A 115343-nucleotide genomic window follows, 5' to 3' on the forward strand; every position below is an offset into this window, starting at 1 on the left:
TGTCATGTCTCATGACCTCGTAGACACTTCATGTCTCATGAGTTCGTGGACAGTTGATGTCTCATGACTTCGTAGACAGTTGGTGCGGGGGCGTTGTTCGGATGTCTGTTCTGCGTGGATAGCTGGTCCGTTTACTGCGGGCTCCGGCGGGGTCGGCGGCGATGCCGGAGGGCTTGCCGTTGCCGACGTAGGGTGTTCCTTTGGGCGGTCTGGCGTGGCTGATGATCTCGATGCCCTGCGGGCCGAAGAACATGAGCGTGGTCTCGCTGCAGATGATGTGGATGGTCTGCCCGACGTGTTCTTTTCCCATCTGGAAATGGGTTCCCAGAACGGTGACGCAGCCGTCCTTGCGGACAATTCGTCGCATGCTGCGGCGGTCTGATCCTGGCGCCAGGCCCGGCTCCGGCGGCACGGGCGCCGGGGTTTTAGGGGTGGCATTCCAGGCCTCCCGCGGGGTGGTGCCGGGGGCCAGTCCCTGATGCTCGCGTTCGGTGTTGTAGTAGTGATCGAAGGTGTCGATCTGGGCTTGCAGGGCGGCCATGGTTTCAGCCGGCGGCTGCCCATGCAGGTATTTGTGCAGGGTCTGGTGGAAGCGTTCGTTCTTGCCCTGGGTCGTGGGTTTGTAGGGCTTTCCGGTGATCGGCTGGACGCCCTTGGCTGTGAGGAATTCCACCAGCGCCCCGGAGCGTCCGCGGCGGGTCGGGTTCAGTGCCGCCCCGTTGTCGGAGAGGAACTTCTGCGGCGTGCCGTGGCGTTCGATGGCCAGCGTCACGACCGCGATCGCGGCGGCGCTGGTTTCCCCGCTGGCTACCAGGGAGGCCAGCGCGAGGCGGGAATGGTCATCGATGAGCTGRAAGACCGCCACCTTTGTCCGGTCGGCCAGCAGCCACTCGGTCGAGTCAATCTGCCAGCACGCGTTCGGCTGCGGATAGACGAAGCGCTTATAGGCGCTGCGCGGCTTCTTCCGGGGTTCCGGCACCACCACCCCGGCCCGGSCGAAGATCCTGGCCACGGTCGCCCGCGACGGAGGCGTGAAGCCCAGCCGTGTCAGCTTTGCCACCACCGACAGCGGACCGTGGTCGTGGCCGGCTTCCTTGAGTTCGGCCCTGGTGCCCAGCACGAGATCTACCATGGCAGGGGCCGTCGCGGTGGGCGTGGCCGATGGAACCGAAGGCTGTTTCTCCAGCGCTTTCAACGGCCCCACCCGCGCGGCCGTCGCGCGGACCTGATAGAACCAGGCCCTCGAGACATCATGTTTCCGGCAGAACGCGCTCACGGCACCGCGAGGCGCGTCCACGGGCCATGTGGCCACGGCATGACGGACCTTGATATCAGGTTGGGGTTTGCTCATAAGCAGCAGCAAACCCCACCACAGTGTCCATGGAGTCCTGAGACAGAGTGTCTACGAGGTCATGAGACATAAGTGTCTATTAAGTCATGAGACTCCACAGCCGTAGCGGCACCGCAACGGAGGACACCCCGGCGATGACCTCGTCATGGCTCGCGGCAAAACCGCGGCGCCGCGCCTCGGCCGATTCGGCCCGGTACGGGATGCCCGGGGCGGCGGCCTGCCAGTCCTGCTCCGTGAAGGCAGACTGGATGGCGATGCCCGGCGCCCCGGCGCTGATCGGATGCCGGGATCCCGGATGCTGCACTACGGCGGCGCCGCTGTGCCGCGGATCCACGGTCACCAGCGTCACGCACTCCTCGCGGTCCCAGACGGCGACAAAAGCGCTCATGGTCAAGGCATTGGCCAGCTGGGTCAGTTCCGGCAGGGCCGCCGACTGCAAATCGCGCGAGACCCCGCGGGCCAGGACCGCGAGGCCCGGGCCGGGCTGGACCCGGCCGCCGCCGTCGCGTACCAGCAGCGAGTGGTCCTCAAGGGTGCGCAGGATCCGGTAGGCCACCGAGCGGTGCACGCCCATGGCGTCGGCGAGCTCGGCGATGGTGAGCGGCTGCTGGGCTTCCGCGAGGATCTCCAGCGCCCTGATCCCGCGGGAGAGCGTCTGGGACGGGGAGGACTGGGCGGTACCGGCGTTCGGGGTCATGGGGTCCATCCTAGGTGCGGGTGTCACTGCAAGCCGGGGGCGCCCGTCGCCTCTTGTGCTCCGGCCCGCCGTCAATTAGCGTTCTATATGGGAACTGTTTGTTCGATTATAGAACATTCGGTGAATACTGCGCCGATGCGACCTCGAAGATGAGACCTAGAATAAGTCAACGAATAAGTCACCCCAGGACTGCCGCCACCAACGCAAGGGATCCCTGATGATTGCCAAGCCACGGAACCACACCGGGGACGTCCAGGGCCGGGATATGTCCCCGCGGGCCGGCCACTTCCGGGGCGGTCTCGGCAGATTTGCCACCGGCGTCGCGATCGTGACCTTCGACGGGGTGACGAAGCGCCACGGCATCACCGTCAACTCCTTCACCTCAGTCTCGATGGATCCTCCGCTGGTGCTGGTGAGCATCGCCCGCGCCGCCAGGGCCCATGATGAGCTCGCCGGCCGGCCCTTTGCCGTGAACATCCTTGGCGCCGAGCAGCGGCAGCTGGCCATGCACTTCGCCGGCCGTCCCGGTCCGGAGCCGCTGTGGGTGGAGGGCGGCACCGCGCCGCGGCTTTCCAATGTGCTCGCCTATTTCGCGTGCAAGCCCTGGGCGGCCTACGACGGCGGCGACCACACCCTGTATATCGGCGAGGTGGTGGATTTCAACTACCGCAACGGCGATGCCCTGGCATTCGCCAACGGCTCGTTCACCACCATCCCGGAGAGCCAGCTGGGCATGGAGGACCTGCTCTAGCCCCGCCCCGCCGCAACCCTTCACCACCACCGAGGTCAAGGACGATTGGAGAAAGACCAATGGGTATCCGCACCGGACAGCAGTATTTGGACAAGCTCAACGCCATGGCCCCGCACGTGGTAATCGACGGCGAGGTGGTCAACAAGGAAGTCGCCGAGCACCCGGCCTTCCGCAACGTGGCCCGCTCCTACGCCAAGCTCTTCGACATGCAGCACGACCCGAAGTACCAGGAGGCGCTCACCTATACCTCGCCGAGCAGCGGGGACCTGGTCAACGCGTCCTTCCTGGTGCCGAGGACCATCGAGGACCTCCAGCGCCGCCGCCGCGCCATCTCCACGTGGGCGGAGTCGTCCAACGGCTTCCTTGGCCGCTCCGGCGACTACATGAACTCGGCGCTCACTGCGCTCAGCACGGCCGAGACGTGGTTCGCCCAGGCGGACCCGAAATTCGGCCAGAACATCCGGAACTACTATCAGTGGGCCCGGGAGAACGACGTCCTGGCCACGCACACCCTCATCCCGCCGCAGGTGAACCGCTCGGTGTCCGGCTCGGAACAGCTCGGCGGCCAGCTCTCGGCACGGATCGTGGACGAGCGCGAGGACGGAATCGTCATCCACGGCGCCCGCATGCTCGCCACCATCGCGCCGATCGCCGACGAGCTCCTCGTCTTTCCGTCCACGGTGCTCCGCGGTTCGCCGGAAGACGCGCCCTACTCCTACGCCTTCGCGATCCCCAACGATGCGCCGGGCCTGCGCTACCTGTGCCGCACCTCGCTCTACAACGGCGGCAGCGTCCACGACGAGCCGCTGGCCTCCCGCTATGAGGAAATGGATGCCGTGGCCGTCTTCGACCACGTCTTCGTGCCCAGTGAGCGCATTTTCATGCTCGGCCACCCGGAGCTGTGCAACAGCTTCTACTCCGAAACCGGCGCCGGCGCCCTGATGACCCACCAGGTGGTCACCCGCACTATCGCCAAGAGCGAGTTCTTCCTGGGCCTGGCGTCGGAACTGGCTGAGTCGATCGGCATTGACGGCTTCCAGCACATCCAGGAGGACATCGCCGAACTGATTATCGACGTCGAGATCGGCAAGGCGCTGGTCCGCGCCTCGGAAGCCGACGCCGGGCTCAGCGACGCCGGGGTCATGCTGCCGAAATGGACCACCCTGAACGCGGCCCGCAACTGGTACCCGAAGATCGCCCAGCGGTTCCCGCAGATCATCCGCAAGTTCTCGGCGTCGGGCCTCATGGCCCTGCCGGGCGAGGCGGACGTCAACAGCGAGGCCAGGGCGGACATTGACCTGTACCTGCAGGGTAAGACGCTGACCGGTCCCGAGCGGGTCCGCCTGTTCAAGCTCGCCTTCGACGCCTCAATTTCCGGGTTCTCCGGGCGCCAGTCGCTCTACGAATACTTCTTCTTTGGCGATCCGGTCCGGATGGCCGGCGCCCTCGTGAACAGCTACGACCGGGAGCCCCTCCGGGCCAGGGTCCGCGAGCTGCTCAACCGCGCGGACTGACCTGCGGGGGCCTGAAAGGCGGGGGCCCGAACTGCGGGGGCCTGAACTGCGCGGACTGAAAGGCGGGGCCTGAACCGCAGGGGCCCGACGTGGCGGGCGACACTCCGCGAGACGATGTGTGCCTGATCACATGATCCATAGTAGGATGCAGTTTACTAACTGACCGTTCGATCGGTAATTCGGACGGCGGCCAGCTGGTCACCTCGCACCCACTGTGGGCAGCACCTCTGCCCCCCGGACATGAAAGTTCCAATGACTGTAACTTCAGCCGTAGATTCCCAGGCCGGTCCCAGCAGCAAACATGAGGAACGCAAGGTCCTCGCCGGAACCCTCGTCGGTACCACTATCGAGTGGTACGACTTCTTCATTTTTGCGCAGCTGACGGCAACGTTGCTGTCGCCGCTGTTCCTGGCTCCACTGAACGCGTCCAACCCGGGCCTGGCGCAGATCCTGTCCTTCGCCCTCATCGGCATCAGCTTCCTGTTCCGCCCGCTCGGCGCGATCGTGGCCGGGCACCTGGGCGACCGCCTCGGCCGCAAGGCCATGCTCGTCTTCACCCTGGTCATGATGGGCGCCGCCACGGCCCTGATCGGCATGCTGCCCACCTACGCGCAGATCGGCGTCTGGGCCCCGATCCTGCTCATCACGCTCCGCGTCATCCAGGGCTTCTCCGCCGGCGGCGAATGGGGCGGTGCCGCGCTGATGGCCGTTGAGCATGCTCCGCTGAGCAAGCGCGGCCTGTTCGGCGCCTACCCGCAGATCGGCGTGCCCGTGGGCATGATCCTGGCCACGGGACTGCTGTTCTTCCTCAACACGTCCATGTCCAAGGAAGACTTTGCCGCCTGGGGCTGGCGGGTGCCGTTCCTGCTCTCCATCGTGCTGATCGTGGTGGGCTACCTGATCCGCCGCGCCGTCTCCGAAAGCCCGGTCTTCAAGGAGATGCAGGACCGCAAGGAAGAAAGCAAGGCCCCGCTCGGAGAGCTGCTCCGCAAGCACAAGAAGGCCGTCCTCTACTCCACGATGATCTTCATCGGCAACAACGCCGCCGGCTACCTGCTGATTGCCTTCTTCATCTCCTACGCCACCAAGTCCCTGAAGATGCAGACGCCGCAGATCCTGCTGGCCACCACGCTGGCTTCCTTCGGCTGGCTCATCTTCACGCTGGTCGGCGGGTGGCTCTCGGACAAGATCGGCCGCGTCAAGACGTTCCTGCTCGGCTACGCAATCGTCTTCGCCTGGATGATCCCGATGTTTGCCCTCATCGACACCAAGGACATCGTGCTCTACGGCGTGGCGCTGTTCGTCCTCACGGTCGGGCTCGGTCTGTCCTACGGACCGATGTCCGCCATGTACGCCGAGATGTTCCCGGCCAACGTCCGCTACTCCGGCATCTCGATCGGCTACGCGTTCGGCGCCATTCTCGGCGGAGCCTTCGCGGCCATGATCGCCGAGGCTCTCCTGCAGGGGACCCACTGGACGGGCTCCATCGGCATCTACATCATGATCCTGTGTGTCATTTCCGCCGTCGGCGTCCTGCTGGCCGGCGAAACAAAGGGCCGCCCGCTCGGCGTCGCGCACCACGCGCCGGCCGACGCCGCAAAGCACTAGCACCAGGCAAAAACGAGGGGCACGGACCGCAAGGTCCGTGCCCCTGTGTGTTAAAGAGCAACGCGGGGCCCCTTAGGGTCCGTCCGCGCCGTGCGGATGGGCCGTAAGGGACCCCGCGTTGCCTTTGGACGTACTAGACGCCCAGGAATGCGATGGCGCCCTGCTTGAAGGCGCGGCTGGTGATGGCATTGGTGTGGTTGCGGCCCGGCAGCACGAGCTGTTCGACCATGCCGCCGGCCTTGGCGCCGAGGGCCGCGAGCTCCGGCATGGAGGCGGCACGGTCGTCGTTTTCCCCCGCCACGAGGAGCATCGGCATGTGGGGGACGGCTTCGGCGGGGTCGTACGGCTCGGTCTTGATCGCCTCGACAAGGGACAGCAGCGCGAAGATGTTGTTGCTGGGCAGCAGCATGGCCATCTTCAGCAGCCCGGCAGTCGATTCGTCGTTGATCGGCGTGCCGTCGGCCAGGTACCGCTGCGCGGCGATCAGGTCGAAGTCCGCCAGCGGGTCGGCGACGTTGGGGCCGCCCAGGACCAGCCGGTGCACGAGTTCGTGCTGGGTTGCCCCGAACTCCCAGGCGAGCCGGGAGCCGAGCGAATAGCCGATCACGTCGAGCCCGCTGGACGGATCGCCGTCCCGTACGGGACGCGCGCCGGCGTCGAACACTATCTGCAGCAGGTCCGCGCGGATCCGGCTGGGGGAGTAGGAGTCCATGTCCTCGGGCGCCCCGCTGCGGCCGTGGCCGGGCAGGTCCACCGTGATGACGCGCCGGCCGGCGTCCAGGAGCGCGGCGAGCCAGCCGGTGTCCTCCCAGTTGAGCTTGGAGGAGGACGAGAAGCCGTGCAGCAGCAGGACCGGACGCAGCCCGGCGTCGTTCTGCGGTTCATGCACCTCCACGTACAGCTGGGGGTCGGTGCCCTCCACGGTGTGGGAATGCTGTTCGCCGGTGTGTCTGCCGCTCATGGTGTCAGTCCTCATCAAGTACGGCGCTCAGGCGGACCCGGCGCTTCGGTGCCTCTTCCGTCGGGACCGTGCCCACGATGCCGGCGGTGTTGTCCGGCACCTCGAACACGATCAGGGGCTCGCCGACGTTGATTTTGTCACCGGGCCCGCCGTGGATACGCACTACCTTACCTGCCTGCGGGCTCGGCAATTCCACCGCCGACTTGGTGGTTTCGACCTCCACGAGCGGCTGGTTGCGCTCCACCTGGTCGCCGGGGGAGACGAGCCATTCCAGCACGGTTGCCTCGATGAGCCCTTCGCCGAGGTCCGGGAGCGGGAAGGAAATTTCAGCCACGTTTGTACTCCAATACTCGCTGGATCCCGAAAAGGATCCGGTCAATGTTCGGGATGTATTCGTCTTCGAGATCGCCGGAGGGGTACGGGACGTCGAAGCCGGTGACGCGCTCCACCGGCGCCCGGAGGGTGTCGAAGCAGCTTTGCGTGATCAGCTGTGCCACTTCGGCGCCGAGACCGGAGGTCAGCGGGGCTTCGTGGACGACGACGGCGCGGCGCGTCTTGCGCACGGAGGCGGCCAGGGCCCCGGCGTCGATCGGCTTGAGCCAGCGCAGGTCCAGGACCTCAATCTCGATGCCGTCCTCGGCGGCGAGCTCGGCCACCTGCAGGCAGCGGGCCACCATGGCGCCCCACGCGACGAGGGTGAGGTGGCGGCCTTCGCGCATGATCTTCGCGCCTTCGGGGGAGCCGCCGTCTGCATCGTGTCTGGCGACGTCCACCTCGCCCTTCTGCCAGTAGCGGGACTTCGGCTCCATGAAGATCACCGGGTCCGGACGTGTGGCGGCGTGCTTGAGCAGGTGGTAGGCCTCGTGCGGGTTCGACGGCGAGACCACCTTAAGCCCGGGCACGTGCGCGAAGAGCGCCTCGAGGCTTTCGCCGTGGTGTTCGGGGGCGCGGATGCCGCCGAAGCTGGGCACGCGCAGGGTGATGGGCATCGGCAGGGTGCCGCGGCTGCGGTAGTTCATCCGGGCGATCTGGCAGACAATCTGGTTGATGGCCGGGTACGCGAAGCCGTCGAACTGGACCTCGGGGATGGGGTGGAACCCGGCCATGGCCAGGCCCACGGACATGCCCAGGATGCCGGATTCCGCCAGCGGGGTGTCAAAGACGCGCTGTTCGCCGTGTTTGGCCTGCAGCCCGTCGGTGATGCGGAAGACGCCGCCGAGCCGGCCGCAGTCCTCGCCGAAGATCACGGCCTTGGGGTTCTCGGCGAGCACCTCGTCGAGGGCGCGGTTGAGCGCCTGCTGCATGGACATCACGGTGGTGGTTGCTGGCGCGTCGGTGTGGCTGCCTGAGGCAGGCTTTCCTTCGAGAATCGAGTTAGACATGTTCGGACTCCTCGCGCCAGTTGGCGGCCTGGGCCTGCAGGGCAGGGGTGGTTTCCTGGAAGACCAGGTCAAACATTTCAGTGCCGGGCCGGGAGCCAAGCGCCTGGATACCGGTGCGGATCTGCTCCTCTTCGGCCTTGGCCGCGGCCAGGGCCTCGGCGAAGAACGCCTCGTCCGCGATGCCGTCGGCCAGCAGCCGCTGCCGCAGCCGTTCGAGCGGGTCGGCGCCGGCGTCGTCGCGCTCCTCGTCGAGGGTGCGGTAACGGCCCGGGTCATCGGAGGTCGAGTGCGGGCCGCGGCGGTACGTCATGGCCTCGATGAGCACGGGGCCGTTGCCGGCGCGGGCGTGCGCGAAGGCGCGGCGGGTCGCCTCGACGACGGCGACGACGTCGTCGCCGTCGATCTGCAGTGCGGGCATGCCGTAGCCGGCGGCGCGGGCGGCGACGGAGCCGCCGGCCACCTGGCGCTCGGTGGGGACCGAGATGGCCCAGCCGTTGTTCTGGACGAAGAACACGACGGGCGCCTTCATCACCGCGGCGAAGTTCAGGGCCTCATGGACATCGCCCTGGGAGGAGGCGCCGTCGCCGAAGTACGTCATGGCGACGCCGTCTTTTTTGTCCAGCGTCTGGCCGTGGGCCCAGCCGACGGCGTGCAGGACGGATCCGGCGACCACCGCCTGAATCGGGGCCAGCCGGGATTCCAGCGGGTTGTACAGGCCGCCGTGCCAGGTGGCCCTGTGGGTGGACATGTAGGCCACCATGTCCACACCCATGGTCCGGGCCACGCCCATTTCGCGGTATGTGGGGAAGACGAAGTCGCGGGTGGTGTCCACGGCGTAGCCGCTGCCCACCTGGGCCGCTTCCTGGCCAAGTTCGGGCGCGTAGCCGGGGATGATGCCCTGCCGTTGCCACGCGATGGCCGAGGTGTCGAGGTGCCGTACGGCGACCATCAGCGAATAAAGTTCGCGGAGCTCGTCGGCACTGAGGGGCCCGGCAGCGCTGCCGGAAGCCACGGGGAGAAGTGTGTCCATGCCTGTGACCCTAGTCACCGGCGGTGCGGTGGGCAATCAGCCTAGGAGGGGCTGGCCAGACTGCATACTTCTGCAGGACCCTGGGCCCAAACGTATGGCAATTTGTCTAGCGTGGCGTGAATCGAGCCTGCCGTGATCCTGCCCAGCCGACGGCGTGCGGGGGAGTGCCGCCGCGCGTACGCGAAGCGGCACTCCCTCCGGGCTATTCGGCCTGCCGGCCGGCGGTGCGGTTGCGGGTGATCCGGGCGCCGATCCAGCACGCCGCTGCGATGCCGGCCACCAGCACCAGGGTGCTGACCAGCTGCTTGCTGCTGTCCGGGCTGCTGAACCCGACGGCGAAGATCAGCGCCAGCAGCACGAGCCCGAAGATCGTCAGGGCCGGGAAGCCCTTCATCCGCAGCGGCAGCACCGTGCCGTCGCGGTCCGCCCGGCGGCGCAGGATCAGCTGGGACACGAGGGCCGAGCCCCACACCATGAGGCACGTGGAGCCGACCAGCTGGAACAGGGCCGGCAGGATCTGGTCCGGGAAGAGCAGTTCCAGCACCGCGGCCAGGAAGCCGAAGGCGACGGAGACGCTGACGGCCAGCACGGGCACCCGGCCGGCGTTGAGCTTCGAGAGGAAGCGCGGGGCCTCGCCACGCTCCGAGAGCGAGTACACCATGCGGGACGCGCCGTAGAGGTTGGCATTCAGGGCGGACAGCAGCGCGACGACGGCCACAAGGGTGATCGCGGCGCCGGCACCCGGGATGCGGGCGACGTCGAGCACGCCGGCGAAGGGGGACTTCAAAGCCGTCGAGGTTGAGGGCAGCACGGCGGCGATGACGAATACCGAGCCGATGTAGAACACCAGGATCCGCCAGACAACGGTGCGGATGGCCTGCGCCACGCTGTGTTGCGGGTTCTCCGTCTCGGCGGCGGCGACGCTGACAATTTCCGTGCCGCCGAACGCGAAGATGACCACGAAGAGTGCGGTGGCGATGCCGCCGAGGCCCGCCGGGGCGAAGTTGGAGGTGAAGTTGCTGAGCCCGGGGGACGGGACCTCCGGCAGCCAGCCGAGCAGCAGGGCCGCGCCGATGGCCAGGAACAACAGGATGGCCGCGACCTTGAGGATGGCAAACCAGAACTCGAATTCACCGAAGTTTTTCACGCCGGCGAGGTTCACTGCCGTAAACAGGGCCATGAAAATCAGGGACAGCGCCCAGACCGGAATCACCGGCCACACTGTGAACAGGAGGGCGGCGGCACCGAGGGCCTCGGCCGCGATGACCACCACCAGCTGCAGCCACCAGAGCCAGCCGATGGTCGCGCCGGCTGTCTTGCCCATGGCCTTTTGGGCGTAGACCGAGAAGGCGCCGCTGTTGGGGTTGGCCGCGGCCATCTCGCCAAGGGCCCACATGACCAGGATGATCAGGGTTCCCGCGACGATGTAGGAGATCAGTACGGCCGGTCCGGCCGCCTGGATTCCGGCGCCCGAGCCGAGGAACAGGCCGGCGCCGATCGCGCTGCCCAGTCCCATCATGGTCAGTTGGCGCGGTTTCATGCTGTGACCCAGGGCCGGGGGCGGGGTCTGGCCCAGGGTCGGGGCTGCTGCGGGTGATTTCGCGATGGACTTCGTTGTCATTCTGGCGAACCTTCGTGTGGTTTGTGATCTGTGCGTCCTTATGGGACCTATTGAATTTACCGTCTTTGGTCCCCGCCTCCCGGCCGCCGGGGCCCCTCGGCCGTGAGAGCATGGTGGCAGTTTGCTAACTGAAATGCGACGACGGCGGGCGAGTTGTCCGGCGCGGACCGCTTGGGAGGGATGAATCCATGGATGTTGATCCGTTGGATGCAAAAATTGTCCGATTTTTCACGGATTCCCCGCGGGCGTCCGTCCTGGAGGCCTCCCGGGTCCTGAAGGTCGCCCGCGCCACGGTGCAGTCGCGGCTGGACCGGATGCAGGGCGCCGGGGTGATCGGCTCGTGGGTGCCGCAGCCCGACCCCGCGCATTTCGGCTTTCCGGTGGTCGCGTTCTGTTCCCTCACCATCAATCAGGACCTCGGGCACGACGCCGTCGTGGAGGCCCTGGCGCGGATTCCCGAACTCATCGAGATCCACACCGTCTCCGGGAGCTCGGACCTGATGGCCCGCATCGCCGCGCGCTCCAATTCTGACCTGCAGCGCGTCCTCGATGCCATGATCGCCACCAGGACGGTCCTGCGGTCCTCCTCCGTGATCGTCCTCAACACGCACTTCCAGGGGCGCACCCTGCCGCTGCTGGAAGCCGCGGCTGCCGGCCGGTAGGAAACATGTGACTGGCAACATTTTGCGACCGGACGGCTCGGTCGTATCATTAGTTCTAGTCAATGTGACTATAACTAATCCGGCGGTCGGGCCGGAACCGTCCGGACAGCCCCGAAGCGGGACGGTCCGGGACCTATGAAGGCGGGGATCACCGTTTACACCGCAGCAGCCAACGTCTCGGAGCGCCAGCTCGCTCCGCCGTCGCTGGCCATCTCGACGGTGATCTTCGCGCTGCGTCCCAGTGAGCGGTCCGGACGCCCCACGCTCTGGATCCCGCTGGTGCGCCGGATCCGCGAACCGTTCAAGGGGCTCTGGGCGCTGCCCGGCGGCCCGCTCACGCACTCCGAATCCCTCCAGGACGCCGCATCGCGGAACCTGCGCGAGACCACGGGCCTGGCCCCGAACTACCTCGAACAGCTGTACGCCTTCGGGGGCCTGCACCGCTCACCCACCCAGCGCGTCGTCTCGATCGTGTACTGGGCGCTGGTCCAACCCACGGAGGCCGCGCTGGCCGATGAATCGGAGAACGTACGCTGGTTCCGCGCCGACCGGCTCGGCGAACTCGCCTTCGACCACAACGCGATCATCGACTACGCCCTGTGGCGGCTCCGCAACAAGATGGCGTACGGCTCCATCGCCTACCACCTGCTCGGCGAGTACTTCACCCTCGCCCAGGTGCGGGAAGTCTACGAGGCGGTCCTGGACCGCGAACTCGATCCCGCCAACTTCCGCCGGCAGGTCAAGGCCACCCCGGAAATCGAAGAAACCGATCAGTACCTGCAGGGCGGCAAGCACCGCCCGCCCCGCCTCTACCGCTTTACCGGCCGTCCCGGCCTTGATCCAGACAACAGGAGCACACCATGAGCAGCGTCAACACGGCAATCCAGCTGATCACGCGCGAGCAGGCCACCACGATGGCAGGCCCGGCGGCCAATACCTGCAGCCCTGCCCTGGCCCGCGGGCCATGGGACTTCGACCTCGCCGAGGCTCTCGCCGGCGTGCCCGCCTACGGCCCGGGTGCCTCCTCCGCGGACGTCGCCCCGGCGTCGACCCCGCGGCAGGGGCAGCTCCCGGAGGAGTACAAGCTGGCCAGCGACGCCGAGCTCGACACCCGGATCCGCGCCGCCAAAGCGGCGCTCGGGGACCGCGCCGTCGTGCTGGGGCACTTCTACCAGCGCGATGAAGTGATCGCCTATGCCGACTTCGTGGGCGACTCGTTCCAGCTCGCCAATGCCGCGCTGACCCGGCCCGACGCCGAGGCCATCATTTTCTGCGGCGTGCACTTCATGGCCGAAACCGCGGACATCCTGTCCCGGCCGGACCAGGCCGTGATCCTGCCCAACCTCGCCGCGGGCTGCTCCATGGCGGACATGGCGGACATTGACTCGGTGACCGAATGCTGGGAACAGCTGGAGGAGCTTTTCGGCACCGAGCCCGACGCCCACGGCCGGGTCCCGGTCATTCCGGTCACCTACATGAACTCCTCGGCCGCGCTGAAGGGGTTCTGCGGCGAGCACGGCGGCATCGTCTGTACGTCCTCGAACGCCGCCACCGTGCTCGAATGGGCGTTTGAGCGCGGCCAGCGCGTGCTGTTCTTCCCGGACCAGCACCTGGGCCGCAACACCGCCAAGGCCATGGGCGTCCCGCTGGAACAGATGCCCATGTGGAACCCGCGCAAGGACCTCGGCGGCAACGACGAGCGGGCCCTGCAGGATTCCCGTGTGATCCTCTGGCACGGTTTCTGCTCCGTCCACAAGCGCTTCAACGTCGGCCAGATCGCTAAGGCCCGGGCCGAGTTCCCCGGTGTCCAGGTCATCGTGCACCCGGAATGCCCCATGGAGGTGGTCGACGCCGCGGACTCCGCCGGTTCCACCGACTTCATCCGCAAGGCCATCGCCGCCGCCACGGAGCCGACCACCTTCGCCGTCGGCACCGAGATCAACCTCGTCAACCGGCTGGCGGCCGAATACCCGCAGCACACCATCTTCTGCCTGGACCCGGTGATCTGCCCCTGCTCCACGATGTACCGCATCCACCCCGGCTACCTCGCCTGGGTCCTCGAAGCGCTCGTCCGGGGCGAAACGGTCAACCGCATCACGGTGGAAGAGGACGTCGCCGCCCCGGCCAAGGTGGCTCTTGAGCGCATGCTGGCGGCGCGGCCGTGACCAGGCGGCTCGTGATCGTCGGCAGCGGGATCGCCGGGCTCTACGCCGCGCTGCTCGCCTCCGACGCCGCCACGGACAGCGGCCGTGACGTCGAGGTGGTCCTCCTCAGCAAGGGGACGCTGGAGCAGAGCAACACCTTCTACGCCCAGGGCGGGGTCTCCGCCGTCCTGGCGCCGGACGAGGCCGCCCCCGGCGACTCCGTGGCCGCCCACATCGCCGACACCCTCGCCGCCGGCGCCGGCCTGAACGACGCCGAAGCTGTCCGGGTCCTGTGCACGGAGGCCGTCCGGGACATCGCCGGCCTGGGCCGCTACGGGGTGCACTTCGATGTGGGTCCCGACGGCGGACCGGCCCTGGGCCTCGAGGCCGCGCATTCGGCGCCACGCATCCTGCATGCCGGAGGGGACGCGACGGGCGCCTGCATCGCCCGCGGGCTCGTCGCCGCCGTCCTGGAACGCGCGGTCCTGGACCGGTCGGTCCACGGCCGGCTCCGGGTGGAGACCAGCGCCTTCGTCACCGACCTCCTGACGGCGGACACCCCGCCGGGATCCCGGTCGGAGTCCCTGGAACAGCCCGGCGCCACGCCGCCGGCCCGGGTCACCGGAGTGGCCTATCTGGCCGGCGGGCGGCCCCGGCAGGTGGCGGCCGACGCCGTCCTGCTCGCCACCGGGGGTGCCGGCCGGCTGTTTGCCCGCACCAGCAACCCGGCCGTGGCCACCGCCGACGGACTGGCCCTGGCCTGGCGCGCCGGCGCCGCGGTGCGGGACCTCGAGTTCTTCCAGTTCCACCCCACCACCCTTGCCGCCGAGGAAATCCCGGGCGGGCCGCCAGCGCTGCTCATCTCCGAAGCGGTCCGCGGCGAGGGCGCGGTGCTGCTGGACTCGGCAGGCTACCGCTTCATGCCCGGCTACCACCCGGATGCCGAACTGGCCCCGCGCGACGTCGTCTCCCGCAGCATCGCCCTGCACCTGGCCGCCACGGGCGCCGCGCCGGACAGTCCGGTGTACCTGGACGCGCGCGGCATCGAGTCCGCCCGCGGCACGGGCTTCCTGGCCCGGCGGTTCCCGACCATCACGGCTGCCACCCGCGCGGCCGGCTACGACTGGACCACCGAGGCCATCCCCGTGTCCCCGGCAGCCCACTACTGGATGGGCGGCGTGTGCACCGATCTGTGGGGCCGCACCTCCGTTCCGGGCCTGTACGCCGCCGGCGAGGTCGCCCGGACCGGCGCGCAGGGGGCCAACCGGCTGGCGAGCAACTCGCTGCTGGAGGGCCTGGTGTTCGGCCGCCGTGCCGTCGAGGATTTCCTGGGCGCACCCGTGCCGGACACCGCCTGGCTGGCACCGGCCCGGGAGGACATCCGCCCGGGCAACGTCGCTCCGCCCGCGGCGCCTGTTACTCCGAGGACAGGCGGCACAGACGCCGCCCGCGGCGCCGGGGTGCCCTTCAGCCGCGCGGCCCTCGGCCGGCTCATGACCGCGGCCGCGGGGGTCACGCGCACCGGCGCCGAACTCGACGCCGCCGCGGCCCAACTGGCGCACTGGGCCGCCGGACTTGGGGCCGGCGACCGCTCTGGTCTCTGCCAGGATGCCCATGAGGACCGGAACCTCCTGCTCGCCGCGGAACTCCTCGTCGCGGCGGCCCGGCAGCGCACGCACTCCGTCGGCGCCCACTACCGGGCAGACACCGACGCCACCTCAACCCTCGCCCGCTCCATGCAAAGGATTTAGCCATGACCGCAACCGCTGCCCCGGAAACCGTGCCCTCCCGCACCGCGGCGCTCGCCGGGAGCCTGCCGGAGACGGCCGTGCTGGCCGTGCTCCGCGCGGCGCTGCAGGAGGACGCCCCGTACGGCGACATCACCTCGCAGACCCTCATCCCCGCGCAGGCGCGCGCCACCGCGGTGCTCAATGCGCGCGTTCCCGGCGTGCTCAGCGGCGGCGAGGTGTTCGCCGCGGCGATGAAGCTGACCGACCCGGCCGCCGTCGTCGAACTGCTGGTCCCCGACGGCCAGGCCTTTGCCGCCGGAACGGCCCTGGCCCGGGTGAGCGGGAACGCCCGCACGGTACTGCTGGCCGAACGCGTCGGACTGAACCTGGTGCAGCGGATGAGCGCCATCGCCACCAAGACCGCGGAGTTTGTCGCGCTCGTGGACGGCACCGGCGCGCGGATCACCGACACACGCAAGACGACGCCGGGGCTCCGGGTGCTGGAACGCTACGCCGTGCGCTGCGGCGGGGGCGCCAACCACCGCTTCAGCCTCTCCGACGCCGTCCTGGCCAAGGACAACCACCTGGCCGTCCTGACCGGCGGCGACGCGGCGAAGCTCACCGAGGTGCTGCGCGGCGCCAGGGCGCAGCTCGGCCATACGACGCACTTCGAGGTGGAGGTGGACACGATGGAGCAGATCGAGCCGGTCCTGGCCGCCGGGGTGGACACCATCATGCTGGACAACTTCTCGGTGGCCGAGCTGGCCGCCGGCGTCAAGCTGGTGGGCGGCCGGGCCCGCGTCGAGGCCAGTGGCAACGTCAACCTCGCCACTGTGGCAGACATCGCCGCCACGGGGGTGGACGTCATCTCCATCGGCGGCCTCACGCACAGCGTCACGGCCCTGGACCTCGGCCTCGATATCGAGCTGGCCGTCGGGGCTGCTGTTGAACCGGCCGCCGGGCCGGAGCGGGAGTTCAGTGTCCCTGCCGGCGGCCGCCCCGGGACCGATCCGACGGCCGGCTGAGGGCACCATGATTTTCCTCGATGCCGCGGCAACCACCCCGGTCCGCCGCGAGGTGCTGGAGGCCATGTGGCCCTACCTCACGGGCGAGTTCGGCAACCCGTCGAGCCATCACTCGCTGGGGCACACGGCCGCCACGGCGCTCGCCGGGGCCCGGGCCGCAACGGCCAAGGCCTTGGGCTGCCGCGCCGGGGAAATCGTCTTCACCTCCGGCGGCACGGAAGCGGACAACCTGGCCGTCAAAGGCATCGCCCTGGCCCGCCGCGCCGCCGATCCGTCCCTGGACCGGGTGGCGATCAGCGCGATCGAACATCCCGCGGTGGAGGAATCCGCCAGGTACCTCGAACGCGTCCATGGTTTCGCCGTCGACGTGATCCCGGTGGACCGCTTTGGCCAGGTGACGGAGGAGGCCCTCGCCGCGGTGCTGGCCCCCGGGACGGCCCTGGTCAGCGTGATGTACGCCAACAACGAGGTCGGCACGGTGCAGCCCATCGCCCGGCTCGCGCCCCTGGCCCGCGCCAGGGGAATCCCGTTCCACACCGACGCCGTCCAGGCCGCAGGCTGGCTGCCCCTGGATACCGGCGCGCTGGGCGTGGACGCGCTGAGCCTCTCCGGCCACAAGCTGGGCGCCCCCAAGGGCAGCGGGGCATTGTTTGTCCGCGGACGGCTCAGGGTTGAACCGCTGGTTCACGGCGGCGGCCAAGAACGCGGCCGCCGCTCGGGCACGGAAAACGTCGCCGGTGCCGTGGCGCTGGCGACGGCACTGACGCTCGCCAGGGAGGCGTCCTCAGTCCCGGCGTCGGCCCCCGCATCGGAGGCCACGTCGGAGGCCCCCGCATCGGAAGCTCTCGCCCGGCGCGTTGCGTCCCTCCGCGACGGATTCATTGAAGCCGTGCTGGCCGGCGTTCCCGGGGCGGTCCTCACCGGCCACCCCACTGAGCGGTTGCCTTCCGTGGCGTCGTTCTGCTTCCCGGGCACCAGCGGCGAGTCCGTGCTGCTGGACCTCGAGCGCCAGGGCGTGGTGTGCTCCAGCGGCTCCGCCTGCGCGGCGGGAGCGGACGCGCCGTCGCCCGTGCTGCTCGCGATGGGCATCGACCCGGAGATCGCCCAGACGGCGGTGCGGTTCAGCTTCGACTCGACCGTGAGCGCTGACGAACTCCGCCAGGCCGCGGCCGCAGTGCGCACCGCCGTCGTCGGAATCCGTGCCCTCGGCCCAACTAGCTAGCAGCAGGGGCCGTTTTGAGCGTCCAAAACGGCCCCTGCTGCGAGTTAGTTGGGCAGGCGGAGCGGGTAGTCAGCGGTGACGGGCGCGGCGGAAGATCCAGTGCCGCAACATCGTGAACCGCACGGCGGTGGCGGCGAAGCCGGAGAGCGTGGTGGTCCAGAGTTCTTCGGCCACCGTGGCGCCGGGGTTGACCCAGTGCAGGACGGCCAGGCTGCCGCCGGTGATCAATAGTGCCACCAGGATCACGATCAGGCCGTTGAGGTGGTCGCGCTTCATCCGGCGGCGCTCGGTGATTTTGAACGTCAGGCGCCGGTTGAGCGCGGTATTCATGAACGATGTCAGGATCAGGGCCGCCGCGTTGGCCGGCTGGGCACCCAACCAGGGCCGCGAAAGCGCGTACAGTCCCAGGGATGTCAGGGTGCAGACAACGCCGACGCCGGTGAACCGGATGAGCTGCCGGACCACGGGGTAGCGGAGGATTCCGCGGTAGCGCCGGGAGGTCGGGCCGCGGACGACGTTGGGGGCAGGGGCCTGCTGTGTGAGCTCGGACTCCATCCGCTCAGTACAGCTCGCCGACCGGGATGTCGACGGCCAGCCTGTTCCCCGGACCGGCCAGGGGACATGCCCAAGCCTCGTTGTAGGCGCAGGAGGGGTTGTAGGCGAAATTGAAGTCCAGCACGAATTCGGCGTTGGGCCCGGATCCCCGCACGCCGTGGAACGCCCCCTTAATGGTGTCCAGCAGGTAGCGTCCCGCGCCGTAGCTGCCGCCCGGCTGACCTGCGGTGGCGTCCCGGAACGGGACGAAAATGCCCCCGCCGTAGCCCTTGAGCTTCCAGACCGCGAGCTGCCCCATTTCGGGGAGGTCGAAGGTGCCCAGCCGGACGAACCGGACCAGGCCGTCGGTCCCGGTCTCCACGTTCATCTCCCGGCCGGCGCCCTCGGGAGTCAGGGGGACGTAGAAACGGTAGATCGGATCGTAGTCCGCCGTCTTCAGGCCGCTGAAGCTGGCCTTGGCCTCGGCGGTCAGGGCCGAGGCCGGGTGGGTGCCGAACATGCGGTCCCGCTCCTGGCGCCAGTAGGAGTGGGCCTCCGCCGGGTTGTCTGCGGCGATCTTCCGCGTGGTGGCGTAGAGGGCAAAAGTCCGCAGCCGCCAGTCCGCGATATCGAGCGCCGACATGCCTGCCACCTCGCCCTGTTCCTCAAAATGCGATCCGTCAAAGTGCTGTTCGGCCATGCCCCCAGCGTATCCGCTTTCCAAACGCCATTTTCCTGCGCCGGTATTTGCCCCGGTTCCGGCGCAGGACCCGCGCCGGAATGCCCCATCCTGGGCCCGCTCCGGCCGTAGACTTTCGCCCATGCGCAACCCCCTGCCGAACCCCGCCGGCGCTGACGCCCGCGACAGCGCCGGCCATGCCCTCATATCCGACGCCGAGGCCCCGGGCAGCGCCGGGCCCGCCGCGGCGTCGCTGGCCGAGCTCGTAGGCTACCGGACCGTATCCTCCCGGGGGCAGGACGCGGTGGAGGCAGCGGAGTTCGAGGCCTTCATCGCGGCACTGCGCCGGCTGTACCCGGCGGTCCATGCCGCCCTGGACCTGGAGCGCGTCAACGGCCACGCCCTACTTTACCGCTGGCCCGGCACCGCCCCAGCGGCGGGGGAACGGGCGTCGGTGCTGATGGCGCATTACGACGTCGTCCCGGCCGGGGAGCCGGGGGAATGGACGCACGCGCCGTTCTCCGGCCACAACGACGGCACCTTCCTGTGGGGTCGGGGGACGCTGGATGACAAGGGCCAGCTGGTGGCCATCCTGGAGGCCGCCGAAAGCCTCGTGCTGGCGGGGTACGCGCCCGCACACGACCTCTACTTCTCGTTCGGCAACAACGAGGAGACCGCCGGCAGCAGCGCTCAAGCCGCCGCGGACCTGCTGGCTGGCCGCGGCGTCAAGCCCTGGCTCGTGCTGGACGAGGGCGGCGCGGTCGCGGGCGGTGCGTTCCCCGGTGTGAGCCGGCCCGCCGCCGTCGTCGGGGTGGCCGAAAAAGGGATCCTGGACGTGGAGCTGCTGACCCGGGACCCGGGCGGGCACGCGTCCACGCCCCCGCGGATGGGGGCGACTGCCCGGCTGGCCCGCGCCATCACCCGGATCGAGCGCAGCCCGTTCCCGCAGTCGCTGCCGGAGGTGACCGCGGAGATGCTGCGCCGCTTCGGCCCGCACACGCCGCCGCCGCTGCGGGCAGTGTTCGCCAACGTGGCACTGCTCCGGGCGCCGCTCACCTGGCTCTTCGGCCGGCTTGGCAACGAGACCAACGCCATGACCCGCACCACCGTCGCCATCACCACCCTTGAAGGCAGCGCCGGGGCGAATGTCCTCGCCGCCACGGCCAAGGCCAACGCCAACATCAGAATCGCGGTGGGGGAGACCGTCGAGGGCACCATGGCCCACCTGCGCAAAATCATCCGCGACCCGAAAGTGGAACTGCGCGTCGTGGAGGGCAACGGCCCGTCCCCGGTGTCCCCGTCCTCCGGCGCCCAGTGGGATCTGCTGGCGGACTGCATCGGGCAGGTCTTCCCCGAGGCGATCATCACCCCCTACATCATGATGGGGGGCACCGACTCCCGCCGCTTCACCGGGATCTGTGGCGCCGTGTACCGTTTCGCGCCCTTCTTCATGGACGTCGCGGCCCGGGGCTCCATCCACGCCGTCGACGAGAAAATAGCGCTGGATACGCTGGGCCAGGGGGTCCGCTTCTACGAAACGCTGATCCGGGGGCTCTGAGGGATGCTCCGCCCCGGCTACGCTGGCACCATGACTGGGACGGCCGCTTCTACAGGATCAGGCAGCGCGGGAATCCGGAGCGCTGTGCTGCGGACGGTCGCTGCGCTCGCGGTCGCGGCGGCAGCGCTTACGGGGTGCAGCAGCGACGGCAAGGGGGCCCCGGTCTGGACCGCGGGCAGCGGCGCGGCCGGGGACGCGACGTGGACTGCCACGCCGTCGACTGCCACGCCGGGGCCGGCATCCTCGGCCAGCGCGTCTGGGGCGCCGGGCTCGACCGCCGCGGCCTGGAAGGTCTTCACCGACCCGGCAAAGACCGTCAGTTTTGAGGTGCCGCAGGACTGGATTGTCCAGTCCGTGGCTCCCGACGCCGGTGCGTTGCCGGGGGCGCTGAAGGTCACCGTCAAGGACGCCGACGGCGGTTATCTGGCCACCCTGCAGACCGGTCTGCGCCCGCAGCCTGCCGCGACGTGCCCGGCCGGCGCCGCACGGAACTACGTCGTGGTCAGCAGCGTGCCGGTTGACCTGCCGCACGCCGGCGGGGCGGGCAGCATTGACCCGCACGTGGTGTTCCGGGTGATCCAGGGCTATAAGTACTTCGGCTCCTACGGCATTACCAACGTGGTGGGCGGCGCCGGCGGCAAGAGCTGCGCATTGCAGAATGTGGTCCGTGGCCCGGCGGGCAAGGGGGACTATTCGTTTGGGGACCTGACCGTGCTCAAAACGCTGGCCCCGGACCGGAAGGTCGCCCCCGCGAAGGCGTTCGACACTCTCGGCCAGGCGGCCAAGTACGTCAACGAGGGGTCCGAATTCGCCAACGTCCAGCGGATGCTAATGTCTCTGAAGATCAAAGACTAGTCCCGCCCCCCGCACATCCCCGGGCCGTTGACGGTGACTTCCCCCTGCACCGAGCTCACATCCCACATCCCGGAGACAGAGATACATGGAACGCGCCGTAGCCGCCCGCCTGGCCTTCAAGACCGTTGCCGAGACCAAGGTGGCCCTCGCCGTGGCCGTGGCCCGGAACCCCGGGTACGGCTCATTGGACGAGTCGCTCAGGGTGACCGCGGACGGCGAGGACGTGCCGCTGACCGAACTCTCGGACCACCACGGCGGGCGCTTCCACTACATGGAATTCGCCGACCCCACCGACGTGCTGGTTGAGTATTCCGCCACCGTCAGCGGCTTTGCGCTGCCGGACGAATCCGGGCTCATGGAACTGATCCGCTATGTCCGGCCCAGCCGCTACGCGGAGTCGGACCGGCTGCTGCCGACTGCCTATGCCGAATTCGGCGGGCTTCAGGGTGAAGAGCTGCTCCACGCCGTCCGCAACTGGGTCTTCGGCGAACTGCGCTATGTCAGCGGCTCCTCGCGGGGGACCGACGGCGCGGTGGAAACCCTGCTGCACCGCCGCGGCGTCTGCCGGGACTTTGCCCACCTCGCCATTGCCCTGCTGCGTTCCAAGAACGTTCCGGCCCGGCTGGCCGCCGTCTACGCCCCAGGCCTGACCCCGATGGACTTCCACGCCGTGGCCGAGGCGCACATCAACGGTACCTGGCACGTTATCGATCCCACCGGGCTGGCGCCGCGGGAGAGCATGCTGCGGATCACGGCCGGGCGCGATTCCTCGGACACCGCGTTCCTGTCCACGGTGGGCGGCAGCCTCTCCCTGAAGGAACTCAGCGTCACCGCCGTCGTGGATGAGCTGCCGCTGGAAGACCCGGCGAAGCTCGTCGCCATCCACTAGGGGGCGCCCGCCGGTCCCCTTCTCAGCGCGCGGCCACCGCGGCGCGGAGCTTCTCGGTCAGCCGCAGCAGCTCCCGCTGTTCCGCGGCGGACAGGGCCGGCCCCACGAGCGCGGCGATGTCGCGCACGTGTTCGCGGCCGATCTGCTTCTGCAGGTCCCGTCCGGCGTCGGTGAGCCGAATGAGGATCCCGCGGCCGTCCTCGGGAGCCGGCGTCCGTTCCACCAGCCCGCGCTTTGCGAGCCGCTCCACGAGCCGGCTCAGGCTGGACTGGCTCAGCAGCACGTTGTCGTTGAGCTCGTTCAGCCGCAGCCACCCGGAGGGGCAGCGGGAGAGCGTGAAGAGGACATCGTATTCATTGAGGGCCAGGGCTTTGAACGCCGGCGCGGCCTGGAGTTTGCGCATCACCGCCACCTGGGCCCGGAACAGGGATTCCCAGGTTTCCGCGGCCAGGCGTACCGGCGACTCCGTGGTCTTGGCGGGCATCATGAGCCTTGGCTGGTGGTCTCTGCCGCTGTCTGTGCCGCTGCGCCGGCGGCATCTGTGGGCCTCGCTGCCAGTGCAGCCGCCACCCGGCCGGCGTGCGTCGGCGGTTCCGGGACATGGGCGGGCTTGAGCGCGGCGTATTCCTTGCGCAGCACCGGCAGCACTTCCTCGCCAAACAGATCCAGCTGCTCCAAGACGGTCTTCAGCGGAAGCCCGGCGTGGTCGATCAGGAAGAGCTGGCGCTGGTAGTCGCCGAAGTACTCGCGGAAGGTGAGGGTCTTCTCGATCACTTCCTGCGGGCTGCCGACCGTCAGCGGGGTCTGGGACGTGAAGTCCTCCAGCGACGGGCCGTGGCCGTAGACCGGGGCGTTATCGAAGTAAGGACGGAACTCCTTGACGGCGTCCTGGGAGTTCTTCCGCATGAAGAACTGGCCGCCGAGGCCCACGATCGCCTGGTCTGCCTTGCCGTGGCCGTAGTGCTCGTAGCGTTCGCGGTAGAGGCCGATGAGCTGCTGGTAGTGCTCCTTGGGCCAGAAGATGTTGTTGGCGAAGAAGCCGTCGCCGTAGTATGCGGCCACTTCGGCGATCTGCGGCGTGCGGATCGAGCCGTGCCACACGAAGGGGGCGACGCCGTCGAGCGGTCGGGGGGTGGAGGTGAAGTTCTGCAGCGGGGTGCGGTGCTTGCCGGACCAGTTGACGGTGTCCTCGTCCCAGAGGCGGCGCAGCAGGGAGTAGTTCTCGATCGCGAGTTCGATCCCGTCCTGGATGTTCTTGCCGAACCAGGGGTAGACGGGGGCGGTGTTGCCGCGGCCCAGGACCAGGTCCACGCGACCGTCGGCCAGGTGCTGGAGCATCGCGAAATCCTCCGCGATCTTCACCGGGTCGTTGGTGGTGATCAGCGTGGTGGCCGTGGACAGGATGATGCGCTCGGTCTGGGCCGCGATGTACGCGAGCGTGGTGGTGGGGGAGGAGGAGAAGAAGGGCCGGTTGTGGTGCTCGCCGATGGCATAGACATCCATGCCGATCTCTTCGACCTTCTTGGCGATCGCCACGGACGCCTTGATGCGCTCGTGCTCCGTCGGGGTTCGGCCCGTGGTGGGGTCGGTGGTGATGTCGCTGACGCTGAAGACGCCGATCTGCATGATGTGCCTTTCCGTGGCCGGTCTGATCCGGGGCTGAGTCCACTATAAGCGATTTACATGCATTTGCATGTATCGAGAGGTGTAACGTCCCGCGTGGCCGAATATTCCCGGGCGTTCCCGCCGAGTTTCCTGCCGAATTGCCCGGCGAACTGCCCGGCGGGTTCCCGGCTGCGGCGCCGCCCGGGCCTAGGATGCAATCATTCGGCTGGCCGTCAGGGGCCGCCCCGCCCGGAAGGCCCCCATGCGACGTGTCGTAGCTTTTCTGTGTCTGGTGGAACTCACCAGCGGAATCCTGCAGGGCTACTACACGCCCATCCTCACCGACATCGCCCGGCACCTGGGGATCCACGACGCCGACGTCAACTGGTTCGAGGCAGCACAGCTGATGGTCAGTGCCCTGGCCGTGCCGGTGCTGGCAAAGCTGGGGGACATGTACGGTCACCGGAGGGTTCTCCTGGTCTCCACCCTGGTTACCGCGGCGGCGTCCTGGGGCGTCGCGCTTGCCCCGGACTTCTGGACCTTCCTGGCTGCCTGGTCCTTCCAGGGCTTTTACGTGGTCTGGCTTCCGTTGGAAATCGCCCTGGTCTTCAGCCGGGTCCATCAGCGGCCCGACGGCGCCGCCCGCACCCGGCGCGCGGCGGGCATATTGGTCGGGGCGCTGGAGTTCGGCGTCATCGCCGGTGCGCTCGCAGCCGGTTCCCTCGTGGACGTCTTCGCCGGGCAGCTGCAGCTTGTGCTCCTGGTTCCGGCGCTGGCCGTGTCCGCGTGCTGGTTCGCCATCCGGTTCGGCGTGCCGGAGTCCGTGGAGCGCAGCGGCGGGCGCGTTGACACCGGGGGGTTCACCCTGCTCGCCGTCGGCCTGTTGCTCATCACCTCCGGGCTGACGTTCATGCGGCTCAACGGCGCCGGCGCGTGGTGGCCGTGGGTGCTCGTGGCGGCCGGGATCCTCGTCTTCCTTCCGTTCGCGCGGTTCGAGCTGCGCCAGGCCGATCCCCTTGTGGATATCCGGATGCTGCGGAGCACATCGATGTGGCCGGTCCAGCTGACCGCCGGGCTGTTTGGAGTCTCGGTCCTGGGGGCCCAGGCTCCGCTGTCCACCTTCGCCCGGACTGATCCTGCGCTGCACGGCTACGGGCTCGGGCTGCGCGCCGGGCAGGTCTCCATCATCATCGGCGTCTACGTACTGGCCTTGCTCGTGGGGGCGCTGTTGTATCCGGTGGTGACGCGCCGGCTGACCCCGCGCTGGACGCTCGTGGGCGCCGCGTCGCTCGTGGGCCTCGGTTATCTGTTGTTCCTGCCATTCCACAACAGCCTCGCCGAGGCACTGGCAAACATGGCAATCGCCGGCGTCGGCTCCGGAGCCCTGGTGGCGGCGCTGCCGTCGGCGGCGGCCGCGGCTGCGCCCCTCAACCGCACCGCGATGGCCACGGGCCTGACCAACACCACCAAGACCATCGGCGGGGCGTTCGCGTCCGCGGTGTTCGGCATCGCCCTGCTGAGCCACGCCATGGCTGAGGCCGGGGCTGTGCCGGGGGACGGGCAGACAGCGGCGCCCCTGGCCGGCTATCTCACGGTGTGGACCATCTGCGGAGTCACGGGTCTGGCTGCGGCCGCCGCGCTTGTCCTGGTGCCCCGGTTGGCCTTCTCTGACCGGGCCCCGGCCGCCGTCGAGCCCCTGCGGGCCGGCTCGCACTAACCAACGTTTCCGGGCCATACAGGACTAAGGACACTACCGTTCGCAGCCACCTTCCCCGGCTCCCCGGGCGCTCTCATTTTTTTCGAGTACAGGAGCGCTGCCGGGAGCATCTGAGGTCCCTCGAATCGGGTAGTTTTGCGACCTTGCGGACGAAAAAACAGGTACCGAATACTCAGGTGCTGTGAATTTCCTGAGACTACGATAAGACCCGTTAGGTACTTGGGCAGCCCTGACTGATCTGCCCGGTTCGCGCATAGAAAACCTCTAATAGGTGAAAATATACGGGCTTTGGGAAAATGCCGGCCAGCGCGCCACAGTTGCCGCGCGGCTTCCTTCGCATGCCCGTCATCCGAAAAGCCCGAGTTGCCCTCCGCTCGGGTCACTTCGCTCGTCGACAGTACGGGACATCGCCAGATGGACATCTTTGAAACTTTGGAATCTGAGGTTCGCAGCTATTGCCGCGGCTGGGACACCGTGTTTGAACGGGCCGCCGGCAGCGCCCTCTACAGTGAAGACGGCAGAGAATTTCTGGACTTCTTCTCTGGCGCCGGAGCGCTGAACTACGGCCACAACAATCCGGTGCTGCTGCGGCCGCTCGTCGACTATCTCCTCTCCGGGGCGATAGTCCATTCCCTGGACATGAAGACGCCCGCCAAGCGGCGCTTCCTTGAGACCTTCCAGGAACTGATCCTCAAACCCCGGAATTTGGACTACAAAGTCATGTTCCCCGGACCGACCGGGACAAACTCGGTGGAAGCGGCCCTGAAGCTGGCCCGTAAAGTCACCGGAAGGCAGCACGTCCTCAGCTTCACCAACGCATTCCACGGGATGACCTTGGGGTCGTTGTCGGTGACGGGCAACGCCATGAAGCGGCAGGGAGCCGGCGTTCCGCTGACGAACACATCGAGCATGCCCTACGACGGATTTCTCGACGGGCAGGCGCCGGACTTCCTCTGGCTCCGGCTCGCCCTGGAGGACAGCGGCTCGGGCCTCGACAAGCCCGCCGCCGTGATCGTGGAAACCGTCCAGGGCGAGGGCGGCCTCAGGGCGGCCCGGGCATCCTGGCTGCGGGAACTCTCGGAACTCTGCCGCCAGCACGACATCCTGCTCATTGTTGACGATGTCCAGGCCGGCTGCGGACGCACGGGGACGTTCTTCAGTTTTGAAGATGCCGGCATTACCCCTGACATCGTTTGCCTGTCGAAGTCCATCTCGGGCTTCGGGCTGCCTCTGGCCCTGACCCTGTTCAAACCCGGCCTGGACGTTTGGAAACCCGGCGAGCACAACGGAACATTCCGGGGACACAACCCGGCGTTCGTCACGGGAACGGCTGCCCTGGAGCATTACTGGCACGACGACACCTTCGAGCTGAAAGTCGCCGGGCTTGCGGCGCAACTGCACGAGGGGCTGGCACGGATCGCGGCGGGCGTCGAGGGCGCTACCGTCCGCGGCCGGGGTTTGCTGGCCGGTGTTTGCTACCCCAGCCCTGAGACAGCAGGGAAGATTGCGGCTGAATCGTTCGCCCGGGGGCTACTCGTGGAGACGTCGGGCCCGCAAGGTGAGGTCCTCAAGACGATGCCCGCGCTGACTATCAGCCCCGGGGACCTGCGCAGGGGACTCGATATTCTCGCCGAAGCCGCAGAATTCGTGACCGGGGCCCCGGTCCCCTTGGTGTCCACTGTTTGAGCATCCGTACAGGGCCCGGCACCGACGGGCTCCGTGCAGAAGGCTCTACGGCGGGACAAAGACCGCTCGCAAGAATCGATGCATATTTCGGGGAGAGAAATGGGTACCCGCAAGGCAACAGCCGGCAATGATCGTGATCAAGAAGAGATGGGCAGAGTGATTCCCCCGGGAAGCGTCATTGTACAAAAGTTCGGCGGCTCGTCCCTGGCGGACGCCGCAGGTATTCTCCGCGCAGCCGAGCGCATCGCGAAAACGCGGGCGAACGGACATCGGGTGGTGGCGGTGGTTTCTGCCATGGGGGACACCACCGATGAGCTTTGCGACCTCGCTGCCGAGGTTTCCACCCGGCCGCTTCCCGTCGACCTCGATGCCCTTCTGAGCATCGGAGAGCTGGTGTCCTCGGCACTCCTGGCGATCGCCCTGGCAGATCTGGGCCAGGTGCCCCGCACCTTTACCGGCAGCGCGGCGGGCCTCATCACCGACAGTATTCATGGCAAAGCGCACATAACCGATGTCAGGCCGGACCGGGTCCGCACCTGCCTGGCCCACGGCGAAGTCCCTATCGTCGCCGGATTTCAGGGCCGGACCAAGAAGCGTGGAAAGGTGACCACCCTAGGACGCGGCGGCTCGGATCTCACCGCGGTTGCCCTTGCCGCAGCGCTGGGGGCCAGCGTGTGTGAAATCTACACGGACGTCGACGGCGTCTACACGGCCGACCCCCGTGTGGTGCCGACGGCGCGAAAGATTGATGTCCTCTCCAGTGAGGAAATGCTTGAGTTCGCCGCCTCCGGGTGCAAGGTACTGCATTTGCGGTGCGTTGAATATGCCCGCAGGTTCGGAATCCCGATCCATGTACGGTCCTCCTTCGTGCCGGAGCCTGGGACCTTGATCCTGCCTGGCATCGACCGTCATCCACGCCGGGAGCCCGCAAGGGAGCAACCGCTGGTGACCGGGGTGGCCGGGGTTAATTCCGCCTCGAAGATTGTCGTTGTTGGAATTCCTGACCAACCGGACACCGTGGCGCGCATTCTCCATGTGCTGTCCCGGTCGGGGGCCAGCGTCCAGACCATAGTCCAGAATACGGCCGGCCCCGATTCAAGCCGGTCCGATGTTGCCCTGATCCTTCCGGCCGCTCAGGCAGCCCTTGCCCTGGCCGGGCTCACCGCCGCAAAGGGAACCATCGGATTCCAGGGCCTGCAGCACGATAGCCACGTGGGCAGGGTGTCGGTCACCGGCCTGGGAATGCGGTCTTCACCGGAGATCTTCTGCACCTTCCTGAAGGCCCTGTCCGACGCAGACGTGGAACTGGACCTGGTTGACATGTCCGAGACCTGTTTGGGCGCCGTCACCCAGACCGACCGGCTTGCTGATGCCGAACGCGCTGTCCGGCGGGCGTTTGGCTTGGCCCCGGCGGCCGAAGCTGCGATGCCGGAAGTTGTCGGCAACGTCACGGTCTCCGTCGGCCCCCCGGTCGACACATGGGCTGCGAAATCGGGCCACGCTATAACGCACGTCCCGCGGGACGGCCGAACCATGGCACGTCACTTCTAGCGAAGGAGCTAAAGGATGGGCAAGACCGCGAGGATCGGCAACAGCCTCACCAGACCCCCTGAGTTGCTCGGGAATGTGTCAACGATTGGCGGTTCCGAGGGGGGAGCCGTTCTCACCTCGGCCGCGCCGGACCAGACCACGCGTTGGCGTCGGGGCGAGCGCCTGGACCGGCTTTTTGAGGATCGCTGCGACCAACTGCGGGAACAAGGACTGGGTGGCCAGATTGCTGTGGACGCCGGGGACGTTGTCCTGACGTACACACAGCTGGATGAACGGGCAAACCAGCTGGCGCGGCAGCTCTTGGTGTGCGGTGCCCGGCCGGGGGACCGCATCGCGTTGCTGTTTGACCAGCCGTGGCGGGCATACGTGGCGATGCTTGCGGTGCTGAAGATCCACGCGGCCTACGTTCCGCTGGACCCGGGATTCCCGCCGGATCGTCTCCAATACATTGTTGAGGACGCCAATGCGGCGATGATCCTCTCCCTTTCCCATCTGAGGGACCTGCTGCCTGAAGTGGCCGCCGTCACGGTGTGCCTGGATGATATGCAGGCGCAGATCGATGCCCAGGACCCCGCCCGCCTGAGCAGTGCGGAGCATGGCGGGACGGCCGATGAACTGGCGTACATCATCTACACCTCGGGTTCGACGGGCCGGCCCAAGGGCGTGGCAGTGGACCAGGCCAGCATCTGCAACTTTGTCCGGGTGGCCTCTGACGTCTACGGCATTGAGCCCACGGACCGCGTGTACCAGGGCATGACGATCGCCTTTGATTTTTCGGTGGAAGAAATCTGGGTCGCCTGGATGGTCGGGGCCACGCTGGTGCCAAAGCCGGGACGGTCCAGCCTGCTGGGCGCCGAGCTCGCGGAGTACCTGCAGGAAAAACGGATCACGGCGCTTTGCTGCGTCCCAACGCTGCTGGCGACGCTCGACGACGATCTGCCCGGTCTGCGGTTCCTGCTGGTCTCCGGAGAGGCCTGCCCCAAGGATCTCGTCATCCGGTGGCACCGCCCCGGCCGTCGGTTCCTCAACGTCTACGGCCCCACCGAAGCGACGGTGACGGCCACATGGTCGGTCCTCGACCCGGACATGCCCGTGTCACTCGGCGTGCCCCTGCCCACGTACTCTGCAGTGATCCTTCACCCCGAGGAGAGCCGCGCGCTGCCCCGTGGTGAATCCGGCGAAATAGGCCTCGCCGGGGTGGGCCTGGCACGGGGATACGTGAACCGCCAGGACCTGACGGATCGGGCGTTCGTGCCGGATTTCCTCGGGATCGGGAACAATCCCTCCGGCCGGATCTATCGCACCGGAGACCTCGGGCGGGTCAATGACGACGGGGAACTCGAGTACTTCGGCCGGATCGACACACAGGTCAAGATCCGCGGCTACCGGATCGAGTTGAGCGAAATCGAATCCGTGCTCCTGCAGCTCCCCGGAATTGCGCAGGCAGCCGTTCAGACCTATGAACCGGAACCCGGAACGGTGGAACTGGCCGCCTACTACACCCTGCGCCAGGGCGCCGTGGGCGTGGACGCCCATGACCTCCACCAGATGCTGCGCACCAGGCTTCCCGGGTACATGGTTCCGGCCTATTTTGAACAGCTCGACGCCCTGCCCATGATGGCCAGCGACAAGGTGGACCGGAAACGGCTGCCCCGTCCGGAGCACAGGATCAGCGGGGCGGCCGCCGGGTCGTTTACCGCCCCAACCACCGCCGCCGAAGAGGCCCTGGCGGTGCAGCTTGGCGTCGTGCTGAGTCTTGACAAAGTCTCTACCGATGCGCATTTCTTCAACGACCTGGGTGGGGACTCGTTGATGATGGCACGCTTCTGCGCCCGGATTAGGAAAGAAACCGCACTGCCGCCGGCAGCTATGCAGGACATCTATGAAAATCCGACGGTGCGGCAGCTGGCCGCGTGCCTCGAGGCCAGGCACAGTGAATCTGTCAACAGCCCCGTCCTGCCGGAGTCCGGCCCGGCGCCCGCACCGGCGCGCCCGGTGAGCGCCTTCCAATACGCTTTCTGCGGTGTCATCCAATTGCTGGTTTTCGTGAGCTACACGATGTATACCGCGTGGATCCTGGTATTTGGCTATGAATGGACGCTGGGGGGAACCACCCTCCTGGACATGTGGCTTCGCACCATGGGTTTCGGTGTCGCCGTGTTCGTGGTCCTGTCTGTGACCCCGATCATCGCCAAATGGGTCCTCGTCGGGCGGTGGAAGCCGGGCAGCATCCGGATATGGAGCGTGGCCTATCTCCGCTTTTGGGTGGTCAAGACACTGACGAGGGCAAATCCACTCGCGCTGTTCGTCGGTTCGCCGATCTACGTGGTGTACCTGCGGCTCCTGGGCGCAAAGATCGGCAAGGGGGTCGTCATTTTCGATCGCCACGTGCCCGGGTGCCCGGACCTGCTGACCGTGGGCGACAATACCGTGATCCACAAAGACACCTGGATCCTGTGCTACCGGGCGCACGCGGGGAACATCATGATGGGCCCGGTGACCCTGGGCAGGAACGTCCTCGTCTCCGAGAGATGCACCCTGGACATCGGAACCTCGATGGGCGACGACAGCCAGCTCGGACATGCGTCATCGCTGCAGACGGGCCAAGCGGTGCCCCAGGGCGAGGTCTGGCACGGTTCCCCTGCCGTGCGGGCCAGCGCCAACTACAAGCGCGTCCCGACCGCCCCGTGCAGCACCCGCCGGAGGGTCACCTATAGCCTGCTCCAGCTGTTCAACCGTCTGGTCCTGGTGGTTCCGGCGGGCGTTCTCGGGCTGGCCGCGTTCCTCCCGGGCTACCTGGCCACCGACCATCTGCAGTTGGGCTCCTACACCTTCTTCCTCGATATGATTGCCGTGACACTGGTGGTGCTCATTGGCGGGCTGATCGTCGGTCTGGTCGGCGTCGTCTGCCTTCCGCGTTTGCTGAACCGCTTCCTTAAGCCTGATGTGGTCTATCCGCTCTACGGCTGGCACTATTCGATCCACCGGCTGATCGTCCGCCTCTCGAACGTCCGGCTGTACAAGGACATCTTCGGCGACAGCTCCTACATCGTGCACTATCTGCGGGCCCTCGGCTGGGATCTGGGCAAGGTGCAGCAGACAGGATCAAACTTCGGCCCCACGCTGGCCCACGAGTCGCCCTTCCTCTCCTCGGTTGGGACAGGAACCATGGTCTCTGACGGCCTGAACGTGATGAATGCTGATTACACGAGCACGTCCTTCCGTCTCTCGCGGGTCCACATCGCGGGCCACAACTTCCTGGGAAACAGCATCACCTTCCCGATTGGCGCCCGCGCGGGCGAGAACTGCCTTCTGGCCACGAAAGTGATGATTCCCATTGACGGCCCGGTCCGGAGAGACGTGGGGCTGCTGGGCTCGCCCGCCTTCGAGATTCCCCGCTCCGTCCAGCGTGACGCCGAATTTGACGAACTCAAGATCGCGGACGCCATGAACCGGCTCCTCCCGGCCAAGAACCGGCACAACATCGTGAGCATGGCGCTCTTCGTCTCCGTGCGGTGGGTTAACCTGCTAGCTGCCACGCTCGCCGGCGCCGTTGCCGTGTCGGCCCACAGCTTCCTCGGCGTGCTGGCCGTCGCCGCGGCAATGCTCGCCCTGGTGGTGTTCCGCACGCTGTTCAGCATTCTGGTTGAGCGTTCGGTGATGGGCTTCCGTCATCTGAAGCCGCAATACTGCTCCATCTACGATCCCTACTTCTGGCGGCATGAACGTCTTTGGAAACTTCTGGCCCTGGCGCCCCTTCACGGGACCCCCTTCAAGCCCCTGATCTGGCGAATGATGGGCGCCAAGGTGGGCAAGCGGCTCTACGATGCCGGCATGAACATGCCGGAAAAGACCTTGGTCACGATAGGCGATGACTGTACGTTCAACGAGGGAGTTCACATTCAGGGGCACTCCATGGAAGACGGGACATTCAAGTCCGGCTACGTCGTGATCGGCAACCGGTGCTCCGTCGGCGTGGAAACCTTCATCAATTACGGGGCCACTATGCACGATGGCTCGACGCTCGGATCCGACGCCCTCCTGATGAAAGGCGAAGAAGTCCCGGAAAATGCGACGTATACCGGGAACCCGGCGCGCGAGGTGCTGACCTCCGTGGCGCCACAGTCCCTCACAGCAGTGGTCACCGGCGGCCACCCCCACAGCGGGCCCCGTCACCGGGGCACTGCCGCGGCGCCCGTCGGACTGCTGCGGCTCTCCAAGGGAACCCACGGAACCCACAGGACACCAGGAACCCACAGCACACCGAAGGCATCGCGGGCCAAAGCCGGGCTGCCGGGCCCCTCTTAAAGGACGCTCTTAGTGGGAGCCGGTTGGCAGGGGAGCATCCTCGGTGAAATCGTCGGGGAAGTCCTCGGCCGCGGAGGCCGGGCCGGAATGGCGTCCCCGGGGCAGGGACTTCTGCAGGGCCTTCCGCTCCCGGCGTCCTTCCACCAGCCGGTACAGAACCGGAACCAGGATGAGCGTCAGGGCGGTGGAGGAGATCAGGCCGCCGATCACCACGATTGCCAGGGGCTGGGAGATGAAGCCGCCTCCGCCGGTGAGGCCCAGTGCCATGGGCGTCAGGGCGAACACCGTGGCGAGGGCCGTCATAAGGATGGGGCGGAGGCGCTGGCGGGCGCCGTGTGTGATGGCGTCCGCCACGGACATTCCCGGTTCACCGTCGCGCGGCTGGCGGTACTGGTTGATGAGGTCGATCAGCACAATCGCGTTCGTCACCACGATGCCGACGAGCATCAGCATGCCGATCAGCGACGGAAGACCCAGCGGCACCCCCGTCACCACGAGTAGGGCGATGGCGCCCGTCGCCGCGAAGGGGACGGAGACCAGCAGGATCAGGGGCTGCACGAGGGACTTGAAGGCAGCCACCATGATTACGTAGACGATTGCGACGGCGGCGAGCAGCGCGAGCCCCAGTTGGCGGAACGAATCGGCCTGCTGCGTCGTCGCGCCGCCGATTTCAGCGGTCACTCCGGGCGGCAGTTGGACTGCCTTGAGGCGGTTCTGCACCTCGGTGCTGACCGCGCCGAGATTGGCGCCCGACGGCGTGACAGAGACCCGCGCCGTGCGCTGGCCGTTGCTCGCCGTGATGGAGACGGGGACGTCAACCTGTTCCACGGAGGCGATGCTGCCCAGCGGCACGGCGCCGGCCGCCGTCGGGAGCGGGATCTTCCTGACGGCGTCGATGCTCGTGAAGCGGGTGCCTTCGCCGATCCGGACGGGAAAGTCGTTGGTGCCGATGCGGACTGTCCCGGCCGGAATCGGGCTGATGGTTGCGGCCAGGACTCCGGCGACACGCCCTTCGTTCAGGCCGGCCGCGACGGCCTTGGCCCGGTCCACCTTGACCTGGACCACCGGCTGGCTGGCGGCAAGGTTCGTCGCCACCTCGCTGCTGCCGGGCACTCCATCCATGGCCTTGACCATGGCGTCGCTGGCGGTCCGGAGGTCAGCGGTGGTGGCCGCCCTGAGCGTGATGTCCACGGTCGACGTCGTGCCGAAACCGCCCTGCTGGGATCCGACGGTGATCTTGCCGGCGCCGCCGAGCTTGGCGAGCTCGCCCCGGACCGTGTCCTGGAGCTTGCCTTGGTCGGCTTTCTCGTCCGTCACCACCGTGAATGTCGAATTCGACGCGCCGGATGAGAGCAGGGCCGAGAAGCCGGTCTGGGCATTGCCGGTGGTGGACTGGACATCCTTGATTCCATCGATGCCCCGCAGGACATCCTCGACCCGGATGGCCGACTTGCTGGCTGCGGCCAGGCTGGTGCCCGCCGGCAGGGCCTGCTTGACCGTCATGCTGTTCTCGCCCGAGCGGCCCAGGAGGTCCGTGGCGAGCAACGGAGTCATCGCCACGGTGCCGGCCAGCACCAGGGCCGCGGCGACCAGCGTCAGGACCGGGTGCCGCTGGGTGCCGGTAAGGATGGGCAGGTAGCCCCTCTGCAGGCGCGTGCCCTGTTCGGCCTCATGGGCCTTTGCGGCAATGTCTGCGGCAGATTCAGCTTGGGATCCTTTGTTCGCGGACGCGCGCAGGAACCAGTACGCCAGCACCGGCACGATGGTCAGCGAGACCAGCAGTGATGAGAGCAGCGCGATGGTCACGGTGAGCGCGAACGGACGGAACAGCTCACCGGCCAGATCGCCGACGAAGGCGATCGGCAGGAAGACCGCCACCGTGGTGAGTGTCGAGGCCGTGATGGCGCCGGCGACTTCGCGAATGGCGCTCACGATCGCGGTGATCTTTTCCTCGCCATAGGTGAGGTGGCGCTTGATGTTCTCGATGACCACGATCGAGTCGTCCACTACCCGGCCGATCGCGATGGTCAGAGCGCCTAGGGTCAGGATATTGAGGGAGTAACCGGTCGCCGAAACCCCGATGAACGTGATCAGCAGGGACAACGGGATGGACACGGCCGTCACCAACGTAGCGCGGACGGACATCAGGAAAACCAGGATCACCAGGACGGCGAAGCCCAGTCCGAGCATGCCCTCGGTGGTGAGGTCCTTGATCGACTTCTCGATGAACGGGGCCTGATCGAAGACCGGGGTGAACTTGGCGTTGGAGCCAAGCTCAGCCTCGAGCTGCGGGATGGCGTCCTTCACCGCGTGGGAGATCGCGACAGTGTCGCCCTCGGGCTTCTTGGTCACGGACAGCGCGAGGGTTTCCTTGCCGTTCGTTCGCGTGATCGAGGTACGGGCGTCCTCGACCAGTTTGACGTCGGCCACACTGCCGATCGTCGCCGCGTTACGGGACGCGCCCAGCGGGAGGGCCTTGATGGCGGCGAGGGAATCCACCGGGCTGCCGATCTGCAGCGAGAGCGTCTTGCCCTGCTCTTCGACCGTCCCGGCCGGGACCAGCGAACCGTTGTTCTTTAGGGCGTCACTGATGGACTGGATACTCGCACCCGACGCCGCCATGTCCACCGGCCGCGGCAGGATCTGGATGTGCTGGCTGGCTCCGCCGGTGACGTCGGCGCCCCGCACACCGTCGAGCTTCTGCAGCCGGGGGACACTGAGCCGCGCGAGATCGGCGTTGAGTTCGCTGAGCGGCTTATCCGAGGACACGGCCAGGAACACGATCGGGAAGTCGCTGATGCTCCCGGCGATGGCTTGCGGCTGGACGTCCTTCGGCAGGGCCTGCCGGGCGTTGGAGATTGCCCGGTCGATCTGGTTCCGGGCCCGGTCCAGGTTGCTGCCATACGTGAAGGCCAGGGTGATCTGCGAGACGCCGTTCCGGGACGTGGACGACGTCGACTCCAGCCCCTCGACGCTGTTCAACGCCGTTTCCAGCGGAGCGCTGATCTGCTTGTCCACGACTTCGGGCGAGGCGCCCGGCATCGACGTGATCACCGTGATCTGCGGGAACTCGATGGACGGGATGAGTTCCTGCTTCAGCGAGGACATCGTGATCACACCGAAAACGCACGCGAACACCGTGATGAGTGCGATCAGGGCCCGGTTGGCGAGGGACAGCTTGGCGAGCCGGAACATCTCATGGTCTCCTGGTGGTCGGCGAGACGGCAAACGGGGACTTCAGCGAGTCCGGCCTCAGCGGACCGGGCCGGGCTCAGTTGCGGGCGTCGACCTGTTCGAGCTGCAGCGTCTTGGCCGTCGCGGCCTCCAGTTGGGCGGCGAGCTCAGGATTCTCGTTGAGCTTGACACCGTAGCCGGGCATCATGTCCTTGAGCTTGGACTGCCAGCCCTTGAAGTTCTTGGGGAAGGACTTCTGGAGCAGCTCGATCATGATCGGCACCGCCGTGGACGCGCCCGGGGAGGCGCCGAGGAGGGCTCCGATGCTGCCATCGCGCCCGGCGATGACCTCGGTGCCGAACTGCAGCACGCCGCCCTTCTTGGGGTCTTTCTTGATGATCTGGACCCGCTGACCGGCGGTGATGAGCTCCCAGTCGCCGTCCTTGGCTTCGGGGTAGTACTCGCGCAGGGCCTCGACCTTGTCGCCGTGGCGCTTGGCGACTTCCTTGATGAGGTAGGCCGTGAGGTCCATGTTGTCCTTGGCCACGGCCAGCATCGGGATGATGTTGGAGGGGCGGATGGACAGCGGCAGGTCCAGGTAGGAGCCGTTCTTGAGGAAGTTCGTGGAGAAGCCCGCGTACGGGCCGAACAGCAGGGAGCGCTTGCCGTTGACGTAGCGCGTGTCCAGGTGCGGCACGGACATGGGCGGGGCGCCTACCGATGCCTGGCCGTAGACCTTCGCGCTGTGCTGGGCCGCGATGGTCTCGTCGGTGCAGCGGAAGAACTGTCCGGAGACCGGGAAGCCGCCAAAGCCCTTGCTTTCGGGGATTCCGGAGGCCTGCAGCAGGTGCAGGGCGCCGCCGCCCGCGCCGACAAACACGAACTTCGCGTGGATCGAGCCGTGCTCGCCGCTGCGGGGGTGCTTCAGCGAGAGGTCCCAGCCGCCGTCGGATGCGCGTTTGATGTCGCTGACGTTGTGGCCGTAGTTGATCTCGACGCCGTTGTTGCCGAGGTAGGTGGTCAGTTCCCGGGTCAGAGCGCCGAAGTCGACGTCGGTGCCCTCGGCGGCGCGGGTTGCCGCGACGCGCTGCTTGGGGTCGCGGCCCTTGACGATCAGCGGGGCCCACTTGCCGATCTCGGCGTGGTCCTCGGAATACTGCATCGAGCGGAACAGCGGGTTCGGCTTGAGCGCCTCGTAGCGGGTGCGGAGGAACTTGGTGTGGTCCTCGCCGATCACGAAGCTCATGTGCGGGACGGTGTTGATGAAGCCCTTGGGGGAGCCGATCAGCGAGTTCGAGACGAGGTGGGACCAGAACTGCCGGGACAGCTGGAACTGCTCGTTGATGTTCAGGGCCTTGCCGGGGTCCACCGAGCCGTCTTTGGCGGCGGGGGAGTAGTTAAGCTCACACAGGGCGGCGTGTCCGGTGCCGGCGTTGTTCCAGGGGCCGGAGCTTTCCAGTCCCGGCTCGTCGAGCCGCTCGAACATCGAGATCGTCCAGTTCGGCTCGAGCTGCTTGATGAAAGCACCGAGCGTGGCGCTCATGATGCCGCCGCCGATCAGGACGACGTCGGCATGTTGGGTCTTGGAAATGAAAGTCACAATCAGTCTCCGATAGCAGCGGCTCTGGCTGTCACAGAATATCCCCGCACCGCCTACTAACTGAAATTGGCCCCGGGCGTCAAGGCTTTAGCTCGACATTTGTGAAAACTTCGTTGAGCACCGGGGACGCCGGGTACTTCAGGACGCGGTCCGAGAGGGCCAGCGCCGAGATCGGGAAGGCAATGGGGACCGCGGGCACCGTGGCGGCAATCTGCGCATTGATCGTTTGATACTGCGCCGTGCGGTCCTTGCCGTCCGGCAATCCCCGGGCCCGGGCGATCTTGGAGAAGACCTGGGGATCCTGGTAGCCGAATTCGCCGGTCTTCTCGCCAAAGAGCGGGCCCACGAAGTTATCCGGGTCGGAGTACGACCCGTTCCAGCCGAGCAGGTGCAAGGCGTGGTCCCCCGGCGAGGTGACCTTCTTGAGATAGCCGTCGGCCCAGTCCACGGGAACGGGTTTGATGTTGAATCCCACGGCGGTCAGTTGCCGGCTGATTTCGGCGTACACCTTTTCCGGCGTCGGAAGGTAGGGCCGGGTGACGTTGAGCGGGTAGTAGAACTTCAGCGGCTGACCCTTGTAGCCGGACGAGGCAAGAAGTTCCTTGGCCTTGTCCGGGTTGTAGCCGAGCGCGGGAGCGTTGTTGTTGAAGCCGCTGAGTTTCGGCGGGACGAACTGCGATGCCGTGGCGGTGTTGTCTATAAAGAACCGGCGGATCAGGGTGTCCTTGTCCAGCGCCATTTCGATCGCCTGACGCACCTTGAGGTTCTGGAGGATGGGGACTTCCTGGTTCATGCCCAGGTACATGACGGAGAAGGGGTCCCGCTGGATGATCTGTTTGCCGCTCTTGACCAGCTGATCGAAATCGCCCACCGTCACGGCGTCGTACGCGTCGATCTTGCCGTCCAGCAGTGCCTGCATCCGGGCCTGCGGGAAATCGTAGGTCACGAACTTAATGGTGCCGATCTGCCCCTTGTCGCCCCAGTAGTTCTTGTTGCTGGTCAGGGTGACGGTGCCGGGGTCCCAGGAGCCAAAGGTGTACGGTCCGGTGCCCACCGGATGCAGGCCGTAGGCGGACATTGGCTGGCCCCCGCGGCTCCGGTCCAGGGCGTCCGCGTGTTCGGCGCTGAGGGCCCGCGGGGAGGAGATGGCGAAGGCCGGGAGGGTCAGGGCCTGGAGAAATCCCGTGAAGGGCTGTGTGAGGCTGATCCGCACGTTGTCCGGCGCCACAGCGGTGCAACCTTTGTAGATGGACAGGGCCGCCTGGTCCGCGTGGGCCTTGAACACGCCCTTGAAAGTGGTGCCGGGGGCCCGCTGACGAAGGGCTTGCGGGAAGTTGAACCAGCGGTTGAAGTTGGTGCAGACGGCGGCGGCATCGAACGGCGTCCCGTCCTGGAACGTGACTTTCTCGCGCAGCTTGAAGGTGTAGGCCCGGCCATCATCGCTCTGTGACCATTCGGTGGCCAGCAGGGGCGTGGGCTGGCCGGTGGTTTGATCGACGCCCACGAGGCCTTCGAGCACCTGCCGGGTGATGCGGTAGGACTCGACGTCGGAAACCAAGGCCGGATCGAGGCCGAGGGGCTCCGATCCGGTGCCGAAGGTGAAGAGTGCAGTAGGTGCGGCGCTGGCCGTGGCGGGGGCGGCGGTGGAGCTGGCCGCCGGGCCGAAAGTACCGGTGCAGGATGCTACGGGCAGGACAAGGAGGACGGCCCCGATGCTGGCGGCAATACGCCGCATTGTCCTGCTGGGCACTGTACTGCTGGGCACTCGGGATCACCTCATGGAAAATGGATGGTCCGCCGGCTGCGGACCACCCTCAGTCTAGTTGACGGCAGAGTCCGCAATCTTGTGGGCCGCACCACGGCCGCCGGCCCGCGGTGGCGCCGGTGCGGCACACAAGCGAAGGCCCGCACCCCGGGAAACGGTGCGGACCTTCGTTCTCCTAGTGGTCCAGGGAGTCAGGCTGGAGCCGGGCAGGAGTGCTTGTGTGCTGACTACTTGGGCATCAGGACCGAGTCGACCATGTAGACCGTGGCGTTCGCGGTCTGGACGCCGCCGCAGACAACGTTGGCGCCGTCAACCTTGAGGGCATCCTTGGTGCCGGTCACCGTAACCGAACCGCCCTCAACCGTCTTGTGCGTGCCGACAATCTGGTCCGGGGTGATCTTGCCGGGGACCACGTGGTAGGTCAGGATCTTGCTGAGTGTGGCATCGTCACTCTTCAGTTTTGCGATCGTGGCCGCATCGATCTTCTTGAAGGCGTCATCCGTCGGGGCGAAGACGGTGAATTCGCTCCCGTTGAGGGTATCGACCAGGTTGACCTTCGGGTTGAGCTTGCCGGAAACGGCGGCGGTCAGGGTGGTGAGGATCGGGTTGTTGGACGCTGCGGTGGCGACCGGGTCAAGCGCCATGCCGGAGACGGAACCGGCACCGCTCGGGACCTTGGCGGCGTAGCCGGCGCAGCCGGGACCGACGAGGTTGGCGGCCGGGTCCATGGCTGCTGCGGAGGAGCTCATCGACGGGGACGGCGCCATGCTCGAGTCCGACGGTGCGGAGCTGGCGGGAGCCGAGGAAGCGGTGGTGCTGGATCCGCCGCAGGCAGTGAGGCTGAGCATGGTGGCAGCTGCGATACCTGCAACGGCGAACGTGGTGCGCTTGATGGTCTGCATTTCGGTTTCTCCTTTGTTGTGCCGATGGTTGCCTGCGGCGAATATTTGCCGCTGCGGCCCTTTCCCGACTGTTGGGCACCGACCCTTGGTTGGTGTCTCAATGGGTATTCGGCAGCTTGGAGGACACGGATGGGTGGGGATTCGAAATTCTTTTTAGTCCCCGGAAATCCCCTGAAATTCCGCCGGAAACCACGAGAACCCCGGTCCGAAGACCGGGGTTCTCTCTGTGTGCGCAAGGGGGGACTTGAACCCCCACGCCCGAAGGCACAGGAACCTAAATCCTGCGTGTCTGCCAATTTCACCACTCGCGCGCGGCGCCGTCGTCGTCCGGGGAAGAACCCCGGCGGCGGACGCCAGGGTCCATTGTACCCACGGCCGGCCCGAACTACTGCCCGATATTCAGGTCCCGGCGGAGTTTCGCGACATGGCCGGTGGCCCGGACGTTGTACTGCGCGACGGCCACCCTGCCCTGGGGATCGACAACGATGGTGGAGCGGATGAGGCCTTGGTAGGTCTTGCCGTAGTTCTTCTTCTCTCCCCAGGCCGCATACGCTTCTGCGACGGCATGGTCTTCGTCGGAGAGCAGCGGGAACGTCAGCCCTTCGGCGGCCGCGAACGCGGCAAGCTTTCCGACAGGGTCGGGGGAGATGCCCACCACGTCATAACCGGCCTGCTGCAGGGAAGCCAAGGAATCCCGGAAATCGCAGGCCTGCTTGGTGCAGCCAGGGGTGGACGCGGCAGGGTAGAAGTAAATTACTGTGTTCCGGCCGCGAAAATCGCTCAGGCTGACGTTGTGACCTTCGGCATTCTTGAGCGTGAATTCCGGTGCCGCGGCGCCGGCAATGAGTCGTTCAGACACGGGTAACTCCTTGGTGAGGACTGTGGCGAGAACCGCGGTAAGGCGGGTCGCGAACAGGGTGAACATCCAGCGTAATGAGCCGGCGGCCCCGGACCAAGCCGCTGCTCGCTATACTCTTGGGTATGCCTGATATGGATCGCTGGCCCACGGGCCGCCTATTGTCCACGGCAGCACGTCTCGTAGAACATTCCTGGAACGAAAAATTGGGGGCCATTGGCCTAACCCATGCCGGGGTGATCGCCATGGAAGTGCTCTCGGCGAATGGGCCAATGACACAAGCCCAACTGGCCCAGCTGGTGCGGGTCCAGGCCCAGACCATGGGCAAGACGCTGAGCCGGCTGGAGGCGCACGGCCACATTTCCCGGCAGCGCAGCGCCTCGGACCGGCGCAGCCAGGTGGTGTCCCTGACAGACCAGGGCCGCGAGGCCGTCAGCGCGGCCGCGGACATGGAACGCTCCGTGCTTGCCGCCACGCCCATCGACCCGGACCTGCTGCGCCAGGAACTCCAGGCCGTGGTCAGGATCCTGGCCACCAAGTCCTCGTCCGCCGAGGCCAAAGCCATTGTCACCGCCGTTGATCCCGGCCTCGCCGAGGCGGGTCCGGGCGCAGCTCCGAATCTCGCGGCCCGGGCGACCCCGCTGAACTAGCCTGCCCGGCGCGTGCTGCATCATGCCGTTCGGGGGATGTCCGGTACGCGTCCCGGGGAGGATGATGAGGCCAATCAGCTAGCCTCGACCCGGTCGGAGGAAATGGCATGGCCGCCAGCAGCCCGTTTGTCATCGTTGTAGGCGTCGACGGCTCCCCGGCGTCACAAGCGGCCCTCGATTGGGGCATGCAGGAGGCGAAACTCAGGAACGGCCAGGTGGTTGTCCTCGTGTCCTGGCAGTATCCATACATCACCGATGCCGCCGGGCAGGCGTGGGACTACACCGGATTCGAGCGGGACGCGCGGCTGATCCTCGACGGCGAACTCCGACGCGTGGATGATCCTGCGGTTCCGGTCACGGGACGTCTCGTAGAGGGGAATGCGGTTGCCGCGCTGGTGGAGGCGTCGCGCGAAGCCGACCTGCTGATTGTCGGTTCCCGCGGTCTCGGCGGCTTTTCGGGGATGCTGCTGGGCTCGGTATCCGCCCAGCTCGCTCACCACGCCCGGTGTCCCCTGCTGATCATCAGGTCAGGGGCTGAAGGCGATACCGCCGATTAGATCGATGCGGCCTGATTCGCGAGCGAGGACACCAGGGCGGACATTTTGAGGCCGACGAGCACCACCGCGAGGATGGTCACTCCGATCGTGGCCCACACCGGGGCCAGCCCGCGGCGCGGGGCGACCTCGTGCACAATCACGGAGCGGCCGATCACATAGACCTCCCGGCTGAGGAACACCCACGCCCAGTGAAACGGCCGGACCACGCCGTCCCTGCGCAGTTTGTCCCAATCCAAATAGGCCAGGAAGGCAGACACCCCCCAGACCAGGAAGCCGCTGGCCACCAAGAGGAAGTACGGCACCGTAAAAATCGACGCCGGATCCAGGGTCTGGACCTGCCGCGCGCCAACGGTACGCACCCGGAGCACCGGATTCCAGAACATCAGCATTATCAGCGGCACGAGCGGCAGGGCCACAATCGTCCAGATGTAGGCGTTGTAAACGGGAGCCCGGTCACTGATGCGTCTCCGTGGTTCCACCATCCGCTGGGGCTGCGGCGCCTGAAAGTGAGGTGCGCTGAATTGGCCGGTCCAGGCAGCACCGTTCCACCACTGAAGCCGGCCCGAGCCGGCAGGGTCTGGATACCAGCCAGGGCCGGGGGCTGAACTGTTCGGCGGGACGGTCATGGCGGTCATCCTTTGCGGCGCACGGGGCGTTGATCATTCAGGGCGGTCTGAAGCTTCTGAGACAGAGCGTACATGGGGGCGGCTGTGGTAGCGAGTGAGTATCGACGCGCCAGCGGATCTGGGGGACCATTAAAGGGCAATCACCATGAAGGAGGCCAGTGATGTGCTATTCGAACTACAAGGATTTCGGACGTGACACCAGGAAGGATGCCACCCGGGAAACTAAGGAACGCCGCGAGCCCCGCGCGGAGGCAAAGGAATTCAAGTTCTGGGCCTTCCCCCGCCGCAGCAAGGAGTTCACAGTCGAGGAACCGGAGAAAGTTGCCGACCGGTCCCGCGAGAAGGTTTAACACCACGATCTGATTCACCGGCCGCCGAAGCGACACAGTTAGCTGTGCCGGTTCGGCGGCCGTTTCAGGGCCGGGCTGCCCGGCGGAGGCCGAGCGCCGCGGAAAGGCCCAAAAGGACGCCCCCGAGCGCCAGCAGCGATGCGCCGGCAAGGCTGCTCTGCCCCTCTGGCCCGGAAGATGGCCGGCCGGCCTCGGCGCCCAGCACCGGCCCGGCCGAGGGGGTGGCATTCGGGCTCGCAGCCGACGCTTCCGGCGAGGCGGTGAGGGCAGCGGCGGGTGTCGGAGCGGCCCCGGTGGCCGGCGGGGAAGCGGTGCCCTGGACCGCCGATGACGCGGGGCCCGGCGTCGGCGGCGCCGGAACATGCGCGGGCTGGGCGGCCTGTCGTGGTGACGAGGCTCGGGACGGCGCTTGGGACACGGTCGGTGCAGCACCCGACGGCGACGGCGACGGGCTGTTCGGTGCGGTGGGTTGCGGTGTCGGCGAAGCAGATGACGGGCGTGGAGCGGGGCAGATCTTCACGGGCAGAAGTCCGGCCGGCGCGCATGGTGCAGCCGTTGCGGGCAATGCCAGGACGAGCGGCACGGCCGCGAGCACCAGAGCTGCCGCGGATGTGTAACAGGCCTTCCGGGTGGAATTCATCCTCCCCATCGTAAGGTTCCTCCGCTTTCGGCCCGGGCATCTCGGCCCGGTGAGGCCCCGTTTCGGCGAAGACCATGAACCCCCGGCCCACCGGCCGCTGATCGAAGGTCAGGGCCCCTGGGATGCCGCGGCCGCCGGGTCAAGATCGGACAAGCTGAGCGGATAGGCCGGGGCTGCCGGGAAGGGATAACTGGCGGTGACTGCCAGATCGGGGCCGACGTGCACGAGCTCACCGGGGGTGACGGGTCGCCACGCCGGGTTGTGATCCATTGGTTCGGTGGCGATGAGGACGTGCGAGGAGCTGGCGAGGTCCTCACTGCGGGCATGGATGCGGCGGCTCCTGGCCTCCAAAGGCGCTGCCGGGCCGTGGACCCTGGCAGGGTCACGTTCGAGAATGTGCAGCTCATGAGTGGCCGGGTATCTGACCGCCCAAAGGTCCGTCGCCGTCGTCACGATGAGATTCAGGCTCAGCACTGGCAACGTACAGGCGACCCAGGTGACGGCGCGGGTGATGCCCTCCGCGACGTTGCCGCCGGCCCGTCGGGTCTCGGCGGTGATGAGGGCGAAGAGCCGTTCGCTGTCCGTCTGACCCTGCACGAGGTCTGCGACCCCCAGCGCGGCCAGGCGCTGGTCGAGCCGGTCAAGGCCTCCGAAGGCGCCGTTGTGGGCGAACAGCCGGCCATCCTGCTCGAACGGGTGCGTGTTGACCCACGTGTGCGCGCCGGTGCTGGCATAACGGACATGGGCAAGAAAGGTCGTGCTCTTTAGATCCCGCGCCTCCCGGGTGAACGCGTGGTCTTCCCACGCGGCCAGGGGCTGCTTGGCCACGTGGGTTCTGCCGTCGGCGTCGTAGGTGCCGATGCCCGCCCCGTCAGGTTCCCTCCGGCTTTGGTCGGACAAGCTGTCCGGCGCGTCCAGGAGCCAGAACGTGGCCCTGACCGGGTCGAGGCCGGCGTGCAGGCCAAACAGTCGGCACATGGTCGCTCCTCGTGGGGGTTTGCTTGTGAACAGTTAGCTCGCCGGGTCGTACATGAACTCGCGGAGCTCCTGCGAGCAACGGCAACTCACCGCGATCTTCCTCGCCCACTCGACCGCGTCCTCGCGCGTCGGGAGCTCCAGCACAGTGAACCCACCCTTGAGTTCGGAGCCCGGGTAAATCTCGGTGCTCACCGACCCGTCGGCGGAGATCAGCACGGGAGCGACTTGCTCGTCGATCCCGCCGCCGAATACGTAGACGCCGGCAGCCTTGGCCTCCTCGATGACAGCATGAGATTCGGCGGAGACGATCGGGAACTCCTCGTCGGTGAGCACCATTGCTTCGCTCGGGAAGGAGATGAGGTATTTAGTCATGCCCCGATTGTGCCGGGCGGTCGGGCTGGAGGGCAACGAATCTGGATAGTCAACCCCGTGCGCCCAAGGGACTCGCCGGAAGAATCCTTCTGCGTGTCCAGGGGCCGGCCGGCTGCCATAAAGATCGTTCGGGCGTTCTATGGCAAAAAGAAAACCCCGCCTCGCACGACCGGTGGTCATGCGAGGCGGGGTTTCTCTGTTGGTGCACCCCCCGGGACTCGAACCCGGAACCCATTGATTAAGAGTCAATTGCTCTGCCAGTTGAGCTAGAGGTGCAGCTGTTGTTCTCGTTCATCGGGGCTTTTTCTTTCCCCGTTGTTCTCCGCAACGACATGAAACTCTACACGAGTTTGAGCACGGTGTGAAATCGAGCGAGCCGGCAGGTCCCAGTTCAGCCGGGAAGGTTCAAAATCAGCACAAAATCAGGGTTTTGATCGTTAGTGAGGAGCCACAGGCGGCCACCGGGAGCCTTCGAAACGTTGCGAATCCGGCCGTACTCTCCTGTGAAATAGCTCACAGGAGCGCCCGCGGACTCGCCGTTGAGGGGAACAGCCCAGAGCCGCTGGCCGCGCAGGGCGCCCAGGTACGCGGTGTTGCCGACAATCTCGAGTCCGCTGGGTGACGATTCGGCCGTCGACGGCCAGACCACTTTCGCGTCGAGGAAGCCCGCGCGATGGGGGGCGCCCGTCACGTCCGGCCAGCCGTAGTTGCCCCCGGGCACGATCAGGTTGAGCTCGTCGTTGACGTCGGGGCCGAACTCGCTGGCCCACAGCCGTCCCGCGCTGTCCCAGGCGAGTCCTTGGACGTTCCTGTGGCCAAGGCTGTAGACCGGGTTCTCGCCGAACGGGTTTCCCGGCGCCGGCCGGCCCTCCGCCGTGAGGCGAAGGATCTTGCCGCCGAGGGCCGTGCGGTCCTGCGGTTGCTCGGGACGCCGCGAGTCACCCGTGCCCACATAGAGGAAGCCGTCGGGCCCAAAGCGGATCCGGCCGCCGTTATGCGTGCCGGCCTTGGGGATGCCGGTGAAGACGGGTACCGGCGGGCCGAGCTCGAGCCGGCCGGCCCGCTCCTCGAGCCGCATGCGGGCAATTCGATTGTCCGTTGCCGCGGTGAAGTACGCGTAGAGGTAGCGGTCCGTCGCAAAGTGCGGGGACAGGGCAAGGCCCAGAAGGCCGCCCTCGCCGCCAGGCACGACGCCGGGCATCTTGCCAAGAGTGCCCAGTTGCCCGCCGCTGACGGTCCGCAGCAGGGCAGTGTCGCGTTCGGAAATGACGGCGGTGCCGTCGGGCAGATAGACGGTGGACCACGGCAGCTGCAACCCGTCAATCCGGCCCGCCACGGTGGGCTGGCCCGGCCCGCCCTGCTCAGGGCTGCCTCCCGGCTGACCCGTGGGCGGTGAGGTTCCGCTGCCCGTGCAGGCGGAGAGGAACAACAGGGTAACGGCCAAGGCTGCGGTCCAGGCCGTTGACCTGGACCAAAAGCGCCGGGCCGTCGGGCGCCTGGCCATGAAGCGGGGGAGTATCAAGGGCTGAGACGCAGTCCCGGGCCGGCTGCTACAGGCGGGTCCGGCGCGGGGGCCGGAACCCGGCAGCTTCGGCGTGCGCCGCGGAGATGAACCACACCTCTGCCCGGGTTTCCTCGTAGGCCGGGCTGGTCTCGTCGTGGTACGTCATGGACGATGCGTTTCCTTTGACGGTGAATCCTGCCGGCCCGCTGCCGTCGGCCGCAGGTGCAGCTGACCCCTCGCCGTAAGGCTGGTCGGTGGCCAGATGGCCGGCGGGCTCGGCAGTGTGGCTTGCGGAAGCCTCCGCCGCGGCGGACGAGGCAGCTGTCTGCAGGGTTTCCCCGTCTGCGAGGGGAGCGGCCTGGGCCGTGGGGGCCGCCGGTTCTGCCGGCGATTCGACGCCGGCGACGTCTGCCGCTGCCGGTGTCCCGGGCGTCGTCGTGACTGCGCCGGCGCCGCCGCCGATCCTGGTCCCGAGGCTCGCGTCCTCGTCCGCTTCCGCTGCTGCCGATTCGGCCCCCGGCAGAGTCGGGGCGTGCGACTCGGTGTATTCGGGGTGGTGCAGGGGAAGGCCCGCCGCGGCGGAAGCTGCGCCGGTCGCTCCGGCCTCGGCGGCCCCAGCTTCGGCGGGCGTTGCGACGTGCGCGCCGCGCGCTGGTTCGTGGTGCGCCGGCGCGGCATGCGTATCCGCGGGCGTCGCGGTTTCGGACCACTGGGTTTCCCACTCGGCGTTATCCGCAGCCCCGGCCGCCTCTGGCCCTGCTGCTTCTGGCCCTGCGGCGGCCGGTTCTGCGGCGGCTGGTTCGGCAGTCTCCGCGGCGCCCTCCCGGGCAGGCGCAGCCGGCTCAGGGGCTTGCGCTGCCTCGGGGGCCGTCATCGCGGCCGCCGCGCCGGCGGCCGCTGCACCGGCCGCCGGGGTCGAGGCGGCCGAAGGCGGTGCTTCGGTCGAAGCCGCCGCACCGGCCGAAGTGTCGGAAATGCTGCCGGTACTGGTGGTGCCGGCGGAGGTGGCATCCGCGCCGGCACGGCTCTTATTGCGGTTCAGGATCGCCCAGACAATAGCGACGACCACGATGATGACGATGAGCCAGACAATCCAGTCCATAGCAGAGCCTTTCAGTCCATATTCAGTCCATGAGATCCAGTGGAATTCAGTCGGTGAGATTCAGTCCGTGAAATTCAGTAGAGGAGGCATGGTTGCCGATGATTGACCGTACGTCCGGGCCAAGCCGGCTGTCCAGCCTTCCGGGGGCCGATGCGGGACCTCTCCGAGGCGCGGGGACGGACCGCGGACGGCCCGCTGAACAGGCCGGACACCGAAATCAAATCCGGGACCGCCGTGTAGCCTCGCCTCATGGATTTCAAGCGACTGCGGATTCTGCGCGAACTCGCCGACCGGGGCACGGTAGGCGCCACGGCGGAGGCCATGAAAGTCACGCCGTCGGCTGTCTCGCAGCAGCTCAAGACCCTGCAGGAGGAACTGGGCGTGGTCCTGGTGGAGAAGTCCGGCAGGGGAGTGCGGCTGACCGAGGCCGGGCTGGCCATGGCCGGCGCGGCCGCCGAGGTATCGACTGCCATGGCACGGGCGGAAGCTACGATCGACACGTACCGGCGCGGCTGGCAGACGCGGGTGGTGGCGGCGTTCTTTCCCAGCGCCGCCGAGATGTTCCTGCCGGGCCTGCTCCACCGCGTCAAGGCCATTGAGGGGCTTCGGTTCGAAGCGCACTTCGAGGATCCCGGTGTTGCCGGGTTCGCGGGCCTGACCGCGGACTACGACATCGTCCTGGCGCACAGTGTGGACGGGCCGGAGGTGTTCGGCGGGCAGGGGCTGACGGTGGTGCCGCTGCTGGACGAGCCGCTGGATGTCGCCCTGCCAGCGGGGCACGCGCTGGCCGGCAGGCCCACGCTGTGCGCCGAGGACGTGGTCGGATACCCCTGGATGGGTGTTCCTGAGGGGTTTCCCTTCGACACCGTGCTGCGCCAGATCGAGGTGCGGGCCGACGCCCAGGCTGTCCGAGCCCAGCAGTTCCCTGATCTGCGGGTCCTTGAGGCCTTGGTCAGCGCCGGGCACGGGCTGAGCTTGCTGCCGCGGTATACGGCTGTGGGCAATCAGGGCAGGGGGTTCGTCCTGCGCCCGCTGGAAGGCGTGAAGGCGAGCCGGAGCATCGTTGCGCTGGCCCGGCCGGACGTCGCGGCCCGGACCACCATCCAGCAGGTTCTGGCGATGCTCAAAGCCGAAGCCCAGGGTGTCGCCGAAGCCCCGAAACTACGTGACGCGGCTCACCTTAGCGGAGGCAAAGCGGTCGCAGATTTCAACATGTGAGACGGTAGTCCACTATTTGATCGAAATATTCCCGGTTTTCCGCTTAACGCTGCCTTTTGGGGTCGTGGGCCTCTGCGGGCGAGCCCTAGACTTTGAGCCATGAGTCAGGACACCCAAAAAGCAACAGACACAAAGCCGGACATCAAGCCCCGCAGCCGGGTCGTTACCGATGGAATCCACGCCGCCCCCGCGCGCGGCATGTTCCGGGCGGTCGGCATGGGCGATGACGACTTCGCGAAGCCGCAAATCGGCGTGGCGAGTTCGTGGAACGAGATCACCCCTTGCAACCTTTCGCTGAACCGGCTGGCCCAAGGCGCCAAGGAAGGCGTCCACGCCGGCGGCGGGTTCCCGATGCAGTTCGGCACCATCTCCGTCTCGGACGGCATTTCCATGGGCCACGAGGGCATGCACTTCTCCCTGGTGTCCCGCGAGGTCATTGCCGACTCGGTCGAGACGGTCATGCAGGCCGAGCGGATCGACGGCTCGGTGCTGTTGGCCGGTTGTGACAAGTCCCTGCCCGGCATGCTGATGGCCGCGGCCCGCCTGGACCTGGCTGCCGTCTTCCTCTACGCCGGCTCGATCATGCCCGGCTGGGTCAAGCTCGAGGACGGCTCCGAAAAGGAAGTCACCTTGATCGACGCCTTCGAGGCCGTCGGTGCGTGCGCGGCCGGCAAGATGAGCCGCGAGGACCTTGACCGCATCGAAAAGGCCATCTGCCCGGGCGAAGGCGCCTGCGGCGGCATGTACACCGCGAACACCATGGCGTGCATCGGCGAGGCCCTGGGCATGTCCCTGCCGGGTTCTGCCGCGCCGCCCTCGGCGGACCGCCGTCGTGACGCCTTTGCGCACAAATCCGGCGAAGCCGTGGTCAACCTCCTGCGCCTGGGCATCACCGCCCGGGACATCATGACCCGCAAAGCCTTCGAAAACGCGATCGCCGTCACCATGGCCTTCGGCGGTTCCACCAACGCCGTGCTGCACCTGCTCGCGATCGCCCGCGAGGCCGAGGTGGAGCTGACGCTGGAGGACTTCAACCGGATCGGCGACAAGATCCCGCACCTGGGTGACCTCAAGCCGTTCGGCCGCTACGTGATGACCGACGTCGACAAGATCGGCGGTGTGCCGGTGATCATGAAGGCCCTGCTCGACGCCGGCCTGCTGCACGGTGACTGCCTCACCGTCACCGGCAAGACCGTGGCCGAGAACCTCGCCGCGATCAACCCGCCGGACCTGGACGGCAAGATCCTGCGTGCACTGGACAACCCGATCCACAAGACCGGCGGCATCACCATCCTGCACGGATCGATGGCTCCGGAAGGTGCCGTCGTCAAGAGCGCCGGCTTCGACGCCGACGTCTTCGAAGGCACCGCCCGCGTGTTCGAGCGGGAGCAGGGCGCCCTGGACGCCCTGGACAAGGGACAGATCAACAAGGGCGACGTTGTCGTGATCCGCTACGAGGGACCCAAGGGCGGCCCCGGCATGCGCGAGATGCTCGCCATAACGGGCGCGATCAAGGGCGCGGGCCTGGGCAAGGATGTCCTGCTGCTCACCGACGGGCGGTTCTCCGGCGGTACGACGGGTCTGTGCATCGGCCACGTCGCGCCGGAAGCCGTCGACGGCGGCCCCATCGCCTTCGTCAAGGACGGCGACCGGATCCGCGTGGACATCGCGTCCCGCACCTTCGACCTCCTGGTCGATGAGGCCGAGCTCGAGGCCCGCAAGGTCGGCTGGGAGCCGCTCCCGGCCAAGTTCACCAAGGGCGTCCTGGCCAAGTACGCCAAGCTCGTCCACAGCGCCTCCACGGGCGCGTACTGCGGGTAGTGACAGTCTGACCAGCTGAACCCAACTAGCTCGCAGCAGGGGCCGTTATGGACGGTCATAACGGCCCTTATCTGCGAGCTAGTTGGGGAAGCGTTCAATCAGTGGACACCGTTGTCCAGATAGTGAGACAGGAGCCGGGCTCGTTGACACGTGTCTCACTCAGAGGGAAAACTGAACGCATGATCGAGATCGTTACCGCCGGCATCGCCGTCGTCGTCCTTACCAAGCGCGTGGCTGACTAGCCCGACTGGTAACGAACCGTCACGCGCAACCCCTCGAAGAGCCTACGGCTGAGGGGTTTTTTTATTTCCCGCAAGACCAGCACCAACCAGCACCACCAGCAGTACGCAGCACCCTGATCCACCCAGCAGTTCCACGATCACAGAAGATCCACAAAGGAAGAGTCCGATGAGCAAAGGATCGCCGATCAGCCCCTCGCTGATGGCCACTAAGTCCGCTGGAGCCCACAAGGCTCCGGAACGCGTCGAGCGTCCGGCCGAGGCCGGCGTCGACACTGCTGCCGTCTCTCCTGTCCTCGGACCGAACAACGTCGTACCCCCGACGGTCATGACCGGTTCGCAAGCAATCGTCCGCTCGCTCGAAGAACTCGGCGTGAAGGACATATTCGGTTTGCCCGGTGGCGCAATCCTGCCCACCTACGACCCCTTGATGGCCTCCACAATGAACCACGTTCTGGTCCGTCACGAACAGGGAGCCGGCCACGCCGCGCAAGGCTACGCCATGGTCACCGGACGGGTTGGCGTCTGCATCGCCACCTCGGGCCCGGGTGCCACCAACCTCGTCACCGCCATCATGGACGCCCACATGGACTCCGTGCCGATCGTGGCCATCACCGGCCAGGTCTCCAGTGGAGTGATCGGCACCGACGCGTTCCAGGAAGCGGACATCGTCGGGATCACCATGCCGATCACGAAGCACTCCTTCCTGGTCACCGACCCCAACGACATCCCGCACGTGATGGCCGAGGCCTTCCACCTGGCGTCCACCGGACGCCCGGGACCGGTCCTCGTGGACGTCGCCAAGGACGCCCAGCAGGGCCAGATGACGTTCTCCTGGCCGCCGAAGATCGATCTGCCGGGCTACCGTCCGGTGCTGCGCGGCCACAGCAAGCAGGTCCGCGAGGCCGCCCGGCTCATCTCCGCCGCCAGCAAGCCCGTGCTCTACGTCGGCGGCGGCGTGGTCAAGGCCCACGCCTCGGCCGAGCTGCGCGAACTGGCCGAGCTGACCGGTGCCCCCGTGGTCACCACGCTCATGGCCCGTGGCGTGTTCCCGGACTCGCACCCGCAGCACGTGGGCATGCCGGGCATGCACGGCACGGTTTCCGCCGTGACCGCGTTGCAGCAGTCCGATTTGCTGATCACGCTCGGCGCCCGGTTCGATGACCGCGTGACCGGCATCCTGAAGTCCTTTGCCCCGAACGCCAAGGTCATCCACGCCGACATCGATCCGGCGGAAATCTCCAAGAACCGCACCGCCGACGTCCCGATCGTCGGCTCGGTCAAGGAAATCATCCCGGAGCTGACCGATGCCCTCCGCGTGCAGTTCGAGGCCTTCGGCACCCCGGACCTGACCAATTGGTGGGCGTTCCTGAACAACCTCAAGGAAACCTACCCGCTTGGCTGGACCGAACCCGAGGACGGGCTCAGCGCGCCGCAACGGGTGATCGAACGCATCGGCGCCCTGACCGGGCCGGAGGGCATCTACGTCGCCGGCGTGGGACAGCACCAGATGTGGGCCTCGCAGTTCATCAAGTACGAACGCCCGCACGCCTGGCTCAACTCCGGCGGCGCCGGCACCATGGGCTACGCCGTGCCGGCGGCCATGGGCGCCAAGGTGGGCGAACCGGACCGCGTGGTCTGGGCGATCGACGGCGACGGCTGCTTCCAGATGACCAACCAGGAACTGGCCACCTGCGCGATCAACAAGATCCCCATCAAGGTTGCAATCATCAACAACTCCTCGCTGGGCATGGTCCGGCAGTGGCAGACCCTGTTCTACGAGGGCCGCTACTCCAACACCGACCTCAACACCGGCCATGACACCGTCCGCATCCCGGACTTCGTCAAGCTGGCGGACGCCTACGGCTGCGCCGCCTTCCGGTGTGAACGCGACGAAGACATCGACGCCACCATCCAGAAGGCACTGGAGATCAACGATCGCCCCGTGGTTGTCGATTTCGTCGTGAGCCCCAACTCGATGGTGTGGCCGATGGTCCCCGCCGGGGTCAGCAACGACCAGATCCAGGTTGCCCGCAACATGACCCCCGAATGGGAAGAGGAGGACTGAACATGCCCCGCCACACATTGTCCGTTCTGGTCGAAGACAAGCCCGGTGTGCTGACCCGCGTCGCCAGCCTCTTCGCCCGCCGGGCCTTCAACATCAATTCCCTGGCCGTTGGCCCCACCGAGGTCCCGGGCATGTCCCGGATGACCGTGGTGGTCGACGCCGACGGCGAGCTGATCGAACAGGTCACCAAGCAGCTGAACAAGCTGGTTAACGTGATCAAGATCGTCGAGCTCACCTCCGAATCTTCCGTACAGCGTGACCACATCCTGGTCAAAGTACGTGCGGATGCCGCAACACGCCTGCAGGTCACCCAGGCTGCAGACCTGTTCCGCGCTTCAGTGGTCGACGTCTCCACAGAGTCGGTGGTCATTGAGGCAACGGGCCACCCCGAGAAGCTCACGGCACTCCTGTCAGTGCTTGAGCCATTCGGCATCCGCGAAATCGTGCAGTCCGGCACCCTGGCCGTTGGGCGGGGATCCCGCTCCATGAGTGACAGGGCGCTACGCTCCGCGTAACCGCCCAAGACACGGCGCAGCGCCTAAGCGCCCAGTACCGCAGCACCAGAGACACCATCGAAAAACCACTCAAGAGGAGTTACGCAAGTGACTGAAATGTTCTATGACGACGACGCAGACCTGTCGATCATCCAGGGCCGCAAGGTTGCCATTGTCGGCTACGGCTCCCAGGGCCACGCCCACGCGCTGAACCTGCGCGATTCCGGCGTCGAGGTTGCCATCGCGCTCAAGGAAGGCTCGACGTCGATCGCCAAGGCCGAGGACGCCGGCTTCACCGTCAAGAACGTCGCCGACGCCGCCGAATGGGCCGACGTCATCATGATCCTGGCGCCGGACCAGTACCAGCGCTCGATCTACAACGACTCCATCAAGGACAAGCTGACCCCCGGCAAGGCCCTGGCCTTCGCCCACGGCTTCAACATCCGCTTCGGCTACATCAAGGCCCCCGAGGGCGTTGACGTCATCCTGATCGCCCCGAAGGCTCCCGGCCACACCGTGCGCCGCGAGTTCGAGGCTGGCCGCGGTATCCCGGACATCATCGCCGTCGAACAGGACGCCACCGGTTCCGCCTGGGATCTGGCCAAGTCCTACGCGAAGGCCATTGGCGGCACCCGCGCCGGCGTGATCAAGACCACCTTCACCGAAGAGACCGAAACGGACCTCTTCGGCGAGCAGGCTGTTCTGTGCGGCGGCGTGTCGCAGCTGGTCCAGTACGGCTTCGAGACGCTCACCGAGGCCGGCTACCAGCCGCAGATCGCCTACTTCGAGGTCCTTCACGAGCTCAAGCTCATCGTTGACCTGATGTGGGAAGGCGGCATCGCAAAGCAGCGCTGGAGCGTCTCGGACACCGCAGAGTACGGCGACTACGTCTCCGGCCCGCGGGTCATCACCCCCGAGGTCAAGGAGAACATGAAGGCAGTCCTGAAGGACATCCAGGACGGCGCCTTCGCCAAGCGCTTCATCGATGACCAGGATGCCGGCGCCCCGGAGTTCAAGGAGCTGCGTGCCAAGGCAGAGCAGCACCCGATCGAGGCGGTTGGCCGCGAGCTCCGGTCGCTGTTCGCCTGGCAGCAGCAGGACTCCGACTACGTCGAAGGTTCCGCAGCCCGCTAAACCGCGGCCCGCTAAACAATGCCCGGCAGGGGAGCCGGACACCATGATTTGGGGTCCGGCTTCCCTGCTGTCCGGCACCGCCCGCAGCACCAGCACCACCTGATTCACCAAAATCCCCACCTGATACACAAGAGAGCTAAAGAGGTCACCGGTGACAAGCACCAAACCTGTCGTACTCCTCGCTGAGGAACTTTCCCCCGCCACAGTCGAGGCCCTCGGCCCGGACTTTGAAATCCGCCAGACTGACGGCGCCGACCGTTCCCAGCTGCTCTCCGCGATCGCCGACGTCGACGCGATCCTGGTCCGCTCCGCCACCCGGCTGGACGCCGAGGCCATCGCCGCCGCCAAGAACCTCAAGGTGATCGCCCGCGCCGGCGTCGGGCTGGACAACGTGGACATCAAGGCGGCCACGCAGGCCGGCGTCATGGTGGTGAACGCGCCGACCTCCAACATCGTCTCCGCCGCCGAATTGACCGTCGGCCACATCCTGAGCCTCGCCCGCCACATCCCGCAGGCCAGCTCCGCCCTCAAGGACGGGGAGTGGAAGCGCTCCAAGTACACCGGCATCGAGCTCTTCGAAAAGAAGATCGGCATCATCGGACTTGGCCGGATCGGCGCCCTCGTCGCGGCCCGCCTGAAGGGCTTCGACACCAAGATCCTCGCGTACGACCCCTACATCACCTCGGCCCGCGCCGCCCAGCTCGGTGTCCAGCTGGTGACCCTCGACGAGCTCCTGGCGCAGTCGGACTTCATCACCATCCACATGCCCAAGACCCCGGAGACCGTCGGCATGCTCGGCGCCGACGCCTTCAAGAAGATGAAGAGCACGGCCTACGTGGTCAACGTCGCCCGCGGCGGCCTGGTGGACGAGGAAGCCCTCTACACCGCGCTGCAGGCCGGCGACATCGCCGGTGCCGGCGTCGACGTCTTCGCCAAGGAACCCAGCACCGACCTGCCGTTCTTCAAACTCGACAACGTCGTGGTGACCCCGCACCTGGGCGCCTCCACCGACGAGGCCCAGGAGAAGGCCGGCGTCTCCGTCGCCAAGTCCGTCCGGCTCGCCCTGGCCGGCGAGCTGGTCCCCGACGCCGTCAACGTCGCCGGCGGCGTCATCGCCCCGGACGTCCGCCCCGGCATCCCGCTGATGGAAAAGCTGGGCCGCATCTTCACGGCCCTGACGCATGCTTCCCTCACCCAGTTCGACGTCGAGGTGGCCGGCGAGATCTCCTCCCTGGACGTCAAGGTCCTGGAGCTCGCGGCACTCAAGGGCATCTTCGCCGACGTCGTGACCGAGCAGGTCTCCTACGTCAACGCCCCGGTGATCGCGGAACAGCGCGGCATCAACGTCCGGCTCATCACGACCCCGGACACCGAGTCGTACCGCAACGTCCTGACCCTGCGGGGCGCACTCAGCGACGGCAGCCAGATCTCCGTCGCGGGAACCCTCACGGGCCCGAAACAGATCCAGAAGCTGGTGGGCGTCAACGGCTACGAGGTGGAAATCCCGATCAGCGAGCACCTCGTGGTGGTGGCCTACTCGGACCGCCCCGGCGTGATCGGCACGATCGGCCACATCCTGGGCATGAACAACATCAACATCGCCGGCATGCAGGTGGCGCGCCAGGCAGAAGGCGGCCAGGTGCTTGCCCTGCTGACCATCGACAGCTCCGTTCCCCAGCAGGTCCTTGACGCGATCAAGGCCGGAATCGGCGCCGATATGGTCCGCGAGGTTGACCTCGAGGACTGAAATCCTCCCCGCAGGGCGCCGGCGGCGGCATGACCGCCGCCGGCGGCCACGAGCGGACGGCTGGTCTGCGTACAATGGCTAGGACCGAATCACAGGTCTTGGCCGGCAGACCGGCCTTTACTTTTGCACGCCCGGCACGGGACGCCTTCAATTCCGCAGGAAATGAACTGCGGCGTGCGCACGCAATCCAGCTTTCAGGAGCCCAATGAACGCCGTCCAGAGGTTCATCAGAAGCAGAGTGCTTTTGCTGACCGCGTCCATTTTGATCGTGGCCATGTGCCTGTCCGTCCTCGTCCAGGGTCAGTCCCAGGCGGCGCTGAGCAGGACCGTGGACCAAAACTCCCGGGGACTCTACGACGTCCTTGTCCAGGCCAAGGCGGGGGGCAGCGGCGGCCTCATGCAGCCGGACATCGCCACCGGCCAGGGCGGCATCAGCTTCGACCAGCTGGACTCCATCCGCAAGCTCTCGGGCACCTCGGTGGCTGCGCCGATCAGCCTGGTCTCCCGGGTCACCCAGAATCTGGAGTCGCCGCGACTGGACGCCACCGACTACCTGGGCTTCAACGCTGGCCTCGCGGGCACCGCGGGGGACCCGACCGCCACGGATCCGAGCAAATGGCCGGCGGCGGAATCGGTCCTGAGCGACACGCCGAAGAAGTACCGCCTGACCGCCAGCGCCGTCAGCTCCGACGGCCACTCGGACCAGACCCTCTTCAAGACCACGGCCGAAGGCACGCTCGGCAAGGCCAAGCTCGTCGAAGAGCAGGTTGCCGGCGGCAAGAATGTCCGCATCCAGGGCCCCGCCGGCGAGACCGGCATCAAGTTCCCCGCCCCGGCCGGGGGCTCCGAGCACAACCTCTTCAACCTCTCGGTCTCCCTGCCCATGGCGCCGCAGGTGACCGAGTCGGTGGTCGCCGTCGACCCCGTCTCCGAACGCGCACTCCTCGGCACGGCCGGTGACTTCCTGGCCCCGCTGGAGAAGGCCCCGCCGGCCGACGCCCGCAACGCCGGCGCGATCGGCCGCCACTTCGAAAGCCTCTTCACCAACGGCATCAGCATGGACGAACTCAAGGAAGGCCCGGACTTCCTCGGCGTCAAGCTCAAGTACTGGGCACCGCTGATGACCCAGTACCAGCAGGCCAAGCGCGACGGCCAGCTCACCGCCGATTCACAGGCCATCCCGCTGATCGTTCGCTCGGGGACCGCCCTGGACCTGAAGTACTCGGTCAAGATCGAGGAAATCGACGACGCCGGCAACGTCACCAAGGACGTCGGCACTGTCACCCGCTCGCTGGACAAGGACTACCTGCCGTTCGTCTCCAAGTCCCCGTTCGCCCTCGCCTGGCCCGGGTCCAAGGACCTCTCGAAGCTCATGGGCGACACCGGATCCTTCAGCCAGGGCCTCTACAACCCGGCCACTTGGAGCACCAACTTCGCCGCGGCACCGAAGTACAAGGACGGCGACACCGCCGCCAACGGCGCCGTGAACAAGAGCGCCACGCCCGGTGACTGGGTCACCGTGAACCGGCTGCCCGACAAGGCCGCAAACGGCGCCGCTGTCGACCAGACCCAGCGCAACCCGGTGGACGAACGGTCCTACCGGCAGAACCTCGAGACCGGCAAGAAGCTCGCCACCCCGCTGGCCATGGTCTACGGCACGTTCGACCCCGCGGCAGTCAAGGAAGCCGCCGGCGACGTCAACCGGCTGCCCCTCGGCGGTTACGACCCGGCTCCGTTCACCCTGACGAAGGACGCGGCCGGCAACGAGACCAGCACCGAGCTCAAGCCGTCGCTCAGCGCCACGGGCCTGGTCAGCCAGTCCGCCGGCGCCATCACCGACTTCTACGGCCTCGCGGCCGCCCGCGGCTACGATGCGAACGCCAACGTGATCGACGCCGTCCGGGTCCGCGCCAAGGTCCCCGGCAGCTGGAAGCAGGCGCAGCCCGAGGTTGAAAAGCTGGCGAACGAGATCCGCGGCATGGGCCTGCAGGCCACCGTGGTGGCCGGTTCTGCCCGCGAGGACGCCAACATCGCCGTCCCCGGCTACTCCAAGGACGACGCCGGCAAGGAATCACCGCTGGGCACCGTGCAGCAGTCGTGGGTCCGGCAGGATGCCGCGGACGCCGTTTCCGGATCCCTGACCGCCACGAACGTGACCCTGCTGTTCCTGACCCTCTGCGGCGCCGCCCTGCTGACCGGCGCCTCCACCGTCAGCTACGTCCGCAAACGGCGCAGCGAGGCCGGCACACTGCGTGCCATGGGCTGGACCCAGCGCAGGATCCGTTCCTGGGTGCTGGCCGAATTCGGCGTCGGTGCGGCGCTGCTGGCCGTCGTCGGCATCGCCCTGAGCCTGATCACCTGGAGCGCGGCCACGGCGATCGTCTCGGCGTCGGTCCTCGTGCTCTACGCCGGTGCCGCGTTCGTCGCGGCGCAGCAGCTGCGCCACCGCGAGGAGGTCGACCAGGAACCGCAGCACGACGAACGGCTCATGGCGATCGATTCGCCGCTGACGTTTGCCAACCGGCAGCTGAGCACCAACAAGTTCAACACCATCGCCCTGGCCGTCGCCGTCGGCGTCTTCGGCGCGTCCGTTGGCGGCCTGGTCGCCCTGCTGATCGACATTCCCCGGGCCGCCGGTGCCAGCGCCCTCAGCGGCCTGGCCGCGGCCAGCATCGCGCTGCCCAGCATCATCCTGGGCGTGTCCGGCGTGGCCGTCGGCCTGGTGCTGACCATGGTCACCGGGCGGTTCGAGCTGCAGGCCAAACGCCAGTACCTCGGGACGCTTCGGGCCATGGGCTGGAACCCGGACATGCTGGGCCAGGTCCGCTTCTTTGAAAACGCCATGGTGGGAACCGTCGCATTGCCGCTGGGCGTCGTGGGCGCCCTCGGCATCGGCCTCCTCCTGGCCCCCTATGCCGCACTGTGGGCCGCAATCGCCGGTCTTGTGGCTGTACTTTGCTGGATTCCTATTGCAACGAAAGTGGTCCAATGACTAACGAGCTGAACCTTGACCGGGAGGCACACGACCGGATGACCGCCAGCACGCGGCGTGGTGCGCACAAGACCCGCGCCAACACAATCGTGAAGGCCACGGACCACGCCACCCCGCTGGAACTGAGCAACATCACCATCCACTACGGCGGCGGCAAGGGCGGCGCGGAGCCGGTCAACGTCGTGGACGACTTCAACATGACGCTGCACGCCGGCGAAATGCACTGCGTCGCCGGCCGCTCCGGGTCCGGCAAGACCAGCATCCTGACCGTCGGCGCGGGCCTGACCCTGCCGACGTCGGGCCGGGTGTTTTGGGAAGGCGACTCGCTCGAGACCATGGGCGACGACGAGATCGCCGACCGCCGCCGCGCCCTGATCGGCTACGTGGACCAGGGCGGCGCCCTGATCGACGGGATGAGCGCGCTGGAGAACGTCCTGCTGCCGGCCGTGCCCGACGGCGAGGTGGAGCAGCGCCGCGACATGGCCAAGGACCTCCTGGACCTCGTGGGCCTGGGCCGGCGCATGCGTCACCGCCCGGCCCAGCTCTCCGGCGGTGAGCGCCAGCGGGTGGCGATCGCCCGCGCCCTCATCCTCGGCACCCGCGTCCTGGTAGTTGACGAGCCCACGGCCAGCCTGGACCGGGCCGCGGCCAACCGCATCATCAGCATCCTCAAGGACACCACCTCGGACGGCATTGCGGTGCTGGTGGCTTCACATGACCACGAACTGGTCCGCCAGAGCGATACCCTCACCGAACTGATCTAGATTTAGACCGTGACTTCAACAGATAAAACCCCGTTCTACATCACCACGGCCATCACGTACCCCAACGGCGAGCCGCACATCGGTCACGCCTACGAGTACATCGCCACCGATGCGATGGCCCGGTTCAAGCGCCTGGACGGCTACGACGTCTTCTTCCTGACCGGCACCGACGAGCACGGCATGAAGATCGCCCAGGCCGCCGAGAAGGAAAGCGTCACGCCCAAGGAGCTGGTGGACCGGAACGCCGAGATCTACAAGGCGGCGCACGCTGCCCTGGGGATCTCCTACGACCGCTTCATCCGCACCACCGACGCGGACCACTACGCGGCGTCGCAGGCGATCTGGAAGAAGATGGAAGCGAACGGGGACATCTACCTCTCCAAGTACGAGGGCTGGTACTCGGTCCGCGACGAGGCGTACTACGGCGCGGACGAGACCGTGGTCAAGGCCGACGGCGTGCGCTACTCGCGCGAATCGGACACGGAGGTCAAGTGGACGGCCGAAGAGAGCTACTTCTTCCGGCTCTCCGCGTACCAGGACAAGCTGCTGGCGCTGTACGAGGCGCACCCGGAATTCGGTGCACCCCAGTCACGGTTCAACGAGGTCATCAGCTTCGTCAAGCGCGGCCTGGAGGACCTGTCCATCAGCCGCACCACGTTCGACTGGGGTGTCCCGGTACCGGGCAACGACAACCACGTCATGTACGTGTGGGTCGATGCGCTCACCAACTACCTCACCGGCGTCGGCTACCCGGACCTTGAGTCGGAATCGTTCAAGAAGTTCTGGCCGGCCGATGTCCACGTGATCGGCAAGGACATTTCCCGGTTCCACGCCATCTACTGGCCGGCGTTCCTCATGAGCGCGGGGCTGGAGCTGCCGAAGCGGATCATGATCCACGGCTTCCTGCAGAACAACGGCGTCAAGATGTCCAAGTCGCTGGGCAACGTGGTGGCACCTGCGGACTTCGTGGCGCAGTACGGGCTGGACCAGGTGCGGTACTTCTTCCTGCGCGAGGTCCCGTTCGGCGCGGACGGCAACTACAACCACGAGGCGATCGTGGGCCGGATGAACTCCGACCTCGCCAACAACTTCGGCAACCTGGCCCAGCGGTCGCTGTCCATGGTGGCCAAGAACTGCGAGGGCCGCGTGCCGGCGCCCGGCGCCTTCTCGGCCGAGGACGCCGCGCTGCTCGGCCAGGCCAACGGTCTGCTGGACGTTGTCCGCGCCGCGTTTGAGAAGCAGGAGTTCAGCCGCGCGCTGGAGGCCATCTGGACGGTGCTGGGGGACACCAACGCCTACTTCGCCGAGCAGGCACCGTGGGTGCTGCGCAAGACCGACGTCGAACGCATGAACACGGTGCTCTACGTGACGCTGGAGGTGCTGCGGATCGTCGCGATCCTGGCCCAGCCGGTCATGCCGACGGCGACGGCGGCCATCCTGGACACCCTTGGCCAGCCCCAGGGCGCGGCGCGCCAGTTCGAGGCCCTGGGCACGCCCATTGCTGCCGGCACCGAGCTGCCGGCCCCGGCCCCGGTGTTCCCGAAGTACGAGGAGCCCGCCGAGGCCTGAGCCTGCACCCACCCGGACGCTCCCGCAGATCCGGCGGCGTTTCCGGTGACGCTCCCGCACTTCCGGCGGCGGTTCCGGTGACGCTCCCGCAGGTCCGGCGTTGGTTCTGGTGACGCTCCCGCAGGTCCGGCGTTGGTTCTGGTGACGCTCCCGCACTTCTGAATTAGAGGTGCGGGAGCGTTCCGCTTTTTGCCCCAGGAGGTGCGGGAGCGTTTCGCTTTTTGCCGCAGGAAGTGCGTGAGCGTTTCGCTTTTTCCTGCCGAACGTGAGGGAGCGTCCGGAGGGGGTGGCCGAATAGTGAGACAACTTGACCAGAATGTGGATCACTTGGCTACCCTGAAAATATGAGCGCATCCACGATTGATCTGGCAGTCATCCCGGGCGACGGCATTGGCCCGGAGGTCACCGCCGAAGCCCTGAAGGTCCTCGAGAAGGCCGCGGCGACCGAGGGGATCGCGCTCCGGCAGACCCACTATAAGCTGGGGGCGGAGCACTGGCTGGAGACGGGGGAGACCCTGCCCGCGGCCACCCTGGCGGACCTCCGCACCCGGGACGCCATCTTGTTCGGCGCCGTGGGTGCGGCCCCCGGCGACACGCGGATTCCCTCGGGCATCATCGAGCGCGAGCTCCTGCTCAAGCTGCGCTTCAGCCTGGACCACTTCGTCAACCTGCGGCCCTCCCGCCTGTACGCCGGCGTCGGCAGCCCGCTCGCCAACCCCGGCCAGATCGATTTCATCGTGGTCCGCGAGGGCACCGAGGGGCCCTATGTGGGCAACGGCGGCACGCTGCGCGCGGGCACGCCCCATGAGGTCGCCACCGAGGTGTCGCTGAACACGGCGCACGGTGTGGAGCGGGTGGTCCGCGATGCATTCCGCCGGGCCAGCGAGCGGCCGCGCAAGAAGCTCACCCTGGTGCACAAGCACAACGTCCTGGTCTTCGCCGGCCAGCTCTGGAAGCGCACCGTCGAAGCCGTGGCCCTGGAGTTCCCCGACGTCACCCACGACTATCTCCACGTGGATGCCGCCACCATCTTCATGGTTACCGATCCGTCCCGCTTCGATGTGATTGTCACCGACAACCTGTTCGGCGACATCATCACCGACCTCGCCGCAGCCGTGACCGGCGGGATCGGCCTCGCGGCCTCCGGCAACATCAACATGGACCGCACGGCGCCGTCCATGTTCGAGCCGGTCCACGGGTCCGCCCCGGACATTGCCGGCCAGCAGAAGGCCGACCCCACCGCCGCGATCCTCTCCGCAGCGCTCCTGCTCGAGCACCTCGGCTTCGCCGGCGCCGCCCGGAGGATCGAGGCCGCCGTCACGGCCGACGTCGAGGCCCGCGACGGCGCCGTCCGCACCACCAGCGCGGTCGGGGACGCCATCGCGGCTGCGCTATAGGCCCAGGCTGTCGTGCCGGCGCTGAAGGGTGCCCCCGGGGACCGCGAAACCGCCACTGCAACGGGCGTAAGCTTGTTTCGAATCACCAATATGCTGCCGTGGTCCGAGGGTGAACCGCGTTCCCACGCCAGGCAGCCGATCGTGGAGGAACCATGACTCAGACTGCCCATGGCGTCGAATTCACCCAGCACCTGTCGGAGACCCCGAAGTCTGCTGAAGAGCGTGCAGCCATCCTGGCCAACCCGGGATTCGGCGACTATTTCACCGACCACACCGCGGTGGTCGACTACAGCGTCGACGCCGCGGGCAACGGTGGCTGGCACGATGCACGGGTTGAGCCCTACGGCCCGATCTCGTTGGACCCCTCCGCCGCGGTGCTGCACTACGGCCAGGAGATCTTCGAGGGGCTCAAGGCCTACCGGCACGCCGATGGCTCGATCTGGACGTTCCGCCCCGAGGCCAACGCGGCCCGGCTGAACAAGTCCGCCCGGCGCCTGGCCCTCCCGGAACTCCCGGAAGAGTACTTCCTCGGCGCCATCCGCGAACTCGTGGCCGCGGACAAGGAATGGGTGCCCTCCGGCGACGGCGAAGCCCTGTACCTGCGGCCGTTCATGATCGCCACCGAGGCCTTCCTGGGCGTCCGGGCAGCGCGCGAGGTCTCCTTCCGCGTGATCGCCTCCCCGGCCGGCAACTACTTCGGCGGCGAGCTCAAGCCCGTCTCCATCTGGATCTCGCGTGAATACGCCCGCGCCGGCCGCGGCGGAACGGGCGCCGCCAAGTGCGGCGGAAACTACGCCGCCTCGCTGATCGCCCAGCAGGAAGCGGAGGCGCACGGCTGCAAGCAGGTCCTGTTCCTGGACCAGTTCAACGACAACGCCGTCGAGGAACTCGGCGGCATGAACGTCTTCTTCGTGATGAAGGACGGCTCGCTGGTCACTCCCGCTCTCTCCGGCACCATCCTCGAGGGCGTGACCCGCTCCTCCGTGATCCAGGTGGCCCGGGACATGGGCCGGGAAGTCACCGAACGCAAGATCACCCTGGATGAGTGGCGCGACGGCGTTGCCTCCGGCGAAATCGCCGAGGTCTTCGCCTGCGGTACCGCCGCCGTGATCACCCCCATCGGCGTGCTCAAGGACGCCACCGAGTTCATCGGCTCCGAGAACGCGACGGCGGGGGAGACCACCATGGCCATCCGCGCCCAGCTGCTCGGGATCCAGACCGGCACGGTGGAGGACACCCACGGCTGGCTGACCCGCCTCGCCTAGCCAGAGAATGTAAGCGGCACAACGCCATAGTGCACGACGGCGGCCCCCACCTTCCGGTGAGGGCCGCCGTCGGCGTCTGTGCCCCCGGGCAGTAGCCGGCGCCGCGCGATTCAATGCAAGGATGGGACCGTGACCTCCGAGACCTCCCGCGGCATAGTCCGCAGCAGCGAACTGACCCGGTTCCGCCTCGCCCCGAACCCGGGACCCATGAGCCTGGACGGAACCAACTCCTATCTCATCGGCGCCGCGGGGACGGCCGGGAGGGTCGCCGTCGACCCCGGGCCCCTGGATGAGCCGCACCTGCGGGCGCTGGCCGGCGACGGCCCGGTGGAACTGATCCTGATCACGCACCGGCACGCGGACCACACCGCGGCCGCCGCAAGGTTTTCCGTCTTGACGGGCGCACCGGTGCGCGCCGCCGATCCCGCGCACTGCCACGGCGCGCCCCCGCTGCAGGACGGCGAGACGATTCACGCGGCCGGCGTGGAGATCCGGGTCCTGGCGACACCTGGCCACACCTCGGATTCGCTGTGCTTCCACCTGCCGCAGGACGGCCCGCACGGCTCGGTACTGACCGGGGACACGATCCTGGGCTTCGGAACCACCGTCCTGGACTACCCCGACGGCACCCTCGGCGACTACCTCGAGTCGCTGGACCGGCTCGAACGCCTCGGGCCGGCCACGGTGCTGCCAGCCCACGGACCGGTACTGCCGGCACTGGACGCCGTCGCCCGCGCCTACCGGGATCACCGGCTCGGCAGGCTCGCCCAGGTCCGGGCCGCCCTCGGATCCCTGGGCGCGGACGCCGGCGCCGGCGTCGAGGACCATGTCGGTGCCGTCACGGATGCCGTGTACGCCGACGTCGATCCCTCCGTCCGCCGCGCCGCGGAACTCTCCGTCGCGGCGCAGCTGGACTACCTGCGGACTAGCGGGACGGTAGGCTAGGAACCATGCGTATCGCCCGGTTTGTAGTCGATTCTGATCCCCTCTACGGCATCGTGGAAGGTGAGCCCGGCAGTGAGGAAGTCACTGTCATCAAGGGTGACCCCTTCTTCCACGGCGTGGAACGAACCCCCATGAAGCACAAGCTGGAGGACGTCCGCCTGCTGGCGCCGATCATCCCGCGCAGCAAGGTGGTGGGGGTGGGCCGCAACTTCGCGGAGCACGCCCGGGAACTGGGCAACGAGGTCCCGGCCCAGCCCCTGCTGTTCCTCAAGCCCAACACCTCGGTGATCGGGCCCAACGATCCCATTGTCCTGCCGGAATTTTCCGAAGACGTCTCCTTCGAGGCGGAGCTGTGCGTGGTCATCGGCCGGATCTGCAAGGACGTCCCGGAGGACCGGGTGGACGAAGTGATCTTCGGCTACACCTGCGGCAACGACCTCACCGCCCGCGACGTCCAAAAGACGGACCTGCAGTGGGCGCGGGCCAAGGGCTTTGACACCTCCGCCCCGCTGGGCCCGTGGATCGAGACCGAACTCGACACCGAGGACCTCCAGATCCAGGGCCGGCTCAACGGCGAACTGCGCCAGGACGGCAGCACCAGCCAGATGATCCGCGGCGTCCGGGAGCTCGTCTCCATCGTCTCGCGGGCCTTCACCCTGCTGCCCGGCGACGTCATCATGACCGGCACCCCGGCCGGCGTTGGCACGGTGCAGGCCGGCGACCGCTACGAAGTGGAGATCGAGGGCATTGGACGCCTCTCCAACCCGGTAGTGCGCCGCTAACGGTTTTCGCGCCGATTTCGGACAGCCGCCCCGTGGATCCACGGGGCGGCTGTCCGTTTTAGCAGCGGTATTTCCGCGGCCGCATTCCGGGCAGGATGCGAGGGCAGAGATTGGTAATGTTGGTAGCACTATGACTACTGCTTCCGCGTCCGACGCCGTCTCCAGCTCCGCCCCGCTTGCCGCCTCCAACGGTGAAGTCACCGCCGACACTCCGGTCCGTGTCCGGTTCTGCCCGTCACCCACGGGCACCCCGCACGTCGGGCTGATCCGCACGGCCCTCTTCAACTGGGCCCACGCCCGGCACACCAAGGGCACCTTTGTGTTCCGGATCGAGGACACCGACGCGGCGCGCGACTCGGAGGAGAGCTACCAGCAGCTGCTCGAGGCGCTCAAATGGCTCGGCATCAGCTGGGAAGAAGGCGTGGAGGTCGGCGGCCCGCACGAACCCTACCGTCAGTCGCAGCGCCTGGACCTGTACAAGGACGTCGTGGCCAAGCTGATGGACGCCGGCTACGCCTACGAGTGCTACTCCTCGCCGGACGAGGTCGAGGCCCGCCACCGCGCGGCCGGCCGCGACCCCAAGCTCGGCTACGACAACTTCGACCGCGAGCTCTCCGACGAACAGCTCGCCGCGTTCAAGGCCGAGGGCCGCCAGCCCGTGCTGCGGGTCCGGATGCCCGATGAAGACGTCACGTTCACGGACATGATCCGCGGCGAGATCACGTTCAAGGCCGGCAGCATCCCGGACTACGTCATTGTCCGCGCCGACGGCTCCCCGCTCTACACGCTGGTGAACCCGGTGGACGACGCGCTCATGGGGATCACCCATGTGCTCCGCGGCGAGGACCTGCTCTCCTCCACGCCCCGCCAGGTGGTGCTCATCCGGGCGCTGATGGACATTGGCGTGGCCAGCTACATGCCGGTCTTCGGCCACCTGCCGTACGTCATGGGCGAGGGCAACAAGAAGCTCTCCAAGCGCGACCCCCAGTCCAACCTGTTCCTGCTCCGGGACCGCGGCTTCATCCCCGAAGGCCTGCTGAACTACCTGTCCCTGCTCGGCTGGAGCCTCTCCGCTGACGAGGACATCTTCACCGTGGAGCAGCTGATCGAGCACTTCGACGTCAATGACGTGCTGGCGAACCCGGCGCGCTTTGACATCAAGAAGGCCGAGGCCATCAACGGCACCCACATCCGCATGCTGGACGCTGAGGACTTCCGCAGCCGTCTGGTGCCGTACCTGCACGCCGCCGGCCTGGTGGGGGAGAGCCTCACGGCCCGCGAGGAGGAGATCCTGGCCGAGGCTGCGCCGCTGGTCCAGGAGCGCATCGCGCTGCTGGGCGAGGCGCCGGAAATGCTGGCCTTCCTGTTCAAGGCCGACGACTCGATCGACGTCGCGGACGACGCCCGCAAGGGCCTGCCGGAGAACCTCACCGAGGTGCTGGACGCCGCCCTGTCCGCCCTGGAACCCGTCACCGACTGGACGGCCGAGAACATCCAGGCTGCCCTGAAGGAAGCCCTCGTGGAGGGCCTGGGCGTCAAGCCGCGCCTGGCTTTCGGGCCCGTCCGCACGGCCGTCTCGGGTCGCCGGATCTCCCCGCCCTTGTTCGAATCCATGGTCATCCTGGGCAAGGACTCGTCCTTGGCCCGCCTGCGTGCCTTCCGCGGCTGACGTGCTGGCGGCGGCCCTGGGCGGCGGCGCTGTCCACGGGGTCCTGTTCGACATCGACGACACCCTGGTGGACCTCGAATTCGCCATGACGACGGCCCTGCGGGACGTCAGCGAGCACCTCCTGCCCGGCCTGGACGAGGCCGGGTGGGAACGGTTCGGACGGATTTTCACCCGGGAGACCACCCATTTCTACGACCGCTACCTGGCCGGTGAGCTGACGTTCAACGAACAGCGACTGCTCCGCGGCCGGGCGGCCCTGGGGCATTTCGGCGTGGAACTCGCAGATGGCGAACAGGCCCACCACTGGGTGAGTTCCTACGCCAGCCGGCAACACGGATACATCCGCGCGTTCGACGACGTCGGACCCCTGCTGGATGCCCTGGACGCCGCCGGCATTCCCTACGGGGCCGTGAGCAACAACGTCCACGACTACCAGCGCGTCAAGCTGGACGCGGCCGGGCTGGAGCGGATTACCGTGCTGGTCGGCACCGACACGGTCGGCGTGGCCAAGCCGGACCCGGCCATTTATCTCGAGGGTGTCCGGCGGATCGGCACCGGCCCCGGCCAAACGCTGTATGTCGGCGACAACCGGCTTCTCGACGCGGAAGGTTCGACGGCGGCCGGCCTCCTCGGCGTCTGGCTGAACCGCGGCGGGGAGCGCGTGCCGGGCTTCGCCGGGCGCGAGGTTGCTTCGCTGCTGGAGCTGCTGGCCTGACCCCAGCCGGCGCCGAACAAAAACGGCCCCGCCAGAAGGGAATTCCTTCCAGCGGGGCCGTTGGCATGACCGGCTAGGCCGACGCCTGAGCCAGGCGCCTCTCCTGCGCCAGGCGCCGGTTCCGAAGTGCCAGGTAGGCGCCGACGGCGCCCATGCCCAGGAGGGCCACGAGGCCCAGGGCTACCGCCACGTCGGCCTTGATCATGTTCGACGGCGAGACCGCCGCGGCGCTTGAGTACAGGGTTCCGGTTCCTGCGGCGATCTTGGCGTTGCCGTCGGCGAGCTTGTCGGCGCCGGTGGACAGTTTGGTGGAGCCCGAGGCCAGCTTGGTGCTCCCTGCCGAGAGCTGCGACGCTCCGGTGGCGAGGGCCGTGGAACCCTTCAGCAGTCCGGGGTTGGCCGGATCCGCGGGATCTCCCGCGATGCCGGCATTCAGCGCCAGCGTGCCGTCGGCAAGACGTGAGCTGCCGTCGGTCATCCTTGCGGCGGCCTTGAGCAGGCCGGGGTGCTCGGGGTCGCCCGGGACCCCGTCCATGCCGACGCGGATCTTGGCGGTGCCGGCCGCGAGGAGTTGGGTGCCAAGGACGACTCCGGGGCTGTTGGGATCCTGGCTATTGAGCTTGCCGGCCAAGGTGGCGAATCCTGCCGTGAGCTTTCCGGTGCCCGCATGGAGCTGGCCGGCGCCGGTGTTCAGCTGGGTGCTTCCGGTCTGCAGCTGTCCCGCGCCGGACTGTAGCCGGGACGCCCCGGCCTGCAGCTGGGACGCGCCGGCATCGAGCCTGTGGGCGCCGTCAAGGATCTTGGCAATCTTGTCCTTAACCACGGCCAGCGGAACGAGGCCCTGGACGGGATCATTGGCCGCGGCCTGCAACAGCTCGAGAGCCTGGGCCAGCGCAGCGGTTCCCGTGCCGGCTTCAGGGTTATTGTTTGCCCCGCGGTAGCCCTTCAGCTGGTCCGTTCCGGCCTTCAGCTGGTCGGTTCCGGCCTTCAGCTGACCCGTACCCGCCTGCAGGCGGCCGGTGCCGTCGGCAAGCCGGGCCGCGCCGGCGTCGAGCTGGGTGGCGCCGTCGGCCAGGTTATTCGGGGCCGTACCGGAAGCGGTGGGGGTCAGGGCAGCGGACAGCTGCACGGCCCCCGCGGCGAGCTTCTGCGCTCCGTCGTCCACCTTGTACACGCCGGGGGCCAGCTTGTTGTTGACGTCTGTCTGGATCTTGACCGCGCCGGTGGCGAGCTGTTGGGCCCCGGCTTCGAGTTTGTCCGCGCCGGGGGCGAGCTTACCGGCGATTCCGGCCTGGATCTTCGCGGCCCCATCCGAGAGTTTGCCGGCTCCGGCGTCCGCCTGTCCTGCACCGTTGGCGAGTTTGGCCGCACCGTCCTTCAGCTGTTGCGCCCCGGCAGAGGCCTGTCCGGCCCCGGCATTAAGCCGCGCGGACCCGTCCGTGATGCGCCCGGTGACCAGGGTATAGAACCCCAGCAGCGCGATCAGCAGCAGGGCGAGGATGGCGATGGCGATCTGTTGCGCCCGGGTCCGGGGTGGGGCGGTGGCGACACGACTCTGTGGCACAGGTTATTCCTCTCGACGATCTCGCCGGCAACGGCTCTGCTGCCGGCCCCCGCAGCTGTGACGCAGATAACATCCGAGAATGGCCGTTGTTCTGCCCGCAACTGAGTGGGGAGGGGGTTGTTACTCATTGGTAACCTACCGAGCGTAAACTTAGCGGCGCCGGATTGGCAAGGGTTGGCGGGCATTTTGCGGCCAGCGGCGGGAAGTTCGGCCGCTTCGAGCCCTCCGCGCCCGCGGCGGATGCCCGATTTGTGCAAGCGAAAACTCTCGGGTAAAGTAATTACTCGTGCTGAGGCGCCGGGAGCGAGGGTTTAGACCCAAACATCCGGTCCAGAAGTCACATTGGGATATGGTGTAATTGGCAACACTACGGTTTCTGGTACCGTCATTCTAGGTTCGAGTCCTGGTATCCCAGCTCTGAAAGTTAGCGGTTTTCCGCGGATCTTCGGACGTTTCGACTCGTTTGTTCGATTTGAAACAGTGGTCAAATGTGTGAAACAATCATTTGGCTTGAACGGCAGAAATGCGGTTCTGGAAAGTACGCGGCCCCATCGTATAGCGGCCTAGTACGCTGCCCTCTCACGGCGGTAACGCGGGTTCGAATCCCGCTGGGGTCACCAATGGAACGGTCCCGGGCATCAGCCCGGGGCCGTTTTTCGTTGCCCTGGATTTCGTTGCCCCAGCGCGCTCGGGACCAACGTAGTGACCGCACATAGGTCCGTGCATCGCTGCCCGGCTATCCCCGTCGATTGCTCCGTAGCGGCCCTTCTGGCAGGTCAAAAGGGCAGCTACGGAGCAATCGACGGTGGTTCTCGGTGAATCATGCGCTCAGGCCGGCCACCCGAGCTACAGCTTGGTCGCCGCGTCGCGGACCTTGACCATGGTGCGCAGGTTGCGGGTGGTGGTGGCGGCCTTGTACTTGGCCTTCGAGGAGAGCTTGCTGAAGGGGCTCTCCAGCGTTCCGCCGACGGGGGCGAGCCAGGCCAGGGCGTCCGGGCCCAGCCGGGTGAGGTCGGTCCCGTCCAGAGCAACGCCGGCTTCGAAGAGTTCCGCAAGCACCGCCTCATCCGAGGAGAGGGTGACGTAGCTGTGGGTGGCCCCGTCGTCGGCCGGATAGGGGCACGCCTCGACCAAAGCCGCCACGCGGTCCGCGGTCAGCACCACCACCCAGGCGTCATAGCCGAAGGTTTCCCTCAGGCAGGCCTCGAACTCCTTTTTGACGCCTGCGGGGTCCAGCTCGCTGGCCAGCACGACGTTGCCACTGGCCAACAAGGTCTGCACGCCCGAAAACGGCCGCGACTTCAGCGCGGCCTTGAGGTCGGCCATCTTGATATTGATGCCGCCCACATTGATGCCACGCAGGAACACCGCATAGTTGTTCATGCGCACAGCATACTTAGTCGCTGGTCTTGCGCAGCGCCTCGGTCAGGACGCGGCCCGCGTTGCAGACCACCTCGGCGTGCAGCCGACCCGGCTGGCGGGTCAGGCGCTCGATGGGGCCCGAGATGGACACCGCGGCAATCACCCGGCCGGACGGGCCGCGGACCGGTGCGGAAACGGAGGCGACGCCCGGCTCGCGTTCGCCGAGGCTCTGACCCCAGCCCCGGCGTCGGACACCCGCCAGGACGGTGGGGGTGAAGCGGGCGGACTGGAGGCCTTCTAGGAGGCGATCGTGATCTTCCCAGGCCAGCAGCACCTGGGCGGCGGAACCGGCTTTCATGGACAGCTGGGTGCCGACGGGGATCGTGTCGCGCAGGCCGATGGGGCGTTCGGCGGAGGCCACGCAGACACGCCAGTCGCCCTGGCGGCGGAAGATCTGGGCGCTTTCGCCGGTGGCGTCGCGCAGCTGCATGAGCACGGGACCGGCCGAGGCGATCAGGCGGTCCTCGCCGGCTGCGGAAGCGAGCTCCACGAGGCGGCTTCCCAGCACGAACCTGCCCTGGATATCGCGGCTCACAAGCCGGTGGTGCACCAGCGCGAGAGCCAGGCGGTGCACGGTGGGCCGCGCCAGCCCGGTGGCAGCCACGAGCTGCGCCAGGGTGGTGGGGCCGGCCTCAAGTGCGTCAAGCACATGGGCCGCTTTATCGATGACACCGACGCCACTAGAATTGTCCATGTAATGATATTGACGTCTCATTATCTGAGATGCAAGTCAACGCGCTGGCGTATTACTTGGCTGTACTGGTTCAGTGGAAGCGACAGCCCGTAGGAACGTAATACTTACCGCAGCGAAGGGAGCAGGCCGTGGCAAAGACACTGGCCGAGAAAGTCTGGGACGCGCACGTGGTGCGCAAGGGGGACGGCGAAGGAGCCAACGCCCAGCCGGACCTCCTTTACATTGACCTCCACCTGGTCCACGAGGTCACCTCCCCGCAGGCATTTGAAGGCCTGCGCCTCGCCGGGCGCAAGCTGCGCCGGCCGGACCTCACCATCGCCACCGAGGACCACAACACTCCCACGCTGGACATCGACAAGCCAATCGCCGATCTCACCAGCCGGACCCAGATCCAGACTCTGCGCAACAACTGCCAGGAGTTCGGCGTCCGCCTGCACTCACTAGGCGACGCCGAGCAGGGGATCGTGCACGTGGTGGGCCCCCAGCTGGGCCTCACCCAGCCCGGCATGACTGTGGTCTGCGGCGACTCGCACACCTCCACGCACGGCGCCTTCGGGGCACTCGCCATGGGCATCGGCACCTCCGAGGTGGAACACGTCATGGCCACCCAGACGCTGTCCCTGAAGCCGTTCAAGACCATGGCCATCAACGTGGAGGGCACGCTGCGCCCCGGCGTGAGTGCCAAGGACATCATCCTGGCCGTCATCGCCAAGATCGGCACCGGCGGCGGGCAGGGCTACGTGCTCGAATACCGCGGCTCCGCCATCCGGGCGCTGTCCATGGAAGCCCGGATGACCATCTGCAACATGTCCATCGAGGCCGGCGCCCGGGCCGGCCTGGTGGCGCCGGACCAGACCACCTACGACTACATGTACGGCCGCCCGCATGCCCCCGAGGGACCCGAGTGGGACGCCGCCGTCGAGTACTGGAACACCCTGAGCACCGACGACGGCGCGGCGTTCGACGTCGAGGTGGACCTCGACGCCGACACCCTGGAGCCGTTCGTGACGTGGGGGACCAACCCGGGCCAGGGCGTGTCCCTGTCCGCGAAGGTGCCCTCGCCCGATGACTTCGGCGACGAGAACGCCAAGGCCGCAGCCGAACGGGCCCTGCAGTACATGGGGCTCGAGGCCGGCACCCCGATGAAGGACATCCGGGTGGACACGGTGTTCCTGGGCTCCTGCACCAACTCACGGATGGAGGACCTCCGGGCCGCGGCGGACATCATCCGCGGCCGGACCAAGGATCCCAACATCCGGATGCTCGTGGTGCCGGGCTCGGCCCGCGTGCGCCTGGAGGCCGAGGCCGAGGGCCTGGACAAGGTCTTCAAGGACTTCGGTGCCGAGTGGCGCTTTGCCGGCTGCTCCATGTGCCTGGGCATGAACCCGGACCAGCTGGAGGTGGGGGAGCGCTGCGCCTCTACGTCCAACCGCAACTTCGAGGGGCGCCAGGGCAAGGGCGGGCGCACCCACCTCGTCTCGCCGGTTGTCGCTGCGGCGACGGCGGTCCGCGGCACGCTGAGCTCGCCGTCGGACCTGGACCCCGCTCCGGAGTCCGCGGCGGTCAAAGTCGACGCCGCGTAGCCGCGTCCGCACAGTCCGCGCCCAGATCTGAAGCCTCGAGCCACACAGCCTCGATCCATACAGCCGAAGAAGGATCCGCCATGGAAAAGTTCACCACCCACACCGGCATCGGTGTCCCGCTGCGCCAGAGCAACGTCGACACTGACCAGATCATCCCCGCCGTGTACCTCAAGCGCATTACCCGCACGGGCTTTGAGGACGCGCTCTTCGCCGCGTGGCGCAAGGACCCGTCCTTCATCCTGAACCAGGCGCCGTTCAACGCGGGTTCCGTGCTGGTGGCCGGCCCCGACTTCGGCACCGGCTCGTCCCGCGAGCATGCCGTTTGGGCACTGAAGGACTTCGGCTTCAAGACCGTGCTGTCCTCGCGCTTCGCCGACATCTTCCGCGGGAACTCCGGCAAGCAGGGCCTGCTCGCCGCCGAGGTTGCCCAGGACGACATCGAGCTCATCTGGAAGGAGCTCGAAAACGCCCCCGGCACAGAGGTCACGGTGGACCTCGTGTCCAAGACCGTCGCGTGCGGCAACATTGTGGCGCCGTTCGAGATTGACGATTACACGCGGTGGCGCCTCCTTGAGGGCCTGGACGACATCGGGCTGACCCTCAAACACGAAGAGGACATCACGGCCTACGAGGCCACCCGGCCCTCCTTCAAGCCCAAGACGCTGCCCGCCCGGCTGTCCTGAGGATGATCGGCTCCGGGCCCGCGTTCTAGGACCCGGCTTCGGACCCTGGGCTCCAGACCCAGCTTTCGGTCCTGAGGCCCGCTGATGTCGGGAGTCTCCTGGCGCTGAGACAAGTGATGACGTGCCGTCGTCGAGTTGTGAGACTCGACGACGGCACTTCTGTCTTTAGGGGCTGGTGGCCTGGCGCTTCGAGTCCACATCGTCAGACACCCGCCATGGCCGCGCGCTTGCGGGTTTTGAGGGCCTTAGCCCGCTGCCGCAGCTGGCATCGTTGGCGGAGTCCGGACTGACCCGTGGCCGTTGGGCGAAGCGGTGCGCCGGCCAGCACTGTTCCGGGCAGCGCTGTTCCGGGTAGGGGTGGTGCGGTGGAGTGGTAGGTGTGGCCGGTGGGGGTGGTGAGTGCGATGGTGGGGCGGGGGGTGGTTTTCCAGCCGGGGGTTTCTTTGGTGTGGTTGCAGGCTTCGCAGAGTCCGGCGCCGTTGGTGCTGGTGGTTTGGCCGCCGGCGTGGTGGGGGACGATGTGGTCCAGGTGGCGGATCGGGGCGTCGCAGTACGGGGTGCGGCAGGTGTGGTCGCGGGCGTGGATGAGGCGGCGCAGTCCGGCGGGGAAGATGCGGGCGCGGGAGTCCATCGCGATGAGGTCGCCGGTGCCGGGTTGGGTGTAGAGGCGGCGGAGCCAGGTGTTCAGTGCTGGGTTCTCGTCCGGCAGCAGGATCCTGCGGGCCCATTCGGCGGGGACGATGCCGTAGCCGGGCAGGACGGCGGGTTCGGCGTCGGCTTGGAGGAGGGTGCGGTCGGTCAGGATGAGTTGGATCTCGATGCCGGTGATGCCGCCGGGGGTGCCGGTGGTGCGTTCGACGAGGGTGTCGGCCATGGCCTGGCCGCGGGTGCGGGGGTCCCCGGCGGTGCGCAGGGTGTCGGCGTGCCGGGTCAGCGCCGTGTGGACCGCGACGCCCTGGGCGACGGGGAGCAGCGCGGTCAGGTGGCACATGGTGTCCGGGGCGGGGCGGAGGCTGACGTGCCGGTCGGTGGCGGCGTGCGCGGCGCGGTCGGTGACGGAGCGCGGGTCGAGCCGGTACGCGGCGGCCCGCGCCGCGGCAACAATGGCCCGGTCACCGGCCCCGGCGAACGTGCCGGCGTCGGGCGCCAGTTCCTCGTCGACGGCGGCCCGGTCGGCCGCGGTCAGGCAGGCGGTTTCGCGGGCCAGGAGGGTGGCGCGCCATTCGTTGAGGATCCCGGTTTCGAGCGCGGCGAGGGTGTGCGGCATCTCGGTGACGAGGGCCTTGGCCAGGCCCAGCAGCCGGCCGCCCTTGGCGGGGGATTCGCGCCGGGCGAGGGCGATCTGCGCGCCGACACCGGCGCCGAGTTTCTCCGCGGGCATTCCGGCGCGGGCCTGGTCCCGGCGCTGGGACAGATCGAAGGCGACAGCCAGGCGGGCCTGCCGGGCGGCGATGGCGGACTTCAGGTCCTCCAGGTCCCGGAGCTGGTCGATCAGTGCGGCGGCGCTGCCAGGGGCCGGGAGGCCAGCCAGGAGCGCGGCCACGTCCGTCACCGTCACAGCAACTGCCGGTGCCGCGTCTGCGGGAACCACGTCGGGCCCCTGATTGCCGTCCATGAATCCATAGTCCCAGGGACCTCTGACAATAATTGCCGCACCTTCCGCCCGGGATGCTGACTGCACAGCGGCAGCCTATTCGTTAGCGAATGATGGCGGCTGTCGGCGCGGATGTCTTGGATGTGGTTGCGAATCCGGCCTTCCGGCCAGTTACGCGGACAGTGATCGTCTTTCCGATGTCGCTGGCCGTGACCTTGTAGCTCGGCAAGCTGGCCGCGGTGATGGCGACACCGGAGCGGTACCACTGGTAAGCCAGTGCCACCGCGGCCGGCGACCAGGTGCCCGGGGTGGCCGTGAGGGTGATTCCGACCTTAGTTGTGCCCGACACGGCAGGTGTGGGCGCCTTCAATGTGCCCGTGGTGACGGCGGCAGTGGGGGCGGAGGTCTTGGAGGTGGTGGTGTATCCAGCCTTCCTGCCTGTTACGCGGACAGTGATCGTCTTTCCGATGTCGCTGGCCGTGACCTTGTAGCTCGGCAAGCTGGCCGCGGTGATGGCGACACCGGAGCGGTACCACTGGTAAGCCAGTGCCACCGGGGCTGGCGACCAGGTGCCCGGGAGCGCCGTGAGGGTGCTCCCAACCTTGGCGGTTCCTGACATGGTTGGCGTGGGTGCTGCCTTGAGACCGGGAAGAGTTGCCGTCACGTTGAGGGTGGCGAGGGTTTGGAATGCGGTTGAGGTGTTGCCGAGGGTGTCGTCGAGAGGGAACAGCATGACCTTCCAGATTCCGGTGGCGGAGCCTTTGGGGATGGTCATGGTGCGTTCCCACGTGCCGTCCCGGGTGGTGCCGGAGACCAGGGTCATGGCGCCGAAGCCCTGGCTCTGCCCGGTGGCGTCGTTGTCTAGGGTCACGACGGGTTCGCGGGCGCCGGTCTGGTCGGTCAGTCGGAGGGTGACTTTGACGGTTGCCGGTCCGGTGGTGATGTTCAGGGACGTGGGTGTGACTGTGGAGCTGACCATGACGGGCCCGGCAACATCAGAGGGAAGGCCGGTCACGTTGAGGGTGGCGAGGGTTTGGAATGCCGTTGAGGTGTTGCCGAGGGTGTCCTCGAGCGGGAAGAGCGTGACCTTCCAGATTCCGGTGGCGGAGCCTTTGGGGATGGTCATGGTGCGTTCCCACGTGCCGTCGCGGGTGGTGCCGTAGACCAGGGTCATGGGGCCGAAGCCTTGGCTTTGCCCCGTGGCGTCGTTGCCCAGGGTCACGGTGGGTTCGCTAACCGCAGTCTGGTCGGTCAAGTGCAGGGTGACTTTGACGGTCGCCGGTCCCGTGGCGATGTTCAGCGACGTGGGTGTGACTGTGGAGCTGACCATGACGGGCCCGGCAACATCAGAGGGAAGGCCGGTCACGTTGAGGGTGGCGAGGGTTTGGAATCCGGTTGAGGTGTTGCCGAGGGTGTCGTCGAGCGGGAACAGCGTGACCTTCCAGATTCCGGTGGCGGAGCCTTTGGGGATGGTCATGGTGCGTTCCCACGTGCCGTCGCGGGTGGTGCCGTACACCAGGGTCATGGGGCCGAAGCCGTGGCTTTGTCCGGTGGCGTCGTTGCCCAGGGTCACGGTGGGTTCGCTGACCGCGGTCTGGTCGGTCAAGTGCAGGGTGACTTTGACGGTCGCCGGGCCCGTGGCGATGTTCAGCGACGTGGGTGTGACTGTGGAGCTGACCATGACGGGCCCGGCCACATCCGACGCAGCACTGGCGACAGGCGCCGTGACAAGCGAAAGCATTATGAAAATCGTCAGACAAACGATCATGACGGCAGGTCTTGATTTCAAGTTGGTGATCACCAGCGGCCCCCAAGGCTCGTGCAGCCGGCTGGCTGCAGTGAATTGGTCCGCGAGCGGCGGACTCCGTGAGTCTAGCCCGCGCCCCCGACAACGGAGGTCACGGCATGCCTTCCGCGTCCTTCCTGCCCGCCTCCCGTGCCTGTCCATTACGCCGAGAGCAAGCTGAGGACAATGAGATCGTGCAGCTGCAGGGCAACTCGTAGGTGCCCCTTTCGGGCAGCCGAATAGATTGCCGCATCACTGTCCAGCGGAGTCACTTCGGGGCCCCTCGAACGGCCCCGTATTTCAGATCGGTAACGGATGCTCCTATGCTTAGCTGGAGCCTTTGTAAGGATTTGGGGGCGAGTAGTCGTGAGGAAACCGGTATATGAGTAGTGTTCTGACAATCCGCGGAGGCGTCCCGCTAACTGGCCGCGTCACCGTTCGCGGGGCCAAGAATCTTGTCCCCAAGGCCATGGTTGCCGCCCTGCTGGGCAATGAGCCGTCGGTGTTGCGCAACGTTCCCGAAATCAAGGACGTTGAGGTTGTCACGAGCCTGCTTCAGCTCCACGGTGTCCGGGTTGATAAGGATCCCGTAAGCGGTGACCTGACGCTCGACCCGAAGGGCGCCAAGACGGCCTCCAGCACCGCCATCGACGCCCACGCCGGCGATTCACGTATCCCGATCCTGCTGTGCGGGCCCCTGATCCACGCCATCGGCGAAGCCTTCATCCCGGACCTGGGCGGCTGCAAGATCGGCGACCGTCCGATCGACTACCACCTCAATGTCCTGCGCCAGTTCGGTGCCGTGGTGGAAAAGCGTCCCGGCGGCATCCACATCTCCGCCCCGAACGGGCTCAAGGGCGCCAAGATTGCGCTGCCCTACCCGTCCGTCGGCGCCACCGAGCAGGTCCTGCTGAGCGCCACCCGCGCCGAAGGCATCACGGAGCTCTCCGGTGCGGCCACCGAGCCGGAAATCGTGGACCTCATCGCGGTACTGCAGAAGATGGGCGCCATCATCAGCGTCCAGACGGACCGCACCATCCGGATCGAAGGGGTCCGGGACCTGGGCGGGTACAACCACCGGGCCCTCTCGGACCGCAACGAATCGGCCTCTTGGGCCTCGGCGGCGCTCGTCACCCGTGGCGACATCTTCGTTGAAGGCGCCACCCAGCGGGACATGATGACCTTCCTGAACACCTACCGCAAGGTCGGCGGCGGCATGGACATCGGCGACGACGGCATCCGCTTCTACCACCGCGGCGGCAAGCTCAACCCGCTGGTCCTCGAAACAGACGTGCACCCCGGCTTCATGACGGACTGGCAGCAGCCCCTCATCGTCGCCCTGACCCAGGCCGAGGGCGTCTCGATCGTCCACGAGACCGTCTACGAGAACCGGTTCGGCTTCACCGATGCACTGATCCGCATGGGCGCCAATATCCAGGTCCACCGCGAGTGCCTCGGCAGCGTGCCGTGCCGTTTCGGCCAGCGCAACTTCCTGCACTCGGCGGTAATTTCCGGACCGGCGCAGCTCAAGGGCACCGACATCGACGTCCCGGACCTGCGCGGCGGATTTAGCCACCTCATCGCCGCCCTGGCAGCCACCGGAACCTCCCGCGTGACCGGAATCGACATCATCAACCGCGGCTACGAGCGCTTCACGGAGAAGCTCGCGGGCCTCGGCGCCGATTTCGACATCACCTCGGCCAAGTAGTGGGCGCCCGGTGAAGGAATCGGCCAAGAGCCACGCCACGTTTGTGACGGTCGCCGGGATTATCCGGCCCGTGATGAACCTCCTGATGGCCAAGAAGTGGGAGGGCCTCGAGAAGCTGCCCGCGGGGGGCTTCATCGCCGCACCCAACCACTGCACGGAGATCGATCCGCTGGTGGTGGGGCACATGCTCTACAACCAGAAGCGGATGCCGCACTTCCTCGCCAAGGCCGGGCTCTTCAAGGTGCCGGTGCTGAGCGCCGTCCTGCGGTCCACCAAGCAGATCCCGGTGGAACGCTCGACGACGGGAGCGAACCTGGCGCTGCAGCTCGCCAGGGAGGTCGTGGACGAAGGCGGGGCAATCATCATTTACCCCGAGGGGACCCTGACCCGGGACCCGGCGCTCTGGCCGATGAGGGGGCACACCGGTGCGGCCCGCATGGCGCTGGAGAGCGGCATCCCGGTGGTTCCCATGGCCCATTGGGGCGCCCAGGAGGTCTTTCCGCGGTACGCGAAGCGTTTCTACATCTTCCCGCGCAAGACGTCCCGCCTGGTGGTCGGTGATCCGGTCGACTTAAGCGCCTTCGCCGGCCGTCCGCTGGACCGGGCAACGCTCAACGAGGCCACAAATGTCATCATGGACGCCATTACCGGGCTCCTTGCCGGACTGCGCGGCGAACAGCCGCCGGCGCAGCGCTGGGATCCGGCGGCGCACAACCAGCCCACGCAGGGCCGCTTCGTCGAGCGCGGCGGCACCGGGGACAGTGCCCTCCAAGACGGGGGCGCAACGAACGAGAACACTGGGGACAGCACCGGATGACGGTCAAGCTTGAACGAGAAACTTCGGCCAGCACCGTGGCCGTCCTGGGCGCAGGCTCCTGGGGTACCACCTTCGCCAAGATCGTCGCGGACGCGGCCACCGCCTCCGGCGTCGAACGAAGCATCCGGCTCTGGGGCCGGCGCCCGGAAATCGTGGACCAAATCAATACCCTGCACCGCAATGAGCAGTACCTCAAGGGCATCACCCTGCCGTCCAGCATCGCAGCGTCCAAAGACGTCGGCGAGGTCCTCACCGGAGCGGAGCTGGTCATCCTGGCCGTTCCGGCGCAGACCCTGCGGCCGCAGCTGCAGGCTTGGAAGGAGCATCTGGCTCCTGGCGCCGTCGTCGTGTCCCTGATGAAGGGCCTCGAGCTCCATACCGATGCCCGCATGAGTGAGGTCATCCGCGCGGAGCTGGACCTGCCCGCCGAGCGCGTCGCCGTGGTCTCCGGGCCCAACCTGGCCATGGAGATCGCGCGGGAAGAGCCGACGGCGTCCGTGGTGGCCTGCGCGGATCCGGTCACGGCTGGCTGGATTGCCCGCAGTTGCACCGCGCCCTACTTCCGCCCGTACACCACCACGGACGTGATCGGCGTCGAAATTGGCGGGATCGTCAAGAATGTGATTGCCCTGGCCGTGGGCATCTGCGAAGGCAAGCAGATGGGCGACAACACCAAAGCCTCGGTGATCACCCGCGGCCTGGCTGAGACCTCCCGGCTGACGCTCGCCCTGGGCGGCGAGGCCCGCACCATGGCGGGCCTTGCCGGCCTGGGCGATCTCGTGGCCACGTGCTCCTCCCCGCTGTCCCGGAACCACACCGCCGGCAGGCTGCTCGGCAAGGGACTCACGCTGGAGGAGGTCACGGCCGAAATGAAGCAGACGGCCGAAGGCATCAAGTCCAGCCAGGCGGTTCATGAACTTGCCGGTAAGCTCGGCGTCGACATGCCGATCACGGCCGCCGTCGTCGCCGTCCTGGCCGGAAAACTGTCCGTAGACGAACTGGGCCCGCTGCTGCTGTCCCGGGACCTGAAAGCCGAAGGCGACCACTGAGAGTGTCTGAGAACATGACCACAGAAGACCGTCCCGGCCAGTCGAAACCCCGCGTTGCGGTGCTGTTCGGCGGCCGTTCCAGCGAGCACGCCGTCAGCTGCGTGACCGCAGCCGGCGTCCTGGGCGCCATCGACCGGGACAAGTACGACGTCATCCCGATCGGGATCGCCAAGACCGGCCAATGGGTTTTGGCCTCCGGGGACACCAACTCGTGGTCGCTCTCCGCGTCCTCGCTGCCCGAAGTCGCGCCCTCGGCGCAGACCGTGGCCCTGGCCGAGATCGGCGGCGAGCACCAGCTGATCGTGGCCTCCCCGAACACAGTTCCGCAGGAACTCGGCACCGTGGACGTCGTCTTCCCGCTGCTGCACGGGCCCTTCGGCGAGGACGGGACCATCCAGGGCCTCCTGGAACTGTCCGACACGCGCTACGTCGGCGCCGGCGTGCTGGCGTCCGCGGTAGGCATGGACAAGCACTTCATGAAAGTGGTCTTCGAATCGGCCGGACTCCACGTGGGGCCGTACATCGCAGTGACCGACCGGCAGTGGCTCACAGATCCGGAAACCGTCCGCAAGCGCGTGGACCAGCTCGGCTTCCCCGTGTTCGTCAAACCCGCCCGGGCGGGCTCCTCCATGGGCATCTCCAAGGTGGATTCCCTCGAGGGCCTGGACGCCGCGATCGAGGCGGCCCGCGAGCACGACCCCAAGCTTGTCATCGAGGCCGGCATCAACGGCCGCGAGATTGAATGCGCGGTCTTGGAGGGCCGGGGGACTGATGCTCCGCGGACTTCCATGCCGGGCGAGATTTCCGTGGCGGGCGGCGGGCACGAGTTCTATGACTTCAACGCCAAATACGTCGACGACGCCGCCGCGCTCAGCTGCCCGGCCGACCTCCCCGAAGAGGCGATCACCCGGGTCCGGGAACTGGCCGCCGTCGCCTTCGACGCCGTCGGCGCCGAGGGCCTGAGCCGGGTGGACTTCTTCTACACCCCCGAGGGCGAACTGATCATCAACGAGATCAACACCATGCCCGGGTTCACGCCCAAGAGCATGTACCCGCAGATGTGGAAGGCCTCGGGCGTGGGCTACGCCGAACTCATCGACGAGCTGATCCACCTCGCCCTGCACCGCAAGACGGGCCTGCGTTAAGCACCGCCGCGCCCTGGGGCCGGGACCGCCTGGCGGTGACCCGCCCCCGGGGCGTGCATGATCTATTTGCTGGACGGCAGGTTCTGCAGGTCTTCCTGGCCCACACACTTGCGGGTCGCCTTGATCTTCAGCGCCGCGGGGGCGAGGTCGGCCAGCACGGTGGCGGAACTGATCTTGTTCGGGTCCAGCAGGATTTCCGTGGCGGGTTCGCGGCCAAACGTGGTCAGCGTCCACACCGGGTTGCCTTCCTTGATGACCCAGTCCACGCCGTTGACGCTCACACAGCGGTCCGTGGTGGGGCCGGGAACGTTGACTCCGCAGCGAAGGATCAATGAGGATGGATCGCCCCAGGCCGCCGTGGCCTGGGCATTGGTTTTGCGCAGCTTGGCGTCCCCGACGGCATCGGGAAGTGCCAGCATCATCGGCGCGCAGGCCGCGTTCGCGGCATCCTTGGCGGGCGTGACGTCAACCACCGGGGAGCAGGCGGTAAGGGCAAGCCCGGATGCTGCTGCCGCGGCGACGGCCACGGCAAGGCGCGCGGAAACTAAGCGGCTGAACTGAAGCATTCATCCAGCTTAACCCGGCCTGCGGGGCGTCACGACCCCCGGCTACAGCTCGAGCAGGCCAAGGAGGTAGGAACCGTAGCCGCTCTTCACCAAAGGCTCGGCCCTGGCCCGCAGCTCCTCGTCAGTGAGGAACCCCAGCCGCCAGGAAATTTCCTCCGGCGCACCGATAATCAACCCCTGGCGTTTCTGGACGGTGCGAACGAAATTTGAGGCGTCATTGAGATCGTCGAAGGTGCCGGTGTCCAGCCAGGCCGTACCCCGGGGGAGGACCTCGACGTGAAGTTTGTCCAGGCCCAAATATGCCTTGTTCACATCCGTGATTTCCAGCTCGCCGCGGGGCGAGGGTTTTAGTTCGCGGGCAATGTCGACAACGTCATTATCGTAAAAATAGAGCCCGGGCACCGCGTAGTTGCTCTTGGGTGCGGGGGGTTTCTCTTCCAGCGTCAGCACGCGGCCGGCGTCGTCGAACTCGACTACGCCGTAGGCCCCGGGATTCTGAACCCAGTAGCCAAAAACCGAGCCTCCTTCCACGTCGGAAAATCGTGCCAACTGTGTTCCCATTCCGGGGCCGTAGAAGATGTTGTCGCCCAGGACCAGGGCCACCGAATCGCCACCAATGTGCTCCTCGCCGAGGATGAAGGCCTGGGCGAGCCCATCCGGAGCCAGTTGAACTTTGTAGGTGATGCAAACCCCAAATTGTGAGCCGTCCCCCAGCAGCCGGCGGAAGGGCTCGGAATCTTGCGGGGCCGTGATAACGAGGATGTCCCTAATTCCGGCCAGGATAAGTGTGGAAAGAGGATAGTAGATCATCGGTTTGTCATAGACCGGAACCAGCTGCTTGCTGATGCCGAAAGTAATTGGATGCAGCCTTGATCCGGTTCCCCCGGCCAGAATGATTCCACGCATGGGCACATCATTTATGTTTATCCGGGCAACCGCAACGGGTATGGTCTGAATCATGCAGAAACTGCTTGTCACAGGTGGCGCTGGCTTCATCGGCTCGAACTTCGTTCACTACGTCATGAAAAACACCAGCAGCCATGTCACGGTCCTGGACAAGCTGACCTATGCGGGCAACCTGGAGTCCCTCAAAGGCCTTCCGGAGGAACGTTTCCGGTTCGTGCGCGGAGACATCTGCGACGCCGCGGTAGTTGAGGGCCTGGTGGCGGACGCCGACGTCGTGGTCCACTATGCGGCGGAATCCCACAATGACAACTCGCTGCAGGACCCGCGCCCGTTCCTTGATACGAACATCGCTGGGACATACACGCTGATCGAAGCCGCGAGGAAGCACAACAAGCGGTACCACCACATCTCCACCGACGAGGTCTACGGCGACCTTGAGCTCGACGATCCGGGGCGGTTCACCGAGAACACGCCCTACAACCCCTCCAGCCCGTATTCCTCGACCAAGGCCGGCTCGGACCTGCTGGTCCGCGCATGGGTCCGGTCCTTCGGCCTGCAGGCGACCATCAGCAACTGCTCGAACAACTACGGTCCCTACCAGCACGTGGAGAAGTTCATCCCGCGGCAGATCACCAACGTAATCGACGGCATGCGCCCCAAGCTCTACGGCAAGGGCGAGAACGTCCGCGACTGGATCCACGCCAATGACCACTCGTCCGCGGTCCTGGCGATAATCGCCAGGGGCCGGATCGGGGAGACCTACCTGATCGGCGCCGACGGCGAGAAAAACAACAAGGACGTCGTCGAGCTGATCCTCAAGCACATGGGGGAGGCACCGGACGCCTACGACCACGTGGTGGACCGGCCCGGCCACGACCTGCGGTACGCGATCGACTCCGCCAAGCTTCGCGATGAACTCGGCTGGGAACCGAAGTTCTCCAACTTCGACGCCGGCATCGAAGACACCATCGCCTGGTACCGGAACAACGAGGACTGGTGGCGGCCGCAGAAGGCCGCCACGGAAGCCAAGTACACGGAACAGGGCCAGTAGACCATGACGATCGAGTTCTCGAAGAAGCTCACCGCCCACGGGACCCCGATTCCCGGCGTCGTCCTCTATGACCTTCCGGTCCACGGTGACAACCGGGGCTGGTTCAAGGAGAACTGGCAGCGGGAAAAGATGGTGGCCCTCGGACTGCCGGACTTCCGCCCCGTGCAGAACAACATCTCATTCAACGAGAAAGCCGGCACCACCCGCGGCATCCATGCCGAACCGTGGGACAAGTTCGTCTCCGTGGCCACCGGACGCATTTTCGGTGCCTGGGTGGACCTGCGCGAGGGGCCAAGCTTCGGCGCCGTGTTCACCGCCGAACTTGATCCCGGCCAGGCGATCTTCATTCCCCGCGGAGTGGGGAACGCCTTCCAGACGCTGGAGGACCACACCGCCTACACCTATCTGGTCAACGACCACTGGTCCGCCGATGCCCAGGGCCAATACACTTTCCTGAACCTCGCCGACGAGACCGCTGCCATCAACTGGCCGGTGCCGCTGGAGCAGGCCGAGCTCTCGGACAAGGACAAGGCGCACCCGAGGCTGGCGGATGTCACGCCGATGCCGCCCAAGAAGATCCTGGTCCTCGGCGCCGACGGCCAGCTCGGCAAGGCGCTGCGTAAAGAGTACGACGGCGACCATGCAGTCGAGTTCGCCGGCCGCGCCGAATTCGATCTCGGCAGCGAGGGCGCCTTCGCGGAGCGCAACTGGAGGAACTACTCGGCCGTTATCAACGCCGCCGCCTACACCGCGGTGGACCTAGCGGAGACACCGGAAGGCCGCAAAGCCGCCTGGGCAGTCAACGTCACCGCCGTCGCGCGGCTGGCCCGCGCCGCCGTCGACCATGACCTGGTCCTGGTTCACGTCTCCTCCGACTACGTCTTCGACGGGAGCCAGGAGGTGCACACCGAGGACGAGCCCGTCTCTCCGCTGGGCGTGTACGGCCAGACTAAGGCCGCCGGCGACGCCGTGGTCAGCGTGGTGCCCCGGCACTACATTGTGCGCACCAGCTGGGTCATTGGCGACGGCAACAACTTTGTCCGCACCATGGCCGCCCTCGCGGCCCGCGGCATTGAGCCGTCGGTGGTCAATGACCAGATCGGCCGCCTCAGCTTCACGCAGGATATTGCCGCCGGGATCCGGCACCTGCTCGACACGGGCGCGCCGTACGGGACCTACAACTTCAGCAACACCGGGGAACCGCAGTCCTGGGCAGACGTTGCCACCGACGTCTACGAGCTCAGCGGGGGATCGAAGGCCTCAATCAGGGGCGTCAGCACGGCCGAATACTTCGCAGGAAAGAACGTTTCTCCGCGGCCAGCCAACAGCATGCTCAACCTGGGGAAGCTTACGGCGCTGGGCTTCCGTCCCGCCGGCGCGGCAGCGCGGCTAAAGGAGTACCTCAACCGGTTGTGAATCTGTGGCTCTGCTGTTATCAGCGATTTCGAAGAACGTGGCGAGTCTGGGAAAAACCATAGAGTAGACTGCCAAAAGCGTGAATTTCGGGCGGTGCCGACAGCGAGGTCAGGTCAGGCCAAAAGCCCACGCACGCCATATCTAAATCTCGCACCTTGGGGGAGCACTCGTGTTGAATCTGCGCGGCCGCATAGCCACGAAAGCATTGACTGGATTCTTTGCGCTTTCGGTTTTCGGGGCGACCTTGGGAACGGTTGCCGCCGCCCACGCCGATGATTTCACGACCGTTGACCCCACTCCGGTTGTCACGGATCCCGCTCCGGCGCCGGCAGATCCACCAACCCCCGTCCCGCCGCCCGCCACCGCCCCGGCGCCCGCTAACCCGGTACCCGTGCCCCCCGCTAACCCCGCGCCCGCGCCACCTGCGGACCCGGCGCCCCCTGCCGCGAACCGGCCCGCCCCGCCGCCAGCTGTGGTGGCGCCCCCAGCTAACCCCGGCATGCCGGGTCGCGTCACAGACCCGATGGCCCCGCCCGTCGCGACCGGTGCTGCGGCTGCGCCCGCGCCGCCGAACATTCCGGCGGCACAGGTCCTGGCCCCGCCGCTGGCCAGCGCGGCACCTTCCGAGCCCGCTCCGGCCCAGACCAGCGCACCGGCCACGCCGTCTGCCGCGGCTCTGGCTCCCGCCTCGGAGTCGCCGAGCCCTGAGCCGACCCTCCAGGCGGCCCCCGTTGTGGTCGCCGCGGGTGCCCTTTCGGCAGCAACCACCGCGGCAGGCAGCCCACTGGGCGTTCAAGCACTGACCGTGTTCTTCCTGCTGGCGGCCGGCTTTGTTTACTTCCGGTTCCTGGGTGGAAAAACCGGCACCCTCAGCAAGACCGGGAAGTAAGCACAATGCGAGTTCGTCCTGGTGCTGACAGCGCCTCCAACGGTTCTCCCGTGTCCGGGGTCCGCGTTACCCTCCTGACTCACTCCTATTGGCCCGAGTCCAGCCCGCCGCAACGCCGCTGGAGTGCCATGATCAAGGAGTTTTCCAGATCGGACTGGAACGTTGACGTCGTGGCGCCGGTGGCCCACTACCCGTTTGGCCGGCGGGGCCTGCCGCGCGCGGCCGCTGGCCGGCCCTTCCGGAAGCAGGCGGGGCAGTTCACCGAAATTATCCGGCGCGTGCCGTACCTGCGGCACGGCGACTCCCGGGTGGCTCGTTTGCTTGACCAGTGTTATTCCGCTGCGCTCTCGGTTCCGGCGGGACTTCTTACCCGCCGGCCGGACGTCGTGATTGTCACTGCTCCGGGCCTTCCGTCGTTGGCGGCCGGTTATCTCCTGGCACGGCTGCGGGGGGTTCCGCTGATCGTTGAGATGCGCGATGCGTGGCCGGATCTTGCCCGCGACGCGCGAATCATTCAGGGCAGCGTCAAGAGTCTCGTGGAACGGGTTGTGGAATTCGTCCAGCACCGGGCAGATCTGGTGGTTACCGTAACTGAAGGTTTCGCGGCCACCTTGCGGGCCCGGGGTGTGGCAAATGTTGCCACCATCAGCAACGGAGTCCACTTGGATGCCATCCCCGTCATGGATGCTCCGGATTTGGACAAACCCGGATTCGAGGCCCTCTACCTGGGGAACCATGGTGAAAGCCAGAGGCTGGAAGTGGCCGTGCGGGCCAGCGCCCTCGTCGGAGAATCCATGCACCTTCACATGGTGGGCCACGGCACCCAGAGGCGGCAGCTTGAGCGCCTGGCCCGGGAACTGGGGGCGCCGGTCACGTTTCACCCGCCGCTGCACGGCCAGGCAATGATTGACCGCTACGCGTCTGCAGATACCTGCATCGTTTCTCTGCGGGACGACTGGAAGTCGTTCGAGACCACTGTTCCGTCCAAGACCTATGAGGTGCTGGCCATGGGCCGGCACGTTACGGCCATTGTCAAGGGAGAGGCGGCCCGCATCATCGCCGACGCCGACGCCGGAGACATTGTTGCCAGCGATCCGGAGGCGGTGGCGGCGCTGTGGCGCGAACTTGCCGCCGACCGTGGGCGCCTTGTCCGAAACGGTGACAGCCGGCAGTGGGTCAAGGCGAACGCCGAATACGATCACCTGGCCGGCCGCTACATGGAGCTCATTTCCGAGCTTCTTGCCGAAGGCTCTTCCTCATAGATGGTCCAGCTACTTAAGAATCTGAGCCTCGCAGCGGGCGTCGCCAGCCAGCACCTCGCTGATGACCCGGTCCTCCTGTACCTCCAGGCCGCACGGCGCCTTCCCGCCGTCGTCCGTCCGCTTGGACGCCTTGCCTGCGCAGTTTTCCCGAAGAATTTCGTGGCGGTTCCGGTGTTCCTCGCGGCACTCAGCAACGGGGACGACGCCGATGTGCAGCGCCGGCTCCAGCTCGCTCTCCGCCGTGGCGTGAAGGGAAAGCAGGCCCGGCGTCTGGCTGACATCGCCCTGTCCGCCGGCCTGCCTGAGATCACCGATACCTTGCTGGCCGCGGCAGGGAATGCTCCCGGCCTCAAGTCCGCACAGGCCCGCCGGCTGTGGCATGACGGGAACCTCACCGGAGCCGTCGCCGCCCTCGCCGGCTCCGGTCCGGCCGGGCAGCGGCAGCAGGCACGACTTGCGGGAGAAGCGGCGGTCTACGCCGGCTTTGCACCCTCGCTGGAGCCCCAGGAGTTCGCGCCGGTTCCCGGCCGGGTTCTCCATGTGCTGACCAATTCGCTTCCCCACACCGCCAGCGGCTACGCCCAGCGTTCGCACTCCATCATGGTGGCGCAGCAGGAAGCCGGCTGGGACGTCCTGGCCGTCACGAGGCTGGGGTATCCGGTGCAGGTGGGCAAGCTGCTGGCCCGCGCCAGCGACGTCGTGGACGGCGTCCGGTACCGCAGGCTGCTCCCGGCGCGGCTGGCCCCGACGATGGACGCGCGGCTGCAGCAACAGGCCGAGGAACTGCTCAAAGTGGCGCTGGAGTTCAAGCCAAGCGTGCTCCACACCACCACGCACTTCGTCAACGGCGTGGTGGTCCGGGCCGTGGCTGAGGCCCTGGGGATCCCGTGGGTGTACGAAGTCCGCGGCCAGCTGGCCGACACCTGGGCCGCGACGCGGGGGCCCCAGGCCCGGGACAGCGAGAAGTACAAGCTCTTCCAGGACAGGGAATCTGACGTCATGCGGGACGCGGACCTGGTGGTGACGCTGGGACAGGCCATGAAGGCAAACATCGTCGCGGCGGGCGTCGCGCCGGAGAAAGTCATCATTGCCCCCAACGCCGTGGGCGGGGCCTTCCTTGAAGAGCCTATGGACGCGGTTACCGCGCGCCGGGAGCTCGGGTTGCCGGAGGACGGCCAGTACATCGGGACCGTCAGCAGCCTTGTAGCGTATGAAGGTCTCGATGACCTGGTGAGGGCCTTCGAGCTTCTGGCACCGAAATTCCCACAGCTGCGCTTGCTGATCGTAGGCGACGGAGTGTCCGGCCCCGCCTTGCGGGAGCAGGTCCGGAGTTTGGGTCTCGCAGACAGGACCATATTTACCGGGCGTGTTCCGCGGGAGCAGACCGCTCTTTATCACCAGTCCCTGGATGTCTTTGTGGTCCCGCGCAAGGACCTTGACGTTACCCGTGCGGTGACTCCACTTAAACCGGTTGAGGCACTGGCCTCCGCGCGGCCGGTGGTTGGAAGTGACCTGCCCGCACTTGGGGAGATCATCCACGACGGCGTCAACGGGCTTCTGGCCCGGGCGGAAGATCCGCGTGCGCTTGCCCGTGCGATTTCCACGCTGCTCTCGGATGGGAGTCGACGGGAATCGATGGGGCAAACGGGCCGTACCGAAGTTCTGGCCGAGAGGACTTGGGCTGCCAACGCCAAGGCCTTATCCGCACGTTACGCGGGGCTGCACCATGACCATGAGGAGATCGAGTAGTGTCCGTACATAGTGCAATAGACCAGGAGACGGTGGCTCTGCAGCCCCTCTCCGTGGACATGCGCCGGCTGACCAGGGTCGGATCGCGGCCCGCGTTCCTGGATTATCTTGTCCAGCTTTGGGACTTCCGTCAGTTTATTTTTTACGATTCCCGGGCCCGCGTTCAGAGCGGCACGCGGCGCGACCGTCTCGGCAGCGCATGGCTGCTCTTGAACCCCATCTTCAACGGGCTGACCTACTTCCTGATCTTCGGGCTGTTGCTGAAAACCAGCAAGGGTATCGAGAACTTCGTGGGATACCTTGTGGTGGGAATCTTTGTGTTCCAGTTCAGCGCCGGTGCCATCACCTCCGGCGCGCGCTCTATCCGGAGCAACAAGTCCATTGTTGAGGCGTTTAATTTCCCGCGCGCCGCACTCCCCATCGGAGCCAACGTGCGCGAGTTGTTGTCTGCGGTGCCCCTCATCCTGGCGATGCTCCTCATCGTAGTGGTGCTGCCTCCTGCTGAGAAAATCACATGGCTCTGGATCCTGGTTGTACCGGCCATCCTTCTGCAGTCACTGTTCAACCTTGGCGTGGGCCTCATCCTGGCCCGGATCATCTCGCGTGTTCACGACGTCACGCATCTGCTTCCGTTCGTGATCCGGGCCTGGATGTACGTCTCGGCCGTCTTCTACACCTATGACCGCTTCGTCACGCAACCCCAGGTGCTGGCCGTCATCAAGCTTAATCCCCTGTTCAACGTAATTGACATTGTCCGTGACTGCGTGCTCTACGCTAAGGCTCCGGAGTGGCAGTCGTGGGCCATACTCGCTGCGTGGGCACTAGGAGCCCTGGCGGTTGGCATGGTGTATTTCTGGAAAGGCGAGGAATCCTATGGACGAGGGTGAGAACGAGATCTTCATCGCGGGACATCCCTGTGTGGTGGTGGACGGCGTGCGCATGCGCTACCGCGTTGCCTCAAGCGCGGCATCAGGAGTTGGCGCCGAAGAGTCCAGGTCACGCTTCTTGCGCCGTGCACTCAACAAGCCGCACATGGTGACCGTTAACGCGCTGAACGAGCTCTCCCTGGTGGTCGAACGCGGCGAGTCTGTGGGGATCATCGGAAGAAACGGCTCGGGAAAGAGCACGCTGATGAAGATCATCAGCGGCCAATCGAAGCCGACGTCGGGGGCGGTGTATGCCTCCAGCACACCGATCATGCTCGGCGTCAACGCCGCCCTGGTGCCGGACCTGTCCGGGGACCAGAACGTGATTCTTGGGTGCCTTGCTATGGGCATGAGCCGGGCCGAAGTGGACGAAAAGTTCAGCAGCATTGTTGAATTGTCCGGTCTCGAGAAGTCCATCCACTTGCCGATGAAGTCCTACTCTTCGGGCATGGCGTCACGCCTCCGGTTTGCTATCGCGGCGAGCGTCAATCCGGAGATTCTCTTGGTGGATGAGGCGCTCAATACCGGCGATGCCCAGTTTGGAGACCGCAGCAAGTTGCGCATGGACGAGCTGCGCCAGCAGGCAGGCTGTGTGTTCGTGGTCAGCCACAGCCTGGAAACGATCAATGCGATGTGCACGCGCGTGATCTGGCTGGACAAAGGGGACCTCATTATGGACGGACAACCGGACTTGGCCATTAAGGCCTATCAGGAATTTACGCGGCAACTCTCGAAAGGCAACAGCATCTCGGCGGCGACGATTCTCGAAAACGCTAAGGCCAGTTTGATGCCCACGGAGATCCGTGAACGATCCTCGCGAAGGGTTCGGATTTGATGGGTCGGCTGGGAAACATACGGAAAGCGCTGTGGCATTTGAGATCAGGTGGGCCAGCCCAGCTCCAACAATGGCGGCTGCGCCGAAAAGCGGAACAGGGCATCTTTGTTCCGCAAAACATTAAGGGGGCAGAGGGTGGCTGGACGGGCCGCGGCCGAAACCGACAACTGAAATTTACACCGTACGAATTTTCGGCGCTAGGACCCCGGCGCAATGATCTAAACGTGGGGGTTATTCTAGATGATTTCTCGCGTGATGCCTTTTCGTATGAATGGAATTTACTAGCGCTGCGCAAAGATAAGTGGCGTGAACAGCTTAGTCAGGCCCGGATTGATTTCCTGTTCGTAGAATCTGCGTGGAACGGAAATTCCGGTTCCTGGCAGTATCAACTAACGGGCACTTCTGGTCCCGGCAAAGAGTTTGTTGAAGTCTTGGAGTGGTGCCGTCTCCACGGAGTTCCAACAGTCTTCTGGAACAAAGAAGACCCGCCACACTACAACGATTTTCTTGCCGCTGCGAAATTGTTCGACTACGTCTTCACTAGCGATTCAGAGCGCATCCCACACTACGTGAGGGATTTGAGCCACGATAGGGTTGCGGTTCTCCCATTTGCAGCGCAGCCGGCTATTCACAATCCGATCCGCCCGGGTCACGGCTGGCACTCCCGCGGCGTGGCCTTCGCGGGCATGTATTTTGCCCACAAATACCCTGAACGACGGGCCCAGATGGACATGCTTCTTGGAGCGGCCATGATGGGGGCAGCGAAGAGTGGTGCCGAATTAGAGATCTTCTCCCGGCAACTGGGGGGCGACAGGAATTATCAGTTTCCCGAACCCTTTAACAAGCATGTGGTGGGCTCTTTAACTTACGCCCAAATGCTGACTGCGTATAGGTCGTACAAGGTTTTCCTGAACGTCAATTCCGTAACCGAATCTCCCAGTATGTGTGCCCGCCGGATTTTCGAAATTAGCGCCTCAGGCACTCCTGTGGTTTCAACGCCAAGCGCCGCCATTGGCGGGTTTTTCGATGACGATGAGGTCCTTGTTACCTCTACGAAAGGTGAGGCCGAGAACATACTGCGGCTGCTAACGTCTAGTACTGAATACAACGAACGGGTTGCTCATAAAGCACAGCGCCGTATCTGGGGCGAGCATACCTACGCGCATCGCGCAGAATTGATCGTTCAGGCCGTCGCCCCAATGCGCCGTAGGGCCGTCGATGTTCCTTCCGTAAGTGCTTTGGTAAGCACCATTCGTCCTCACCAACTGGAACATGTATTTCAGACAGTAGGAAGCCAGCGCGGGGTAGACCTTGAGCTTATTCTGCTAACTCACGGCTTTGAGACTGAATCGAGCCAGATAGCTGATCTGGCCGAGGCCTACGGTGTGGGCAAGTACAAGGTTCTCGTGGCCAGTGAAACCCTCACTCTCGGCGAGTGCCTCAATCTCTGCGTTGAGGCGTCGACAGGGGCCGTGCTCACCAAGATGGACGACGACGACTATTACGCGCCAAATTACCTGATCGATCTGCTGCACGCACTCATGTACTCCGGTGCTGACGTGGTCGGTAAGCAGTCCCACTACATGCACTTCCTTGCCAGCCGAGCGACGGTGCTCCGCGCCGCACACAAGGAGCATAGGTTTTCGAGGCTCGTCATGGGCCCGACCATCACGGCCAGGCGGGAGGTATTCGAGGCTCATCCCTTTGAAGCCCGTAACCGCGGCGAAGACACAGCTTTTCTGACTGCAGTCACAACATCGAATTGCTCTATCTACTCTGCCGACAGGTTCAACTACTGTCAGATGCGATCTGGGACAGGACATACGTGGGTTGCATCGGATGATGAGCTGGCAGCGAGCGGCAAGATTCAAATCTTCGGAAATCCACGTGAACACATCACTCTTTGATAGGGGTCAATAGGTTGACAAACATTCAGACCGTGGCAGTAATTGGACTCGGTTACATCGGGCTGCCGACAGCCGCGATCTTGGCGACTAACGGGTTCGACGTCATTGGCGTAGACGTAAATCAAAAGACCGTGGACGCTGTGAATGAAGGGCGCTTGCCCTTCGTCGAGCCAGATCTTGGAATCCACCTGGCGGGCGCCGTCAGTCAGGGCCTCCTAAAGGCCACGACTGAGACCCCTTCAGCGGACGCCTACATCGTTGCAGTGCCGACGCCATTGAAAGCGGATAAGAGTGCCGACTTGAGCTACATTGAGGCGGCCGCTCGCAGCATCGCTCCGAAGCTGCGGGGTGGCGAGCTGGTAATACTGGAATCTACATCACCACCCCGTGCCACTCGGCAGATGGCCCAATTCGTCCTTGACCTGCGACCTGATCTTTCACTGGACGGTGCCGCCGCAAAGCCTGCCGTCCTCTTCGCCCACTGCCCCGAGCGGGTCCTACCGGGCCGCGTCATGATAGAGCTTGTCACTAACGACAGGATCGTCGGCGGCATGACGCCTGAAGCAGGAGCGAAAGCCAAGGCGCTTTATTCCACATTCTGCCAGGGCGAAATCTTTCTCACCGATGACGTCACAGCAGAGATGGCGAAGTTGGTTGAAAATGCGTACCGGGATGTAAACATCGCATTCGCCAATGAGCTCTCGTTGATAAGTGACAGGGTCGGAATCGATGTTTGGGAATTGATCAGGCTCGCCAATCGCCATCCGCGCGTCAATATCTTGCAGCCGGGGCCCGGCGTCGGAGGCCACTGCATTGCCGTTGATCCGTGGTTCATTGTCGCTGAGGCGCCGCAGGACGCCAAACTGATTCGACAAGCCCGTGAAGTCAACGACGCCAAGCCTCTTTGGGTTGTAGACAAGGTCATTGATGCGCTGTCGGCAGTTGCCCTCGATTCGGAGGTGGCTGTCCTTGGTTTGGCATTCAAAGCCAACATTGATGATCTCCGCGAATCGCCAGCCGTGGAGATCGCATCGCACCTGGCGCAAGCGCTCGAAACGCGCCGGGTCAACATTGTTGAGCCTTACATCGATGAACTGCCAAAGTCACTTGCCGGACACAGCAATGTGGAGCTGGTGGATGTCGAGTTGGCCGTCAAGCGCTCCGCTGTTGTTGTGGTTCTGGTCAACCACGATTCCTTCAGAGGCCTCGACCGTGACCTTTTTCTCGGCAAAGCCATTGTCGACACAAGAGGGGTTCTGTTCTTATGAGGAGTTTGGTTGGCTCTGTCCAAGCACCGGTGGGCATTAGCCGCACATCTAGGATTGTGGACCTCTCTGAGATCGTCGAGACGGTGGCTATAGTTTGCGGTCCCTCGTCCGCCACGATTGACCTGCAGCTGATCCCCGCCGATGTCGTCCTTGTCCGGACTGCCGAGGACCTAGCCGCTAAGGCAGTGGCAGAGTCGGACGCATACCTTGTTGTTCCGGGTGGCCTTGACCTGATGAGCTCGCTCCTTCGAAAAGGCCGGATCAGCAATAGCGCTCAAATTCTATGGTCATTCGGCCTACCTGTGAGGGACTCGCTCACTTTCCTAGGGACGTTGGAACTTCCTGTCGGAATGGTGGTCACTGGCTTCGGCGGCAGCGCGAACCAATCCATACTTCGGACCGCCGTGCAGGGGGACGACGTCAATTATGACGTCGACAGCTTTCGGATGGGGTTGGAGGCCGCCCGGCTTGATGAGATCCGAGCCGAAGCACAGCTCGCCGCAGAAGAGCAAGCCGCTGAACGGCGCCTCCTGCACGACCTCACCGCCAGACACCTCAACCTCCTGGCGGCCTTGGGGACGACAGGGCAGTTTCCCCCGGATAGCGGGCCTGCCGGTGGTACTCATTCCGATGTCGCTGAACTTCAGGACCAATTGGCCCGCCTGAAGCGCAATTACGCAGTCCTCGAGCGCAAATACAGTGCCCTGGCCCAGTCCAAGCTCGGACGAATTACCCTCAAAATCTGGGATCGGAAGCGTCTCACCGCTCCCGCCGCACGGAACCCAACTAGGTCGAAATCATGAAACTAGAGAACAATCCGCCTCTTGCTGAATTGGCCGCGGATCTGGCGTACGGCCTGCGAATGCTGACCGATGTCGATGCCCGCGCGACAGAAATCGCGGCGCTGAGCGCCGAAGCGGCCCAAATCTCCCGTCACACTAGCGAACCCGGCTCGCCGTCGAAAGCTTACGGCGTCACGGTAGTCATACCCACTTTCCACGGCGCAGACCGGATAGGTCGGTGCCTGCACTCACTTGCCGCTCAAACCCTCGATTCTAAACTCTTCGAAGTCGTCATTGTCATCAATGGCAGAGATGACGGCACCAGGGACATTGCGCGTTCGTTCCGAAAAGATCATCCGCGGCACAGGCTTCGAATCCTGTCTCAGTCGGATGCCAGCGCCGGCGCCGCGCGGAACCTCGGCATCGCTGTGGCCCAGTTCAGCTACTTGACCATGGTCGACGATGATGATTATGTCGGCCCCGAGTTTCTTGCAGCCATGCTGGCGGCGGCGTCGCCACAGCGCGTTTCGATTGCACCGATCATAAACGTGGCCGCTGACGGACGGGAGGATCCGGGCAACTCGCTGAATGCCCAGATCCGAGCTTGGGCGGGGACCGACTTTAAGCTCGCCTCGGCTCCCGGAATCGTTGGATTCAATGCCTGCAAGTTGTTCCCCACTGATGTGCTGCAGGCGACCCCCTATGACGAGGATATGGCCAGTGGTGAGGACATCTGCTTCATGGCGGCGGCGGCCCTTGCTCGGGATTTCGACGCCCGCGTGGGCACACTTGAAAGGGAAGGCGCCTACTTCAGAGTGCTCCGTGACGATTCTATTTCTCGGCGATCTCCGGACTTCGATTTCGCCGTCGACCAGCGTTTAGGAGTCATTCAACGCCTTGAGTCGCAGCGGCGCTGGGACGGTTCGGCCGGGGACGCCTTGTTAGTTTCACTCGGGAAGTCGCAGGCGGGGTTCATCAAAAGATACCTAACCGAGCATGCTGGGCAGCGCGACCGGGTTATCGAGGCCGTCCAGGCAGCCGGCCTCAATGACTTCCCATGGTCAGTCATCAACGAAGGCACGGCACGGGACCTCGCTGTGAGTTATTGCTTCGCCCCGTATGCTGACACTAGTGCAGTCGTGGCGGCAAAGGTAATAGTTGATCGTGGCAACATGGTCGATGTCATTCACAACGACATGGGTAAAGTCCGCAAGATGGATTCCAATCTCACGACGATCGCGGCGCGTTTCATCGACCGGGCGATTGAAATCGACTCGCCTCCTTCCTTCGCCAGCTGGAAGGAGATTGCTGATTTCGTCGCAAAAGGCATCGCCGTCGCAGATCGGCTCGACGCCCGTAAGGGGGGATACCGCACTCTATATAGCCGCGTGCAGTGGCCGGGCTCCCACTTCCTGGCTGCGCTGTTCAAGCTGAGGCATCCCGCCGTAGTTTGGAGTGCTGAGTTTTCGGACCCGATCAGTCGGGATGCTGCTGGACGTCTGCGTTCGGGAGATATCATCCGTGGTCAGATGTTCGACGTTTTTCGACGAGGCGTTGCCGGGAGGGGTTATGCGCTGCCCAAGAAAGGCAATGTCTTTGTGTGGTGCGAATTCCTCGCCTATGTCCTGGCTGATGAGCTAATCTTCACCAACGAGCATCAGTTGGAGTACATGCTGGAGCAGATACCGGACGCCAAGCTCCGCAGGGAGGTTGTCCGGAAGGGCGTGGTGCGCGCGCACCCCACATCGCCAGCGCACAGCTATTCAGTGATCAGGTCAGACTATGTACTCTCACCATCGGTGCTGAATATCGGCTATTTCGGAAACTTCTACGAAAACCGGAGCCTGCACGAGGTCTTGACGGCACTTATCAATTCACCCGCCGATGTCCGGCGGCAAACTCGCCTACACGTCTTCACCACCGATCCCGACAGCCTCCAAAAGACTGTTCTGAACCTTGGTCTGGCTGGAACTGTCATTGCCCAGGAATACCGCCCCTACCTTGAGTTCCTGAATTTGACGACGCAATTTGATGTGTTGCTCGTCAATGATGTAGAACGGACCGGCGACCTCGCCATCAACCCCTTCTTACCGTCGAAGTATTCGGACTATCTTGGTTCAGGACGTCCGATCTGGGGGTTGCTTGACGAAGGGAGCGCGCTCAGCGGCAAGACGCTGGCGTATCGTTCGACGGCAGGTGACGCGGTTTCGGCATTGGCTGCCCTGCGGCAGATCCACGGGGACTGGCTTGAGGTAGGTCGCATGGCCGGGAAGGGGGTCCCGGTCCCGCTACCAACCGCAGTGCCGCAGCGAGCCTAAAGCACGAAAGGCCCGGGTGTGTGGCTCGATCCTGACCATGTTGACGGCGCGCGGACCCTGGGCTAGATGTCCTGCGCCATGAGGCTCGTGACACTCGGGTATTCGGTGTGGTTCCGATGCCGGTGCGGACTCGCTCAATGTGGTGGAGCCAGGGGTGCACTTGCGGCTTTGCGTTGGCTGCTGCTGGTGAGACCCGCCGGTATGCCCATACTCCGTGCAGGGACCGGTTGAAGCCTTCGGCATGGCCGTTGGGCCAGGGGCAGTGGGGCTGGATGATGCGCTGAACTGCTGCGAGATCTGCAACGGCCTGGCGGAACATTGTGGAATTGCGGTAGGCGAGGGCCGTGCAGGTGATGAGTCGTTCGATCCTGTGGATGCCGTGCTCGGCGAAGTAGCTCGCGGCGCGGGTGAGGAGCCTGGCGGCGGTGGCCCCTTTCTTCAGGAAGGACTTCGGCATACCTGACGCGGGGGTGGTCATTGAAGGCGAACGTGGATGTAGCAGGCCGGTGAGCGCCGCTATCCGCGGCGGATCGAACTTCACGGACCCGGCCCGGCAACCCACGAACCTCTTGGAGCCGGGGTTCCGGTCACGCGTCGGCCGATCACGACACTTCATATCGCCTATACCTACAAGAACCGGCATAGACCTGAGGCCGAGGCGGCGGGCCCGGCGCCTGAGGGTGCCTCGCTTCAGGCTGGTGACTAGAGAACGAGGATCTGGCCTCGATCCTGAACGCCCACGCCCAAACCGTCACCACCGACGCCGCAATCGAAGGGTCCTCTAGGAACTTGGGCGCCGGAGTGCGGGCGGCAAATGGAAATCCGCGCCTTAAACTTTACGGCGGAGGGCACGCGATGCGCCCAGTCGCGAAGTCCAACCCCTCCGCTCCGCCGGTGGTGTTGGCACTATGGAAAGGCTGATGCAGTCTTGGAACCGCCCCACGGCGTGGTTCCGGAGCTCATCGAAGCGCACGCTCTCAGCGCGGGATTCGACTGAAGTTATAGAAGCCTCCTTCGCCGAGGCGACAGCCGGCAAGGAGCGGATCCCTGCTCGCCGCACGTCGTAAGCCCGTTGGATCCACCGGCCTCCAAAGGTTTTCCGAGGTGGAATCGTGAGACACTCCGTATATGAAATTAGCTCGACGGGTCCTCGGTACACTCCTGCTTGTCGGCGCCGCTTGCGCCGCCAGCGGCGCTAGTCCCGCCGTGGCTGCCACTGCGCCCGACTACTCCGGCGTTGGTAGCCGCACGTTGGCTTCTGCCCAGCCTGGCAGTCGCATGATCTACGTGTCCACGGGAGGGTCGGACGTTATAGGGGTCCAGCAGAAGTGGGGCTATGTCGAGTACAACCGGATCACCTGTCTTGACACCGGCATCAAGCCGCCTAACCAGCCTTCGTGCCCGGAACCGGACGCGAACAACCCACTCCGCACTGTGCAGGGTGCAGTCAAGATCGCCAAGCCTGGGGACGTGATCGTCGTTCGCGGAGGCGTCTATGATGAACGAGTCGGATGGGCCGCCCGAGCCGGTAGGTCCGACGCCCGAATTATGCTGCAGTCCTACCCAAAAGAAAAAGTGCTAATCAACGGATACCTTTCGTTGAAAGGCGCGGACTACTGGACAATCCAGGGCGTTCACTTCGGCTACAGCTCCATCAACACGACGGGACAAGCTCTCGTTAACTTCTTTGGCGGAACCGGCTGGTCCTTTGTTAACAACGAGATCGCTGGTACGCGGGGAGTGGCTAACCTGCTCATCCGGGAGCAAACCCCCGCGTCAGACTCCGTCGCGGACCGGACCGCAGCGGCTCCCCATGATTACATGATCGGCGGCAACTGCATCCATGACGCTGCGAAGACCGGTAACGCGGGTGAAATGCACAACATCTACCTTATGCCGACAATATATTCCGGCGCTGGAACCATCGAGAACAACCTCATTGCGGGGGCGCCCCTGGGCGCGAACATCAAGGCGTCTGGGAGCAGTGACCCAAACGGCGCTCCGCGTGATTTGGTCATCCGAAATAACACGTTGCTTTACGGCGCCTCCGGGTTGGTCATCGGCCAAGCTGCCTCCCATGTCGAAACTATAGGAAACCTCATAGGGTTAGGCATCAATTCCGGCGCATATGACGGTGGGGTGAAGACGTATGCGCTTGTGGCCGCGGACACCGATTCGGTCAAGGATACGCTCATTGCCGGTTACGCCAACCCAATCCGGCAGCCATGGAAAGCCACTCCGACCCTCTTCTTACGGCGAAACGTGACACCCTCCACCCTGTCGCTTGTTGGATCGGTTGCCAACTGCTCGGCTCGTGCTGCAGACCCTGCCGTCCGGGATGCGTATGGCCATCTGTCCCTGCGCTAGCGCGACTATGGTTCCAGTGGGAACAAGGGTTCTTGCCCGGGGCAGACGGGCAGTATCCCCTCTTTAGCCGCGTGGAGCGGCCGCGTAGCCGAACACGCTCGCGAACTTTTGCACGCTCTTGACAATCTCAGCTTCGGTCCGCGCGATTGGTCGCGGCTACGCGCCGAAGCCGCCGGATCGGTGCAACCGAATTCTCCCGTAGCACGGGGTCTTCGGACTGCAGTAGGAGCCGGTTCTAAATGCCTTCGGCCATGAAACGGCGGTGACAGCCCCGCAGTTTGCCAGGGCCCGAACTGCTCCGATAAGTCCCGCGACCCGATGCCGGCGAGGGATCGGGTCGCGGGACCTGATATTGGTTCGGGAAGGGACGACCCTAGACGAGTGAAGCTGGGCATTAACTGTTCGATGTATGCCGATGATCATCGTCAAGAACTTCGAAACAGGTTCTCTGGCCCGCGGACAACGTACTTGAGAGCCTGTCCTAGCTGCAAACGGAACGGAACGGCGCTCCGTCTGGATAGACAGACTTACGGCCGAGGGACTCGAATCGCCAGCCTTCGTCCTGCCATACGTCGGCCCGCAGGACGTTCCGACCGTCAATGATGGACTTCGACTCGACCATCTGGCCTACTTCGGATGGGTCAAGGGTCTTGAACTCGTCCCATTCGGTGAGCAGGATCGTCAGTGCGCTGTCCCGGAGCGCATCGATGGCTGAAGTTGCGTAGTTGAGGCGCGGGAAGCGTAACCGGGCGTTCGCCATGCCCTCTGGGTCATAGACGCTCACGTCCGCACCGGCGTTGAACAGTTGTGCCGCAACATCCAGGGCAGGAGAATCCCGCACGTCGTCGCTGTGTGGCTTGAACGCGACGCCTAGGATGGCAATCTTGCGGCCTTGAATGTCTTCGAGGATTTCATGGGCCAAGTGGACCACGCGGTCCCGGCGACGCAGATTGATCTCGTCCACTTCCGTTAGGAACCGCATGGTTCGGTCGAGGCCGAGCTCGCTGATCCGGGCCTGCAGGGCCCGGATGTCCTTGGGAAGACAGCCGCCGCCGAAGCCGACGCCCGCATTGAGGAATCGTCGTCCGATCCGGTTGTCGAGCCCAATCGCATCGGCAAGGACGCGGATGTCACCGCCGACCTGTTCGGTGACCTCAGAGAAAGCGTTGATGAATGAAATCTTCGTGGCTAGAAAAGCGTTGGCGGCGGACTTGACTAGCTCAGCCGTCTCCAGATCGGTAGCAATGAACGGCGTTCCGGCGTTGATGGCCGTCGCGTAGACCTGCCTCAGCACATCAATTGCTGCCGTCGAGTCGCCCCCGACGACCAATCTGTCAGGACGCAGGGTATCTTCCACTGCGTATCCTTCACGGAGGAATTCCGGGTTCCACAGGAGACCGACTTTTGCGTCACCCTCGATTTGTTCGTTGATGAGGGCCCCTAGACGCCGGGCAGTGCCGACGGGCACCGTGGACTTCCCGACAATGAGGCAATCCTTGGTGATGTGGCTGGCAAGCGTGCTGGTTGCGCCATCGACATACGTCATATCAGCCGCGTGATCACCAGCCTTTTGGGGCGTGCCTACCGCGATGAAGTGGACATCTGCCCAGGAGCCGACCTCGGCGTAGGACGTAGTGAACCGCAGACGGCCGCTGGACGTGTGCTTGCGCAGCAGCTCCGGTAGGCCAGGCTCGTGGAAGGGCAACACCCCGGCGGCCAGCTGTTCGATTTTCTTGGGATTCGTGTCCAGACCCACGACTTCGAATCCGAGTTCCGCCATGCATGCCGCGTGCGTGGCTCCTAGGTAGCCCGTTCCAATAACGCTTATTTTCAGTGACAAGATTACTTCCCCCATTTGCATTGTTCTTAGGTATTCGATTTGCCCGGGCGGACCGGACCCCGGCGATAATATATCCGTTTTTGACGCCTTGGAAGGGCTAGTCCAAAGCGGAAAGGTCGCGACATCGCCCCTGGACGGACTTATCGTTGGCGAGCTCCTGGGAATACCCGACGCATTGTTTCTTCCGACAAAAGAGACCTCTTCAAATATCAGGATTATGTTTCCGGTACTAGCCGGACAGAGTTCGTATGCTATCCGGACGCCGCCGCTGCAATCCGGGCCTTGGACAGGGGAGAAGCCAATTCATGCCCCTTTGCCCAAGGGGATTCTTCATCGTTGGAACAGGCCTTCCCCATTGACATTTGGGCCGACCAAGCTACTTAGCCGCAAGTTGCCTGGATTGAGAGTGACAAGCCCGCGGGTTCCAGCAGCGCCCGGAGGGAGTCCGTCTGGATCGGGCCGGTGACGTCGAACGACTCGCATGTGGCGATTCCCGCGGCACTCAGGTCCGCGGACAACAGGACACCGGCAGCCAGAGATGACAGGGCTTCCGAAGATCTCATGGGTTGCCGCTGGGCGTGCAGCCAGGCGTTCGAGGCGACTCTTAGAGAATCCATTGTTAGCAGTCCGCCGGAGTTGCTTTCCGTTGGGAGGATACAGACCCGGATGTGCCGCTGCCGACCGAGTTGGTTATCGGGTGCCGAGTGTGCTCCGGAGTGGTCGAGTACAAGTATGGAGTCACCATGCAGTGAGCTGTTTTCAACGTAGTTGACGGGGTCCACTCGAACCAGTCGCTCACGCAAAAAGACTTCTACGGCGCGGGCTACCACAGCGGAAATTGGCTTCTCGAACATGAGTCGATCGTTGGCATATTGGCCGAATACGAGCGCGGCGGCGACCGCGACGCGATCTTGGTCAATATTCTCTACGATGTAGTCAAGATAGAAAGTGTCAACAGGCGGCTGAGTGTCTCCGCCCTCGGGAATTGCCAGCATGCCCGAACGTCCAAAGCTGTTCGCTGTCCACTTAATTTTCATCGTGATTCCCCCACGTTTCGAATGGCGATCGCGAGCTGTGCGGCGACGTCCTTCGCCGACTTTACGATCAAGAATGGCTCCAGATTCGAAGAAGCGCTCCCTCGGTCGTTGCCTAGGAGCTTCCTGACCCCATCGATCAGATTTGGCTGATCAAGGATTGAGAATTCCAGATCTGATACCTTCGTCGACATCCGGCCTGACGCTGGCTCGGGAGCCCCTGTCTGTGCCACCCAAGCACAGTCTGTCCGCCCGCGCGCCACATGGGCGCTGATGGCCTGCATCGCCATTTCGCAAGGATCGCCGGCTGGGCCCTCAATTGCGGAAAAATCGATATTGGCGGTGCGAAGGGCCGCCATGTCCTTCCACGTCACGTTAGAAAAGATCTTAGAAGTGGTAAAGCCGTCCTGATCAAGGGTTTGGCTCTTAAGGGTGGCCCCGGAACCGGTCGGAAGAACGTTCCCGCCCGAGGACACTCCATTGACCTTTGAGAGCACGCGCCGCTGGACAAGGTGGTCGGGCAGGTATGGCCGGACACTCTTCCTGAAGGAATCCGCCGCCAGGTCGGTCAGCCACTCCTCTGAGGCATGCGTCTTGGCCGGGTCGGCAGCCGCACCGTTGGCGAATTTGAGAAGCCGCTGGGACATCTTCGCTGAGGCTTGCTGGATTTCACCCGCGCTGCGTGTGATCTGGCCCCCGTGCAATCGACGCAGGATGAGGTTCTCGCCCGAGTGCCGGAGACGTACGCCGGATCGGATCATCCGGAGCGCGACGTTGTTGTCGACGCCGCTCTTGAGCGACTCATCGTACTTGAACTGTTTGAAGATGTCCGCTCTGATTAGCCAAGTCGGGTGAGTCGGGTTGTTTCCGTAGCGGAGCGCCGTCTGGATGTTGAACAACCGGTGCACGAGCCGGTGCATCTCACCGGTGTCGTGGTCGAAGTGGACTGAGACGCCGAAGCTACCGTGATCTCCGGGCTCCAGCGATTCCAGTTGACGTTCGAGCCGCCACGGCAGCATGATGTCGTCGTCGTCGTGGACGGCGATGAACGCGCCGCGCGCCTGGCGCGCTCCAAAGTTGCGGGACGCCGAGATCCCTGCGTTCTCACGGTGGAAGTAGCGGATTCGGGGATCGGTGAATGAACCAACGACTTCGGCGGTGTTGTCTGTGCTGCCGTCGTCGACGATGATTACCTCGAAGTCGCGGAGTGTTTGGGCCTGGATGGAATACAAGCACTCGGCGATGTAGCTGGCCCTGTTAAACGTGGAGATGACGACGGATACTAGTGGGAGATCGGACGCGCCCGAACCCCACCCCAGCAGATCACCGAAGAAGGACGGATCGTGCGGCTCGGCGGCCGTGCGGACGGCGTCCGTCGTCATCTTGGCGTTCATCCGCGTAGCAATCGTATAGACACCGACCTTGGGCTCGGTCCAGGTTTCGCCTATGCCGAATTTCTTACAGCGGCGCAGGAAGTCCGACACCGCTAGGTCGAGGCTAAGGATTGATGGTTTGAAACCGCACAGCGTGTGTAGCGTCCGGCGCGGTACAACGATTGCGGCAGTCGAAGCCTTTCGGGGAGAAGCCAAGGAATCCGTCCGTGCGGTGGACGGGCCGACGATGAGCTCATCCACCTCCGCCGAGGACATTACGTGAAGAGGGCGGACGACGCGTGTTGCGAGCCGCACAACTGATGTTGGGTTGGATTCCACGGACGCGGCCAACTCGCCCGCCGTCTCGGAGGGCAAGACCGTGCCGGCCGCGATAATCAGTATGTGCTCATTCGCGAAACGGACGAGAGCCCTGTTAGTGGCGGACGCCACCGTTTCAGACTCCGGCATGAAGTAGTACTTCTCGTGGGATTCAAATTCGGAGCCGCTAAGAGCAAACGCGGAGACTATGACCGGGGTGAGGCCGGACCATTCAAGGGACTTCACCGTCCGGGCGACGGATTCTGCGTCGTGGTCGGCGCCGGCCACAATCAGCGCGCCGAGATTTTTGATGATGACTTCAGTCATTGGTCAGCAACTTCCCTTTCGAAATGACGCTGAGGCCGGGCGTTCCCAGCGCGTTGAACGTCGCGATTGACCAGACGCTGGCGACTGCGGCCTTCGGCGCAAGCTGCTTGGTGCCCCAGGGGAGTATGGAGAGCCTGGCGTCTGAGATTTCTCGGTCGAGGGTGATAACGGGTAGCACCAGAGCGCCCGCGCGGTCCAACTCAAGGTAACGGTAGTGTCCGGCAAGCGATTTGGAGAAACCCCATGCCTCGGATGTCACAGAGGCTCCGTCCGCCAGCGAGATCAGGGCCACGAGGCCCTTGGCCGGAACTGGCATCGCCAAGTCGACGACGAACTCCAATGACGCCGTTGACGTAGGGAAGCGCCAAGCGTACTTGAGGCTGGAATTCCGAGTATCAAGCAGTTTCATTTAGATCTCCATCATTCACGGCGGTCGATAGTTCAAGGAGTTGTTCGACAACCAAACCGCCATATTCAGCGTTCATGTGAAAATAATCGCCCTTGGAGTAGGGGCTGTCCGGACTCAGATCAGCCGTGTCGGCGAAACCGAACCGACCCTGGGTGAAGCCGGGGCGGCCTAGGGTGGCCACGGGCTGGGCCAGCACGCGCACGCCACCTGCCTGCAGTTGCGCAAGTTGGTCGTAGTAGTGGGCGACGAAGACACTGAGATCCCTGGAGCCAGCGAGGTCGCGGAAGAAACGCAGGTGGTCTTCTGTCCTGTCCAGGACCCACTCCAGCGGCAAGGGCTGCTGGACGTAGTACACCTGTTTCGATGTCTTGAGCCGCAGGGCGTCGATAACCCGCATGGCCTTCGACCCTGCGTAGAGGTCTTGACGCATGGCCGCGTGGGCTGCGGGTGACAAGAGATAGGAACCCTCACCGCGCTCGTGCTCGTCCGACCTAAATTTCTCGTAGGTCTTGGCTAGAGCCGTGAAGGAAAAGTGCATCCCGAACACAACGAAAGCGTCGTAGACATTTACGTCGACCTCGGGCGAGTAGGCGCAGCGGATGTCGTCGAACCGTGCGAGTTCTCTTTCGCCGTCAACGATTCTTAGCGGCAGCTCGCCATATGTGCGCTCAATGTGGAACCCGGCCTTCAGCCAATCGTTTCCGGCGCCCCTCTCCTTCCAAGCGGGCACTACGTGACCCAGATGGGAGTCACCCACAAAGCAATACTTCATTCTCCGAACACCTCCAGCATGGCTTCTTCGCAGAGAACTTCCTCTGCCGTTATTGGGGCTTCGGGCGGCGGCGTCTCTGCGACCGGAGGGTACGAACGAAAAAAGTGCCGCATAACCGTGCTGACGCCTTCGGGGGAAACACCGCGAAGCGTGTCGTCCCAGAAGCGACCCTTGGACTGGCTCCCAGTGATGATTTCGAATGAGGGGAAATAGTCGACATCGGAGTAGCGACGGACGAGTTCGCCCGTCGCCGCGCGGAGGACGGCCTTTGAGTAACTCGTAGCCACCAGAACATGATCATCACTGGCGGTTGCGGCAAGTGCCACCGGAGAGACGGTGACGATGAACTTCAGCTGAGGATTGTACTTGTGCAAAAGAAGTCGTAGCTCTTCGAAGTCCGAGAGGATCTCCGCGTAGTCGAAGTTCTTGAATTCGAAAACCGCAGGGTCAAAATCACCACAAATCGTTCCTGGCGCTGTGGGGAAAACCGTCCCCGAGGCGATGTCAACCCACCCCTCAGTCAGTCCGAAGGTGTAAACCAGAACCGTGGCGGAATACACCATCCTCCGTACAGCGGCCAGATGCTGTTCCCGGTGTTCCCTGACAGCCTCAGGACTTTCAAGTCCTTCCGGCTCGACAGAGGGACGGAGCGCGTCATAATAGCGACCGTTCTTCGTCCAGATCCAATTGCTCGGCTCTCGCTCGCCGAAAGCCTCCTGGGCCAGCTGTAACAACTGGCGCACGTAGTAGATATTTCCAAACCGAGCCGAGTAGACACCGAAACCGAACTTCTCAGCCGTGGAGGCGGTGGCGAAGCCGGGCGCGGGCTCGGCGTCGACGACATTGAAACCGTTGAGCCTTAAATTCCTAGCGATGTGCTGAGCAAAGCAGCTGCCGGCGGTAGCTATGGCATCAGACTCGCCGATGGCGAATTTCTTCTCGTGCAGTTCCTCAAGGGCCTCGCCCTGATCATTGGACACTGCAGCTTTCCAGAACGCCTTGGCAGGCCTGCCTCGATACGGGGATTGTGCTCTCTGATTTTGAGTCGAGGTCTTAATTGGCGACATGCTCTATTCCTCCAGGCTATTTCGCTGGTTCCGACGAGACGGTTGATGGTCGAGCTTCTCCAGGACCCCGCGCGAAAACTCGCGCGAAAGCTGGACGGCATCGAACTGGTCGGCGTAGCGCCGCACTGCGTCTTGGGTCGAGTACTGGAAGAACCGCTCGGCGCGCTGGAACGCCGCTACAAGGCTCTCCGTCGAGTTGTCATGCACCCGTTCACCGATTTCTTCCGGCATGTCTTCCCAAAGAGCGGGGACGTCAGAGGCGATGACGGGAAGGTCGAAGGATTGGTATAGCAGCACTGCGCCGCTATTCAGCATGCGGGTGTATGGCGCCAGACCAACGTCGGCCGCCCGCATGTAGTTCTGCACGAAATGATTTGCGATCTTCTTGTCTTCGATCAGGATGTTGGGATGCGCCCGGCAGCGTGCGACGAATTCAGCGACCTCCGGAGTGCCGTCCGGATTACCGCCGACCAGCAGCGTGCGGGGGATCGAAGGGTCAGTAGCACAGAACGCGTCAAAGGCATCCAGAAGCCGATTCAGCCCTTTGTATGCTTTCAAGGCACCCAGAAGGACGTAGACGCGGTCCTTGGGGCCGATGCCGAACTCAAGTCGTGCATTATTTCGTGTGACGTAGTCTTCGTAGGTCGTCCGGTAGTTCGGGTGCGGCACCGTCAGCAGCTTCTGCCTATCGATCATCAGGGCCGAGGACATCATGTCGGCCGACGCGTCGGAAAGCACATGCAGGACATCGGCTTCGTCGGCCAAGATCTGCTGGGCTTTCATTTCAAGGTCAGGATATCGAGAATCGTGCGGAATGATGTTGTGCAGCGTCCAGACGATACGGCCGCCGCGACCCTTGAAAGAGTCGATCGAGTTCTGAAAATCATTAAGTCTATTCTTGGCTGTTGTGTAACTTTTAATTCCGTTTAGGACAAAAGAGGTCCAGTGGATGTGGAGTATGACATGGGACGCATCCGGGCGCATTGCGGCCAAACTATCAAAGGACCAGCTGTCGATGATGGGAACGGTCGCTACGTCGTAGTCAGCGGCAGCCTTGTAAAGCAACGATTGATAAGGGTTAACTCTCCCCACAGGCGTATAGCCGAGCACATGGGGGACAGCGGTGGAAGTAGCGGCCAACATTTCGATCGCCGCCTTGGCTTCGGCGAGGGGTGAGTCTTCCTCGTTAAAGTAGCCTTTGAGCTTTAGCTGCACAGATTTCCTCCTGGAACAGATCCGTTTTCATGTCTGCAATTCACTGCGTCTCCGGTCCGCCTCATGCTGGCTCCCGTGCAAGGCCGTTGTCGGCGCCTGTCTGAAGTCCTCCAGCCTGTTCCCAAGGTTCAACAGCTCGGCAATCGCGGCCACAGTCCGGGCCGCCGCCTGCCCGTCACCGTATGGATTGACGGCATTCGCCATGGAATCAAAGTGGGTCCGGTCATCAAGCAGCCGTGTGACCTCGTGGACTATACGGTCCTCATCAGTGCCAATGAGGAGAACAGTCCCGGCGGTTACGGCTTCGGGACGTTCAGTGTTATCCCTCATGACGAGCACAGGCTTACCCAAGCTCGGTGCCTCTTCCTGCACTCCGCCCGAATCTGTAAGGACGATGTGAGCCATTGCCAGCATCCGGGTAAATTCGCCGTAGGCCAACGGTTCCGTGACGATGATATTGGCCCGCCCATCCAGGGCTGGAAGAACAGCCTCGCGTACAGCAGGATTCTTGTGAACCGGCAGGACAATATCTAGGTCAGGGTGCGCGTCAGCCAACCGCGCCAGGGCGCGTCCGACTCCCCGCATGGCTTCGCCCTGGTTCTCACGCCTATGTGTCGTCACCAGAAGAATTCGCCGCGCGCTCGTTTCGAGGGTCTCGAGTGCGCGGTCGGAGAATGGCACGTGTTTGCCCGCAGTCGCAAGCAGCGCATCAATGACGGTGTTGCCGGTGATGACGATGACGTTCGGGTTTACGCCCTCGGCCACAAGGTTCGCTTTACTGATAGTCGTCGGAGCCAAATGTAGGTTAGCGATCTGGCTGGTCATTTTGCGGTTTGCCTCTTCCGGGAAGGGAGAAAACAAATCCCCGCTGCGAAGACCAGCTTCAACGTGAACAACTGGGATGCCGCGGTAGAACGCGGCGATGGCGCCGGCGGTTGAGGTCGTGGTGTCGCCTTGAACGATAACGGCGTCAGGTTTGTGATCGATGAAGAGCTTATCGAGTCCGTCAATGGTCCGGGCCATAATGGCGGACAGGGACTGGCCGTGCTGCAGAATATCGAGATCATGATCCGGGACGATTCCGAACAGCTCGTTGACCTGGTCCAGCATCTCGCGGTGCTGGCCGGTGACTGTGACGACGCAGTCGAAATGTTCAGACTCTTGAAGGGCGGCAATGATGGGTGCCATCTTGATGGCTTCCGGTCGAGTTCCGAAAATTGGCATGATGCTTGGCATGGCGATTCCCCCGAGAAAGATTTAGGCCGCAGACCTTTGAATCCTACGTGACGCATGCGCCGTGGCGTGAAATCTGCTTCCGCGGCGGCCATTGGCAGGATTCGGGATAGAGTCGAGACGAATCCAGGCTCGCCACATTGCGCTCCCAAGAGCCCCGCGACATTCTATTGATAGGCCAAGGGCTCAGCCTAACGAGCTAGGGATCGGTCATGGAACACAAGGCAGAGACGAAACGGTGGGACTTCCTTCGAGGCTTGGTCGTTCGCGCGTACCCCGTGACTTTGGCGATCGTGGCTCTGGTCGCTAATCTTATGACCGCGTCCTTGCCGCCGGCCGTCGCGACCAGCCCGTCATTCCCGGTGAGCGGGTACTTCGTCAGTGCCAGTGCGGACGACGCCATCAACACCAGCAAGCTGACTGCCATCAAGGCGCTGGGGGGTGACACAGTCATTACCTTCGGGTCTCGATTGTTGCCCGTTCGCCTTGCGAGCGTTCCGGCCGACTGTCGGATTGGCGCCGTGAACTGCGCGTCGGCGGCGGCGGCCGGCGTGCTCCTAAATAGGGTGTTCTACTACGCCGATTCCAGCCCGTGGGGCGTTGCCGCCCTCAAATGTCCACGGGACCGGAGCATCACCAACGGCAACAAGCTCTTTACCGTGCTGGTGCTCCCAGCTGCGAGTTCCGGGTGTGATGCGGCGGACAATCGCTATGACGTCGTGGTGGTCGGCGGCGGGAGTGTGGCTGGCGCGAGTGCGGCCGGATCGATGGCGCGAATGGCGACGAGCTTGGCGATGAAGTACTTCTCTGGGATGCCTATTCCGGCCTCCAGGACCGATCTCACATTCTTGCCGGACCTTTCCTACCAGAACACTTTCAGTAACTTCTCGGACCGGTACCTGCAGTATCAAGCCGCAGTGAACAATGTCCCCGGCTTGGCTGGGTTTTACCTTTCAACGGAGATGCCTCTTAATGACGGGGCAACATTCGATCCTGTCCTGGCCGTGTACAAGATCCAAAACCATGCGATACGACGCATTATGCCAACGAGGTCCGCCGTTATCAGCCCGTACATCGACGCCCGCGCCGCCGCCTTTGGCCGCGTAACGCCGGCACAAGCGAAGGCCGCGGCACGGAAAATCGCGCTCACAGCCGGCGGTGTTCCCTTGAACATCGCAGTCCAGGATGGCATGGGCACGGGGAAGGGCGGTGCCTACTTCGGTGATGAAGCCAACTCACCCGTGGACCAGTACGCGGCTGCCATAGTGGGCTCCGGCAGTTGGGGGAGCAAATATGTGGCCCCGAATCGAGACTACTTTCAGGCAGCCGCAGCCGGCGTCGCCGGAACCGGGGCAACGCTCTGGGCCAACATGGAAGGGATGGCTCCGGCCAACGGAACAAACCCATGTAACTCCAACCCTCGCGGACAGACCACGAAGGCACGCGTCGACAGGCAGCTCCAGCAGATGGCGAATGCCCCAAGCAAGATTGTTTCCTTCATGTGGGACACGTACTACACCTGCACCGGGACGGGGGTACCCCTGGCGCGCAAGCTGCAGGACGGGAAAGCCACTCCCATTATCACGGACAGCGTTTTTGACGCCGGCTCCGGTTCATTACAGGTGACCGGCTTCAACCTGAGCGGGGCAACTATAGAACTGCGGTGGACGACGGCGTCAGGGCTGGCGCGGTCCAGGACCGTGGCCGCTTCCGGCTACAACCCGTTGTTCGGCCAACAGCGGGGTCTTAACCCGTCCCTGCAACGTATCGACGCCAACGTGGGGGCAACGAGTCTTGGCTTGGGAAAGTACTACATGGTGAAAGTGACCAACACTTGGGGTGCCATCAACCCGTTTTATGCGAAAGCCGGATTCTGAGACCGAGCACTGCCAAACGCCCACCGAATTCAGCCTGCGAGAACCAGCGCGACTACCAGCGCGGGAACGCTCACCAGGATGGTTGCGACCACCAGGAGAGCCACGAAGCGTTTGCGCCGGTAGGTGGCCTCCAGGGTCACTGCAGCGGCTGCACGCGTGGCCGCTGGCACGCGTCCAGCTGAGGAAGTGGGCGGAGCATAAGGCACGGCGTTCGGCACTAGCAGCGAGTCGGGGATGTCTGCTCGGAAGCGCTTCCGGCGAAGGTGCCGGGGCGCGGCAACCAGTGGGGGAGCGGCGTCGGGATAATGCTCCAACGTCTGTCCTCCTCGCCTCGTGAACCTGCTGGGTGGCTGACGGCGTCAACCGGGTTAGCCCTCATTCTTACATCACCGCGCGCCGCCGGAGCACTCCGGCCGCAGCGACACATCGATCAGGCCGCCCGTTTCGATGACGAAGCGCCGCAGCCACTGCAACGGCGAGAGATCCGGACGCGACGCGACCATCTGTACGTCCGCCGTCGTGCACTGCCCGATCAGGCGTCCCGCACGGGTGACGTGGTAGCTGGAGGTCACCACCGTGACGGACTTCCAGCCGTTGGCCTCGATCAAGCGGGAGATGGCCAGCGCTTCCCCCCGGGTGTCCAGGTCCGGGGGCCGGAAGCAGATAACGCTTGGGTTCGGAAAGACGGTTGAGTTGCAGGCGTCATCCGCCTCGCGGTTGCCGAGCGTGTCCGTGTGGGAAATCACCAGCACCGGGATGCCGAACTCGGACTGGATTTGGCGGGCCACCGGCAGGCGTTCGGAGGCCGCGCCGCCGAGCATGATGACGGCGTCGGTCCGGTGCACGCTCAAGGGGTCGACATTGACGAACAGCTGCACGGTGATGATCAGCCAGACCAGGAAGCCCCCGACGGCGAACGCCAAACCCCGCACCACCACGGGTGGCAGCGCGGGAATGAGTCGGGGCATGCCTAAGAGTTTGGCACGTGCCCTGCCAACCCATGAAATACGCTGCCGACCTGCTGTTATACGCGCCGCCCCGCTGCCCAGCCGCCGTCGTCACCCCTGCCGTCAGCCCTGCGCGGTAGCGTAGGGCTGTGCCTGAACCGCTGACCCCCACGCCCCTGACAGTGTCCGGACTCTCCGAGTCGGAATTGCTCGCTCGGATCTTTCCGCGGCTCCACGGCGGAGACGACCGGACCCTGCTGCTGGGCCCGGGCGACGACGCCGCGATCGTGGCGGCGCCGGACGGCCGCGCCGTGGTCAGCATCGACACCCTGGTGGCGGACCAGGACTTCCGGCTGGAGTGGAACAACGGCTACCGCACCTCCGGGTACGACGTCGGCTGGAAAGCCGCCGCCCAGAACCTCAGCGACATCAACGCCATGGGCGCCCGGGCCACCTCGATGGTCGTCAGCCTGACCATGCCGCCGGAAACCCTCGTGTCCTGGGTGGAGGACTTCGCGGACGGGCTGAGCTCCGGAATCCGCGAACTGGGCGCAGCTAACTGCGCCGTGGCCGGCGGGGACCTCGGCCGAGGCCGCGAACTGGCCGTCAGCGTGGCGATCCTCGGCACGCTCGAGGGCGGCAAGCCCGTGCTGCGTTCCGGCGCACGGCCCGGGGACACGGTGGCCCTGGGCGGAACGGTGGGCCGGGCCGCCGCCGGGCTCGCGCTGCTGGAATCGGACATCCCTGTGGCGGCCCTCAGCGCCGAGCAGCGCTCGCTGATGGACACCCAGTGCCGGCCCCATCCGCCGCTCGCCGCAGGACCCCTGGCCCGTGAAGCGGGCGCATCGGCCCTGATGGACATCTCGGACGGCCTGGTCCGGGACGGCAACCGCATGGCGGCGGCCAGCCACGCGGTACTGAACCTGGACGCCGCGGCCCTGAAGGAACTGGCGGTGCCGCTGCTGCCGGCGTCGGAGCTGTTGGAAGCGGATCCGATGTCCTGGGTCCTCGGCGGCGGCGAAGACCACGGACTGCTGGCCACATTCCCTTCGGAGCTTCAGCTCCCTCCCGGTTTCACTGCGATAGGCTCGGTAGAGGCCCCTGCACCAACGGAAAGCACGGGAGTGAAAATCGCGGGCAGGCCCGCTGACGCTGTGGGATGGGATCACTTTGCAGACTAAAATTGCCGCCAACGCGCAAGCGATGAAGCGGTGGTTGGTCAAGGCGGAAACCACGATCGGAAACCACAGCGACCGCCTCAACGCCATCAACATCTTTCCCGTGGCCGACGGCGACACGGGCACCAACCTGTACCTGACGGTCCGCGCCGCCGCCCACGCCGCTCACGGCACGGATGCCGTCGCGGACGCCGTCGCCGATCCGTCGCAGCACCATTTACTGCACACCGTCGCCGCGCCCGATCCGGCCCTGCACGACGTCGGCGCCGTCCTGGCGCAGGCCGGCCAGGCGGCCATGGAACAAGCACGCGGCAACTCGGGAACCCTGTTTGCCGTCTTCCTTTGCGCCGCCGCCGAACCCCTGGCCGGGCACACCCGGATCAGTTCGCCGCTGCTGGCAGCGGCCCTGAACCGGGCCCAGATCCGGGCCTGGTCCGCGCTGAGCGACCCCGTGCCCGGCACCATGCTCTCCGTGATGGAGGCAGCCGCCC

General features: G+C 65.6%; 93 protein-coding genes, 4 tRNA genes and 1 pseudogene (1 of these 98 running past the window's edge). 57 read left to right on the top strand and 41 right to left on the bottom strand.

Annotated features, from left to right (window positions below; translation table 11 throughout):
- Nucleotides 1–61: 61 nt before the first annotated feature.
- Nucleotides 62–1132, bottom strand: a complete 1071-nt coding sequence (locus AB4Y72_RS15675; protein ID WP_441427075.1) for a DDE-type integrase/transposase/recombinase — start codon at nt 1130–1132, stop codon at nt 62–64.
- Between the two features lie 298 nt (nt 1133–1430).
- Nucleotides 1431–2048 (bottom strand): IclR family transcriptional regulator, encoded by a 618-nt coding sequence (locus AB4Y72_RS15680; protein ID WP_441427076.1) that lies wholly within the window; start codon nt 2046–2048, stop codon nt 1431–1433.
- 217 nt (nt 2049–2265) lie between these two features.
- On the opposite strand from AB4Y72_RS15680, the gene AB4Y72_RS15685 reads away from it, so the two are divergent.
- From AB4Y72_RS15685 to AB4Y72_RS15695, 3 genes are all read left to right on the top strand, one after another.
- Entirely contained in the window at nt 2266–2799 is a 534-nt protein-coding gene (locus AB4Y72_RS15685) for a flavin reductase family protein (RefSeq protein ID WP_441427077.1), read from the top strand.
- A gap of 59 nt (nt 2800–2858) precedes the next feature.
- Complete coding sequence (gene hpaB, locus AB4Y72_RS15690) at nt 2859–4313, top strand: 4-hydroxyphenylacetate 3-monooxygenase, oxygenase component (RefSeq protein WP_441427078.1); 1455 nt, start codon at nt 2859–2861, stop codon at nt 4311–4313.
- A 252-nt stretch (nt 4314–4565) separates the two neighbouring features.
- A complete protein-coding gene (locus tag AB4Y72_RS15695; RefSeq protein WP_441427079.1) occupies nt 4566–5921 on the top strand; it encodes an MFS transporter in 1356 nt (451 codons plus the stop codon).
- A 133-nt stretch (nt 5922–6054) separates the two neighbouring features.
- On the opposite strand, the gene AB4Y72_RS15700 is transcribed toward AB4Y72_RS15695, so the two are convergent.
- The 5 genes from AB4Y72_RS15700 to AB4Y72_RS15720 all read right to left on the bottom strand — a co-directional run bounded on the left by AB4Y72_RS15700 (nt 6055) and on the right by AB4Y72_RS15720 (nt 10915).
- Nucleotides 6055–6882 carry an alpha/beta fold hydrolase gene (locus AB4Y72_RS15700; RefSeq protein ID WP_441427080.1) on the bottom strand — a complete coding sequence of 276 codons (828 nt, stop codon included), beginning with the start codon at nt 6880–6882 and terminating at the stop codon, nt 6055–6057.
- A gap of 4 nt (nt 6883–6886) precedes the next feature.
- Complete coding sequence (locus AB4Y72_RS15705) at nt 6887–7216, bottom strand: biotin/lipoyl-containing protein (protein WP_307035456.1); 330 nt, start codon at nt 7214–7216, stop codon at nt 6887–6889.
- On the bottom strand, nt 7209–8264 hold the full coding sequence (locus tag AB4Y72_RS15710) for an alpha-ketoacid dehydrogenase subunit beta (RefSeq protein WP_441427081.1): 1056 nt from the start codon (nt 8262–8264) through the stop codon (nt 7209–7211). The genes AB4Y72_RS15705 and AB4Y72_RS15710 overlap by 8 nt, the downstream gene beginning before the upstream one ends.
- Nucleotides 8257–9294 carry a thiamine pyrophosphate-dependent enzyme gene (locus AB4Y72_RS15715; protein WP_441427082.1) on the bottom strand — a complete coding sequence of 346 codons (1038 nt, stop codon included), beginning with the start codon at nt 9292–9294 and terminating at the stop codon, nt 8257–8259. The genes AB4Y72_RS15710 and AB4Y72_RS15715 overlap by 8 nt, the downstream gene beginning before the upstream one ends.
- A gap of 202 nt (nt 9295–9496) precedes the next feature.
- Complete coding sequence (locus AB4Y72_RS15720; protein ID WP_441427083.1) at nt 9497–10915, bottom strand: amino acid permease; 1419 nt, start codon at nt 10913–10915, stop codon at nt 9497–9499.
- 188 nt (nt 10916–11103) lie between these two features.
- Between AB4Y72_RS15720 and AB4Y72_RS15725 the strand changes: the two genes are divergently transcribed.
- The 6 genes from AB4Y72_RS15725 to AB4Y72_RS15750 all read left to right on the top strand — a co-directional run bounded on the left by AB4Y72_RS15725 (nt 11104) and on the right by AB4Y72_RS15750 (nt 17698).
- Entirely contained in the window at nt 11104–11577 is a 474-nt protein-coding gene (locus tag AB4Y72_RS15725) for an Lrp/AsnC family transcriptional regulator (RefSeq protein ID WP_441427084.1), read from the top strand.
- Nucleotides 11578–11712: 135 nt separating this feature from the next.
- A complete protein-coding gene (locus tag AB4Y72_RS15730) occupies nt 11713–12441 on the top strand; it encodes an NUDIX hydrolase (protein WP_441427085.1) in 729 nt (242 codons plus the stop codon).
- Complete coding sequence (gene nadA / locus AB4Y72_RS15735) at nt 12438–13742, top strand: quinolinate synthase NadA (protein WP_441427086.1); 1305 nt, start codon at nt 12438–12440, stop codon at nt 13740–13742. Before AB4Y72_RS15730 ends, nadA begins: the two co-directional genes overlap by 4 nt.
- Nucleotides 13739–15472: an L-aspartate oxidase gene (locus AB4Y72_RS15740; RefSeq protein ID WP_441427087.1), complete on the top strand. Its 1734-nt coding sequence runs from the start codon at nt 13739–13741 to the stop codon at nt 15470–15472. The genes nadA and AB4Y72_RS15740 overlap by 4 nt, the downstream gene beginning before the upstream one ends.
- Nucleotides 15473–15474: 2 nt before the next feature.
- Nucleotides 15475–16476 (top strand): carboxylating nicotinate-nucleotide diphosphorylase, encoded by a 1002-nt coding sequence (gene nadC / locus AB4Y72_RS15745; protein ID WP_441427088.1) that lies wholly within the window; start codon nt 15475–15477, stop codon nt 16474–16476.
- 7 nt (nt 16477–16483) lie between these two features.
- Nucleotides 16484–17698 (top strand): cysteine desulfurase family protein, encoded by a 1215-nt coding sequence (locus AB4Y72_RS15750; protein ID WP_441427089.1) that lies wholly within the window; start codon nt 16484–16486, stop codon nt 17696–17698.
- A 69-nt stretch (nt 17699–17767) separates the two neighbouring features.
- Here AB4Y72_RS15750 and AB4Y72_RS15755 read toward each other — a convergent pair whose 3' ends face one another.
- Complete coding sequence (locus tag AB4Y72_RS15755) at nt 17768–18253, bottom strand: GtrA family protein (protein WP_441427090.1); 486 nt, start codon at nt 18251–18253, stop codon at nt 17768–17770.
- A gap of 4 nt (nt 18254–18257) precedes the next feature.
- On the bottom strand, nt 18258–18932 hold the full coding sequence (locus AB4Y72_RS15760; protein WP_441427091.1) for a DUF1684 domain-containing protein: 675 nt from the start codon (nt 18930–18932) through the stop codon (nt 18258–18260).
- Between the two features lie 121 nt (nt 18933–19053).
- Here AB4Y72_RS15760 and AB4Y72_RS15765 point away from each other — a divergent pair, with 121 nt between their 5' ends.
- From AB4Y72_RS15765 to AB4Y72_RS15775, 3 genes are all read left to right on the top strand, one after another.
- A complete protein-coding gene (locus tag AB4Y72_RS15765) occupies nt 19054–20469 on the top strand; it encodes a M20/M25/M40 family metallo-hydrolase (protein ID WP_441427092.1) in 1416 nt (471 codons plus the stop codon).
- 30 nt (nt 20470–20499) lie between these two features.
- On the top strand, nt 20500–21324 hold the full coding sequence (locus AB4Y72_RS15770; protein WP_441427093.1) for a hypothetical protein: 825 nt from the start codon (nt 20500–20502) through the stop codon (nt 21322–21324).
- 85 nt (nt 21325–21409) lie between these two features.
- Nucleotides 21410–22213, top strand: coding sequence for a transglutaminase-like domain-containing protein (locus tag AB4Y72_RS15775; RefSeq protein ID WP_441427094.1), 804 nt, complete (start codon nt 21410–21412; stop codon nt 22211–22213).
- A gap of 22 nt (nt 22214–22235) precedes the next feature.
- Here AB4Y72_RS15775 and AB4Y72_RS15780 read toward each other — a convergent pair whose 3' ends face one another.
- Together AB4Y72_RS15780 and AB4Y72_RS15785 are read right to left on the bottom strand one after the other, a co-directional pair.
- On the bottom strand, nt 22236–22697 hold the full coding sequence (locus AB4Y72_RS15780; protein WP_441427211.1) for a MarR family winged helix-turn-helix transcriptional regulator: 462 nt from the start codon (nt 22695–22697) through the stop codon (nt 22236–22238).
- Complete coding sequence (locus AB4Y72_RS15785; RefSeq protein ID WP_441427095.1) at nt 22697–23839, bottom strand: LLM class flavin-dependent oxidoreductase; 1143 nt, start codon at nt 23837–23839, stop codon at nt 22697–22699. The genes AB4Y72_RS15780 and AB4Y72_RS15785 overlap by 1 nt, the downstream gene beginning before the upstream one ends.
- Before the next feature lie 271 nt (nt 23840–24110).
- Between AB4Y72_RS15785 and AB4Y72_RS15790 the strand changes: the two genes are divergently transcribed.
- The 4 genes from AB4Y72_RS15790 to AB4Y72_RS15805 all read left to right on the top strand — a co-directional run bounded on the left by AB4Y72_RS15790 (nt 24111) and on the right by AB4Y72_RS15805 (nt 33080).
- On the top strand, nt 24111–25535 hold the full coding sequence (locus tag AB4Y72_RS15790) for an MFS transporter (protein ID WP_441427096.1): 1425 nt from the start codon (nt 24111–24113) through the stop codon (nt 25533–25535).
- Nucleotides 25536–25949: 414 nt separating this feature from the next.
- Nucleotides 25950–27221: a diaminobutyrate--2-oxoglutarate transaminase gene (gene ectB / locus AB4Y72_RS15795; protein ID WP_441427097.1), complete on the top strand. Its 1272-nt coding sequence runs from the start codon at nt 25950–25952 to the stop codon at nt 27219–27221.
- Nucleotides 27222–27368: 147 nt separating this feature from the next.
- Entirely contained in the window at nt 27369–28772 is a 1404-nt protein-coding gene (locus AB4Y72_RS15800) for an aspartate kinase (RefSeq protein WP_441427098.1), read from the top strand.
- Between the two features lie 15 nt (nt 28773–28787).
- Entirely contained in the window at nt 28788–33080 is a 4293-nt protein-coding gene (locus AB4Y72_RS15805) for a Pls/PosA family non-ribosomal peptide synthetase (protein ID WP_441427099.1), read from the top strand.
- A 9-nt stretch (nt 33081–33089) separates the two neighbouring features.
- Here the strand turns inward: AB4Y72_RS15805 and AB4Y72_RS15810 are convergent, their stop codons facing one another.
- The 6 genes from AB4Y72_RS15810 to bcp form a co-directional block, all read right to left on the bottom strand.
- Nucleotides 33090–36275, bottom strand: a complete 3186-nt coding sequence (locus AB4Y72_RS15810) for an efflux RND transporter permease subunit (RefSeq protein WP_441427100.1) — start codon at nt 36273–36275, stop codon at nt 33090–33092.
- Between the two features lie 76 nt (nt 36276–36351).
- Nucleotides 36352–37854, bottom strand: coding sequence for a malate:quinone oxidoreductase (locus AB4Y72_RS15815; protein ID WP_441427101.1), 1503 nt, complete (start codon nt 37852–37854; stop codon nt 36352–36354).
- A gap of 79 nt (nt 37855–37933) precedes the next feature.
- Nucleotides 37934–39589, bottom strand: coding sequence for an ABC transporter substrate-binding protein (locus AB4Y72_RS15820; RefSeq protein ID WP_441427212.1), 1656 nt, complete (start codon nt 39587–39589; stop codon nt 37934–37936).
- Between the two features lie 257 nt (nt 39590–39846).
- The gene (locus AB4Y72_RS15825; RefSeq protein WP_441427102.1) at nt 39847–40521 is read right to left on the bottom strand and encodes a fasciclin domain-containing protein; all 675 of its coding nucleotides are present in this window, start codon (nt 40519–40521) and stop codon (nt 39847–39849) included.
- A gap of 229 nt (nt 40522–40750) precedes the next feature.
- Nucleotides 40751–40832, bottom strand: a tRNA-Leu gene (locus tag AB4Y72_RS15830).
- Nucleotides 40833–40906: 74 nt separating this feature from the next.
- Entirely contained in the window at nt 40907–41380 is a 474-nt protein-coding gene (gene bcp, locus AB4Y72_RS15835; RefSeq protein WP_441427103.1) for a thioredoxin-dependent thiol peroxidase, read from the bottom strand.
- A gap of 131 nt (nt 41381–41511) precedes the next feature.
- Between bcp and AB4Y72_RS15840 the strand changes: the two genes are divergently transcribed.
- Together AB4Y72_RS15840 and AB4Y72_RS15845 are read left to right on the top strand one after the other, a co-directional pair.
- Nucleotides 41512–42027: a MarR family winged helix-turn-helix transcriptional regulator gene (locus tag AB4Y72_RS15840; RefSeq protein WP_441427213.1), complete on the top strand. Its 516-nt coding sequence runs from the start codon at nt 41512–41514 to the stop codon at nt 42025–42027.
- Between the two features lie 107 nt (nt 42028–42134).
- Nucleotides 42135–42584 carry a universal stress protein gene (locus AB4Y72_RS15845; protein WP_441427104.1) on the top strand — a complete coding sequence of 150 codons (450 nt, stop codon included), beginning with the start codon at nt 42135–42137 and terminating at the stop codon, nt 42582–42584.
- Here AB4Y72_RS15845 and AB4Y72_RS15850 read toward each other — a convergent pair.
- Nucleotides 42581–43210, bottom strand: a complete 630-nt coding sequence (locus AB4Y72_RS15850) for a DUF2510 domain-containing protein (RefSeq protein ID WP_441427105.1) — start codon at nt 43208–43210, stop codon at nt 42581–42583. The genes AB4Y72_RS15845 and AB4Y72_RS15850 overlap by 4 nt on opposite strands.
- Nucleotides 43211–43371: 161 nt before the next feature.
- Here AB4Y72_RS15850 and AB4Y72_RS15855 point away from each other — a divergent pair, with 161 nt between their 5' ends.
- Complete coding sequence (locus tag AB4Y72_RS15855; protein ID WP_441427106.1) at nt 43372–43560, top strand: hypothetical protein; 189 nt, start codon at nt 43372–43374, stop codon at nt 43558–43560.
- 748 nt (nt 43561–44308) lie between these two features.
- On the opposite strand, the gene AB4Y72_RS15860 is transcribed toward AB4Y72_RS15855, so the two are convergent.
- The 5 genes from AB4Y72_RS15860 to AB4Y72_RS15880 all read right to left on the bottom strand — a co-directional run bounded on the left by AB4Y72_RS15860 (nt 44309) and on the right by AB4Y72_RS15880 (nt 48156).
- Nucleotides 44309–45178, bottom strand: coding sequence for a class II glutamine amidotransferase (locus tag AB4Y72_RS15860; protein ID WP_441427107.1), 870 nt, complete (start codon nt 45176–45178; stop codon nt 44309–44311).
- Between the two features lie 33 nt (nt 45179–45211).
- A complete protein-coding gene (locus tag AB4Y72_RS15865; RefSeq protein WP_441427108.1) occupies nt 45212–45550 on the bottom strand; it encodes a YciI family protein in 339 nt (112 codons plus the stop codon).
- A gap of 200 nt (nt 45551–45750) precedes the next feature.
- Nucleotides 45751–45826, bottom strand: a tRNA-Lys gene (locus tag AB4Y72_RS15870).
- Nucleotides 45827–45941: 115 nt separating this feature from the next.
- Nucleotides 45942–47054 carry a PQQ-dependent sugar dehydrogenase gene (locus AB4Y72_RS15875; protein WP_441427109.1) on the bottom strand — a complete coding sequence of 371 codons (1113 nt, stop codon included), beginning with the start codon at nt 47052–47054 and terminating at the stop codon, nt 45942–45944.
- A gap of 46 nt (nt 47055–47100) precedes the next feature.
- The gene (locus AB4Y72_RS15880) at nt 47101–48156 is read right to left on the bottom strand and encodes a sunset domain-containing protein (protein WP_441427110.1); all 1056 of its coding nucleotides are present in this window, start codon (nt 48154–48156) and stop codon (nt 47101–47103) included.
- A 249-nt stretch (nt 48157–48405) separates the two neighbouring features.
- On the opposite strand from AB4Y72_RS15880, the gene AB4Y72_RS15885 reads away from it, so the two are divergent.
- From AB4Y72_RS15885 to AB4Y72_RS15955, 15 genes are all read left to right on the top strand, one after another.
- Nucleotides 48406–49374 (top strand): LysR family transcriptional regulator, encoded by a 969-nt coding sequence (locus tag AB4Y72_RS15885; RefSeq protein WP_441427111.1) that lies wholly within the window; start codon nt 48406–48408, stop codon nt 49372–49374.
- 99 nt (nt 49375–49473) lie between these two features.
- A complete protein-coding gene (gene ilvD / locus AB4Y72_RS15890) occupies nt 49474–51195 on the top strand; it encodes a dihydroxy-acid dehydratase (protein WP_441427112.1) in 1722 nt (573 codons plus the stop codon).
- A 408-nt stretch (nt 51196–51603) separates the two neighbouring features.
- A complete protein-coding gene (locus AB4Y72_RS15895; RefSeq protein WP_441427113.1) occupies nt 51604–53502 on the top strand; it encodes an acetolactate synthase large subunit in 1899 nt (632 codons plus the stop codon).
- Nucleotides 53503–53504: 2 nt separating this feature from the next.
- Nucleotides 53505–54017 carry an acetolactate synthase small subunit gene (gene ilvN / locus AB4Y72_RS15900; RefSeq protein ID WP_441427114.1) on the top strand — a complete coding sequence of 171 codons (513 nt, stop codon included), beginning with the start codon at nt 53505–53507 and terminating at the stop codon, nt 54015–54017.
- Between the two features lie 87 nt (nt 54018–54104).
- A complete protein-coding gene (gene ilvC / locus AB4Y72_RS15905) occupies nt 54105–55130 on the top strand; it encodes a ketol-acid reductoisomerase (protein WP_441427115.1) in 1026 nt (341 codons plus the stop codon).
- Between the two features lie 151 nt (nt 55131–55281).
- Nucleotides 55282–56877 (top strand): phosphoglycerate dehydrogenase, encoded by a 1596-nt coding sequence (gene serA / locus AB4Y72_RS15910; protein WP_441427116.1) that lies wholly within the window; start codon nt 55282–55284, stop codon nt 56875–56877.
- 205 nt (nt 56878–57082) lie between these two features.
- The gene (locus AB4Y72_RS15915; protein WP_441427117.1) at nt 57083–59869 is read left to right on the top strand and encodes an FtsX-like permease family protein; all 2787 of its coding nucleotides are present in this window, start codon (nt 57083–57085) and stop codon (nt 59867–59869) included.
- Complete coding sequence (locus AB4Y72_RS15920; protein WP_441427118.1) at nt 59866–60633, top strand: ABC transporter ATP-binding protein; 768 nt, start codon at nt 59866–59868, stop codon at nt 60631–60633. The genes AB4Y72_RS15915 and AB4Y72_RS15920 overlap by 4 nt, the downstream gene beginning before the upstream one ends.
- A 9-nt stretch (nt 60634–60642) precedes the next feature.
- Nucleotides 60643–62202 (top strand): methionine--tRNA ligase, encoded by a 1560-nt coding sequence (gene metG / locus AB4Y72_RS15925; RefSeq protein ID WP_441427119.1) that lies wholly within the window; start codon nt 60643–60645, stop codon nt 62200–62202.
- Between the two features lie 344 nt (nt 62203–62546).
- Nucleotides 62547–63599 (top strand): 3-isopropylmalate dehydrogenase, encoded by a 1053-nt coding sequence (locus tag AB4Y72_RS15930; protein ID WP_441427120.1) that lies wholly within the window; start codon nt 62547–62549, stop codon nt 63597–63599.
- Between the two features lie 152 nt (nt 63600–63751).
- On the top strand, nt 63752–64864 hold the full coding sequence (locus tag AB4Y72_RS15935; RefSeq protein ID WP_441427121.1) for a branched-chain amino acid aminotransferase: 1113 nt from the start codon (nt 63752–63754) through the stop codon (nt 64862–64864).
- A 129-nt stretch (nt 64865–64993) separates the two neighbouring features.
- Complete coding sequence (locus tag AB4Y72_RS15940) at nt 64994–65809, top strand: MBL fold metallo-hydrolase (protein ID WP_441427122.1); 816 nt, start codon at nt 64994–64996, stop codon at nt 65807–65809.
- Between the two features lie 5 nt (nt 65810–65814).
- Nucleotides 65815–66591, top strand: coding sequence for a fumarylacetoacetate hydrolase family protein (locus AB4Y72_RS15945; RefSeq protein ID WP_441427123.1), 777 nt, complete (start codon nt 65815–65817; stop codon nt 66589–66591).
- A gap of 130 nt (nt 66592–66721) precedes the next feature.
- Nucleotides 66722–68260 carry a glutamate--tRNA ligase gene (gltX, locus tag AB4Y72_RS15950; RefSeq protein ID WP_441427124.1) on the top strand — a complete coding sequence of 513 codons (1539 nt, stop codon included), beginning with the start codon at nt 66722–66724 and terminating at the stop codon, nt 68258–68260.
- Entirely contained in the window at nt 68244–68975 is a 732-nt protein-coding gene (locus AB4Y72_RS15955) for an HAD family hydrolase (RefSeq protein ID WP_441427125.1), read from the top strand. The genes gltX and AB4Y72_RS15955 overlap by 17 nt, the downstream gene beginning before the upstream one ends.
- Before the next feature lie 73 nt (nt 68976–69048).
- On the opposite strand, the gene AB4Y72_RS15960 is transcribed toward AB4Y72_RS15955, so the two are convergent.
- A complete protein-coding gene (locus tag AB4Y72_RS15960) occupies nt 69049–70539 on the bottom strand; it encodes a hypothetical protein (protein WP_441427126.1) in 1491 nt (496 codons plus the stop codon).
- Between the two features lie 343 nt (nt 70540–70882).
- On the opposite strand from AB4Y72_RS15960, the gene AB4Y72_RS15965 reads away from it, so the two are divergent.
- Both AB4Y72_RS15965 and AB4Y72_RS15970 read left to right on the top strand, forming a co-directional pair.
- Nucleotides 70883–70954 (top strand) — tRNA-Gln (locus AB4Y72_RS15965).
- 129 nt (nt 70955–71083) lie between these two features.
- Nucleotides 71084–71159, top strand: a tRNA-Glu gene (locus AB4Y72_RS15970).
- 226 nt (nt 71160–71385) lie between these two features.
- Here the strand turns inward: AB4Y72_RS15970 and AB4Y72_RS15975 are convergent.
- Both AB4Y72_RS15975 and AB4Y72_RS15980 read right to left on the bottom strand, forming a co-directional pair.
- Nucleotides 71386–71922 (bottom strand): DUF1697 domain-containing protein, encoded by a 537-nt coding sequence (locus tag AB4Y72_RS15975; RefSeq protein WP_441427127.1) that lies wholly within the window; start codon nt 71920–71922, stop codon nt 71386–71388.
- Between the two features lie 13 nt (nt 71923–71935).
- On the bottom strand, nt 71936–72655 hold the full coding sequence (locus AB4Y72_RS15980) for an IclR family transcriptional regulator (RefSeq protein ID WP_441427128.1): 720 nt from the start codon (nt 72653–72655) through the stop codon (nt 71936–71938).
- Between the two features lie 128 nt (nt 72656–72783).
- Here AB4Y72_RS15980 and leuC point away from each other — a divergent pair, with 128 nt between their 5' ends.
- Together leuC and leuD are read left to right on the top strand one after the other, a co-directional pair.
- A complete protein-coding gene (leuC, locus tag AB4Y72_RS15985) occupies nt 72784–74238 on the top strand; it encodes a 3-isopropylmalate dehydratase large subunit (protein WP_441427129.1) in 1455 nt (484 codons plus the stop codon).
- A gap of 80 nt (nt 74239–74318) precedes the next feature.
- Nucleotides 74319–74921: a 3-isopropylmalate dehydratase small subunit gene (gene leuD, locus AB4Y72_RS15990; protein ID WP_441427130.1), complete on the top strand. Its 603-nt coding sequence runs from the start codon at nt 74319–74321 to the stop codon at nt 74919–74921.
- A 202-nt stretch (nt 74922–75123) separates the two neighbouring features.
- Here the strand turns inward: leuD and AB4Y72_RS15995 are convergent, their stop codons facing one another.
- The gene (locus AB4Y72_RS15995) at nt 75124–76536 is read right to left on the bottom strand and encodes an HNH endonuclease (RefSeq protein ID WP_441427131.1); all 1413 of its coding nucleotides are present in this window, start codon (nt 76534–76536) and stop codon (nt 75124–75126) included.
- Nucleotides 76537–76618: 82 nt separating this feature from the next.
- Nucleotides 76619–78256: a hypothetical protein gene (locus tag AB4Y72_RS16000; protein ID WP_441427132.1), complete on the bottom strand. Its 1638-nt coding sequence runs from the start codon at nt 78254–78256 to the stop codon at nt 76619–76621.
- A 427-nt stretch (nt 78257–78683) separates the two neighbouring features.
- On the opposite strand from AB4Y72_RS16000, the gene murA reads away from it, so the two are divergent.
- The 4 genes from murA to AB4Y72_RS16020 are packed head-to-tail and all read left to right on the top strand — an operon-like array spanning nt 78684 to nt 83020.
- Nucleotides 78684–80009 carry a UDP-N-acetylglucosamine 1-carboxyvinyltransferase gene (gene murA / locus AB4Y72_RS16005; RefSeq protein ID WP_120954525.1) on the top strand — a complete coding sequence of 442 codons (1326 nt, stop codon included), beginning with the start codon at nt 78684–78686 and terminating at the stop codon, nt 80007–80009.
- Nucleotides 80010–80019: 10 nt separating this feature from the next.
- On the top strand, nt 80020–80826 hold the full coding sequence (locus AB4Y72_RS16010) for a lysophospholipid acyltransferase family protein (RefSeq protein WP_441427133.1): 807 nt from the start codon (nt 80020–80022) through the stop codon (nt 80824–80826).
- Entirely contained in the window at nt 80823–81875 is a 1053-nt protein-coding gene (locus AB4Y72_RS16015; RefSeq protein ID WP_441427134.1) for an NAD(P)H-dependent glycerol-3-phosphate dehydrogenase, read from the top strand. The genes AB4Y72_RS16010 and AB4Y72_RS16015 overlap by 4 nt, the downstream gene beginning before the upstream one ends.
- A 14-nt stretch (nt 81876–81889) precedes the next feature.
- Nucleotides 81890–83020, top strand: coding sequence for a D-alanine--D-alanine ligase family protein (locus AB4Y72_RS16020; protein ID WP_441427135.1), 1131 nt, complete (start codon nt 81890–81892; stop codon nt 83018–83020).
- Between the two features lie 62 nt (nt 83021–83082).
- Here the strand turns inward: AB4Y72_RS16020 and AB4Y72_RS16025 are convergent, their stop codons facing one another.
- Nucleotides 83083–83586: a DUF3515 family protein gene (locus tag AB4Y72_RS16025; RefSeq protein WP_441427136.1), complete on the bottom strand. Its 504-nt coding sequence runs from the start codon at nt 83584–83586 to the stop codon at nt 83083–83085.
- Nucleotides 83587–83628: 42 nt separating this feature from the next.
- On the bottom strand, nt 83629–84492 hold the full coding sequence (gene rfbA / locus AB4Y72_RS16030) for a glucose-1-phosphate thymidylyltransferase RfbA (RefSeq protein ID WP_441427137.1): 864 nt from the start codon (nt 84490–84492) through the stop codon (nt 83629–83631).
- A 52-nt stretch (nt 84493–84544) separates the two neighbouring features.
- Between rfbA and rfbB the strand changes: the two genes are divergently transcribed.
- From rfbB to AB4Y72_RS16085, 11 genes are all read left to right on the top strand, one after another.
- On the top strand, nt 84545–85543 hold the full coding sequence (gene rfbB, locus AB4Y72_RS16035) for a dTDP-glucose 4,6-dehydratase (protein WP_441427138.1): 999 nt from the start codon (nt 84545–84547) through the stop codon (nt 85541–85543).
- Nucleotides 85544–85546: 3 nt separating this feature from the next.
- A complete protein-coding gene (locus tag AB4Y72_RS16040) occupies nt 85547–86959 on the top strand; it encodes a sugar nucleotide-binding protein (protein ID WP_441427139.1) in 1413 nt (470 codons plus the stop codon).
- Nucleotides 86960–87482: 523 nt separating this feature from the next.
- A complete protein-coding gene (locus AB4Y72_RS16045; RefSeq protein WP_441427140.1) occupies nt 87483–87848 on the top strand; it encodes a hypothetical protein in 366 nt (121 codons plus the stop codon).
- A gap of 5 nt (nt 87849–87853) precedes the next feature.
- Nucleotides 87854–89110: a glycosyltransferase family 4 protein gene (locus AB4Y72_RS16050; protein ID WP_441427141.1), complete on the top strand. Its 1257-nt coding sequence runs from the start codon at nt 87854–87856 to the stop codon at nt 89108–89110.
- Nucleotides 89111–90859 (top strand): glycosyltransferase, encoded by a 1749-nt coding sequence (locus AB4Y72_RS16055; RefSeq protein ID WP_441427142.1) that lies wholly within the window; start codon nt 89111–89113, stop codon nt 90857–90859.
- A 59-nt stretch (nt 90860–90918) separates the two neighbouring features.
- On the top strand, nt 90919–91746 hold the full coding sequence (locus tag AB4Y72_RS16060) for an ABC transporter permease (protein WP_441427214.1): 828 nt from the start codon (nt 90919–90921) through the stop codon (nt 91744–91746).
- On the top strand, nt 91733–92620 hold the full coding sequence (locus tag AB4Y72_RS16065; RefSeq protein WP_441427143.1) for an ABC transporter ATP-binding protein: 888 nt from the start codon (nt 91733–91735) through the stop codon (nt 92618–92620). Before AB4Y72_RS16060 ends, AB4Y72_RS16065 begins: the two co-directional genes overlap by 14 nt.
- A gap of 224 nt (nt 92621–92844) precedes the next feature.
- Nucleotides 92845–94527: a glycosyltransferase family protein gene (locus tag AB4Y72_RS16070; RefSeq protein WP_441427144.1), complete on the top strand. Its 1683-nt coding sequence runs from the start codon at nt 92845–92847 to the stop codon at nt 94525–94527.
- Between the two features lie 14 nt (nt 94528–94541).
- Nucleotides 94542–95795 (top strand): UDP-N-acetyl-D-mannosamine dehydrogenase, encoded by a 1254-nt coding sequence (gene wecC / locus AB4Y72_RS16075; protein WP_441427145.1) that lies wholly within the window; start codon nt 94542–94544, stop codon nt 95793–95795.
- Between the two features lie 56 nt (nt 95796–95851).
- Nucleotides 95852–96598: a hypothetical protein gene (locus AB4Y72_RS16080; protein ID WP_441427146.1), complete on the top strand. Its 747-nt coding sequence runs from the start codon at nt 95852–95854 to the stop codon at nt 96596–96598.
- Nucleotides 96595–98895 carry a glycosyltransferase gene (locus AB4Y72_RS16085; protein ID WP_441427147.1) on the top strand — a complete coding sequence of 767 codons (2301 nt, stop codon included), beginning with the start codon at nt 96595–96597 and terminating at the stop codon, nt 98893–98895. Before AB4Y72_RS16080 ends, AB4Y72_RS16085 begins: the two co-directional genes overlap by 4 nt.
- Nucleotides 98896–99087: 192 nt before the next feature.
- Here the strand turns inward: AB4Y72_RS16085 and AB4Y72_RS16090 are convergent.
- Nucleotides 99088–99380: pseudogene (locus AB4Y72_RS16090) on the bottom strand (IS481 family transposase); the annotation flags it as partial.
- 643 nt (nt 99381–100023) lie between these two features.
- On the opposite strand from AB4Y72_RS16090, the gene AB4Y72_RS16095 reads away from it, so the two are divergent.
- The gene (locus tag AB4Y72_RS16095; protein WP_441427148.1) at nt 100024–101262 is read left to right on the top strand and encodes a hypothetical protein; all 1239 of its coding nucleotides are present in this window, start codon (nt 100024–100026) and stop codon (nt 101260–101262) included.
- A gap of 481 nt (nt 101263–101743) precedes the next feature.
- On the opposite strand, the gene AB4Y72_RS16100 is transcribed toward AB4Y72_RS16095, so the two are convergent.
- From AB4Y72_RS16100 to wecB, 8 genes are all read right to left on the bottom strand, one after another.
- On the bottom strand, nt 101744–103117 hold the full coding sequence (locus tag AB4Y72_RS16100) for a UDP-glucose dehydrogenase family protein (protein WP_441427149.1): 1374 nt from the start codon (nt 103115–103117) through the stop codon (nt 101744–101746).
- 365 nt (nt 103118–103482) lie between these two features.
- The gene (locus tag AB4Y72_RS16105; protein WP_441427150.1) at nt 103483–104139 is read right to left on the bottom strand and encodes a hypothetical protein; all 657 of its coding nucleotides are present in this window, start codon (nt 104137–104139) and stop codon (nt 103483–103485) included.
- Nucleotides 104136–106154, bottom strand: coding sequence for a glycosyltransferase family 2 protein (locus AB4Y72_RS16110; protein WP_441427151.1), 2019 nt, complete (start codon nt 106152–106154; stop codon nt 104136–104138). Before AB4Y72_RS16110 ends, AB4Y72_RS16105 begins: the two co-directional genes overlap by 4 nt.
- Nucleotides 106147–106563 carry a hypothetical protein gene (locus AB4Y72_RS16115; RefSeq protein WP_441427152.1) on the bottom strand — a complete coding sequence of 139 codons (417 nt, stop codon included), beginning with the start codon at nt 106561–106563 and terminating at the stop codon, nt 106147–106149. The genes AB4Y72_RS16110 and AB4Y72_RS16115 overlap by 8 nt, the downstream gene beginning before the upstream one ends.
- Nucleotides 106550–107320 (bottom strand): hypothetical protein, encoded by a 771-nt coding sequence (locus AB4Y72_RS16120; RefSeq protein ID WP_441427153.1) that lies wholly within the window; start codon nt 107318–107320, stop codon nt 106550–106552. The genes AB4Y72_RS16115 and AB4Y72_RS16120 overlap by 14 nt, the downstream gene beginning before the upstream one ends.
- 11 nt (nt 107321–107331) lie before the next feature.
- A complete protein-coding gene (locus AB4Y72_RS16125; protein ID WP_441427154.1) occupies nt 107332–108402 on the bottom strand; it encodes a GSCFA domain-containing protein in 1071 nt (356 codons plus the stop codon).
- A 3-nt stretch (nt 108403–108405) separates the two neighbouring features.
- Complete coding sequence (locus tag AB4Y72_RS16130; protein WP_441427155.1) at nt 108406–109617, bottom strand: glycosyltransferase; 1212 nt, start codon at nt 109615–109617, stop codon at nt 108406–108408.
- A 27-nt stretch (nt 109618–109644) separates the two neighbouring features.
- Complete coding sequence (wecB, locus tag AB4Y72_RS16135) at nt 109645–110853, bottom strand: non-hydrolyzing UDP-N-acetylglucosamine 2-epimerase (protein ID WP_441427156.1); 1209 nt, start codon at nt 110851–110853, stop codon at nt 109645–109647.
- Nucleotides 110854–111062: 209 nt separating this feature from the next.
- On the opposite strand from wecB, the gene AB4Y72_RS16140 reads away from it, so the two are divergent.
- Complete coding sequence (locus AB4Y72_RS16140; RefSeq protein WP_441427157.1) at nt 111063–112727, top strand: hypothetical protein; 1665 nt, start codon at nt 111063–111065, stop codon at nt 112725–112727.
- A 29-nt stretch (nt 112728–112756) separates the two neighbouring features.
- Here the strand turns inward: AB4Y72_RS16140 and AB4Y72_RS16145 are convergent, their stop codons facing one another.
- The gene (locus tag AB4Y72_RS16145; RefSeq protein ID WP_441427158.1) at nt 112757–112897 is read right to left on the bottom strand and encodes a hypothetical protein; all 141 of its coding nucleotides are present in this window, start codon (nt 112895–112897) and stop codon (nt 112757–112759) included.
- A gap of 216 nt (nt 112898–113113) precedes the next feature.
- Entirely contained in the window at nt 113114–113695 is a 582-nt protein-coding gene (locus AB4Y72_RS16150) for a YdcF family protein (protein WP_441427159.1), read from the bottom strand.
- Between the two features lie 128 nt (nt 113696–113823).
- Here AB4Y72_RS16150 and AB4Y72_RS16155 point away from each other — a divergent pair, with 128 nt between their 5' ends.
- Both AB4Y72_RS16155 and AB4Y72_RS16160 read left to right on the top strand, forming a co-directional pair.
- Nucleotides 113824–114855, top strand: coding sequence for a thiamine-phosphate kinase (locus AB4Y72_RS16155; RefSeq protein ID WP_441427160.1), 1032 nt, complete (start codon nt 113824–113826; stop codon nt 114853–114855).
- Between the two features lie 22 nt (nt 114856–114877).
- A protein-coding gene (locus AB4Y72_RS16160) for a DAK2 domain-containing protein (RefSeq protein ID WP_441427215.1) crosses the window boundary here: on the top strand, nt 114878–115343 show its beginning. It continues 611 nt past the right edge of the window; the window shows 466 of its 1077 coding nt (coding positions 1–466); its start codon is at nt 114878–114880; its stop codon lies off the right edge, out of view.

Source organism: Arthrobacter sp. YAF34 (assembly GCF_052113245.1).
Taxonomy (GTDB): Bacteria; Actinomycetota; Actinomycetes; order Actinomycetales; family Micrococcaceae; genus Arthrobacter.

What these genes read in the sequence shown, in the direction of transcription:
- AB4Y72_RS15680 (WP_441427076.1), bottom strand. Translation starts at nt 2,048, where the DNA reads ATGACCCCGAACGCCGGTACCGCCCAGTCCTCCCCGTCCCAGACGCTC.
- AB4Y72_RS15685 (WP_441427077.1), top strand. Translation starts at nt 2,266, where the DNA reads ATGATTGCCAAGCCACGGAACCACACCGGGGACGTCCAGGGCCGGGAT.
- hpaB (WP_441427078.1), top strand. Translation starts at nt 2,859, where the DNA reads ATGGGTATCCGCACCGGACAGCAGTATTTGGACAAGCTCAACGCCATG.
- AB4Y72_RS15695 (WP_441427079.1), top strand. Translation starts at nt 4,566, where the DNA reads ATGACTGTAACTTCAGCCGTAGATTCCCAGGCCGGTCCCAGCAGCAAA.
- AB4Y72_RS15700 (WP_441427080.1), bottom strand. Translation starts at nt 6,882, where the DNA reads ATGAGCGGCAGACACACCGGCGAACAGCATTCCCACACCGTGGAGGGC.
- AB4Y72_RS15710 (WP_441427081.1), bottom strand. Translation starts at nt 8,264, where the DNA reads ATGTCTAACTCGATTCTCGAAGGAAAGCCTGCCTCAGGCAGCCACACC.
- AB4Y72_RS15715 (WP_441427082.1), bottom strand. Translation starts at nt 9,294, where the DNA reads ATGGACACACTTCTCCCCGTGGCTTCCGGCAGCGCTGCCGGGCCCCTC.
- AB4Y72_RS15720 (WP_441427083.1), bottom strand. Translation starts at nt 10,915, where the DNA reads ATGACAACGAAGTCCATCGCGAAATCACCCGCAGCAGCCCCGACCCTG.
- AB4Y72_RS15725 (WP_441427084.1), top strand. Translation starts at nt 11,104, where the DNA reads ATGGATGTTGATCCGTTGGATGCAAAAATTGTCCGATTTTTCACGGAT.
- AB4Y72_RS15730 (WP_441427085.1), top strand. Translation starts at nt 11,713, where the DNA reads ATGAAGGCGGGGATCACCGTTTACACCGCAGCAGCCAACGTCTCGGAG.
- nadA (WP_441427086.1), top strand. Translation starts at nt 12,438, where the DNA reads ATGAGCAGCGTCAACACGGCAATCCAGCTGATCACGCGCGAGCAGGCC.
- nadC (WP_441427088.1), top strand. Translation starts at nt 15,475, where the DNA reads ATGACCGCAACCGCTGCCCCGGAAACCGTGCCCTCCCGCACCGCGGCG.
- AB4Y72_RS15750 (WP_441427089.1), top strand. Translation starts at nt 16,484, where the DNA reads ATGATTTTCCTCGATGCCGCGGCAACCACCCCGGTCCGCCGCGAGGTG.
- AB4Y72_RS15755 (WP_441427090.1), bottom strand. Translation starts at nt 18,253, where the DNA reads ATGGAGTCCGAGCTCACACAGCAGGCCCCTGCCCCCAACGTCGTCCGC.
- AB4Y72_RS15760 (WP_441427091.1), bottom strand. Translation starts at nt 18,932, where the DNA reads ATGGCCGAACAGCACTTTGACGGATCGCATTTTGAGGAACAGGGCGAG.
- AB4Y72_RS15765 (WP_441427092.1), top strand. Translation starts at nt 19,054, where the DNA reads ATGCGCAACCCCCTGCCGAACCCCGCCGGCGCTGACGCCCGCGACAGC.
- AB4Y72_RS15770 (WP_441427093.1), top strand. Translation starts at nt 20,500, where the DNA reads ATGACTGGGACGGCCGCTTCTACAGGATCAGGCAGCGCGGGAATCCGG.
- AB4Y72_RS15775 (WP_441427094.1), top strand. Translation starts at nt 21,410, where the DNA reads ATGGAACGCGCCGTAGCCGCCCGCCTGGCCTTCAAGACCGTTGCCGAG.
- AB4Y72_RS15780 (WP_441427211.1), bottom strand. Translation starts at nt 22,697, where the DNA reads ATGCCCGCCAAGACCACGGAGTCGCCGGTACGCCTGGCCGCGGAAACC.
- AB4Y72_RS15785 (WP_441427095.1), bottom strand. Translation starts at nt 23,839, where the DNA reads ATGCAGATCGGCGTCTTCAGCGTCAGCGACATCACCACCGACCCCACC.
- ectB (WP_441427097.1), top strand. Translation starts at nt 25,950, where the DNA reads ATGGACATCTTTGAAACTTTGGAATCTGAGGTTCGCAGCTATTGCCGC.
- AB4Y72_RS15800 (WP_441427098.1), top strand. Translation starts at nt 27,369, where the DNA reads ATGGGCAGAGTGATTCCCCCGGGAAGCGTCATTGTACAAAAGTTCGGC.
- AB4Y72_RS15805 (WP_441427099.1), top strand. Translation starts at nt 28,788, where the DNA reads ATGGGCAAGACCGCGAGGATCGGCAACAGCCTCACCAGACCCCCTGAG.
- AB4Y72_RS15810 (WP_441427100.1), bottom strand. Translation starts at nt 36,275, where the DNA reads ATGTTCCGGCTCGCCAAGCTGTCCCTCGCCAACCGGGCCCTGATCGCA.
- AB4Y72_RS15820 (WP_441427212.1), bottom strand. Translation starts at nt 39,589, where the DNA reads ATGCGGCGTATTGCCGCCAGCATCGGGGCCGTCCTCCTTGTCCTGCCC.
- AB4Y72_RS15825 (WP_441427102.1), bottom strand. Translation starts at nt 40,521, where the DNA reads ATGCAGACCATCAAGCGCACCACGTTCGCCGTTGCAGGTATCGCAGCT.
- AB4Y72_RS15840 (WP_441427213.1), top strand. Translation starts at nt 41,512, where the DNA reads ATGGATCGCTGGCCCACGGGCCGCCTATTGTCCACGGCAGCACGTCTC.
- AB4Y72_RS15845 (WP_441427104.1), top strand. Translation starts at nt 42,135, where the DNA reads ATGGCCGCCAGCAGCCCGTTTGTCATCGTTGTAGGCGTCGACGGCTCC.
- AB4Y72_RS15850 (WP_441427105.1), bottom strand. Translation starts at nt 43,210, where the DNA reads ATGACCGTCCCGCCGAACAGTTCAGCCCCCGGCCCTGGCTGGTATCCA.
- AB4Y72_RS15855 (WP_441427106.1), top strand. Translation starts at nt 43,372, where the DNA reads ATGTGCTATTCGAACTACAAGGATTTCGGACGTGACACCAGGAAGGAT.
- AB4Y72_RS15860 (WP_441427107.1), bottom strand. Translation starts at nt 45,178, where the DNA reads ATGTGCCGACTGTTTGGCCTGCACGCCGGCCTCGACCCGGTCAGGGCC.
- AB4Y72_RS15865 (WP_441427108.1), bottom strand. Translation starts at nt 45,550, where the DNA reads ATGACTAAATACCTCATCTCCTTCCCGAGCGAAGCAATGGTGCTCACC.
- AB4Y72_RS15875 (WP_441427109.1), bottom strand. Translation starts at nt 47,054, where the DNA reads ATGGCCAGGCGCCCGACGGCCCGGCGCTTTTGGTCCAGGTCAACGGCC.
- AB4Y72_RS15880 (WP_441427110.1), bottom strand. Translation starts at nt 48,156, where the DNA reads ATGGACTGGATTGTCTGGCTCATCGTCATCATCGTGGTCGTCGCTATT.
- AB4Y72_RS15885 (WP_441427111.1), top strand. Translation starts at nt 48,406, where the DNA reads ATGGATTTCAAGCGACTGCGGATTCTGCGCGAACTCGCCGACCGGGGC.
- ilvD (WP_441427112.1), top strand. Translation starts at nt 49,474, where the DNA reads ATGAGTCAGGACACCCAAAAAGCAACAGACACAAAGCCGGACATCAAG.
- AB4Y72_RS15895 (WP_441427113.1), top strand. Translation starts at nt 51,604, where the DNA reads ATGAGCAAAGGATCGCCGATCAGCCCCTCGCTGATGGCCACTAAGTCC.
- ilvN (WP_441427114.1), top strand. Translation starts at nt 53,505, where the DNA reads ATGCCCCGCCACACATTGTCCGTTCTGGTCGAAGACAAGCCCGGTGTG.
- AB4Y72_RS15915 (WP_441427117.1), top strand. Translation starts at nt 57,083, where the DNA reads ATGAACGCCGTCCAGAGGTTCATCAGAAGCAGAGTGCTTTTGCTGACC.
- AB4Y72_RS15920 (WP_441427118.1), top strand. Translation starts at nt 59,866, where the DNA reads ATGACTAACGAGCTGAACCTTGACCGGGAGGCACACGACCGGATGACC.
- AB4Y72_RS15930 (WP_441427120.1), top strand. Translation starts at nt 62,547, where the DNA reads ATGAGCGCATCCACGATTGATCTGGCAGTCATCCCGGGCGACGGCATT.
- AB4Y72_RS15935 (WP_441427121.1), top strand. Translation starts at nt 63,752, where the DNA reads ATGACTCAGACTGCCCATGGCGTCGAATTCACCCAGCACCTGTCGGAG.
- AB4Y72_RS15945 (WP_441427123.1), top strand. Translation starts at nt 65,815, where the DNA reads ATGCGTATCGCCCGGTTTGTAGTCGATTCTGATCCCCTCTACGGCATC.
- gltX (WP_441427124.1), top strand. Translation starts at nt 66,722, where the DNA reads ATGACTACTGCTTCCGCGTCCGACGCCGTCTCCAGCTCCGCCCCGCTT.
- AB4Y72_RS15975 (WP_441427127.1), bottom strand. Translation starts at nt 71,922, where the DNA reads ATGAACAACTATGCGGTGTTCCTGCGTGGCATCAATGTGGGCGGCATC.
- AB4Y72_RS15980 (WP_441427128.1), bottom strand. Translation starts at nt 72,655, where the DNA reads ATGGACAATTCTAGTGGCGTCGGTGTCATCGATAAAGCGGCCCATGTG.
- leuD (WP_441427130.1), top strand. Translation starts at nt 74,319, where the DNA reads ATGGAAAAGTTCACCACCCACACCGGCATCGGTGTCCCGCTGCGCCAG.
- AB4Y72_RS15995 (WP_441427131.1), bottom strand. Translation starts at nt 76,536, where the DNA reads ATGGACGGCAATCAGGGGCCCGACGTGGTTCCCGCAGACGCGGCACCG.
- AB4Y72_RS16000 (WP_441427132.1), bottom strand. Translation starts at nt 78,256, where the DNA reads ATGCTTTCGCTTGTCACGGCGCCTGTCGCCAGTGCTGCGTCGGATGTG.
- murA (WP_120954525.1), top strand. Translation starts at nt 78,684, where the DNA reads ATGAGTAGTGTTCTGACAATCCGCGGAGGCGTCCCGCTAACTGGCCGC.
- AB4Y72_RS16015 (WP_441427134.1), top strand. Translation starts at nt 80,823, where the DNA reads ATGACGGTCAAGCTTGAACGAGAAACTTCGGCCAGCACCGTGGCCGTC.
- AB4Y72_RS16020 (WP_441427135.1), top strand. Translation starts at nt 81,890, where the DNA reads ATGACCACAGAAGACCGTCCCGGCCAGTCGAAACCCCGCGTTGCGGTG.
- AB4Y72_RS16025 (WP_441427136.1), bottom strand. Translation starts at nt 83,586, where the DNA reads ATGCTTCAGTTCAGCCGCTTAGTTTCCGCGCGCCTTGCCGTGGCCGTC.
- rfbA (WP_441427137.1), bottom strand. Translation starts at nt 84,492, where the DNA reads ATGCGTGGAATCATTCTGGCCGGGGGAACCGGATCAAGGCTGCATCCA.
- rfbB (WP_441427138.1), top strand. Translation starts at nt 84,545, where the DNA reads ATGCAGAAACTGCTTGTCACAGGTGGCGCTGGCTTCATCGGCTCGAAC.
- AB4Y72_RS16040 (WP_441427139.1), top strand. Translation starts at nt 85,547, where the DNA reads ATGACGATCGAGTTCTCGAAGAAGCTCACCGCCCACGGGACCCCGATT.
- AB4Y72_RS16045 (WP_441427140.1), top strand. Translation starts at nt 87,483, where the DNA reads ATGGCCCCGCCCGTCGCGACCGGTGCTGCGGCTGCGCCCGCGCCGCCG.
- AB4Y72_RS16050 (WP_441427141.1), top strand. Translation starts at nt 87,854, where the DNA reads ATGCGAGTTCGTCCTGGTGCTGACAGCGCCTCCAACGGTTCTCCCGTG.
- AB4Y72_RS16055 (WP_441427142.1), top strand. Translation starts at nt 89,111, where the DNA reads ATGGTCCAGCTACTTAAGAATCTGAGCCTCGCAGCGGGCGTCGCCAGC.
- AB4Y72_RS16060 (WP_441427214.1), top strand. Translation starts at nt 90,919, where the DNA reads ATGCGCCGGCTGACCAGGGTCGGATCGCGGCCCGCGTTCCTGGATTAT.
- AB4Y72_RS16065 (WP_441427143.1), top strand. Translation starts at nt 91,733, where the DNA reads ATGGACGAGGGTGAGAACGAGATCTTCATCGCGGGACATCCCTGTGTG.
- AB4Y72_RS16085 (WP_441427147.1), top strand. Translation starts at nt 96,595, where the DNA reads ATGAAACTAGAGAACAATCCGCCTCTTGCTGAATTGGCCGCGGATCTG.
- AB4Y72_RS16095 (WP_441427148.1), top strand. Translation starts at nt 100,024, where the DNA reads ATGAAATTAGCTCGACGGGTCCTCGGTACACTCCTGCTTGTCGGCGCC.
- AB4Y72_RS16100 (WP_441427149.1), bottom strand. Translation starts at nt 103,117, where the DNA reads ATGGGGGAAGTAATCTTGTCACTGAAAATAAGCGTTATTGGAACGGGC.
- AB4Y72_RS16105 (WP_441427150.1), bottom strand. Translation starts at nt 104,139, where the DNA reads ATGAAAATTAAGTGGACAGCGAACAGCTTTGGACGTTCGGGCATGCTG.
- AB4Y72_RS16110 (WP_441427151.1), bottom strand. Translation starts at nt 106,154, where the DNA reads ATGACTGAAGTCATCATCAAAAATCTCGGCGCGCTGATTGTGGCCGGC.
- AB4Y72_RS16115 (WP_441427152.1), bottom strand. Translation starts at nt 106,563, where the DNA reads ATGAAACTGCTTGATACTCGGAATTCCAGCCTCAAGTACGCTTGGCGC.
- AB4Y72_RS16125 (WP_441427154.1), bottom strand. Translation starts at nt 108,402, where the DNA reads ATGTCGCCAATTAAGACCTCGACTCAAAATCAGAGAGCACAATCCCCG.
- wecB (WP_441427156.1), bottom strand. Translation starts at nt 110,853, where the DNA reads ATGCCAAGCATCATGCCAATTTTCGGAACTCGACCGGAAGCCATCAAG.
- AB4Y72_RS16140 (WP_441427157.1), top strand. Translation starts at nt 111,063, where the DNA reads ATGGAACACAAGGCAGAGACGAAACGGTGGGACTTCCTTCGAGGCTTG.
- AB4Y72_RS16150 (WP_441427159.1), bottom strand. Translation starts at nt 113,695, where the DNA reads ATGCCCCGACTCATTCCCGCGCTGCCACCCGTGGTGGTGCGGGGTTTG.